Here is a 115,343-nt window from a genome sequence, read left to right on the forward strand (position 1 = left end):
CCGACACGACCAGGTCAGCGACCTGCTCACCCAGGGCGCGACCCTGTGCATCACCAACATCCACATGGCCGACCCCGCGCTCGCGCGCTGGGCACAGGCCGTGCGCGCACAACTGAATTTTTCCGGCACGGTGGGGATCAATTGTTATGTGTCGCCGGATGGGTCCGGCCTGCCCATGCATTACGACCAGCGCGTGGCGACCACCGTGCAGATCGCCGGTCGCAAGCGTTGGCGGTTCTCCACGGAAGCGGCCAAGGCGTGGCCCGACCACAACGCCGTGTTCGAGAACGGCCGCGTCAAACCCGCGCGGGCCGATGGCGGCCGGTTGCCGGACGAGATGACTTTTCGCGAGGTGGAGCTGGGCCCCGGCGACCTGCTCTGCCTGCCGGCCGGCGCCTGGCATGCCGCACGCGGTGTGGGTGTTTCGCTGGCGCTGAACCTGTATTTCGCGCCCCGCAATTTCATTGACCAGCTGATTCCGCTGTTCAGGCTGTTTGCCAGCTCAAGCGGCGACTGGCGTGGCGGCCCGCCGGCATCGGCGGGGGACATCCACGGTGACATGCCGGACAACGTGGCGGACTACATGCGCGAGCGGCTCGACGAGTTCCATGCCATGGCCCGTCGCGCGCTGGACGGCCCGGCGGCGCTGGCGGAGCCCTGGCTCAGCGCCCTGACGCAGGTGCCTTACACCGGTTGGCAACCAGAAGCCAAGCGCGAAATACCCAACATATCCCCGGAGCAGCGTTTCCGGATCCCATCATCGGCACTTCGCTTTGTCGAAGACGGACAGGGGGTCGTCGTGCCCTGCGATGCAGGTCTGTTGCGTTTTCCGGCGGTGCTCGCGCCGCTGATCCGCAGGCTGGCGGTCGAGGCCAAACCGTTCACCATTCCCCAGGTGCTTGCCTGGCCGCAGTTGCCCGCCGGGCTCAGCCGCGAGCAGGCCATGGGCTATCTGCAGAAACTCTACGCCAACGGCATCCTGGAGATGGCCTGACCCGGTTCCGGGGCAGGGCATTGCTTAAGGCCGGGGGCTATTCCCCGCGCGTTTTCAGCCTGGCTTTCCCGACGGTGGGAGAATTTCCCGGTTCATAACACTTGCGTTCTCGTTGGCCCGTCTGGGCCTGGCGCCATAATGAACAGGGGAAGAACGCATGCGCTTGAGCAAGGTTAGGGGATTTTCACGTATTTCACATCAGCCGGGTATTGGGGGCGAATGGCTGAAACGATTCATGCTGGCCCTGTTCATGACGGCCTTGACCCTGTCGGCGCAGGCCGAAACCGTTTCCGGGACCATGCTCGACGATTCGGGAAATCCAACGAGCGGCGCCATACAGTTCCTGGATGCCGCAGGTTCCTGGCACGGAGAAGGCTGGTCCGACCATACCGGTGCGTTCTCGGTTGACCTGCCGGATGGAGATTACTACGCGGTCAGCCGATTCACCCATGGTGTGATCGACGATGTCTGGGACGGCGTCGATGGCACGCCTTGCCAGAACATGACCTGCGACATCAACGCGCTAGGCACGCCGGTTAACGTCACATCAGGCACCCCGGTATCCGGTATCAATTTTGTGCTCGACGCCATTCCGGGCGGCGGCCATATGCTGTCAGGCAACATCAGTGCCGGTGGCAATCCCGCGGCTTACGCCGGGGTGGTCATCATGAACGCACTGGGCCATTACATTGGTGAGCTTCGCGCGGACCGCCATGGCCACTGGGTCAGCAACCCTCTTCCGGATGACGACTACTACATTCGCACTCACGTGGAGCCGGCGGGCTTCGCGCGCGAGTTGTGGTCAGGCGGTGAGCCGAACTACGTGTGTCCGTCGATTTACGACTGTGACAATCCGGTCGAGGTCCTTGTTTATGGCGCGGCGGTGACCATTGACAACGCGGGCGTGGGTCATCTTGATTTCGACCTTGACGCGACAGACCCCGCGCGCAGCGTATCCGGGTTCATTCACGACGGCGGGATTCCGATTAATAACGTGTGGGTCGACCTGTACGACGAGTATGGCGAGCACATGGGCAGCCGCAATACCGACATTGACGGCCTGTATCACTTCAGCAACCTGCCGGATGATGGCCGCACGTTCCGCGTGTTCGTTTCCGGCCCTCCGCGTGGCTACGACACGGCCCTGTTTAACGGAGTCGCCTGCCCGCAATGGGCCTGTGATCCGGTCGCCGACGGGTCGCCCGTCAGCCTGGGTAGCATTGGCAACGATATTGAGCTGCCTTATATCGGCAGCGAGCGCATCCACGGCATCGTCGCCATGGACGGAACGGGCGAGGGTGTTTCCAGTGCCCATGGACATTTTGGTGTCCAGTTCTGGGACGACGCCGGTAACCAGCTTGGCGAAACGCACGTCGAAGACAACGGTCGCTACCAGATCATCCTGGCCGACTGGGGCTACGGCCCGGGTGATTACACGCTGTTGACGGCCAACGACCCGAATTACCACGGGCTGATCAACGAGGACAATGACGGCAACCTGTGCATGTATGACTGCACGCCGCAGACCAGCGGCGCCTCCGTCATCACCGTTGACGCGAGTGACAGCGTGCGGGTGGATTTCAATCTCCAGGCGGGCAAACAGGTTTCCGGTACCGTGACCGCCGAGAACGGCGGCGCGCCGCTGGGGGACATCGAGATCTGTGCCGCACGCCAGTCCGATGGATGGTACGTTGGCTGCGCGTGGACCGGCGCGGACGGCAACTACGTACTTGGCGGCCTGGCCGACAGCAATGAGCTGGTGGTGTTCGTCAACAATCCCAACAACCAGCCTTACCTGCCCGAGCAGTGGAACGACGACCCCTGCTGTGACTACAACAACGCCGACCTTGTGGATGTGACGGGTGGTGACGTTGCCGGTATCGATTTCGCCCTGGGCGATGCCTTTAGTGTCAGCGGCACGCTGAGCGTGGACGATGGCTCCGGCGCTGTACCCCTGGTGAACGACGCCGAGGTATGGGTCTTCGACCTGTCCGGCAACCAGGTGTCCGGTGGCCAGGTGGATGAGAACGGCGCATGGACAACGTTTCTTCCGCCGGGTGACTACCTGTTCTACTTTCAGCCCTACAAGCCGGCCGCCTACGACGGCTACGTTTCAGAGTTCCATGACGGCACACCCTGCGCGGAGCTGCAGTGCTTCGGTTGGGATTTCGTCAGTCACGTCACACCGCTGACCATCGGTTTCGACACCAGTGGCATTGACGCGACCCTGGAACCGGGCGCAGTGTTTGTCGGCCAGATCACGGACGAGAACACGGGTGCGCCGATTGCGGACGCGCGCGTTATCTTCTACGACGACCTGAGCATTCAGAACGAAACCTATTTCACCGAGTACTTCATGATTGCCGATGGCAACGGCGACTTCCGAACGCCGCCGCTGCCGCCCAAGGCCTACTCGGTGTTCAGCACGGGCTACGTCGTCGGCTACTCGCGCGAATACTGGAGCGACCAGAAGTGCGCGCCATTGGACTGTGACGACGCGATTGCGAACCGCACGGTCGAGGTGCCGGTCGCCGGTGAGTTCCTTGATGTCAGCATGGACCTGGTTCAACGCGTGAACCTGTCCGGCACCGTGCTGGACCCGGACGGCAACCCGCTGGACGGCGTGCCGGTGACCGTGCGTGACGCGGCCGGACAGGCGATCGAAACCGTCTGGACGGGACCGGATGGGTCTTACGTCTCGGACCTGTTCCAGAACGATGCGCCTCGCGGCCATTCCGGCGGTGACTATCTGGTCACCGCGCGTGGCGAGGACTTTGGTTTCCACGCGCAGATCTACGGTGATCCGGGCAACGGCGAGAGTAACGTCGAATGCCCGTTCGAGACCTGCGCGACATCGGCGCCGGTGACGCCGCTGTCCACGCTGGACGGCCAGGATCGCACCGACATCAACTTCCAGTTCACAGCGCGTGACCTGTCGACGGTGTCCGGCTCCATCACGGACCCCGAGGGGAACCCAGCCGGTGGCGCCGTGGCGTTTATGGACCCTGCCGGCAACAACTACGCGGACGCGTGGACGGATGGTGACGGCAATTTCAGTATCGAACTCCAGGACGGCACGTACTGGGCGGTGACCCGGTACACCTATGGCGTGATTGACGATGCCTGGGATGGCATCGATGGCGCCGCTTGCGTCAACCTGACCTGCGACATTATGGCTGTGGGCACGCCCATTGTTGTGAGCGGCGGTGCGCCGGTGAACGGCATCGACTTCGTGCTCGACCCGATTCCGGGTGGTGGTTATCGCCTGGCGGGCAGCGTGTTCGCCGGTGGCCAGCCCGCGGCCGAAACCACCGTCATCATTCTCAACTCCGAGGGCTCTTACCTGGGCGAGGTTCGCGCCGACAGCAACGGCGACTGGACCAGCAACCCGCTGGCCGATGACGGCTATTACGTGGTCACCCGGGGTGAGCCGGCCGGGTATGCCCGTGAACTGTGGTCCGGTGGTGAACCGAATTACGTTTGCTCGCCGGTCAACGTTTGTGATGACCCAACCGTGATCACAACACAGGGATCGGCCATCATCATCAATGGGGCCGATGAGACCGGGATTGATTTTGACCTGGACGCGCCCGCGACGGCGACCAGCATTTCCGGCCAGGTCAACGACACCGGCGTGCCGCTGCCCAATGTATGGGTCGAACTGCATGACCAGGACTACAACTACTACGGCAGCCGACAAACCGATGTCGATGGCCGCTTCTTCTTCTACGACCTGCCGGATGACGGCCGCACCTTCCGCGTGTTCGTCAGTGGCCCGACACATGGCTACGACACCGCGCTGTTTAATGGCGTGCCCTGTCCGCAGTGGGCCTGCGACCCGGTGGCCGATGGCACGCCGGTGAACGTGGGTAGCACGGACATCGATATCCAGCTGCCGTATATCGGTGGCACCCGAATCGCCGGCTTCGTCCGGCACGCCGACACCGGCCAGGGTATCTCCAGCTCGCATGGCTACATGGCGGTAACGCTCTGGGATGACCAGGGTAACTACCTGGGTGAGACCGCCACGGACAGCGCGGGCATTTACCAGTTTGTACTGTCCGATTGGGGGCTGGGCGCCGGCGACTACACGCTGGTGACCGCGCATGACCAGGGCTACCACGGCCTGGTGAACGAGGACAGCGATGGTACGCAGTGCCTGGATGACTGCAATCCGCAGGTCATGGGCACGACGCCGATTTCCGTGACCGAAGGCGGGCTCGCGTTTGTGAACTTCAGCCTGCAGCCGGTGTTGGCGATCCGTGGCCAGGTGACCGACGCGGTCAGTGGCGCGCCGATCGCCGGCGTGCAGCTCGATATCTGGGATGGCGCGGGTAGCTATATTCGCTCCGCCAGCACAGACGAGCAGGGTCGCTACCTGATGCCGCTGGCGGGCGATGGCGATTACTACCTGTTCACGCCCATTTACGCCATCCCGGCGCCTTACCTGCCTGAAGTTTGGGACGGGGCCACGGGTACTTACTGCGACTTCAATGCCTGCGACATCCTGGCCGCGGGCACCGCGATCAGCGTGACTGGCAGCGATGTCGACAATGTCGATTTCGACCTGGACCAGGGCTTCACGCTGTCGGGCCTGGTGACGGAAGCCGGCTCCGGCTCCGCGCTTGAGGGCGTGGGCGTGTGCGTGCACCGGCCTGATGGCAGCTTCACCGGCGCCTGTGGCACCAGTGACGCTTCCGGCCAGTACGTGACCGGCGCGTTGCCCTCAGGAACCGACTACGTTCCGTACGCGATTGGTGACGAACAGGGCTACAAGCGCCAGGTGTACGTCGGCGTGGACTGCTGGGCGAACCAGTGCGATTTCTCGGCGGGCACGCCGGTCACATTGGGCCCGGATGCGACGGGAATCGACTTTGCGCTCAACCCGGGCGCGAGTGTGTCCGGCACCATCACGGATACGTCGGCGGCGCCGATTGCCGGTGTTGACGTGATGCTGCTGGACACCAATTGCCAGTGGATCACCGGCATGCAGACCGACGTTAATGGCCAGTACAGCCTGGGCGGCCTGGGTGCGGGGAGCTTCCATGTGTTCGTGGATTCCGGGTACCTGGGGTACGTCCCGGAAATCTATCCCGACTTCAAGGCGCTCGATCCATGCGCCGCCAGCCAGGGCGTCATCGGCGGCCAGTTGCTGGCGCTGGGTGAAGGCGACAACCTGGCCGGTATCGATATGGCCCTTGATGAAGGTGCGAGCATTTCCGGCTTTATTTCCGGGCCGGGCGGCCTGCTGGGCACTGCCCAGGCGCAGGCGCGGCTTTACAACGAAGCGGGCGATCAATTGACCGTCAGGTATAACACCGAGCCGGATGCCAGCTATTTGCTGGGCGGCCTGTTACCGGGCACGTACTACGTGGTTCTGAGTTCAAACGGCCAGGGCCTGGTGGATGAGCTCTACGACGATGTGCCTTGCCCGCGCTTCTCCTGTGATTCGGAGCTGGGCGTGCCAGTGGTCGTGACACCAGGTGACGTGGTGACGGGTATTGATGCCGAACTCGTACCGGGCGCGCTGATTACCGGACAGGTGTTCCTGCCGGACGGCCTGACCGGCGCCGCACAGTACAGCATCGCGTTCTACGATGCTGACGGCGACTACGCGGGCTACGCGGTTACCGATGTTTCCGGTGCGTACACCAGCGCCACGGCGTTCCCGGATGGCACCTACTACGCGGCGAACCAGTTCCGCATCAATGCCGGGGAATACTCGCCGCCGGAAGGCGGGTTCATGCCCCTGGCCTGGCCAGACCGGGCCTGCGGCGAACCCTGCGACTTCCTGCTGGGCGACCCGATCGTCATCAGCGGGACGGCGCCGGTTACCGGCATCGACTTCCAGTTGCAGAACGGCTCGACCATCCAGGGCGCGGTAACCGCCCAGGTGGGTGGCGCACCCATCGCGGGTGTGAAAGTACTGGTGCTGGACGCCGAGGACGGTTCGCTGGTGCGAAGCGTCTCCACGGGTGGTTCGGGACAATACAGCTTCACCGGCCTGACCCTGGGCGAGTACTACGTGCGTACGTCCAACCAGTTCGGCTATGAAGACCGCCTGTTTGCCGGGGTCTCGTGCAACCCGTTCTGCGACCTGGCCAGCGGCACGCCGGTGGACCTGGCCGTTGACGGGCAGGTGGCGACCGCGAACTTCGCGCTCGCGCTGACGCCGACGATCACGGGCACGGTGGTCAATGCCGTGGCTGCGCCCGTTGGCGGAGTCCTGGTGACGGCTTACGACACCCTGGGCAGCGCGGTTGCGTCGGCGAACACGGCGGCCGATGGCTCGTACAGCCTGGGTAATCTGTACGCCGGCAACTTCTACGTGGCCACCAGCAATGGCGCGGGCTACGTGGACGCGCTCTGGCAGGACAACGACTGCCTGCCGGGCTGCGACCCGACAGTCGGCAACCCGGTGGCCCTTTCCGCCGGTTCCACGGCTACGGGCATCGACCTGGTGCTCGGTAGCGCCAGCGCGATCACCGGCGCGGTGACCAACAACGGTAACCCGCTGTCGGGTGTCCGTGTCGAGGTGTACCGCGATACCGGGGCCTTTGTCGGCTCGACCATTGCCGACACCAACGGCGTATACCAGGTGGGCAGCCTGTCGACAGGCAACTACCACGTCGTCACGCGCAACCAGTTTGGCTATGTCGATGAGGGCGCCGGGGGCGAGGTCTGCAAGGCCACCTGCTCGCCGCTGTCGACCCAGCTGGTCAGCGTGCCGCTGAATACCGCGGTGAGCGTTGACTTCGCGCTCGACGAAGGCGCCGAAATCGCCGGCGTGGTGACGGATACCGCTGCCAACTCGCTGCAAAGCGTGTCGGTTCGGGCGTTCAACAGCGCTGGGCAGGCTGTGGGTACCGCATCGACGGGGCCCGCGGGTGGCTATCGTATCGTCGGCCTGGCCTCGGGTGATGTTTACCTTCGCACCGAAAACGGTTCGGGCTACCGCAACCAGCGCTTCGATGGCCTGGCCTGTGACGCGGCCTGTGACGTGCTGGCGGGAACGCCGGTCAGCGTGACGGCCGGCGCGGAATCAACAGCCGACTTCCAGCTGGCCCTGGGTGGTTCGCTTGCCGGCCGGGTGAGCAACCTGGCTGCCGCCACGGCCCTGGCCGGTGTGCAGGTCCAGGTGTTCGACGCCGCCGGGTTGCTGGCCGGTTTTGACATTACCGATGGTACCGGCGACTGGTCCGTGACGGGCCTGGATGACGGCGACTATCGGGTGCGCACCATCAACTCGCTGGGCTACATCGACCAGGTGCTGGGCGGTGACAGCTGTTCACCGGAACCCTGCCTGGTGGCCGGCGGTTCGGCGGTGACCATCGCGTCCTCGCATGAAACCGGCGTCGACTTTACCCTGGAGCAGGGCGAGGCCATCTCCGGCGTGGCGACCGACGGCTTTGGTGTGCCATTGCCGACGGGTGTCGCGAAGGTGTTCAGCGCGACAGGACAGCTGGTCAAGGAGGGCGGCATCTTCAGCGGCTCATTCCTGGTCAATGGCCTGGCCGATGGCAGCTACCACATGCTGGTGACCAACAGCTCCGGGCTGGTGGATCAGTTGTGGAGCGACTTGCCCTGTCCGGGCGGCAGCTGTGATGTCACGGCGGGCACCGAAATCGTGGTCGGGCCGGGTTCTGCCCAGCCGGCAGCGGTGCAGTTCATGATGGCGGCCGGGCGTGGCGCCAAGACGCATGCGCTGGATGGTAGTTCGCGACTGAGCTTTGAGCTCGATCGCGGCACGCTGATCCGGGGTTCGGTCAGGGACGAAGCGGGCAACGCGCTGAAACTGGCCACCGTGTTCTTCTTCAGCGAAGACGGGGCTCTCGCAGGGCAGGCGACGACCGACGGCCTGGGTGACTTCGTGTCGCCGGCCAGTTTCCCCGAAGGCCTGTACTACGCGGCCACCAGCGCGCCGGGCCTGGGTGGAATCGGCAACGGCTACATTGACGAGATCTTCGACGGCACGGCCTGTGATGGTGAATGTGACCCGGCGAGCACCGACCCGGCATTGATGACGGCGATTGGCATCGGTGAACCCGGTGCGGATCCCGCCGCGGTGCACTTCGTGCTTGGCTTGCCTCGCACCATCAGTGGCGCGGTCACCGTGGCCAACAGTGCCACGCCATTGGCCGGCGCGGATGTCACGCTGTTCCATTCAGACGGTTCGGTTGCCGGGTCCATGGCGACGGACGGCCAGGGCGAGTACCGATTCGAGGGCCTGCCTTCCGGTACCTACTTTGCGCTGGCCGGCCACGCGTCCGGTGACTTCAGCACGGTCCTGTTCGACGCCATCGATTGCACGGACGGGACCTGCGATGTCACGGCGGGAATGCCGATCAGCCTGTCCGACGGCGATGCCGCTGGCATCAACTTCGAACTGGCCGACATCAGCTGCCTGTTCAACGACGAGCCGGGCCAACCTGACTCCGACGGTGACGGCACGGTCGATGCCTGCGAGGCGAATCCGCCAGAGGTTTCCAACCGTGCCTGGCTGGCGCCGGGCGTGCTGGTGGGCGACGGTGCGGTCATTGAGCGTAATGTCACGGTGCTGGATGACGCTGTCATCGGTGCCTGGAACATCCTGCGGCGCAACGCCACGATCGGCGCGCGCTGCCTGTTGGCCAGCGAAGTCGAAGTGGATCAGTCGGCGACCCTGGGTGAAGACTGCGTCATCGGCGCCCGGACATTCATCGGCCGGGGCGCCAAACTGGGTGCCGGTGTCACCGTCGGCGCTGACACGGTGATCGACGAACGGGCCGACATTGGCGCGGGCGCCGTGATCGGCAACAACGTCACCATCGGTGACAAGGCGCGAATCTCCGAGGGGGTCTGTATCGCAGATCACACCGTCATCGCCGCGCGCGAACGAGTCAGCGAAAGCAACTGCTTCTGACGCTGCCACGCTCGTGCCCATTGCCGCCCTGGCTTTTTTGCCGGGGCGGTGGTGTTTGTGGCTGCCGGGAAGGGTGTTGGTCCGGTTGACGATATCTCCGGGGTTTATTGAGCGTGATTAAGAGTAGGGTCTTGGATTAAACGGACAAAGCCAACGTCATGGGTGCGACATTCTTTTCACTGCCGACCGAGCCGGTAATCCACAATGCGAGTGGCCGGCAGAGTCGTTCCGAGTTTGCCGACCTGCGGGACCTGGCCAACCGGATGGTTCGGTCTGAGACGGGCGCGTTCAGTCACGTTCCGGCCGGGTACACCTATCTAGGACAGTTCGTGTCACACGATATTGTGCCCGAGACCAACCCCACGCCTTCGTCCAGAAAAGTGCAGCCACGGTTGCAACTTGACAGTCTCTACGGCGAAAAAGGGAATCGCCAGTACAGCGCCACCAGTGGCCTGTTCGAGTGCGGCGAGGACAACTGGGACCTCCTGCGAGACAACGGCGTTGCAAGGCTGGTTGAGCAACGAAACGACGAGAACAGGGTCATTGCCCAGTTCCACCGGCTCTGGCAGCGGGTTCATAACCAGTTGATCGTGCGTGCCTGCGCCACAAGCGGCGAAGAGGCTCGCGAGCTGACCGTTCTGCTCTTTCAACTGGTCGTTTTTGAAGACTACCTGAGCCGAATCCTGGACCGCCTGGTATACCGCGTCTATTACGAGAACCCGGGGCGGTACCTCTACCTGGATGAAGACAGTATTCCACCTGAATTCTCCCATGCCGCGTTTCGGTTTGGGCACAGCATGATTCGATCCCGCTATCGGTTGAATGATGGCGTCCAGCCGCATGGTCCACAGCATCATGGGCTGGACGAACTGTTCGCAGAGAATCAATCCATTCCTTCCGAGTACGCCATTGGCTGGGAACATTTTTTTGAATGGAACGCCACGCCCCAGGCGGCCAACCGGATCAACACGGCCATTACCCCGGGAATGGGTGCGGTGTCAGTCGATATTGCTCACCGGAACCTGGTTGCAGCCGACCTCGCAGAGGTGCCAACGGGTGTGGAATATTTCAAACGGGTCGGCCGCCTTTCCAGGAATGGCCGACCCGTCCTGGATCAGTTGTGTATTCGCTATATCGGTGACCTGGATGTGCGCTGGCTGAATCGCCGGGTACGGGATCTTCCACTCTGGCCCTACCTGCTGCTTGAAGCAGAGGCCCACCAGTTTGGTGACCGGCTCGGTTCACTTGGCAGCGCAATCGTGGTGGAGACCATCCAGAACACGATCCGCAAAGCCAGTCCATCCATTTTCCAGGGTGGCCGCTACGCGATGGGGGAGGTTCTTGGAAGGATGGGCCGGCTTGGGGACTGGCTGCGGCGTCGCGTGCACCCTGCGTCGACCAACGGACCGGACCATGGTCAGGACCAATGTGGCCAGCGCGTTCACATGGGGCATGTGCTGGACTTTGTATTTCAAACCGGAGAATAAGATGTCAAAACTGGATGATTGGTTGGACAGTGCAGGGAGTGCTTCAGGCGCAACCGCCGTGATAGAGCCGATTTTTATCGCCGAGGTGGCCCGTGCCGATTTGCGTGGTTATCACCCGGAAGAGCTACCCGAAAGGCTGTTCAGACTCGCCAGGGCCAGTGCGGGCAATGATTATGCGGTGGTCCAGGACATCAACAAAGAATGGGATGCCCAGTTCTTGCGGGTACTCAAGTCGCTGAAACTGCGCCTTGTTGAAGACCCGTCGAACGACGATTTTCTGCTTGATGACAACGTGGATGGCGGTGGCGCCCTGTTCACCGGTGGATGGAAGGTCACCGAGTGGAAGGTGTCGCGAGTTCGCAACTCAAAGGGAGACATTCTCCGGTTCACCGACCAGATCAAGTGGGTCGACACCGCTGGACGCATTGCCTTTTCCAGTTACGACTGGAAGCCCTACAGGGGCAACCCGAGCTGAATGATTCGCGTCGCCGCCATCTTCGGGTTGTTTATAGCTTCGCTGGCCAGCGAAGCGTCGGGGCCGGCTGACCTGGACTCTGTCGTGGCCGAGGTTGAAGCGCTGCTGGATGCCGCGCAGCACAACCCCGGTGAGCGGGTCGCGGCACACGCCGCCGCTGAAACGTTGATCGACTCCACCATCCCGCTGGCTATAAAAACGGGAGACAGCGAGGTCCATGCCGAGTTGCTGCGGCTGGAATGGTTAATCCGCTTGCAGGCCGACCGGCTGGACGGCAGCGAGATCATCCTGCGCGAAGCCCTGGATGTACTTGGGCCGGAAGGTGGCGATCCGGCGCTGAGGGCGCACATCAATACCAACCTGGCCTACACACTGGTCCTGGGCGGGGATTTTTCCGCGGCGCTGCGTTACCTGCGTGGAAACGTGGCGTTAAGCCTGGAGGCCGGTGATGAATCGATGCTGGCGAACGACCTTTACATCATCGGGGATGCCTACCTGAAGATGGGCGAGCTTGGCCTGGCCAAGCGCTATTTCGAAGAGTCGATTGCGCCATTCGAGCACGAGCGGGGGCGGGTCTATTTTGAGAACGTGACCAAGCTGGCCACGATCCAGCGCCGGGAGGGGGACCCCGGCGGCGCGCTGACAACACACAAGGCGGTGCTGGCGTTCTTCCGGCAGGCCGGCGCCTATCGGGCCATCCCGGCCGGCATCGAGGTCGCACGTGATTACATGGCGTTGGGGCAGGGCGAGCTGGCCGTACCCTTTGCCGTTGAGGCGTTCGATGACCCTCGCGCATTTACCGAGCAACGGATTGACGCTGCATTGGTGTTGCTGGAACTCGCCCGGATTGACGGCAGCGAAGACGATTTCGGTCATTGGTACGCGGTGCTCGATGGCCTGCTGGACGACGATGAAGGTGGCGAGGGCCGTGCCTACAGCCACCCCGTGCGGCGCCTGGCGTTTGCGCAAATCACGATCGATCACCATGCCGCCCGTGGAGACTTGGCAAGCGCCGAGCGCAGTGCCCGGCGGGGCGTCGATGTTTACCAACATGTCTTGCGGGGGCTGGAGGGATCATACGATAGCCAACTGGCCTGGGCCTCGGCGGCGGAACCCTTTGTCTCCAGCTATATCGCCATATTGCTCAACCATGCGCCGGACCAGGTTCTTGATGTCCTGGAGCAGTTGTCGGTTGATGGGCATTTTGCCGCCCGGACAGACGGCACATCCCAAGCTGCGGAATTTTTTGATGACGCGGTGCGGCTTGAAGCCTACCTGGCTGCCGAAAAGGCATTGGTCGACGCCAGCGCCTCGGCCAGCGGGGATGTGACTGCACGGGGCGCGGTGATTGCGGCCGCAAGGTTGTCCCGCGACCTGGCCCGGGAGCGCTACCTGGTGCAGGGCGGGGCAGGCGATCGGCCCCAGACCGCGATGGTAGCCACAACACATGCGCCCGGTGAGATTGACATCCCCGAAGGTGACCTGGTCCTTCGTTACTACGTCAGCAAGAAGGCCAGCCTGGTGGTCATCCGTGACAGGCATTCGGAATCGGTGATGGCCCTGCCGTCGATTGAGCAGGTGAAACGGCTTGTTGATAGCGCCCGGGGCCAGATGAACGTGGCCGGGGCGGACCCCTGGTCGGGTTCGCTGGCCGACCTTTCCGCGGTGCTGCCGATAGAGCTGATCCATTCCGGCCGCTACCGGCGCATCATCCTGGTGACCGGTGATGTCATGCACGGCGTACCGTTTTCTGCCATCAATGTGAATCCCGATATCAGGCCGTACCGGGCACTGGCCGAGCTCGCCCCGGTCTTGCGCGCGCCTTCCATGCGAACGTATTACGGATCAGTGTCCCACCCGATGGAGAACCCGCCGGGTGATGATGTTCGCATCGTTATTTTCGCGGATCCCCAGTTTGACCCGGCATCTGCCGACAATTCCAGCCGGGTGGCTTTCCGCAACTGGTCCGCCTCGCTGGAGCGCCTGCCCTACACGGCCAGGGAGGCCGAGGCGATCTCCGCGGTTTACCCTGAAGACTCGATCGCGACCTATCTTGGCCGCGACGCGACCAGCGACGTGTTGCTGGCCGAAGGCGCCCGACAGGCCGATGTCCTGCATATCGCCACGCATGGATACTTCAATGCCGAAACACCGGACATCGTTGGCATCGCCACGTCATCCATTGACATCAATGGTGATCGCCAGCGTGGGTTCCTGAGCATCACGGAATTGCTCAAGCAACGGTATGAAACCAACCTGGTGGTGATCAGCGGATGCGAAACCATGCTGGGCCGGCAGTACGCCGGCGCGGGTGTCCGCAGCCTGGCCACTGGCATGATGTCACAGGGTGCAGGCGCCGTGATGGCAACGCTTTGGAAGATTCCGGACCGGGCGACGGCAGAGTTCATGCGGGTGTTTTACGTCAGCCTTCTGCGCAGGGATGGCGACGCGGCCCTTGCCCTTAATGACGCGCAGCTTGAGTTGATCCGGAGCGAGGAATGGTATGACCCATCGATCTGGGCGGCCTTCGCGCTGACTTCCACGCATCACGCTGTCGACCGAAATGTGTTTCAGTAGTCGTTGACCTGATAATTAAAAAAACCATGAAGTATGATGAACGGGTTTCGTTTTTCAGGGAGCCCTCATTGGACCAGCCGTCCTCAGCCTCCGCCGCCCTGGTGGAGCGTATCGTGCGAGGGGATCCCGCCGCTGAACGGGAGTTGATCGAGCAACACGAGCGCCCCATCAAGCTGTTGCTGCTGCAGCGTACCCAGGACGCGCAACTGGCGTCCGATATCGCCCAGGACACCTTCATTATCGCCCTGCGTAAACTCCGGGAAGGCGACCTGCATACCCCGGACGCGTTGTGCGGGTTTCTTCGCCAGGTCGCCCTGAATCGCCTGCTGGAACACTTTCGCAAGGAAAAACGTTACTTGCGACAGGACGATGGGATAATTGAGCTGCAGACGCCACATAAAGACCGTAAAGCGGAACGGATAGACCAACATCGCGCAAGGAGGATGCTGGAAGGCGTCATGGCGCAACTTACGCAACCAAGGGATCGCGAGATCCTGCACCGGTTTTACCTCCTGGAGGAGGACAAGGCGGATATCTGCACGGACCTGGAACTGACGGCCGCGCATTTCGATCGCGTGCTTTACCGCGCGCGCCAGAGAATGCGGGAGTTGCTGTGCGAGAACCTCGAGCTCAGGGCGCTGCTGTTTGGAGGCCTGTTTGATGGCTGATCCAGGACACATGAAAGACAAGGTCGACCTGTATGTCGCCGGTGCGCTGTCGGATGAGGAAACTGCCGAATTCGAACTGCAGATGATGTCCAGCACTGAACTCCAGGACGAAGTCGAAGCGGCTCTGGCCCTCAGGGTGGCCGTGGAAAAGGCGCCAGGGGCTGATGGCACATCCGAAGCAATACGCGCCACCGGCCGGTTTTCGGCGCCAATGGCGCGCTACGCGACCGCGGCCAGCGTGCTGCTGGCCATTGTCAGCGTGGCGTTGTTCTGGCGCTCAAATTCAGAAGTCAGAACGCTCCGGGAAATGCTGGACACCACCGGCGCACCCTATTCAAGCGTGGTCCAGGTAAGACTTGATTCCGGCGCCATGCGGTCCGCCGGTACGCCAGGGAATGTGCGCGTGATCCAGGTCCCACCGCAAGATGGCCTGGTGCTGTTTAGCCTGGATGTCCCGTTGGAACTGGCGGCGTCGCCAGCCGTTGACCTGGAACTGGCGTTTTCGTCAGGACACCCCTCACTGGACTTGGCCGCAACACCTCAACCCAACGGTAAGGTGCTGGTTGCGATCCCGGCCCGTTCGGTGCCCACCGGCAGGGCGACTTTGTTGTTGCGTTCCACGAACGGCACCGATGCAGTCAGCAATGCCATTGACCTCGAGTTTCGCAGAACGCCCCACTGATTTTTTTCACCGGGTGAGAGATTTTTCAAACTGGTCACACTGGTTGTTTGCTGGTGGACTTCAGTCTTCATCGTCCCAAGCGCACATTGCCCGTCCTCTTCCGCTTTTGGTCGTGGCGATGCTGTCATTGAGCTGATTCCAGCCAGCCCTTCGAGGGGGATGCGCGGCGGCCTTCGGGCCGCCGCTTTTTTTGTGCCCGGGTTTCGACGCGGGCGATGATTCGTGGCAGGATTCGTCGATCGAACCCAACACACGGATTCCCAACCATGACGTATCACTCCACGCGCTTGCTGCTGATCAGTGGCTTGACTCTTGTCGCTTTAACCGCCTGCCAGAAGGATGCCGCCGAGACGGAATCCGCCGGCGCGTCCAGTAACACGGCGGAACTGGCACCGGCCACCGAGGTGGTGGAAACCGCACCGGCGCCCTCGGAAACCGAGCGCCTGAACGCCTGGTTCGATGAACGTTACGAGGAGCAGCTACAACGCAGCCCGTTCATGCTGACCTTCCTGGGCCGCAAGGAACGTTACGACGAGCTCGACGACTACAGCATCGAGGCCGTCCAGGACGAGGTCGCCTGGCTGCAGGGCACGGTAGAGGAACTGGGTGCCAACTTCGATTACGACGCCCTGTCGCCGCTGGCGCAGGAGTCCTGGGACCTTTGGGTCTTCCAGGCGGAAGCCGCGGCGCAGGATCTCCGGTTCTTCTACCAGGACTACCTGTTCGGCGAACTGGGCGGCCCCGAGGACCAGCTGCCGACGTTCCTGATCAATTTCCACAAGGTCGACACCGAGGCGGACATGCGCGCCTACATCCAGCGGCTCCGCGAGGGCGGCCGGGCCATGGGCCAGGTGCTGGAGATTGGCCAGGCGTCTGCCGGAATGGGCGTTCGTCCGCCGAAGTTTGCCTTCGAGGTTGCGCTGAAACGGGCGTCCAACGTGGTGGACGGCGGGCCGTTCAGCGGTGAGGAAGATTCCCCGGTCCTGGCCGACGCGCGTCGCAAGATCGACAGCCTGGCCAGCGCGGGCGAGATCGACGCACCGACTGCCGATGCCTTGATGCTGGAGGTCGAGAACGCCATGAACGAGGCCTTCGGCCCGGCCTACACGGCCTACATTGAATGGCTGCAGGCGGAAATGGCCAACGCCGACGAAGTCGCTCGCGGCGTGGCCGCGCTGCCGGACGGCGTGGACTACTACAACCACCAGTTGTCGGTGTACACCACCCTGGACATGACCGCGGACGAGGTCCACGAACTGGGCCTGTCCGAAGTGGCGCGCATCAAGGGCGAGATGGAAGCCATTCGCGAGCAGGTTGGCTTCGAGGGTGACCTGGAGGCCTTCTTCGAATTCATCCGCACCGATCCGCGTTTCTACTACCCCAACACGGATGAAGGCCGCGAAGCCTATCTCGGAGACACCCGCGCCTACCTGGCGGAAATCGACCAGAAGCTGCCCGAGTGGTTTGGCCTGCTGCCGAAGGCGGGGCTGGAAGTGAAGCGCGTGGAAGCCTTCCGCGAGGTCGATGGCGGCGCGCAGCATTACATGCCGGGCACGCCGGACGGCAGCCGCCCGGGTGTTTATTACGTGCACATGTCCGACATGAGCGCGTACTCGAAGACCGACATGGAGACGGTGGCCTACCACGAGGCCTCGCCGGGTCATCACATGCAGGTCTCCATCGCGCTGGAACTGGAGGGCGTGCCGCAGTTCCGCACGCAGGCCCGCTTCTCGGTCTATTCCGAGGGCTGGGCGCTGTACGCCGAGGCGCTGTCCAAGGAGATGGGCCAGTTCAAGGATCCGTACATGGATTTCGGCCGCCTGACAGCGGAGATGTGGCGCGCCATCCGCCTGGTGGTCGACACCGGCCTGCACGCCAAGGGCTGGAGCCAGGAGCAGGCCGTGCAGTTCTTCTTCGACAATTCCGCCATTCCCGAAGGCGCCGTGCGTTCCGAGGTCCGCCGTTACCTGACCATGCCCGGCCAGGCGGTGTCCTACAAGATCGGCATGCTGAAGATCCAGGAACTGCGCGCGATGGCCGAAGCAGAGCTGGGTGACGCTTTCGACATCCGCGGCTTCCACGACACCGTGCTGGGCGGCGGCGCGCTGCCGATGCCGTTACTGGAAGCGCGGGTGCAGCGCTGGGTCGACAGCCAGGGCGGCTGATTCGAACGATGGGGTCAGAGTAAGTGCTCTGACCCCATCGCTATTTGGGTGTCAGTATTTGGCTGTCCCGTGAGTTAGAGAGGTGGCAAGACACCGATCACACTCACTCACGGGAGACCCATATGCACGCTCAAGGCCCACGGATTGTGTCCATCTGCGCCAGCCTGATGCTGGCCGCTGCCTGCAGTTCCTCGACCGCCGACCCGGCCCCCGCCAGCGATCACGCGGTGACCATCGACGAGTCGCAGCCGTTTCCATCGATCATGTACAGCGACATCCTCAAGTCGATGTCGGACCAGGTGTTCTGGGAGAAAGGCCAGCTGCGCTTCTTCGAACGTGTTCGCATGACGTTTCTGCCGGATTTCCAGGACCCGCAGCACATCGCCCCCTATAACAAGGACACGGGCGCATTCCTGGTGTCCCAACTGGCGAACAAGGGCGGCGAGGTGGTCAGCACCGTCTACTGGGAGGCGCGCAAGGACAGCTTTCCCTACTGGACAGCATCGGCGGTGAACAACAGTGACCCGGCGCCGTTGGCCGAGGGCGGGTACACCCTGACATGGTCGATCGATGGCGCCCCGTTCTGGTCACTGCCATTTGTCGTTGAGGGCGCGGCTGCGGCCAGCGCTTACGACCAGCCGAACCTGTACCTGGAAGGGCCCTGGAACGACTGGGCGTACATCTACGTGCCCAATGGCAACCTGTCCCAGGCGCCGACCTTCAACCTGTTCATCCGCGACCGCGACGCCAGCCCGGGCTTATGGACCGACCTGCACGTGACCGTGGGTGTTGAGCGTGATGGCGAGTTGATTGGCCAGTACAACATGGAACCCGGCGCGGCCACCCACGCGACCATCCAGGCCAAGCCCTGGTGGGTAGCGCAGGAGCTGGCGCTGCGCCGTGCCGACGGCAGCGGCTTTTTGCCGGCGAGTGAGATTGTCGCGCCCGGCAAGTACGAGGTCACCGTGACCATCGATGGCGAGGAATACGCGAGTTACCGCTACACGGCCGATGGTGCGATTCCGTTTACCGGGCGACAGGACCGCGAGTCCGCCGATCCAATGAACTACCTGGAAGGCGCGCAGGACCGGTTTTACCTGGAGCGGCGCTAGACCGCTATTCTGCCCCCATCACCGCGGGCAGGTCCGTAAATGGCAGGATGCCGACCGCCTGGTAGATCTCCGTGGGGTAGTAGACGGTGCCGTCGGCCATGACCATGGAAATGGTCTTGATGGCCTTCAGGTCGTCCAGCGGGTTGCCGGGCACCAGGAAGAAGTCGGCCAGCTTGCCGGCTTCGATGGCGCCCAGGTCGTCACCCTGGCCGGTGTATTCGGCCATGTCCAGGGTGGCCCGGCGAAGAATCTCTCCCGCCGAGAACCCGGCCTGCTGGTAGATCTCCATCTCGCGGTGCTGGTTGAAGGCGCCGCCCATGTCGGTACCGAAGACAATGAACACGCCCGCCTCGCGCATCATGCGGATGGTGCCCAGGATCCTGTCGTAAGCGGCGCGGTAGGCGGCATCGTCTTCCGGCGTCGAGATGTCGGCCCAGGCCACGCGCGCCTGGCGCTGTACACCCACGGGCATGTGGTCGATGTAGTCACGCACACCGGCGCGGGTCTCGCCATTGCGGCCCAGCAGCAGGGCTTCATGAATCGCCATGGTGGGGTCTACGGCGACATCATGCTCCACCATCAGGTCGATGGTGTGCTGGACTTCACCGGCGTCCAAGTCGAGGTCCTGCAGCCGCTTCAGGGCGGTCAGCCGCAGCAGCGTGCGCGTATCCTCGTCCGATTCAAGCACGTAGCCCAGCATGACCTGGTTGATATGGGTGAGTTCGTCGTAACCGGCTTCGATCATTGCATTGGCACGGTCGAAGGCGGGCACGTGCCCCGCAACCCGCAGGCCACGCTCGTGGGCCCGTTCGACCATGGCCGGCACCCATTCACCGCGCATGGAATTGTAGATCTTGATCTGCCAGAAGCCGCGGTCGGCGTACCAGTCGACGGCGTCCAGGGCTTCTTGCTGGTTGCCTACCAGCATGCCGTTGTTATTGTTGAACTCGCTGCGGCCCTCGATCATGCCCGAACGAACGATTCGCGGCCCGGCCACCACGCCGGAGCTGATTTTCTCGATCAGTTCGTCGAGCACGTCATTGCGGTTTCCCATGTCGCGAATGGAGGTGACGCCCGCGGCGATATTGAGCAACGCGTCGTCCTGGCCGACGTGGCCATGCATGTCCCAGAGGCCCGGCAGCAGGGTGCCGCCGCTGCCCTCGATGACCACCTCGTCGCCGGCGGTCACGGTGCCGGCATCAACCACGGCAACAACCCGGTTGCCTTTGACCACGACGTCCTTTAAACCCGACAGCTGCATCTCGCGGGGGTCAAACACGTGAACATTGGCGACCCGGACGGGCTTGCCGTAATCGTGCTTCACCCGTGCCTGGATGTCCGCGTAGTGCTGCGCGGCCAGGTTGGCGGCGAGTTCATTGAGGGCGGTTTCGTTGCCTTCGAAGCCTTCACGAATGACCACGAAGCGTGGTGAGAAGTAACCGAAAAACGCCTGTTCGTCATCCAGCAAGAAATAGGCGGGGTCGAGCTCGGTGCCGGACAGTGCGTAGGCCATGACCTGGGTTTCGCCGCTGTCACCGGCCACGCTCACGGGTTGCAGTTCCGTCAGCCGCAGTTCGCCGCCGGGCAGGGCCGGAAGGCTCATGTCCAGGTCTTTCAGCAGTGCATTGGCGTAAATCCAAAGGGCGAAGGGCGATCCCTCCTGGGCCACATATAGTGTCGGCTCTCCAGGCGCCTGCTCGGTGCTGCCGGTGGAGTCGGTCCACCGCGCTACGCCGTCCTCGAGCGCGAAGCGTTCCGCTACCTGGTTGCCGAAGGTCGTGTGGCCGTCGATATGCCACGTGGTGGGCAGGCCGGCCTCATCGATCGTGATCGATTCTTCCTTCGTCGGCCCGCGGCCATTGTTGCGGTACTCGTAGTCGACCTCGTACTGGTTTCCGTCGCGCTCAACGGTGACCTGGCCGATCACCACGCCACTGACCAGGACGTTCCAGCGGTCGGTTTCGGCTGCGCCTGCCGCGCCCGAGACCAGCATCCAGGCGACAAGGGTGGCGCTGAACGTGACCCGTCGGCGAAGGTTGGCGTTGTACTTGTTCTTGTTCACGGTTCGGTCTCCGGTTAAGGATTGGAAACAGTTGGGGTCACCATGTCGACACGATCTTCGACCCAGGGGAGTATGGCGTGAGCCCAGCGTTGGTAGCCTTCGGGCGAGAGGTGCAGAAAGTCCGGCATGATCTCGGCGGAAATGCTGCCGTCGTCTTCCAGGAACACACCCCCGATGTCCATGTAGGTCACCCGCGGTCGCTCATCCAGCGGGCGGATACCCTGGTTGATGGTGCTGACCCTGGCTCGCTGGGGGTCATCCGCGGACTCGCCGGCGGGAAATACGCCCAGCAGCAGGATGTCGGCATTCGGGAAATCGGACTCCAGCCGGTCCACGACGGCGATGACGCCTTCGGCGATGGTCTCCGGCGGGTCCTGGGTGAACCAGTTGTTGTTGATGCCGATCAGCAGCACCACGGCCTTCGGGTCCAGTTGCCCCGCCGCGCCATTGTCGAGCCGCCACAGCAGGTTGCCGGTGATGTCGCCGCCGATGCCAAAATCCACTGCGCCGCGTGGCAGGAAATGCGCCTGCCAGGGCTCAATGCCGGCGTGCTCCCAGGCCTCCGTAATGGAGTCACCGATAAACACCAGCGGCGACGTGCCTTGCTCGGCCAGCGCCACGTCCTCGGCGTGCATCTCGAACCATCGCGCCAGCGACATCCACTCATAGCTGACTTCACGCGGCGCCGGGGTCAGTGACAACGGCGCCGCCATGGCCGTGGCAGAGAGCGCCAGGCAGGCGGTCGCAAGGATTTGGGCGGCACGGGAACAACGGGATTCTTGAGAGGGCATGGGCGGCTCCTGTTCGACAATGGAATTCTACACGGCGGCAAGCACCATGCACGCCGGCGTGCGGCGCCAGCGCGCTGGACAGCGCGGGTGAAGCGGGTATATTTCGATGTCGCCAAACGTGCAGCGCCACGGTGCCTGGAATCACCGCGTTGTCCACCCATCCGAGAGAACGACCCATGAGTGCCAATACCGAAAGCCTTTACCAAGACCACGTGCTAGGCAACTACGGCATGCCGCCGTTGACCTTCGTGCGCGGCGAGGGCACGCGGCTGTGGGACGATGGCGGCCGCAGCTACCTGGATTTCTGTGCGGGCATTGCGGTCGTAACGATGGGGCATTCGCACCCGAAGGTGGTGAGCGCCATCCAGGCCCAGGCGGCCGAGCTGACCCACGTGAGCAACTTGTTCCGCAATGAACAGCAGGCGGCGTTGGCGGCGAAACTCAACGGCCTGGCCGGCGGTGGTGGCAAGGTATTTTTCTGCAACAGCGGCGCCGAGGCCAACGAGACACTGATCAAGCTGTCACGGCTGTTTGGCCGCGCGAAAGCAGGCGAGGAAGGGCGCTGCTACCAGGTGATCGTCGCCGCGCAGGCATTTCATGGCCGCACCTTCGGCGGCATGAGCGCGACGCCGCAGGAGAAGATCCAGGGCGGGTTCCGGCCGCTGGTGCCTGGTTTCGTGACCGCGGCGTTCAATGACCTGGACAGTTTCCGCACCGCCATTACTGATGACACCGCGGCGATCCTGGTCGAGACCATCCAGGGCGAAGGCGGCATCCGTCCGGCCGACGCGGATTTCCTCCGCGGCCTGCGCGCGTTGTGTGACGAGAAAGGCATCCTGCTGCTCGTTGACGAGGTGCAATGTGGCGTGGGGCGCACGGGTACGTTTTTCGCCTATGAGCAGGCGGGCATCCGCCCGGACGCAATCGGCATGGCCAAGGGGCTGGGTAATGGCTCGCCCATCGGCGCGGTGTGGATCGACGACCGCCATGCGGGCCTGTTCACGCCGGGCTCGCACGGCACCACGTTTGGCGGCACGCCACTGGTCTGCGCCGCGGCGCTGGCCACGCTGGAGGCCATGGAAGAAGAAGCCGTGCTGGACAACGTGGCGACCAATGGTGCCTATGTGATGGAGCAGCTACAGGCACTGAAGGCCAAGTTCCCTGACTATATCGTCCAGGTTCGCGGGCGTGGTTTCATGATCGGCATCCAGGTCGCTGAGCCGCCGGGCGACCTGGTCGCCCTGCTGCGTGAGAAGGGGCTGATCGTGCCTTCGGCCGGCGGCAACGTGGTGCGATTCCTGCCGCCGCTGGTTGCAACGCGCGACGACTTCGACGAGGCGCTGGCCATCTTGGCCGAGGGTGTGCGCGAACGCGCGGCCGCCGCCGAAAAATAAAATCCACGCCCGGCGTCGCCGGGCGTGGAAACGTGGCGGGCTGTGGAGAGGGGGCCGCCAGGGTTCTCAAACGGTGGGGCAGGTGTGTCAAATCGAATCGATCCACTCATCGACCTCGCGCTCGGCGGCGTCGCGTGACTTGCCGTAACGCTCCTGGATCTTGCCGGCGAGCTGCTCGCGGCGACCCTCGACCTGGTCCCAGTCGTCGTCGGTGAGCTTGCCCCACTGATTGCGGGCCTTGCCCTTGAATTGCTTCCAGTTGCCTTCGATGGTGTCCCAGTTCATGACAGACCTCCTGTGTGATTCGGGTTCACCCGATTAGATGCAATCGGTATGCCAGAAGCGGGCAGGCCATTGGCAATGCGGGTTTCGCGGGGCTGCCGCGCCGCGCCGGGCGTCTTTTTGCGGCAGATTCTTCCCGGTGATGTAATTCTTGCAACGTGCCGCCGGGTGTTCCGTCAACGTCTCCGGGGCAAGGGCGGCGATCGTTCCGGATTGGGGTAAACTGGAGAAATGGCGGTTGGCCTGACAATAGGGGGATTCATCGCTGGCCTGCTGCTGATGGCCGGCAATGACTGGTTTTTGGCGCCCATCGCCGGCGCCGGCCTGGGTTTCCTGCTGGGCCGCCTGCTGGGCCTCGAGAAGCGCATCAAGGAACTGCAGTACGACTTCGAGAAGCTGTGGCGCCAGGTGAACGAGGCCGGCGGTCGTAAGGATGCAGACGCACCGGCCGCCGCCACACCGCCGGAAACGAAGGTACCTACCCAGCCAGCCACGGGGCCTGCCGAAGACGTAAGCCACCTGCCCGTTGATGGGCCGGCCAGGGACTCGGTGCCTGAGCTGGACCCGGAACCCCCAGCACCCGAATCCACCTCAGAACCGGCTGCGACCGATCCCCGCCCGGCAGCCAGGCCGCCCGTATTCACGCCCGAAGCGCCGCCGCCGTATGTCCAGACCTTTTTCAGGCAACTGGGTGGCTGGCTTTCGTCGTGGTTCACCACCGGCAATGTGCCGGTCAAGGTGGGGGTCATCCTGTCCTTTATCGGCGTTGCGTTCTTCCTGAAGTATGCCGTCGACAACGAGCTGTTCAGCCTGCCCATCGAGTTCCGTCTGCTGGCGGTGGCGGCCGGCGGGCTGGCCATGGTGGTGGTGGGTTGGCGGCTGCGACACCGCCTGCGCGTGTATTCGCTCAGCCTGCAGGGCGGCGGCGTGGGCGTCCTGTTCCTGGTCATCTTCGCGGCGTTGCGGATCTGGCAACTGCTGCCGGCGGGTATCGCGTTCGTGCTGCTGGTGGCACTGACCGCATTCACCTGCGCGCTGTCGGTGCTGCAGAAATCGCGGGCGCTGATCGTCCTGGGCGCGGTGGGCGGTTTCCTGGCGCCGGTGCTGGCGTCGACGGGGCAGGGCAGCCACGTCACGCTGTTCAGCTACTACCTGGTCCTGAACCTGCTGATCGTGGCGGTGGCCTGGTTCCAGGCCTGGCGCGCCGTGAACCTGGTTGGCTTCGTGTTCACCTTTGTGATTGGCAGCCTGTGGGGGTACCACTATTACCGGCCGGGGCTGTTTGCCAGTACCGAACCGTTCCTGGTGGCGCACTTTGTGCTCTACCAGGTGATCGCGATTCTCTACGCGCTGCGTCAACCGCCCAGGAAGATCGGCCTGGTCGACGGTACGCTGGTCTTCGGTACGCCGGTGATCGTTTTCGCGCTGCAGGCGGCGCTGGTGAGCGATACCGAGTACGGGCTGGCCATCAGCGCGGCCGTGCTGGCGGTGTTCTACGCGCTGACGGCCACCTGGCTGCACCGCCGCCATGGCGCGGCCCTGCAGGTGCTGCGTGATTCCTTTCTGGCGCTCGCGGTAGCGTTTGCGACCATTGCCATTCCGCTGGCGCTGGATGCCGGCTGGACGGCCACGGCCTGGGCGCTGGAGGGTGCGGCCCTGATCTGGCTCGCCACGCGCCAGCCACAGCACCTGGCCAACTTTGCCGGCGCGACGCTGATCGTTTTCAGTGGCTGTGCGTTCGTGCTGCACGGCTGGCGTAATGATGTGGGCTGGCCGGTGCTGAACGGCAATGTTCTGAATGGTGCGCTGATCAGCCTGGCGGCGCTGTTCGCGGCAAGGCGGCTGGAGCACTTCAGGTTGCCGCCCGTGGGCAGGCTCTATGGCGTCATGGCCTGGGGCCTGTTCGCTTGGGGTGTGCTGTGGTGGCTGGGTACCGGGGTCGCGGAAATCGACGACCGCGTAGGCCGGGACCTGCAGATGGCAGCCGTGGTGCTGTTCCTTTCCGCCACCGTAGTGGTTTCGGCCTGGTATGGGCAGAATCGGGACTGGGCCATGGCGCGCGGCCTGGCGCTGCTGTTCCTGCCGGCGCTGGCCTTGCTGGCCCTGCATGGCACCGATCAATACGGACATTTCCTGGGCGGCCTGGGCTGGCTGGCCTGGCCGGTGGCGTTTGTTGTGCAGGCCTGGCTGGTCCGTTCGATGGACCGGCAGGGCCATCGGTCGGCCCGGACCTGGCATGTCGGGACGGTTATCCTGCTGACCCTGATGGTGGCCGTTGAGCTGGGATACCAGGTGGGCGAGTGGGTTTCCGGCGCCTGGGATATCGCCGCTGCGAGCGCGGTCCCGGGCATCGCCGCCCTGGTCATCTGGCGGTTTCGCCGCAGTCCGGCCTGGCCGGTTCCTGCGCATCCGCTGGCCTATTTTGCGCTCAGCCTGTGCATGGTGGCGGGGCAGATGCTCTACCTGGGCGTTGTCACCTACACCCTGCCGGGTGACACCGGGCCGCTACCCTACATGCCGGTGCTCAACCCGTTTGACCTGGCGGTACTGTTTGCCGGTGGTGTCGCGCTGTTGTCGCTGGTGGTCATCCGGCGTGATCAGGCTGGGCTTGGAAACACGGGTGCGCCCGCCGTGCTGTCGGCCTACCGGCTCTTGCTGGGCGCCACGTTCCTGGTGTTGACGACACTGGCCTTGCTGCGTGGCGTGCACCACCTGGCCGCCGTGCCATGGGATGCCGACCGGCTATTCGATTCGGTGGTGGCGCAGACCGCGTTGTCCATCTACTGGGGCATGCTGGGCTTCGCCGGCATGGTCCTGGGCGCCCGGCGTGGGCAGCGGGGCCTTTGGCTGGCCGGCGCAGGATTCATGGCACTGGTGGTGCTGAAGCTGTTCCTGGTGGACCTGGGCAATTCCGGCACCATCGAGCGCATCATTTCCTTTATCGGCGTGGGTGTACTGCTGCTGGTGGTCGGCTATTTCGCGCCGGCGCCGCCGCGCGTACCGGAGGACGAATCGTGACCGTGAAACCACTGTTGACCCTGCTGCTGGCCGGGCTCGCGGCCATGCCCGCGCCGGCCGTCGCGCAAGTGCCAGCTCGGGATGACTATGCCTGGCACTTCCCGGTGGAGGTGACGCAGGCCGGTGAATACCAGGTCGTGGATATCCCGCTGGCGGTCTACCGTTCGGCGCATGACGCGAGCCTGCGCGACCTGGGTATCTATAACGGGGTCGGGCAGGCCGTGCCGCGCATCATCGAACGGCCCGGCGACGATGCCGAGGTGCTCGAGTCGCTCACGCCGCTGGGTGTGATCCCGTTGTACGGCGAGGTGGCGGAGTCACAGCGGCGACTGAACGTGCTGATGCAACTGGATGAACCGGGCACCACGCTGCAGTTCCGCTCGGTGGTGCCGGAGCCCACCGAACCGGGGCAGCAATTACAGGCGTTGATCGTCGATCTGCGTGAGCACGAGGAGCGCATCTCGGGCCTGGCGTTCACCTGGTCCGGGGCGGCGGATGGCTTTATCGGCACGGTGATTGTCGAGCAGGGCGACGACCTGGCGGACTGGCGCCCGCTGGCGCGTGGCACGCTGGCCGAACTCGCGTTTGAAGAGGCGCGCATCGAAGAGAACCGGGTTGGCGTGGATGGCCCCATCGGCGATTACCTGCGGGTGACCTGGCGTGACATGCCGGCAGGTTGGCGACCGGCGACCATCACCGCCATTCGCCACGATCGCGGCCCGGCGGCCGAGCGTGACTGGCTTGAACTCGAGCCGCGGGAAGCAGGTGAAGACGGGCGCGAATTCACCTTCGATGCCGGCGGCTACCTGCCGGTCGACCGTCTGGAACTGGTGTTGCCTGGCGGCAACGGCGTGGTCCGTGCGGCCGTTTATGCCCGCGAGGGCAGCGAGGGACCCTGGCGCCACGTCCATGAAGGCGTGTTCTACCGCGTCAACACGTCGGGCACAGTGCTGCAGTCCGGCGCGGGTGCCATCGTGCCCAGCCGCGCAGACCACTGGCGCGTCCGGGTGCTGTCCGGGCAGGTCAACGGTGCGCCAGTCCTGCGCCTGGGCTGGCGGCCCGAGCGCCTGCTGTTCCTGGCCCAGGGTGATGGGCCGTTCACGCTGGCTACCGGTCGCGCGCGGGACCAGGGTGAGCAATTCCCGCAGCAGCGGCTGCTAGGCGATAACGCGCTGTTTTCCATGCTCGGGCAGGCCGGGGAACCGTCCCTGGCCGTGCTGGGCGCACGCCAGGCCGGCGCCGGTGAAATTGCTCTGGCGGCGGAGCCGGACTGGTCCTGGAAGACCGTGCTGGTCTGGATCGGGCTGTTCGCGGCGGTGGGGATTGTGGGGTACCTTGTGCTCTCCTTGTTACGGGAATCCGATGCCACTAAAGTGAGCGATACATAACTCCAGAACACGGCTCAATGCGTCACTCACGATTTACCCTGGCGGGGCTGGTCTTCCTGGCCGGCCTGTTGGCCGGCTGTGCGCGGCAGGACGACGTGGTCGTCCTCAAGCTGGCCCACGCGCTGGATACCCAGCACACGGTGCACCTGGGCATGGTGCACATGGCCGAGCAGCTGCACGCCTATTCCGGCGGAACCATGCGCGTGGATATCTACCCCAGCGCGCAGCTGGGCGCCGAGCGCGACCTGGTCGAACTGGTGCAGATCGGCTCCCTGGCCATGACCAAGGTATCGGCAGCGCCTCTGGAAGCGTTCGTGCCCAGCATGAAGGTGTTCAGCATTCCCTACGTGTTCCGCGATCGCGGGCACTATTTCCGCGCCCTGGATTCGGCCATCGGCCAGGAACTGCTTGATTCGGTGGCCATCGCCCGGCTCAAGGGCATGGGCTACTACGATTCGGGCAGCCGCAGTTTCTACATGGTCGACACACCGGTCGAAACGCCCGCGGACATCGCCGGGGAAAAGATCCGCGTCATGAAAAGCCAGACGGCGGTCGAAATGGTCGCCGCGATGGGCGGCAGCGCCACGCCGATTTCCTGGGGCGAGCTGTACTCCGCACTCCAGCAGGGCGTGGTCGATGGCGCGGAGAACAACCCGCCGTCGTTTTACCTGTCCGGCCACTACGAAGTCTGCAAGTACTATGCGCTGAACGAGCATTCGGCTGTGCCGGATATCCTGCTGATGAGCGAGTACGTCTGGGAGTCGCTGGATGCACAGCAGCAGCAATGGGTTCAGCGTGCGGTCGACGACTCCGTCGCCTACCAGCGCGAGCTGTGGAACACGGCGACCGAAGAAGCGCTGGCCGCCGTCAAGGCCGCCGGCGTGACCGTCACCTACCCGGACAAGGCCCCGTTCATGGCCGCCGTGCAGGGCATGAAAGCGTCCTATGACGGCACCGAGGTCGGGCGCCTGATCGCAGCGCTGGAGGGCGTGGAATGAAGCTGTTGACGCCGTTGGCGGATGGCCTGGAAGCCGTGCTCAAACACGTGCTGGTGGCGCTGATGGTCGCCCTTGTCGGCGCGGTCAGCTGGCAGGTGATTTCCCGTTACGTGTTTTCTGCACCCAGCTCCTGGACCGAGGAAGTCGCACGCTTTCTGCTGATCTGGGTCAGCCTGTTGGGCGCCGCCTATTCGACCCGGCACCGGGCGCACCTGGGCCTGGACCTGCTGGCGCAGAAGGTCACGGGGAAGGCCGAGGCCTGGCTGCATGGATTCACCGCCTTCGTCATCGTGTTGTTCGCACTGGGCGTGCTGGTCGTTGGCGGCGGCAAGCTGGTGGCGCTGACCTGGGAACTGAAACAGACCTCCGCGGTGCTGGGCATACCCGTGGCCATCGTCTACTCGGTGATCCCGTTGACCGGGGCGCTGATCACGTTGTTCGCCCTGAGCCCGGCCAGTGGGGCGACAACCACCGACCCGGTGTTGGGGGGTGAATCATGAGTATTGCCGTGTTGCTGGTGACATTCGCCCTGCTGTTCACGATGGGCGTGCCCATCGCCTTCAGCCTGGGGCTGGCCACGCTGGCGACCATGCTGATGACCATGGGTTTCGACCCGGCGGTCACGACCATCGCCCAGCGCATGGCCGGTGGCATCGACAGCTTTTCCCTGCTCGCCATTCCGCTGTTCGTGCTGTCCGGCCAGCTGATGGCCCAGGGCGGCATCGCCCGGCGCGTGGTGGCCTTTTCGAAGGCGCTGATCGGCGCGGTGCCGGGTGGCCTGGCCTTCGTCAACGTCATTTCCTGCATGATTTTTGGCGCCATTTCCGGTTCCGCGGTGGCCGCGACCTCCGCCATCGGCGGTTTCATGATCCCGGAAATGAACAAGGCGGGTTACGACAAGAATTTCAACGCGGCCGTCACCGCCACGGCTTCGACCACGGGGCTGCTCATTCCGCCCAGCAATATCCTGATCATCTACGCGGTGGCCAGCGGCGGGGTCTCCATCGCGGCGCTGTTCGTGGCGGGCTACCTGCCCGGGTTGCTGGTGGGGCTGGCGCTGATGCTGGTCTGCGGCATCTACGCCAAGCGCAACAATTTCCCGGCGGGTGAGCGGGTATCGCTGGGCGTGGTGGCACGCACGGCGGTTGCCGCGTTCCCCAGCCTGTTCCTGATCGTGCTGGTCATCGGCGGCATCATCGCCGGCATCTTCACCGCCACCGAGGCGGGCGCCATCGCGGTGCTCTACGCCTGGGTGCTGTCGATGTTCATCTACCGGGAGATCGACCTGGCCGACCTGCATGCCCTGGTGCTGAAGTCGGTGGAGACCACCGCCATTGTCATGTTCCTGATCGCGACCTCGATGGCGATGTCGTGGATCCTGGCCTACGAGAACATCCCGGCGCTGGTGGCCAACGCGATGGTCACCATCAGCGACAATCCCATCATCATCCTGTTGCTGATCAACGTGGTCCTGCTACTGGTGGGCATCTTCATGGACATGACGCCGGCGGTGCTGATCTTCACACCCATCTTCCTGCCCGTGGCGGTGGAGCTGGGCATGTCGCCGCTGCATTTTGGCATCATGATGGTGCTCAACCTGTGCATCGGGCTGTGCACGCCGCCGGTCGGGGGCATTCTGTTTGTCGGCTGCGCGATCGCAAAGACCAGTATCGGCCAGATCGTGCGGCCGATGATTCCCATGTTCCTGGCGATGTTCCTGGCCCTGATGATGGTGGCCTACGTGCCGGCCATCAGCGAGGCGCTACCGCGGTTCTTTGGGCTGATCGACTAGCTTGCCGGGTCTCGGGTGAGTTTTCCGGGTTAATCAGTTCGCATTTCGCCGATGTTGGCAGATGCCGTTGATGAAAGTCGCCTGAACGGCACGGTCGTCGCCCATGATCATCTGGATGAACAGGGCATCATGGATGTCTTCGGCAAATTTCATCCGGTAGTCGATGATGGGCGTCGACTTCATGTCCAGCACCACCAGGTCCGCTTCCATGCCTGTTGCGATACTGCCGACCTTGTCTTCGAGGTACATCGCGCGGGCGGTGCCTCGGGTGGCCAGGTAGAACGCGTGGCCGGCCGTCAGCGCCTGTCCGTGCGTTTGCGCGGCCGTGTAAGCGGCGTTGAGCGTTTCGAAAATGGAGAACGACGTGCCGGCGCCGAGATCCGTGCCCAACCCCACCCGGACGGGGCGGCCGTGGTCCATGGCCCGGTAGAGATCAAAGCAACCGCTACCCAGGAAAAAGTTCGACGTCGGGCAATGTGCAATGGCAGACCCGGTGCAATGCATGGCATGGAGTTCGTCATCGGTCAGGTGGATGCAGTGGCCAAACACGGCGCGGGGGCGACACAGTTTGCTGTGGTCGTAGACGTCAAGGTAGCCCGCGTGCCCCGGGAACAGTTCGCTCACCCACTCGATTTCACGGGTGGTTTCGGACAGGTGGGTCTGCATGTAGACGTCCGGAAACGCGTCCCACAACTGTCCGGCGGCGTCCAGTTGCTCCTGGGTGCTGGTCGGCGCGAAACGGGGTGTGATCGCGTACATCAGCCGCCCCCTGCCGTGCCATTTTCGAATCAGGGCCAACGAGTCGTCGTAGCTGCTTTGCGTGGTGTCCAGCAGATCAGGTGGGGCGTTGCGGTTCATCATGACCTTGCCGGCGGCCAGGCGCATGCCAAGGCGTTCGGCGGCCTCGAACAACGCGTCCACTGATTGAGGAAAGACGGTGCCGTATACGCAGCTGGTGGTGATGCCGTTGCGCAGGTTCTCGCGCAGGAAGACATCCGCGACCGACGCGGCGAAGGCCTTGTCGGCAAACTTGCGCTCGGTGGGGAAGGTGTACCGGTTCAGCCAGTCCAGCAGTTGTTCACCAAATGCCGCGATCATCGGTGTTTGCGGGAAATGCACGTGGCTGTCGATAAAGCCGGCCGAGATCAGCGCATCGGGGCCGTAGCTCGTGATCGCCAGGTCCGCCGGCAACTGTGGTTGTACATGACCCGCCGGGCCAAAATGGGTGATGAGGCCGCCACCAAAGGCGACGATGGCGTCCGACTCGTAAACCAGGGTGTCTTCCAGGCCGGCCTGGAAGGGGTCGCCGGTGAACGTCAACGCGGGTCCGCGAATGGCGCTGGTGGGTGTGGGCAGGCTGTCGGTCATGTCGGTTGATGTGGCTGTTCCCACTCCATTCTAGTGGTTTGGCCCCTTGCCGGCGTCGCGTTCGTGTCGTCAGGTCTGGGTTCCGCCCGCGTTTTCATTGACAATGGACAGGTTCCCGAAAGTCAATCAGCTGTTTTGAAAAAACTCACCTTCTATCTGGGGCTGCTTGCCCTGTCCAGCCTGGCGATTCCGGCATCCTGGGGTCAACCCGCGGATGAAGAATTTGAAGGCGACCGTGTAGGGCACGACATGCGTGACGTGATCCCGCGGCACGAAATTCCCGGCGCGCCGATCTTGACGGTTGCGCAGGCCCTGGAGGCCTTCCAGGTGCAGAAGGGGTTCGTGGTCGAGCCCGTGGTCTCCGAGCCCGATGTCTTCAACCCGGTGGCCATGGCGTTTGATGCCAGCGGGCGCATGTGGGTCGCGGAAATGACAACCTACATGCCGGATGTCCACGGCAGCGGTGAAATGAAACCGGACGGTAATATCGCCCTGCTCGAAGATACCGATGGTGATGGCGCCGTCGACCGGCGCACGGTCCTGCTCGACAACGTGTTGCTGCCCAGAACGGTGGCCGTGGTGGACGGCGGGATTTTCTACGCCGACCATGAATCCCTGTATTTCGCCGAGGTGCTCGAAGCCGATGGCCAGGTGCGGCTGGGCCGCCACGACGTCGTGGACCCGACTTACGCCTCGGGTGGCAATGTCGAGCACAAGCCCAACACCATGCTCTATGGCATTGACGGCTGGTACTACAACGCCAAGAGCGATCGCAGGTACCGGGTGCTGCCATTGGGCGCGGAAGTGCCCGCCGGGGCTGAAGAGATCTATCGCAACACTGACTGGAAAGTCGTCCGTGCCGGAACGGACTACCGTGGTCAGTGGGGCCTGTCGATGGATGACTATGGCCGGCTCTATCACAATGGCAACAGCTCGCCGATTCACGGCGAGTACCTGTTGCCGGGCGCCCTGTTGAAGAACCCGGGCTACTGGCCTGACATGCCTGCGCACCCCATCGGAGACAATTTCGTATTCCCCGCGCGCATCAACCCCGGGGTCAACCGGGGCTACCTGGAGGGCACCCTGGTCGCCGATGGCCCGGACCGCGGCAAGCTGGTCAGTTTCACCGCCGCGAGCGGAAGCCTGGTGTACCGGGGCAGCAACTTTCCGGCGGCGTACTACGGCATGGGCCTGACCCCGGAACCCGCCGCCAACCTGGTCAGCGCCCGCCGCATCATCGAGGCGAATGGCGAGCTCCGCGGGGAAGCCCTGTTTCCCGGCCAGGAGTTGCTGGCGTCAACCGATGAACGTTTCCGCCCGGTGAACCTGTATAACGCGCCGGATGGCACCGTCTACATCCTCGACATGTATCACGGCATCATTCAGCACCGGGATTTCCTGACCCGCTACCTGGCGGACCAGATCAGGGACCGCGAACTCGACCATGGCAACAACACCATGGGCAGGGTCTACAGGCTGAGATGGGCTGAGAACAGGGCCGCCCCGGTTCCGGACCTGGACGCGCTGGACAGCGCATCGCTGGTGCCCTACCTGGCCCACGCCAACGCCTGGCAGCGCGACACCGCGCGGCGGCTACTGGTTGAACGCCAGGCCAGCAGCGTGGCAAACGCCATCCGCGCCTTGATGGCCGGGTCGGATCATTCCGTGGCACTGGTCAATGCGCTGTGGACCCTGCACGGCCTGGGTGCGGTGGATATCGACACGGTGCGGCGCTACATGCGTGATGCCGACCACCATGTCGCCATGGCCGCCGCGGCCGTGGGTGAGGCGCTGCCCGCCAGCGATCATGCGGCTTATCACCAGTCACTGCGCGCCATGGCGAACGCGGGATACCCTCGCGCGCTGCAGGCCGCGGTGTCCGTTGCCGCCATCGACGGCGGCGCGGACGTGTCCAGGCTCGTGCTCGACGCCCATATCGACCGGCCCTATACCCGCGAGGCGGTGGTCAGCGGCCTGGGCGATGATGCAGCGGCGTTTGTCGAGGCCATCGGGGGAGCGTATCCGGACCCCGTGTTCATGGACATGCTGGATCGCCTTGGCGAGAACCGGCAGCAGGCCAGCAACCGTGACCGCCTGTCACCGGCCGGGCAGCGCCGTTACGACCGGGGGCAGGCGCTGTACGCCGGTCAAGGAGCCTGCGCCGGCTGCCACGGCCCACATGGCAACGGCATGCCAGGCCTGGGGCCGACCTTCTGGGACAGTGGCTGGGTCTACGATCGCGACAGGCTGGTCCGCGTGCTGCTGCACGGCCTGGCCGGGCCCATTTGGGTGGGACAGGATTTCTGGAATACCGCGGCGGTCATGCCAGGCTACGCGACCAACGACGCCATCAGCGACGAAGACCTGGCCGCGATGGCCACCTATATCCGCAACAGCTGGGGCAATGCCATGGACAGCGGTGATGCGGTCACCGAAAGTGATATCGAAAAGGTGAGGGCGCAAACGCAGGGGCGTGTGGAACCTTTCCGTGCCACCGATTTCGAGTGAGGCGTATACTGCGAACCTGATTCAAGGAGGTCAACCATGATTCGAGTCAATCGTTTGAAGCCGCTTGCCGTTGTGCTGGCCTTGGCGCTCGCACCGCAAGCCTGGGCCACGGGCCTGGCAACCTGTGACTCCGGGCCCGAAGAGGGCTGGCAGGACAAGGACGTGCTGCAGAAGCAGCTTGAATCCGAGGGCTGGGAAGTCCGTCGCGTCAAGGTCGATGGCGGGTGTTACGAGGTCTATGCCAAAAACGCTGACGGAGAGCGGGTTGAAGCCTACTTCCACCCGGTCACCCTAGAGCCGGTGCCCATTGAGGACGACCACGAAGAGTAAACCGCCCGCGGTGGGCGGGTGGGTGCGGGTCTGGGACCCGCTTCTGCGGCTGTTGCACTGGTCGCTGGTCGCCACCGTCGTGGCCAGCTGGCTGACGCGGCATAGCCCGGGTCGGCTGCACGAGTGGGTCGGCTACGGGGCCATGGCGGTCGTCGCCATACGGTTTGCCTGGGGTTTTGCCGGCCCGTACTACGCCCGATTCAGTCAGTTCGTCCGCCCGCCCGGCCAGGCGCTGGCATACCTGCGGGATGCACGCCAGGGCCGTGCGACCCGGCACCTGGGGCACAACCCGGCCGGGGGCTGGATGACGGTGGTCCTGCTGCTGTTCGTGGCGGCCATTTCAATCACTGGCTGGATGTATACCACCGACCGTTTCTGGGGCATCGCCTGGGTGGGCGAGACGCACCTATGGCTGACCAACGCGCTGATGCTACTGGTGGCGTTGCACCTGGCTGGCGTGGCCTGGAGTTCGTGGGTGCACCGCGAAAACCTGGTTGCCGCAATGCTGCACGGCAAGAAGAAAGTGGCGGGAAGCTGACCCGTTGGTGCTGTCACCCCGGGTCGCGCCCATTGTCACAAAAGGGTCATTCGGCCCGGCATCGGCGCAAAAATTTATCTTTGGTTCATAATAGACACATCGGTGCAAAGTCCGCGGATTGTCGCTTCAGTTCGAAGAAGTTGGCGACCGATAGAGACTGGTTTGGGGCACGGGGTCAAACGCGAATTTCACTGGATTTGTTGTAATTGCGTGCTATGTATATGAAAATCCAGCACCAATTCCGTCATTAAGCAACGGGAAGTCTAACGGGTGCCATGGACTCGATCATCGAATTCCTGAACTGGCTTGAATCGCGGGAAGGCCTTTTTTCGGCACTCACCGCCATCGCGGCCATGTTCGGCATCTGTTACGGCATCATCGCGTTCTTCTTTCCGGGTGTCGGGCGCTGGATGCGGCGGACCTTTGGGCACGAGTCCGGTTTTGTCGCCGGTGAGTCGCCGCAGACAGGTCGGGGCAAGGGTTCGGAATTGCCGAGCAAGTCGCGGAACCGGTCCTCGATCGCCGTTCTGCCGCTCAGGACCCTGTCTTCGCTGGAAGAAGACCGCAATATTGCCGCTGGTATTTCCTCCGAAATCAGCGCCGACCTCTCGCAGCTGGCCGACCTCCGCGTGGCCTCCCACCTGGCGACCATGCAGTTCCAGGGCCAGTCGGTGGACCTGAAGGAAGTCGCCGAGGTTCTCAGCATTCACTACGCGTTGACGGGCAGCTTCCAGCGCGCGGGCGAGCGCATGCGCCTTATGGTCGAGTTGTGTGACGCCACCACCGGCGACCAGCTTTGGGCGTCGACCTACGACCGCCAGATCAAGGACCTGTTCGATGTCCAGGGCGAGGTATCGAAATCCATTGTTGCGGCCATCGGCGGCCAGGTGAAACTCGCCGACACGCGCATCGCCTACGACGCGCCAACCGACAACCTGGATGCCTGGGGCCTGGTCCAGAAGGCCTTCAATTTCTGGTTGACCCATTTCTCGCCGCAGGACTACGAGACGTCCCTGAAGCTCCTGCGCAAAGCCGTGGCGCTGGACCCGCAGTACGCGGCGGCACGGGCGTCGTTATCCATGATCCTGAGCCAGCGTGTGATCAACGCGGTCAGCCAGGACCCCGAGGCCGACACCCGCGAGTCACTGGAGATGATCGAAGAGGCATTCCGGTTGGGGCCGCGTGACCTGACGGTGCTGGAAAATGCCGGCCTGGTCTGGACCCATCATGGCGAGGGCTTGAGGGCGCGCGAGGCCCTGCGCCTGGCGGTCGACATCGCACCCCTGGACCTGATGGCATGGGGCTACCTGTCGATGAACCTGGGCTGGACAGGCAATGAAGCCGAAACCCGCGAAGCGGTGGCCATCGCTGACCGCCTCCTGGCCATGGCGCCAAAGCATCCGTCGCGCCCTTACTGGCACTACTTCCGTGGCTCGGCGCTCAATCGCCTGGGCGACCTGGAAGGCGCCGCCAAGGCCGCGAACCAGGCGCTGGAAGACCAACCGGCATTCAATATTGCTTACATCCTGCTGGCCAACGTGCTAGCGCTTGGGGGCGACCTTGATGGCGCGCGTGCAGCCTACGCCGCTTCGTTGCAGATCAATCCCTTCCTGGGGCCGGAATTTGCCATCCAGCGGATGAAAACGGTGTGCATGAGCGAGGAAGCCGCGGAGCCCATGTACCGCGGACTGGTCCTGGCGGGGCTGACCGGCAAGGACGGCCCCGAACAGGACACCGCGACGACCATCAGGGCCTGACAACGAAAGAACAAGGGGAATACGTATGACTGCCAGCCGGATATCCGCTTTTGAGATCATTGCCAGCGGGCTCGGTTATCCCGAATCGCCCAAGTACCTGCCGGACGGTTCGGTCCTGCTGGTGGAGATCAGGAACCAGTGCCTGACCCGAATTGGCGCGGACGGTAGCCGAACCCGGGTCGCCGACATCAAGGGCGGCCCCAACGGCCTGGCGCTGGGCCCGGATGGCCACGCGTGGATTGCCAACAATGGCGGCTTCAACTGGCTGGACGTGCCCTTGCCCAACGGCCAGACGCTGGCCATCGGCACCACCCAGCCCGATGACTACGAGGGTGGCCGGATCGAGCACGTTAACCTTTCCGATGGCCGGGTCAACATGGCCTACCGCAGCTTCAGTGACGGTATGGACATGAGCGGTTTCGGGCCGCGACAGCCAAAGCCGGTCAGCCACCCCAAACCCCTCGGCCTGCGAGGGCCGGACGACCTGGTGTTCGACAAGACCGGCCATTGCTGGATTTCTGACTGGGGCAAACAGCGCCCGCGTGACGTGGATGTCACCGGCATCTATTACGCCGCCCCGGATGGCTCGAAGATCACCGAGATGATTTTCCCGCTGTCCTGTCCCAATGGCATCGCGCTGTCACCTGCGGAAGACCGCCTTTACGCCGCGATGACCTACAGCCGCCAGGTCATGTACTGGGAGCTTGATGGCCCCGGACGGATTCGCCCCAATCCCCTGAGCATGGACGGCAGTCACTTGCTGACCGCCGACCTTCCCGGGCAGGCGATCCTCGACTCCATGACGGTGGACGAGGCCGGCAATGTCTACGTGGCCACGATGCTGCCGGACGGCAACAACCCGATGTCGAACGGCGGTTTCTCCATCATCAGCCCGGATGGTAAGGACGTCGAATACGTGCCGATCCAACTGGATGGGGCGTTTGCGCCCCTTCCGTCGAGCCTGTGTTTTGGCGGCGCCGACCGGAAGACGCTTTATGCCACCTGTGGTTCCGCCGGGTTGCTGTTGAAGGCGACCGTAGACACGCCGGGGCTGGCACTGAACTTCAACCCCTACCAATAACAACGACCGGAGGCCCACGCGATGAACGACAAACAACGAAAGCGGGGCATCGGTCACTGGCCCGGGCGGGTGCGACGCTTCCTGCGCGGTACAGGCCTGGCCATCCGTGACGAGTTCAGGCGCTTCCTGGACAGCCCGCTCCGATGGTTGCGTGAAACCCTGGTCGCCCTGGCCAGGGCCCTGTTTCGCGCCGCGCGGTACCTGCTGTTGCTGCCGGTATTGCTGCTGGCCGGTCTGCTGGGCTGGTTCGCCCGCCTGACCCTGAAGCAAGTGTGGTCCGTGGCCTGGCGTGGCGGCCTGGTCCTGGTGGCCGTACTCGCGATTGGCTTCTTCCTGACCCTGCACTGGCCCCATTCGGAAGTGCCGGAGATCGAACCGCCGGGACGGGTGGTCTACCTGGACCAGGGCTGGGGTGTGGGCCGCGAGGCCGTGGATCGCCAGACCTATTACTACACGCCCCAGGGCACCGGCAACGTGCTCAGGAACATGCGCTACGACTGGTTCGTCAACCTGGAACTGCCGTGGGGCCGCCAGCGGCTGGCCGACCCCAACCAGATGCGCGCCTACGGCTTCCAGGTCGATACCGAGGCGACCGACGCCAACCCGCACTTGCTACCGGTGGGCTTCACCCGGCATTTCGACCCGCAATTGGGCGAGAACGTGCTGGATGTCACCTGCGCGGCCTGCCATACGGGCGCGCTGCGCGTTCGCAAGGACGATGGCAGCACGGTATCGCTGCGAATTGATGGTGGCCAGGCGATGCACGCGTTTACCGCCGCCAACATGCCGCATTTTGTCCCGGTGCTGCTGGCGTCGATGACCAGCACCTACCTCAATCCGCTCAAGTTCCGGCGTTTTGCCGCCAAGGTGCTGGGCGCAGACCCCAGCGACGAGGCCGTCAGCGCGCTGCACGACGCCTTCGGTGAAACCCTGGGCGCGCTGCTGAAAATGGGTTACAACGAAAAGCGCCACGGCCTGGCGCCCATCCAGGAAGGCTACGGCCGCACCGACGCACTGACCCGGATCGCCAACATGGTCTTTGGCGATCACATCACGGCAAGTAACTACGAGCCGGGCAATGCGCCGGTCAGTTACCCGCCGGTGTGGGACATCTGGAAGTTCGACTGGGTGCAGTACAGCGCCTCGGTGGCGCAGCCGATGGCGCGTAACCTGGGTGAGTCGCTGGGCGTGGGCGCGACCTACCGCCTACGTGACCGTTATGGCCGGCCGATTTCGGAACAGCGACGCTATGACACCACCACGCGGCTGCTCGACCTGCACACCATCGAACTGGCCCTGCGCCGACTGCGCCCACCGGCCTGGCCGGAAGACCTGCTGGGCGAGATCGACCGCGACAAGGCCGTGGCCGGCGGGCTGCATTTCATCCGTACCTGCCAGGGCTGTCACGGGCCGCACCCGGCCAGTGACCGCCAGCGCGCGATCGAGGCGCCGCTGAAGACGGCGTCCGACCCGCACTGGCGGATGAAAACGCTGGGCATCGACGAGATCGGCACCGACCCCAACGCAGCGGTGAATTTCGTCAGTTACACCTTCGACCTGACACCCACGGGCCTGGGCATTGGCGAAGTGCGTGAGGTGGTCGCCCATGAGCTGGATCAGCAGATCGAACGCACCCTGGCCTGGGACTTCCCACGGGTTCACACGGCCTGCGCGGCCGGTGAGGCGCCGGTAGGCGATGGCCTGGACTGCCAGGCCTGGGCCACGGAACGCCAAACGCTCGTCGATGACCGAACCCGGCAGCTGGACGCGATCAACCTGGCGGCGGTGACCAATGGCCAGGGCCTGAATTACATCGGCCTGCTGATGAAAAAGCGGCTTTACGAGCAGGGTGGTTTCAGCGAGGCGGAGATCCAGGACCTTAATGGCTTCGGGGCGCTGGACCTGCCCGAGGTCGCCGCGGTGTACAAGGCGCGGCCACTGGCCGGCGCCTGGTCGACGGCGCCGTACATGCACAACGGCTCGATTCGCAACCTATACCAGGTGCTGAGCCCGCAGCACGAGCGCGATACGCGGTTCTTTATCGGTCGGCCGGATTTCGACCCCAGGCAGGTGGGCCTGGCGCTGGATGACGGCCACGATGGCGGCTTCTGGCTGGATACCCGTATCGATGGCAACGCCAACACCGGCCACGAATTCCGGGCCGGCTACAACGCCTGGCGCGAGGGCAACCCGCCCCAGTACGGGGCCATTGGCCCGGGCTACACGCCGGCGCAGCGCTACGAGATCATCGAGTACCTGAAAACGCACCTGGATGACCCGCCGCATACGCCGCTGTTCGATGGGGTGTTTGCCGGCATCGTCGCCCAGGCACTGGCCCTGATGCCGGCCGAAGGCGAGGAAGCGCGCGTGCCGGAGACCTGGCCGGAAGGCCAGGCCTGCAACCTGGACGAGTACCTGCTCAACCACGAAAACTCGGTGACGCTGGATGACGCCACCCGCGCCGCCGTGGCGACCATTCGTGCCCGGCTGGCGACCTATTTCGCCCAGCCGGATGCCTACCGCTGCGGCGGCCAGACCCGCTACCAGCGCGGTGGAGGTGAAACATGATCCGGAAGACCCTGGCCCGGATGTTCATCCTGCTGTCCATCGTGGTCGTGGTGTCGCTGGCCTGGAATGGCCTGAAAGAGCGGCGCTACCGCGAGCACATGCCGCTGGGCGAAGTCATCGGGCCCAACGAGGATGCGGTCATGGCCGATGCCATCGCGATGGCGCTGCGCATGATCAACCGCACCCGTGATGACCTGACCGAGAAGGGCCTGACCGGTCACGTGACCCCGGCTGGACTCAAGGGCAAGGGGCCGGCCGACGAGGCCCTCGATGACGAGGGCGCGGTGGTGTTCCGCCGCGACGTCCACATCAAGACCCACGGTTGCGTGAAGGCGCACTTCATCGTGCCCGAGGTCGAGAGCCGTTTCCGCTGGGGGCTGTTTGCAGCACCGGGCCGCTACCCCGCCTGGATTCGTTATTCCAATGGCGACTACGTGATGAACCCGGACAAGAAGCCGGACGCGCGTGGCATGGCCATCAAGGTGATGGATGTGCCCGGCGAGAAGTTGCTGGCGTGGCAGAAAACGGCGCCGACCCAGGACTTCGTGATGATGAACGCCACCAACTACTTTATCCGCCACCTGGATGACTACGTCGAGCTGACCAAGTACCTGGCGGTTCAGGACAACTTCGGCTATTTCCTCAATGGCTGGAGCTGGAACCCGTTGAGCTGGCGCTGGCGCGAGTTACGACTGGTGCTGGGCACGAAAAAGAAGCCGCCCGAGACGCCGTTGCTGACGCAGTATTTCAGCGCCTCCGCCTATGCGCTGGGGCCCGACCAGTACATCAAGTTCAGTGCCCGGCCGGCCGAGTGCCCGGCCGATGACGGCGAGACCGGGTCCACGAAGACCGGCAACTGGGCCACACCGCGTTCCGACTACAATTTCCTGCGCCTGCGCATGGGTGAGCAACTGCAGGCCGGGCCGGCCTGTTTCGACTTCATGGTGCAGCCGCAGGTACCCGGCAAGCCGATGCCGGTAGAGGACGCGACCATTGCCTGGAGCGAGAAGGACTCGCCGTTCATCAAGGTCGCTCGACTGGAGATCCCGGCCCAGGATTTCGATACGCCGGGCCAGAACCTGTACTGCGAAAACCTGTCATTCAACCCGTGGCACTCCTTGCCCGAACATCGCCCGGTGGGCGTGTTCAACCGCGTACGCAAGGCGCTCTATGAAGAAGTGCACAAGTATCGCTGGGCCGCGAACGAGCAGCAGTATTCGACCGGCGAGGCCATCGCGCTCGAGCCCGGCCAGCCGCGGGAGCCAAACAGCTGGTGCCTGGATGGCGAGCAGGGCGACTGCGCGCCCTGACCCGTTCAGGCCTCCGACGTGCTGTCGCGCGGATCGTCCCTGAGCCGGGCGAAACCACCCAGCGCCTCGACATCGGCCAGCAGCCCCTCGCAGGCATGCGCGCCCAGTGCCCTGTACGCCTCGAACTGGGCTTCTGTGAAGAACTGGTCCGACGTGGGTTCATGGGGGAACAGCGGGTGCTTGCAGCGGTAGGAGTGAACATACTCCGGTTCATCGCCTGACACCGACAGCTTGATGTACAACAACTGCCCCGTTGACCCATCGGCATAGCGGATGTGTCCCAGCGCCGCGTGCTTCTCGCTCAGGCCATCCGGCGTCTTGCGCAGCGGATCCAGGTTGATGCTGATATCCACGCCCATGTCGATGCGGGCATAGCGCATCAGGGTGGTCAGGCCGCTGAATTCCATGGCCGGGTCGCACTCCCCATCGATGGCCAGGATGAACTTGCAGCGGCGCCGAAGCAGCTGGTAGATGGCCAGGTTCTCGATATGGCCGCCATCGGAAACGTTGATATGGGTGCCTTTCTCATCCAGCCGCCCCAGCGCTTCTTTCCAGATCAAGGTGGGCTTGGCGCTGCCCAGGCGGAACCGCTTGAATGCCATGTCGCGGTTGACCGCGCTCGGGTTGGGCAGCCAGTAACCCAGGCGAATATTAAGCAACGTCATGATGAACACCAGGGCCCGGTTCGTGGTCGTGCCCATGTTGGGGGCAGCGGCGGCACCGGAAATCGCCATCGCCGTGGCCAGGTCCAGGTGGCGGTCGTAGCGCTCCATCTCCTTCGTTGGCGCCCAGCCTGTACGGACCCCGCCGCAGAAATTCCGGCTGAAGGTGAAGAAGTCACACTCGCGGCCGCGCAGGTCAGCGGCGTGGCTGCCTTGCAGGTTCATGGCCACGTTCACCAGGTGATAGGGTGCAGCCGTGCCCGGCGCGTTCAGGGCCGAAAGCTTCAGGTTGTCCTCCGGCGTGGTCTCGCCATCGGGTTGAACGCGGAACAGGAAGGCCTTGCTCAGGCGGTCGCGGTAGAAGCCGTGCGGCGAGGTGATATTGATATCGAGCATGAAGCGGTTGATCAGCAACAGCGCTATAAACACCCCTACGAACCACCAGTCCTCGGCGCCATCGAAAAGATGCAGGAGCGGGCCGTGAATGCGCAGGCTGGCCGCGGATGCCCTTGTGAAATACACGCACTGGTGCCGGCTGCCGCGCTGGCCGGCTGCCGCGTGGCCCTGGTAGGGCGGACATTCCGCCAGCTGCGACGGGTCCAGGTTGATGACCCAGACGCGCCGGTCTTCGCGCCAGAACATCGGGTCGGGCGCGGTGTCGCAGTTTCCGGACTGGCAACGCGCGACGGCATTCTCGCCCATCTGCAAACCGCGCCCGGCCAGCGCGTTGCGCAACTCGGTGGCCGTGGCGGGCCCGGGCTCGCGTTCGAACAGCAGTTCATAAAGGGTGTCGTCACTGTCCAGCGGGTCGTCACCGTGGCTGCCCGTGCTGTCACCCCCGGCCAGGCAGGGCTCGGTACAGGCGACCGCGTCATTCAGACCCTTGGCGGAACCCACCGGCAGGAACGGCGAGTCAATCTGCCACAGGCACAGGCCCAGGAAGATCAGGTAGACAATGACCGGGCCGATCAGTCCGACCAGCCAGAGCAGCAGCTTGCCGAAAATCCGGCCGACGTTTTCACTGGCCTTGCCGGCCAGCATGAACAGGACGATCACGCCACCGACCACCGTCATGAATTGCCAGACCTTGTCCGGTGGCAGGTGGGTAAACCAGTACCAGAACTGGTCGGTGCTGTGCTCGATGGCCAGCCGGGTGACGTGCAGCACGGGAATCGCCAACAGGACCAGGCCGGCCAGCAGCAGTGGAATGGTCAACAGGAGTTCGAACACGTTTCGCCGGTTCCAGTCGAATGATTTGCCCAGCAGCCGGATCAGGAACGGGAAGGCGAGTGCCAGCAGCACGAACAGCATCACCAGCGGTGCCACCAGCCGGGGCAACATGTCCCAGTTGGGCCCCAGTTCGTAGGCGGCCTCGGTGACAAACACGGCCGCCATGATGAACGGCAGGAACACGAACAGGTTCAGCAGGATGCCGCGCAGCATCAGGTTGGGCAGGCGCAGCAGTGGCAACAGGCCGACGGGGTTCAGGTAGTTGGCGAAGTTTCGCAGGTGCGTCATGGCCGGCGGCTCTGATGACTTCTGCGTATAGCGAAGCGGGAACCGGTCGTTGTCCGGCCGGTTTTCCGGGTCGTTCAGCAGCGCGCTGATACAGGACCCCGTGTAGCCGCCGCCGGAGACCGTCGACAGGTAGTCGACATGCTTGAGCAAGCCGTTCCGGGCCAGGCCCTGGATGACACCCAGTGAAAAGGTCGCCGAGCGGATGCCGCCTCCGGAGATGGCCAGGCCGACCAGCCCCAGGTCGGGGTTTGGCGGGCCGTCCAGCGTGCTGTCGTCCAGCCCTTCCTGGCGGCGGCGATCGCGCAGGACTTCAAGTTCTTCGGGGAAAACGTCGGTTTCGAAGTCGAGGTGTTGAGGGTGGCCTGGAGACGTTTTCTTGTTGTTCATTCCTGGCGGTTCTCCCAAGGGTCAGAATCCGTAGCGGACCTGCAATGCCACGGAGCGTGGTCGGTCGGTGGTCGAGTAGTGCGCGCCGGCCAGCAGCGGCACGTCACTGCCATGGTTGCGGGTGAGCTCGTCGCCCAGGTTGCGGCCCAGAAGCGCCACGGTCCAGTGCTCATTCGCCGATGCCCAGCCCAGTCGCAGGTCGACCTTCTGGTAAGCCGGCTGAAAGGCGTTGGGGTCGAGGTCCTGGTCGACGAAATAACCATCGCTGTGGCTCACGCCCAGGTCGGCGAACAGCAGCTGGCCACCGGACAGCGCCTGCTCCCAGGCCAGCGAAACGCGCCCGGCATGGCCCGGCGCGTACTGCGTCGGGCGTCCTGAAAGGTCCTGCGTGCACATCGGTCCCAGCCCGCTTTCGATGGTCTGGGCAATGGTGCAGGCGGCGTTCGGAAAATGGTCGTACTCGGCATCGAGGAAAGACCACGCCAGGTTCAGCGTGAACGCCTTCGACACACGCCAGCTGCCGTCCAGTTCGATGCCGCGGGACGTGGCCTGGGCGGCATTGCCGACGACAAAGTTCACGCCCTCGAAGGTGGACACCTGCAGGTCATCGAATCGGGTGTGGAACAGGGCGATGTCCACCCGCGCCCGGTCACCGGCAAAGCGGGTCTTGGCGCCCAGCTCGAAGGTGGTCGCGGTCTCGTTCTCAAACTCGAAGTTGTCCGGGTCACCGGTCACCTCGGCGGCATTGAACCCACCGGCCTTGAAACCGCGCGCCGCCGAGGCATAGGCGGTCACCGTGTCGCTGGCGTCAAACTGCACGCTCAACGAGGGACTCCAGTTGTCCTCGTCGCGGTCCTGGTCAAAAGTATGGGCGATGCCGAAACCTGCGGCGGCGAAAATCGCGTCATACACGGGGTTGGGCGTGGGCTGCTGGAAGTCGGTGAACCACAGTGACTGCAACGCACTCTTGGACTCGCGCGTGTAGCGAAGTCCGGCGTTCAGCCGCCACAGGTCGGTCATTTGCCAGGTGGCCTGGCCAAACACGGCCCAGGCGTGCGAGTCCTGGTCGAACAGGATGTTGCGGGTCGCCAGCGGTAGCGGCAACCCCAGGGTTGTAAGGTCTGCGTCCAGGGCAAGCCGGTGATCCAGGTCGCCCGCCTCGAAATACACCCCGGCCATGTACGAGACCGGTTGGTCGGTTGCCGTGGCCAGGCGAAATTCCTGGCTGAATTGCGAGAAGTCCTGCGGTTCGTGCTGGAACAGGTTGGGGATGGGGCCGAAGTCGACATCGAGTTCGTCCGCGTAGTCATAACTCATCCAGCCGGTGACGCTGGTCAGGGTCAACCCGCTCCAGTGCCGGTCGATGCTGAGCAGGGCATTCAATGTCTCGGTGTCGGAGTGGTCCAGGCCAATGCCACCGACCGATTTTTGCAGGTCGAACTGGTCTTCGAATGCCGGGTCCCAGCCCTGGTAGAGTGGCAACCAGGGGCCGGCGTTGGTGATCTGCGTGCTGCGGCCGTCGGTCCGGTAACGGCTGTGCTCAAGCTTGAATAGGGCGTCCACATCCTCGCCGGGTTGCCAGCGCAACATGCCTCGCACCACGTGTTCGTCGACATCCGTCTCGTCACGCCCGGGAACGCTATTGAACATCCAGCCGTCCATCTGCCCGGCGCGGACCGCGAACCGGCCATCCAGGGTGGGGGCCAGTGGACCGGTCAGGACGGCGTTGTACAGCTGCTCGCCGTGCTCGGCGTCGAGCATGGCCGACACGTGACCACCGAACTCATCCTGTGGTCGCGCCGTGGTGATGTTGATGGCCCCGGCAATCGTGTTCTTGCCAAACAAAGTGCCCTGGGGGCCGCGCAGCAGCTCGACCCGCTCGACATCCAGGAAGGCTGCCCGGTACTGGCGTCCGCGCCCCGCGTAGACGCCGTCGACGTACATGCCCACCGACTGTTCGAAACCCGGGTTGATGCCGGAGCCCAGTCCGCGCACGAACACCAGCGTAGACACGGCGGCCTCGGTGACCGTAAAACCCGGTACCTGCGCGGACAGGTCCTCGAGTTCCAGCAGGCCGCTGTTTTCCAGCGCCTGGCCGTCGATCACCGAGATTGAAATGGGGACATCGCGCAGTGGTTGCTCGCGCTTCTGCGCCGTGACGATGACTTCTTCAAGGACGCCCGGCCCAAACTCAGAGGCGCGCGGCGATTCGTCGCTGGCCAACGCAATGGCCGGGACAGTCGCCAGCATGACCATGCCCTGGCATGCCATGGTGTGAAAGCGAAACAAGGGGCCCAACTCCTTTCGTTTCTCGCGGCACCAGCGGGTGGAGCGCCGTGCCGGTCTGTTTGCACCAGCATATCACGCGGCGCCACCAGGCGGCTCCTGGCGGCGCCGGGTTCAGGTTCAGGGCAACGCTTGCGGGCGGTAGTACTGGATACCCATGGCGTCGAGTTGTGGCCTGAGCGCCTCCAGGCGGTCAAGGAACTGCTCATAGTTGCGGGCCTCCGCCGGGCTCCAGCCAATTTCCGCGGTGGTCAGCACCCGCGGCCAGAGCCGGTTGTCGGCGGTGGCATCGGTGTGCACCAGTTCCGACCACATCGCCGACTCAACGCCGTGCACCTGTGAGTAGGACTGCGGATTGAACTGGTAGGCCCGTTCCATCGGCACACCTTCCTTGCGGCACCAGGTGTAGGTGTTCGGCTGGCCTTCGTAGTTGCCGTGGTCGAAATACGTGTACGAGCACGGCGACAGGATCAGCCTGTGGCCGCGGTCCAGCGCCGGCTGGATGTCGTATTCGTCATTCCACAGCTGCAGCAGCACGCCGGGGTCGTTGTCGGCCACCGAGGCCTCTTCCCAGGCCACCGCGGTGCGGCCCAGCGATTCGACGATACGGGTCGCCTTGCCGATGAATTCCGCGTACAGCGGGTCCTTGATCTCGTCACCGCCGATATGGATGTAGGGCGACGGGAAGATATCAACGATCTCGGTGAGCACGCCCTCGGTAAACGAGTACGTGGTCTCCGGTTGGGTCAGGCACAGCTTGCTGAAACCCACTTCCACGCCGGAATAGGTCGACAGGTTGGTGACATCCGGGCAGGCCAGTTCCGGATAGGACGCGATGGCCGCCTGGGTGTGTCCCGGCAGGTCGATTTCCGGCACGATGATCACGCCACGTGCTTCGCCGTAGGCGACCAGCTCACGCAGCTCCGCCTGGGTGTAGAACCCGGAACGGCCACCTTCAACCGAGCTGGCGCCGCCTACCTCGGTCAGTTTCGGAAAGGCCTTGATCTCAACCCGCCAGCCCTGGTCGTCGGACAGGTGCAGGTGCAGGCGGTTGAGCTTGAAGCGCGACATGCGGTCGATATGCGCGCGCAGGTACTCCAGTGGCAAAAAGCTGCGCGCCACGTCCAGCATGTTGCCGCGCCATTCGAACTCGGGCCGGTCGTCGATCACCACGTGGGGCAGGGTGTACCCGGGTTGGGCCTGGACGGGGAACAGCTGTCGCAGCGTCTGCACGCCATAGAACAGGCCGGTGTCGGTGGCGGCTTCGATGCGGATGTCGTCAGCGATGGACAGGCGGTAGCCCTCGGCGCCGTGGGTCTGCGCGTCGCCCAGAGACAAGGATATCCGCGGGCCGGTGTCCATTGAGACGTTGATGCCCCTGTCGGCCAGCCATTCGCGCAGCGCCCGGCTGGCGTTCTCCGCCTCGTCCGGGGTGGACAGCGTGACGTTGCCGGCCATTCTCAGCTGGCCCGGTCCCGGGGTGACCGATCTCGGGTATGGGATCAGCGGCAGGTTGACCGGGCCGGCCGAGGGGCCGCTTTCTATGTTCATATCGGCCATCGAAGTGTCGTGGTTCATGGTGGTGATCAGGCCGACCAGCAGGGTCGGTATCAGTCGTTTCATTCCGGAATATTTCCTGTAAGGGTGAGCGGTGCCTAAGCTAGCATGCCGATGAACTGCGCGTGCGATGGCATCGCGCCAATCGGCCTGGAAATGGATTGTCGCAGGCGAGCCAGCATGTCATCCACCTCTTCAAGCGCCGTCGCCGCGGCAATGGGATGGCATTCACCGGGGCGCACGCCCTGGCCTTCCAGCACTTGCAGCCACGACGGTATGCCGAACAGCGCCTCGCACTCCCTGAGCAGCTTTCCGGTCTCCCGGTAGAGCGAGATCTTGTGCGCCAGTTCGTGCGACAGTTCCATGCTCGCGCAATGTCGCCACAATTCCGAATCATCGCGATTGTTCAGGTGATAGTGGGCGATGATGAAATCACGGATCTGCGCCCATTCGTGCCGGACCTGGCGATTGAATTCATCCACCTCGAAACGGGAAATGCCCTGGTGGGGAAAGCACCAGATCAGGCGCAGGAGCGCGGAGTGCACAAGGTGAATGCTGGTCGATTCCAGCGGTTCCAGGAAGCCGCCCGACAGTCCGACCGCAACCACGTTCTTGTGCCAGGGGCGCTCGCGCACACCCACGCGGAAGCGGATCAGGTTGTAGTCGGTGGTGGCGTCGCCGTCGATACCGGATTCCAGGATCGCCCGGGCCTGGTCATCGCTGTATTCGCGGCTGGAGTACACCAGGCCATTGCCGGTGCGGCTCTGTAACGGGATCTGCCACTGCCAGCCGCCGGGGTGCGCGATTGAACGCGTATAGGGCGGCAGCGACGCCAGTTTGCCGGACTGCACCGCGACGGCCCGGTCACAGGGTAGCCAGTGGTCCCAGTCGATGAACTTCACACCCAGCGTCTGCTCGATGAGCAACGCGCGGAAGCCGCTGCAGTCGATAAACAGGTCGCCGCCCAGGGTGTCGTCGTTATCCAGGTGCAGTTGGGTCACGTGACCGCTTTCCGGGTCTGTTCGGACCGACTCCACCACCGCATCGATTCGCTCGACGCCCTTGCTGACGGCGTAATCCCTGAGGTAGTTCGCATACAGCGCCGCGTCAAAATGATAGGCGTAGTCCATCGCGGGCATGTCCGGCCCCGACCGGACCGGCGCGAAAAGGTGCCGGCGCGCCGCCTGGTAGTTCAGCGAGTAGTCCCAAAGGTCAACGTCCTTGCCGGCCAGCCGGGCCCTCAGGACATAGTGATGGAAGGGGCAGAACGACTGGTCTTTGCCCACTTCACCAAACGTGTGCATGTACAGGCTGTCCTTGCCGCCCCAGCCTTCGAACTGGATGCCCAGTTTGAAGGTGGCATCAACCTGGCGGATGAAGTGCTGTTCGCCCAGGTCCAGGCTCGAATTGAGTGTCTTGATGGTCGGAATGGTGGCTTCGCCCACGCCGATGGTGCCGATGCGGCTGGATTCAACCAGGCTGATCCGCGTGTCTGCGCCCAGGAACTGGACCAGCATGGCGGCGCTGATCCAGCCTGCCGTTCCACCTCCGAGAATGACCACGTGCCTGACGGTGTTTTTCATTGTTATTAGCCTGCGCCGTTCCGGGGACAATGTATCTCACTCCCGGCCCGGGATGACAGCCTCGGTGATCATTGCAGGGTTCAATCGTCCAGACTATTAACCAGGGTGACAAACGCCGGCGCTTCCCTGATCGCATCGTAGAAGGGCAAATGTGGTTCCATGAAAGGCATGACCATGCTCGGCCCGTCCAGGCCATCTCGCAGGCACTGCACCGTCGCGGCCGTGGCCCCGGCCATGCCCAGAACGCGGCAGGCGTAATCGGTGTTGTTCGCCAGGTTGGCCAGGTCCTGGCTGGCCTTTCGTTGCCAGGCGCGGACAAGGCGTTCGGTCTCGGACTGATCGCCATCAATGGCGGCCAGGTAGGCCAGGTTCATCACGTCGTACTCGTCGGTTTGAGGCGTGATCTCGTCGATACCCAGGCGCTCCCGGGCCTCGGCCAACAGGGGCTGCAGGCCTTCCGTGTCACCCATGAACCACAAGGTGACCATGTGGGCCAGGGTGGGTTCAGGCCACGGATGATGTGTCCAGGCCTGCGCCCCCGCGCTGCCGCTTTCAAAGGCGTCGATCACCTCGAGCGCGCCTTCGTAGTCCCGGGCGCCGATCGCGGCGTTCCAATGCAGGTCGGCCATTAAGGTATCGCCATGCTCGCGCTCAATCGCAGACAGCGCGCCAGGCAGGCCGGCCAGGTCACCGGTGTCCCGGAGCGAGAGCAGGGCCTGCGTGTAGTCCAGCTCCACGGTTCGGAAGGCGGCGTAATTGATGGCATCCAACGCTTCGTCGTATCGGTGCGTCACCATCAGGCTGGCGGAGAGCGCCAGGTTCCAGTAGGGGTTCATCGGGTCCAGCACGGACGCCAGCCGAACGGATTCGGCTTTGCCATCGAAGTCGCCCAGCCGGCGCTGGATCCAGGACTGGAGCTCCAGCACCTGGGGGTCGTTCGGATGCATGCCCCGGACCTGGCGGACCAGGTCTCCGGCCAGTGGGTAGTCACGCAGGGTGTAGTAGGTGTAATACGTTTGCGCCAGCAGGTGTTCTGCGGAACCGGGGGACAGTTTGCGAATGCGCTCAAGCAGGCCATTGAGATGGGCAATGGCCGAGGTCTCGCCCTTTTCAAAACCAGTGTAGCTGATCACGCCCACCAGTTCCGCCCAGGCGCGGACGAAACCCGGGTCCAGTTCAACGGCGGCCTCCAGGTATTCGCGGTAGGCCGGGTCTCCCATGCCATTGTTGAACCGGACCTGCAGGGCCTGGTGCCACGCGCGGTAGGCCGCCATGTTGTCGGTGGGCAACAGCTTGAGTTGGCTGGAGTCCTGCTCTGTCAGCTGGGTGTGCAGGGCGGTTGAGACCGCTTCGGTGATTTCGGACTGCACGGTGAACAGGTTGGTGGCGGACAGTTGACGGTCGTACTGGCCGGCCCAAAGGTGGCTGTCGTCCCGGGCATCGATCAACTGCATGTTGATTCGCACGTTGTCGCCGGAGCGTTGGATTCCGCCTTCAAGTATGGCGTCTGCCCGGAGTGCGCGGCCGATTTCACGGATGTTACGTTCCGTGCCCCGGTATCCCTGCACCGATGTTCGCGAGACGACCCGAAGCGACTGCAACTGGGCCAGGCGCGTCAGCAGGTCGTCATGCATGCCCTTGGCCAGGAATTCGCTGTCCTCGTCCAGGCTGGTGGTCATGAATGGCAGCACCGCGATCAGTGGTGTGTCCGTGGCCGAGAAAGGCCGGGCCGGCGGCGCTTCAGGCGGCCATGCCCGCTCGATGACGACGGCGGCAACGGCAATGAGTACGACGAGTACGACCCGTGCGGCCATCCCCCGCCGCGTTCTCCGTTGTGTTGATGGCGTTGTCTCCGGTCGGGTGACTTCGGTCTCGGCCGGAGGGAAGTGACTGACGAAGCCACGACGGACTACGGTCTCGATGTAGGCGTTGCGATCGTCCGGCGTCAGCGTGTGGCGCAGGATGGAAATACACCTGTTGATGGCATGGTCGGACACCAGCCGGCCATCCCAGGCGCCGTCGATCAGGTCGTCACGGGTTTGCAGGACGTCCTGGTGGTCCAGGAAAAAAGCCAGCAGCCGGGCCACCTGGGGCTCCAGCCTTGTCGTTGAGTCCGCGGTCGACAGGTCGCCCGTCAGCGCGTCAAAGCGCCACGGGCCAAAAGCATGTGTCGCCGCTTGATCCATCTTCAAACCTTCCCCTTGCTGGGCAAGAACGAACAATCAGGAAAAAATCAGGGTTCGATCAGGCCATTTCTCGCGGCGTGCTCCAGGGTATTGAACCAAGAGTGCGCACCGGGATTTTCCAACATCTTGTCCTGTGTGCATTTTAGACACAATTTACTTTTGTTGATTCGCGGGGGAAAAATGAACCGTAACAAACTGAAAATCCTGGTGCTTACAGCTGCTGTCCTGACCGCATTGTCGCCAGTCACACACGCGGGCAAGCAGATGTTTCCAAAGACTGTTCCAGTGCTCGATGGCTCTCCGCACGAGGGCTTCACCATCGGCAAGGGCACCACCGCGTACAGCGGCTCGGTGGACGGTTCAATCTACAGGGTCGACCTGCGCTCGGGCGAGGGTGAGGTCCTGGTTCCGCCGGTGCCGGACTTTGACGTCCTGACCGATTGCCAGAAGCTGGGCATGCGACTGGACCGGCGCAGCAACCTGCTGTTTGTCGCTGGCTGCTTCTACGGTGACGCCACGGTGTATGACGGCGATACCGGTGAGGTGGTCATGATCTACCAGCTGGCCGATTTGGGTCACGTGATCAATGACATCGCCATCACACGCGATACGGTGTATTTCACCGACTTCACTGCTCCGTTCCTGTACAGCCTGCCGCTGTCGAAAAACGGTCGGATACCGATGGAGCCTGACGCTGCGACGGCCATCCCGCTGGCTGGCGGCATCACCACCGGCAACGGCATCGTGGCGACGCCGGATGGTTCCACGTTGATTGTCGGTGATTCGCAGACGGCGCAGATCTACCGTGTCGACCCCACCACAGGGCAGTCCGACCTGATCGACGTGAATCCACCGCTGGTGGGCTTCATTGACGGCATCATCATGCGCGACAACCTGCTGTTCATCCTCACCCCCTTTGGTGATGGTTCCGGGGGGGACTGGGTCCAGGTGGTGGCGCTTGATGACGACCTGTTGACAGGTGAAATGCTGGGCAAAATCATCGATCCGGACATGGATGGTGTCGCCAGTGGTGCGTTTCATGGCGATGCGCTTTACGTCAATAACGCCCGTTACAACGACTGGCCGACCCCGGACACGGCCTACTGGATTACCCGGTTGAGTATTGACGACATCCAGCCGTGATTGTGGGAGCCCGCGATCTGTGCACACGAACCGGGTCAACCGGTTCGCAGAAGTGGGGGGCAGCGTGGCCGGGGTTCCGGCCACGCTTTGCTCAGAGCGTAGCTTTCATCCTTGCCAGCCGCCGTCCCACGATCGTTCCGTAGAGGGGCATGACGATGGGCAGCAGCAAATAGACCCAGCCGGGCACGGTCCACATTCGGTGTGGGGCAAACATCCCCATCAGGGCCGCCAGCAGTCCCACGCTGGCAAGGATGGACCAACTGCCCATTTCCGCCCGGGTGATAAACCGCTCGGTTACATTGAGCTCAAGTGCTTCGCGCTGTAACCACGCGCGCAGGTACAGTGCAAGGATGACCAGGCACATGGCGGCAAAGCCCAGGCTGTAGATGGCGAAAATGCCGTAAAGGTCGCCCAGTTCATCGATTCTGGCGCCGGCCGATAGCCGCCCGCCGGTAATCCATGCCGTGAATATGGACGTGACATAGCGCATCGGGTAGACGTAGCAGAGTACGGCGAACACCAGGACAAAGCTGAGCATCATGCTGGGAAAGTCTTCGAGGCCGTAGCGCCGGCTCCAGTTCCAGTGCCCGTGCCAGAACAGGAACAACAGCGCGCAGGACAGCCCGAATGCAGGAATGCCCTGCATTGCCGCGACGAGCTCGTCGTAGCTGGCCGGAATATGGTCGATGGACACCACCAAAAGGGTCAGCGCAAAGGCGAACGCGGCATCGGTGAACGTCTCTGTCCGCGTCATTTCGTTGCCGCGCAGGCGAAACCCAAGGCGATCTGATTCGTCTTGTCTCATGACGTGTTTTCCCGATTGCTTTTCTGCCCGGTCGGCGACGGATAAAACGCCAGGAATCCGGACCAGTTTGCGGTGCTCTCGTGGCTCGCTGTCGCTTGCCGTGACTCCAGGTCATCGGCCCAGTCCATCAGCCTTCGGTGCAAATCGTCCAGGTCAGCTGCGCTGACTTCCGCACGTAGGTGCAGGAATAACGGCTGCGGGCCGTCTGGGTGCGGTGATTGGCGGAAGTTTCTCATGGCTTCACCGATTTCCGTGGTCGCCCTGGTCAGGATGCCAGCCAGCATGGTGTCCAGCGTGTTGTCTTCCGGGGCAAACAGGTCCGGGTGGACTTCGAACCGGCGCGCCACGGCCTGGTAGTACTTTTCTACCGTGCCGCGTTTGGGCCGGGTGCGAACCAGGCGAACCAGTCCGGCAGCCTCCAGTGCTTCAACGTGTCTGTACAGGCGGGTTGGCTTCTCGCCCATGGCCTCTGCGACCTGCATGGTGGTCTTCGCCTCGCCACCCATGGCCTGCAGGATGCTGAGTTTCAGCGGGTCGGCCAGCAGTCGCGCCTGCTCCAGGTCGGCGATGGCCATGACGGCTTCAGGGCCAGTGCTAGTGCTTTTCATGTTGATTATTCATGTTAACGTGAATATTATTCTGTCCATGAACATACAATCATACGCCCCGGGCTGGCTCGATCACAGCCTTTTCATGCTGTTCGCGGTGCTGTGGCCCGCTTACGGCTTCTATAGCTACCGCCGTTACTGGGCTTTGCTCGTCTCCGGCCAACTGACCCGCCTGTCGATCTACCGCACCACGATGGTGATCCAGTGGACGTTCTTCTTTCTCTGTATCGCCATGTGGTTCGGGCAGGGGCGGGAGCCGGAAGCGCTTGGCCTGGGCATGAAGGTCGACACGGGAATGATCATCGCCGCCATTGTCACCGCGGTCGCGATTGCGCTCATGATCGTGCAATTCAGGGCCCTGGCGGGTGATGACCCCGGGAAGCGGGAACAGCTTGCTGCGCAGCTGGATGGCGTGGAGCCCCTCCTGCCCCATACCCTGCGGGAAAGACGGGCCTTCTTCGGCCTGAGCCTGACCGCTGGCGTGGTCGAGGAGTTGCTCTGGAGGGGATTCCTGATCGGCTATCTCGCGTACTGGATGCCCGCCTGGCTGGCGGCCATTGTCGCCACCGTCCTGTTTGGGCTCGGCCATGCTTACCAGGGGCTGTCGGGTGTGCCCCGGGTGATGCTGGTCGGCGGCTTTCTGGCCGCGTTATACCTGCTTTCGGGCTCGCTCTGGCTACCCATGATCCTGCACGTGGCCATTGATGCGATCCAGGGCTACTACGTGCACCAGTACCTGCGTCGCAATGACGGTCGTGCGGTGGCATGAACCGCTCACTCACAGCACCTCGAACAGGCTCCACTCGCCGTCCACCCCCTTGAGGGCGAAGTCACCCAGCGGTGAGAACTTCAGCCCGGAGCCGGCGACCAGGTCGGACACGGTTCGTGATACCAACACCTGGCCCGGCTCGGCCAGGGCGGCGACCCGGGCGCCGATATGCACGGCGATGCCGGTGACCTTGCGCTTGCCATGGCGCTCCACTTCGCCGGTATGCAGTCCGGCGCGGATGTCGAGCCCCAGGGCCCGGACTTCGTCCCGAATGGACAGCGCACAGCGCGCGCCCCGGGCCGGGCCGTCGAAGGTGGCGAAAAAGCCGTCGCCGGCGTTGTCGACTTCCTTGCCGCGGAAGCGCTGCAGTTGGGCGCGGACCACGGCATGGTGTTTGGCCAGCAACTCACTCCAGGCCTGGTCGCCCATCCTGGCGGCCAGCTCGGTGGAGCCGGCGATATCGGTGAACATGACCGTGGACAGCACGCGGTCGTGCCGTTGGGCCTCGGTGGTGCCGGCCAGGAACTGGCCGACGGCATCCAGCATCGCCACCGTGTCGCCGGCGTGGAACAGGTGTTCGTTGCCGGGGATCTCGACCATCGTGGCGCCCGGAATGTTGTCGGCCAGGTAACGGCCGCCATCGACCCGCATGTACGGGTTGTCGCTGCGGTGCAGCACCAGGGTCGGCATCTTCAGGGTGCCCAGCACGTGCCGCGTGTCCATCTCGTAGGTGGTGGGATACATGGCCGCGAATTGCGCCGGGCTCATGGCCAGCCGTTCCAGGCGCGCACGGCGCTGGATGAAGGAGCGGCTGATGGCCAGGTCGGGGGCCAGGTCGCGCGCGCTTTCGCCGGTGCACCATGTCCTGATGCCGTGGTCGATGAATTTTCGCTGGGCGACCTCTTCCGGCATACCCTCGGGATAGCCGGGGGCGCGAAGGCGCCTGGCACAGGTGTCGACCAGAACCAAGGCACGGCAGCGGTTGGGGCGCGTGGCCGCGAACAGGGTGGCCATGCTGCCGCCCTCGGCATGGCCGATGATGGCGGCGGCATCGGAGTCCAGGTCGTTCATGACCGTCACGATGTCCTGCATCCATTCTTCGGGTGTGGGGATGGCGCCCAGCGGCACCGGGTCGGACAGGCCGCTGCCGCGCTTGTCAAACAGGATCAGGCGGCCGAATGAAGAGAGTGTCTCGAAAAACCGGGCGATGCTGGGCTCTTCGGCCATGACCTCCAGGTTGGTCACCCAGTCGGGGATGAAAATGATGTCGAGTTCACCGCTGCCCATGACCTGGTAGGCGACGTACTGGCCGTCACGGTTGGCGACATAGCGGACGGGTTCAAACATGGATTTTCCCGGGCGACAACGTGGTTCCTTAAGCCATCATAGCCGGGACAGGTTGCTTTGCGGGGTCAGTGGCCGTCATTTTCCTGCTTGTAACGCCGTCTCACTGCACGGGCATACAGCACGACCGGAACAATGACCAGGGCGGCGATCAGCAGTAGCGCGACCGGCTGCGTGGCCTGGGTGCTCGCCAGGTCGAGCAACTCGGCTGCACGTTCGCTGTTGGTTTCTTGGGCGACGGCGACGGGGGCGATCGCCGCGTCATGGGCAATGGCAAAGCCGCCTCCCAGGGCGCCGTCCCAGCCCAGCGCCGACAGCGATCCATAGGCGCGAAAGCCGATGGCCGCCGCGCCGATGGCCAGCAGGCCCACGCCGACAGTGCCCACGCCGACCAGGCCGAAGCCGACTGCGCCTACGGTGACCACGCCCACGGAAACAATACCCACGCTGATCATGCCCACTGCATAGCCGCCCCAGGCGAACAGGATGCCGTATGCGCGCTCGCCGGCGGCGATCCAGCCGGTGGCGGGGGTCTCGCCTTCCTCGGCCATCGCGAACTTGATGTGCACCAGCGGCAGGCCGAACAGGCTGGCGCGGCTGCGGTATTCCCGCCGCGGCGCGTCGACCTGGTCGGCCTCGGCGGTAAACCGTTCGGGCCGTCGCGCTCGTTCCGCGGATCTCAGCCGGCGCATACCGCCCATCAGGCGCGCCGTCAGCGCGATGTAGCCGGCGATAAAGCCAAGGACAATGACCTGGGCCGTCCATGCCATGGGAACGGCCAGTGCCGGATGGTTGCGGGTGAATTGCACCATGCCCAGCAGGGCCACCGCAAACAGCAGCGCGACACCCATGAACGCCACGACGGTGCGTATAACCTGCCGGCGTTCCCTTTTTGTCCGTACCCGGTCCAGCGTCGCGCGCAACGCGAAGGCCGAGCTGATGAATCCCGAGGCCGAGGCCAGGAACGCGGCCAGCCCGGTCCACTTGATGGCCGAGCCGGCCTGGGTGGCCACGGCGCCGGCGCCCATGGCCTTCGCCGGTGTGGCCACCATGGCGGCGGGCAGGGCGGCGATCACGCCCGCGGTGAAAATATGGCCGGGTGTGCTTCGTGTCAGGGCATCTTCCACGAAGCGCATCATGCGTTCCTGCAGCATCTTGCGGCCGCGCGACAGGCGTTGCTTCACGGTGGCCTCGCTCAGGTCCAGGTCCTGCGCGACCTGGGCCATCGAGCGTTGTTCGCGGTAATAGAGCACCATCACTTCGCGGTAGTTTTCCGGCACGTTCTCGAGCGCCTGCCAGAGCAGCGCCTGTTGTTCGTCATCCATGGCCTGTTCCTCGACGCCGGCGGCGTCGGTGGGCAAGTGCACCACCGTGTCCAGCGCCTGCGCGGCGGCCATTGGGCGGCGCGATTCGCTGCGGTGGTGATGGCTGAGCTTGAATCGCAGGATGCCGCAGAGCCAGGCCTTCAGCTTTTCCGGTTCGGCCAGCGTGGGCAGCTTGTGCCAGGCCTCGATAAAGGCCTCCTGGGCCAGGTCTTCGCTCTGGGCAATATTGCCAAGCGAGGCATAGGCCACGGAGCAGAGCAGCCGCTGGTAGCGGTCAACCACGTGGCCAAAGGCCTGGCGATCACCCCCCAGCGACGCTGCGACCAGGTCGGCATCGGTTGCGCGGTTTCCGCGCGGGCCGTCGATTTGCGAATTCTTGAGCATCGGTCATTAAGTGCCCGGAACCCGGATGAAGGTGACAGAAACTTTTCTGGATGACAATTCTGCGTAGTGAGCCGGTGGCTAAATGTGTTGTCACCTTTTGGCGGGATTCGGGCACTTGTTGGCTGTACGACCCATTCAACAGGAGAACCCGATCATGAGTTTCATTCGCTACCCGATGACTTCGCTGGCCGCCATGGCCATCTGTTTCACCGCCACCAGCTGGGCCGCGGAATCTGCCCCCGTCGTGGATGACTTCAGCAGCGCCGGGGCCACGTCCCGCGGCGTGCCCCGCTTCTTTATCACCGACACCAGCGCCGGCGGCCAGACCACCCAGGCGCCCACGGTTGCGGAAGGCGTCCTGACGGTGAAGGGTGAGATCTCGCCGGCACGCGGTCAGCCGGGTTGGGCCAGCGCAGCGTTGCCGCTGGCGCCCCAGGGACAGCCCTTCGACGCCAGCGACTTCGAAGGCATCCGGCTGCGGGTCCGCATCAACAAGGGCAACCTGTCGGTGTCGGCCAACAGCGCCGAGGTCACCAACTTCGACTTCCATGCCGCGATCATCAGCCCGGCCAGTGGTGGCGATTTCCAGGACGTGAAGATTCCCTTCGACTCGATGAAACGGGCATGGTCCGAGCAGACGCCGCTGAACCCGGCCACGCTGACCGGCATCAGCCTGGTGGCTTATGACGTGCGTCCGGCCGAGTTCGAATACGAGGTCGACGAGGTCGGGTTCTACTGATCATGGCATCCCCGGCCACAAGGATTGATTACCTGGATGGCGTCAGGGCGTTCGCCCTGCTGCTGGGTATCGTCTTCCACGCCAGCCTGTCGTTCATGCCGGTGTACATCGGCTGGGCGGTCATGGACGTGTCCACTGGCGACATCGTTCCGGTGTTCGTTCTGGTCAGTCACTCGTTCCGCATGGAGCTGTTCTTCCTGGTGGCCGGGTTCTTCAGCCGCATGACCCTGCAACGCAAGGGCATGCAGGACTTCCTGTCCTCGCGCCTATTGCGCATCGGCCTGCCGTTCGTGGCCGGCTGGTTCGTGTTGCGGCCGCTGCTGGTCAGCGGCTGGATCCTGGGTGGCCAGAGCCTGCGCGGGGATGTTGATGTCGCCGCGGCGCTGGAAGCCGGTTTCGCGACCTTCGGGTCGCTGCCGGCCGGGCTGTTTGTCGGCACCCACCTGTGGTTCCTGTACTACCTGCTGCTGATCACCGCTTTGACCCTGCTGGTTCGTGGTTGCGTGGGTGTGTCCGGGTCGCTGAGCCACACCGGCAGCAGGGTGCTGGATACCCTCACGGCCTGGGTGGCGCGATCGCGGGCCGGCTTGCTGGTCGCCGCGCTACCCGTGGCCGGCTGCCTCTGGTTCATGGACAACTGGGGTATGGATACGCCGGACCGGTCGCTGGTTCCGGATCTGCAGGTACTGGCGGTCTATGGCGGTTTTTTCGTCTTTGGCTGGTGCCTGCAGCGCGTTCCGGTGCGGATGGATGACCTGTCTCGCCTGTCAGCCTGGCGACTGGTCTGCCTGGTGGTTGCGCTGGTCGTGACCGTCTTCCTGGCGGACGTCCAGTCGGAGCCCACGCATGCCCGCTATGCATGGCTGCGCGGGGTGTTCGTGTTCACGTACGCGGTGATGATGTGGCACCTGGTGGCTGCCAGCATCGGCCTGTTCAGGCGGTTTTTTGATCGTCCCAGCCCGGTGGTGCGCTACCTGGCGGATGCGTCCTACTGGCTGTACCTGGTGCACCTGCCGTTGGTGGTGTGGCTGCAGGTGATGGTGGCCGAGTGGCCGCTGCACTGGAGCATCAAGCTGGCGGTGGTCTGCCTGGCCACGGTTGGCCTGTCGCTGCTGGTCTACGACGCGGTCGTACGCTCGACCTGGGCGGGCAAAGTGTTGAACGGCCGGCGGCGGCCGAGAGTGATCTTCGGCCGCGCCAGAAGTGGCCTATAGCTGGGTGTGCGCCTGCGCCCGCAGGCGCCCGATCTCGGTACGCGGCGGCGCGCCGAACAGCCGGCGGTACTCGCGGCTGAACTGTGACGGGCTCTCGTAGCCCACCTGGTAACTGGCCGATGCGGCCTCCAGGCCCTCGGTCAGCATCAGGCGTCGCGCTTCGTTCAGGCGCAGCATCTTCTGGTACTGCAGCGGCGACATCCGCGTGACCCGCTTGAAGCTGTGATACAGGCTTGATTCGCTCATGTTGACCTGCTCGGCCAGGTCGCCGACGCGCATCGGCTCATTGAAGCGATCCTGGAGGATGCCGATCACCTGGGAGATACGTTGTTCCTGCGGGTCGATGGTGGCGAACCTGCGGATATGCGGGCCCAGTTCGCCCATCAACGCCCGGTAAAGAATTTCGCGCCGCGCCATCGGTGCGAGCACGGGGATGTCGTCCGGCTTTTCGAGCAGGCCCAGGAGTCGCTCCAGGGCGAGCTGCATGTCGTTGCCCATGACAGCCTGGGTCAGGCCGCAGGACTTGTCACAGGGCATGTCGCGGTCACATTGAGGCGCCGAGCCACTGGTCTCCATCAGCAACTGCGTCAATTCTTCGGGCTGGACGGTCAGCTTCAGGCCCATGTACGGGTGTTCGGGGCTGGCGTCGATATGGTTGACCAGCACCGGCAGGTGCACGGTGGCAAACAGGTAGGAGAACGGCTCGAAGCGGATATTCCGGTCGCCCAGTTGCACGTCCTTGGCGCCCTGGATGCCAAAAAACAGCGACGGCTCGTAGGTCCCCGCCTGGCAGGTCGTGTTCGAATCGGAGCGGAACAGGCAAAGCCCGGGGATATCCGTTTCGATTTTTCCGGGACCGGAAAACTGGCGACTGACAAGCCGCACCAGGCGTTCGTTGACGACGCCATTCTGGCCTTCCTTGAGTGGTGAGATGTCGGCTGCCATGGTCGTATTCCAGGATTCGTGACTCGAATGATTATTGAGTATAGGGGCGGCCCGGAAGGGTCGACAGGATCGATCCAATCTATTGCAGAAATAGGCAATCAATAGGCAGGATCAGGCAATTGGTATGCCATTTGGCATACGGAGAGTGTACAAGGGTCCATCACAGGTCATCAATTGAACATTGGCCTGAAACCTTGTTGTCACATAAGCAATGCATGAATATAGTCACTGTCCAGGTGCAGCGAATTGACCTGCTTTTGCAGAAACAGGCAATCAATGAGCAGTATCTCGCTACCCCCGGCCAGCCCATCACCCGTAATCTTTCCTCCGTAACAGGAAGACCTGAATCGGTCTTCCCATATTGATTCTGCGACCAAGTTTCGGGGGCGAAAACCATGCAATCTCTCTTACTCCGGCAGTTGCCGGTGACACACCGATTGGGCCAGTTCGCGCTGGCGGCGCTGGCTACTGCTGTGCTGGCGGGCTGTGATGTCCAGGGCGCGACCGGGCAGGACGCACCGCCACCGCCGGAAGTCGACGTGGCGGCAGTGCTGGTCGAGGCCGTGACCATCAACGAGACCTTCACGGGTCGGCTGGAAGCCCCCGAAACGGTCGAGTTGCGGCCGCGGGTGAGCGGCTATATCGAGTCGGTGACGTTCACCGAGGGTGAACTGGTGGACGCCGGCGACGTGCTGTTCGAGATCGACGCGCGCCCCTATGAAGCCCGTGCCCGGGCGGCCCGCGCCGAACTCGAAGGCGCGCGCAACCAGTTGCAACTGGCTGGCCAGGAAGCCGAGCGGGCCCGGGAACTGATGGACGACCGCGCCATTTCCCGCGAGGAACATGACCAGCGCGTAGCCGCCCTGGCCGATGCGCAGGCGCGCGTCGCGCTGGCCGAGGCCACGGTTGAGACCGCGGAGCTGGATCTCGAGTACACCCGCGTGATCGCGCCGGTCAGTGGTCGCGCCGGCCGCGCGCTGGTGACCCGCGGCAACCTGGCCAACGCCAACCAGTCACTGCTGACGACCATCGTGTCAGTGAACCCGCTGCACGTTTACTTCAACAGCAACGAGTCGGATGCCCACGGCAGCCGCCAGCTGGTGGATCCGCGTGCAGGCACGCCGGTGCGCGTGACCCTGGGCGGCGCAACGGAAACGAACCGCATGGCGACGCTGGACTACATCGATAATCGTGTCGACCCGGCCACGGGCACGCTGACGTTTCGTGCCGAATTGCCGAACCCCGACGGACTGTTCACACCGGGCCAGTTTGCCCGTGTCGACATGCCCGTGACCCGTCTCGACCAGGCCATCCTGGTGGACCGCAAGGCCGTGCTGACCGACCAGGACCGTCGCTATGTCTACGTGATTGGCGACGACAACACCGCGGCTCGCCGCGACGTCGTGCCCGGGTCCGAGGCCGGTAGCCTGCTGGTGATCAATGCCGGGCTGGAGCCCGGTGACCGGGTGGTCGTTAACGGCACCCAGCGCATCTTCTTCCCGGGCATGCCCGTGAGCCCCAACCCGGTGGCGATGCGGCCGGGCGCGGGCGATGACAGCGCCGCCGTGGCGCAGAACCAGCGCTGAGACAGGCCCAGGGGAGGACCACGCCATGAATTTCTCACGTTTTTTCCTTGACCGGCCGATCTTCGCTGCGGTGCTGTCGATCGTCATCTTCGCGATCGGCCTGATCGCCATTCCCAGCCTGCCGGTGAGCGAGTACCCCAACGTGGTGCCGCCCTCGGTGATGGTGCAGACGGTCTACCCCGGCGCCAACCCGAAAGAGATCGCCGATACCGTGGCGACGCCGCTGGAAGAATCCATCAGCGGTGTCGAGGACCTGATGTACTACAAGTCAGTGGCCGGCTCCGACGGCGTGCTGCAGATGACGGTGACATTCCGGCCGGGCACCGACCCGGACGATGCCACCGTGCGGGTGCAGAACCGGGTCAGCCAGACGCTGGCACGCCTGCCCGAAGCGGTGCGGCGGCAGGGTGTCACCACGCAGAAGCAGTCACCGACCTTCCTGATGGTCGTTCACCTGGTCTCGCCGGATAATCGCTACGACACGCTGTACCTGCGAAATTACGCGCGCCTGCACGTGCGTGACCGGCTGGCGCGGATCCCCGGTGTGGGTGACGCGCAGCTGTTTGGTGGCGGCGACTATGCCATGCGTGCCTGGCTGAACCCGGAGAAGGTGGCCGCGCGCGGGCTGACCGCCAACGATGTCATCGGCGCCATGCGCGAACAGAATGTCCAGGTGTCGGCCGGTCAGCTGGGTGCGGAACCGATGCCGGGCAGCGAGTTCCTGACCCTGATCAATGCCCAGGGCCGCCTGGAAACCGTCGACGAGTTCGGCGATATCGTGCTCAAAACGGGCGCACGCGGCGAGATCGTCCGCCTGGCCGATGTAGCTCGGCTGGAATTGGGCGCGGGCAGTTACAGCCTGCGCTCCAAGCTGGACGGCCAGGAGGCTGTGGCCATCGGTATCTTCGAGGCGCCCGGCGCCAACGCGCTGGAAATTCGCGAGCAGGTCATCGCCGCCATGGACGAGATGTCCGTGTCGTTCCCCGAGGGCGTTGAATACCGCAGCATCTACGACACCACCGTGTTCGTCAGCGAGTCCATCCGTTCGGTGATCTCCACGCTGCTGGAAGCGGTGCTGCTGGTGGTGCTGGTGGTGACGCTGTTCCTGCAGACCTGGCGCGCGTCAATCATTCCCCTGCTGGCGGTGCCGGTATCCATTGTCGGCACCTTCGCCGCCCTTTTCCTGCTGGGTTATTCCATTAACTCCCTGGTGCTGTTCGGGCTGGTGCTGGCCATCGGTATCGTCGTCGATGACGCCATCGTCGTGGTCGAGAACGTCGAGCGCAATATCGAGGAAGGCCTGACCCCGCTGGCCGCCGCCCACCAGGCCATGCGCGAGGTCTCCGGGCCCATCGTCGCCATCGGACTGGTACTTTGCGCGGTGTTTGTACCGATGGCCTTCCTGGATGGCGTGACCGGCCAGTTCTACCGCCAGTTCGCCGTCACCATCGCGATTTCGACGGTGATCTCGACGATCAACTCGCTGACCCTGTCACCGGCGCTCGCGGCTCGCCTGCTGCAGCCGAAAGGCGCGGAGAAGGACGGCCTGACCCGCCTGATCGACGCGATGTTCGGCTGGGTGTTCCGGCCCTTCAACCGCCTGTTCAACTCGGCATCGGAAAAATACCAGGGCACGGTGTCGCGTTCGCTGACGCGCCGGGGCGCGGTGTTCGTGATCTATATCGGCCTGCTCGCGGCCACGGCCGGCATGTTCCAGTCGGTGCCCGGCGGCTTTATCCCGATCCAGGACAAGATGTACCTGATGGCCGGCGTCAAGCTGCCCGAGGGCGCGTCGCTGAACCGCACCGACGAGATGCTGCAGGAAGTCATCGACATCGCCCTGGACATCGACGGCGTGGAGCACGCGGTAGCGTTTCCGGGGCTGAACGGCCTGCAGTTTACCAACACGTCCAACACCGGCGTGGTGTTCTTCCCGCTGTCGCATTCATCCGAGCGCGAGCTGAGCGCCGAGGAGATCAACGCGCGTATCAACCAGGGTATCGCCGGACTGAAAGGCGGCCAGGCGTTTGCCTTCATGCCGCCGCCCATCCAGGGCCTGGGCAACGGTTCCGGATTCCAGCTGTTTATCGAGGACCGTGCCGACCTGGGCTACGGCGCGCTGCAGAATGCCGTCAACGCGTTCCAGGGCACCATCGTGCAGACGCCCGGCTTTGGCTTCCCCATCAGCAGTTACCAGGCCAATGTGCCGCAGCTGGACGCGGTGGTCGACCGCGCCAAGGCGAAAGCGCAGGGCGTGCCGCTGGACGAACTGTTCGGCACCCTGCAGACCTACCTGGGCTCGACCTACGTTAACGACTTCAATCGTTTTGGCCGCACCTGGCAGGTGATGGCGCAGGCCGACGGGGAGTTCCGCGACAGTGTCGAGGACATCGCCCGGTTGCGCACGCGCAATGCCAACGGCGACATGGTGCCGATCGGCTCCATGGTGGATATCCGCGAGAGTTACGGCCCGGACCCGGTGCTGCGCTACAACGGCTACCCGGCCGCCGACCTGGCCGGCGAAGCCGACCCGCGCGTGTTGTCGTCCGGCCAGTCGATGGACGCGTTGCAGGACATCGCGGCAAACGTGCTGCCGCCCGGCATGACATTCGAGTGGACCGACCTGAGTTTCCAGCAGGCCACCCAGGGCAATGCCGCGCTGCTGGTGTTCCCGCTGGCGATCCTGCTGGTATTTCTGGTGCTCGCGGCGCTGTATGAGAGCTGGGTACTGCCGCTGGCGGTGATCCTGATCGTGCCGATGTGCATGCTCTCGGCGCTGGCAGGGGTGTGGCTCACCGGTGGCGACAACAACATCTTCGTGCAGGTGGGACTGGTGGTGCTGATCGCGCTGGCGTGCAAGAACGCCATCCTGATCGTCGAATTCGCCCGCGACCTGGAACTGCGCGGCCAGGGCATCGTCGAGGCGGCGCTGGAAGCCTGCCGCCTGCGCCTGCGGCCGATCGTCATGACCTCGATCACGTTCACCGCGGCCGTCGTTCCGCTGATGCTGGCCACGGGCGCCGGCGCCGAGGTGCGGCAGGTGCTGGGCGTAGCGGTGTTCGCCGGCATGCTGGGCGTGACTGCCTTCGGCCTGTTCCTGACGCCGGTGTTCTACGTCGCCCTGCGCAAGCTGTCGGGCAGCCGCCCGCTGGCCAGTCACGGCGACCTGCCGGGGGCGACACACGACAACGAGGCTGTCATCCAGCCGGGAGAGTCCCATGCGTAGGCTGATCATCGCCGGCGCTGCAGCGTTGCTGTCCGCCTGCGCCGTCGGGCCAGACTACGAGCGCCCGGAAACCCAAGCGCCGGCCGAGTTCGACCTGGCCCGCGACCACCAGCTGGACGCCAGCAGTGAGCAGCTGTTCTGGGGTGGCTTTGGCGACCCGCTGCTGGCCGAACTGGTGCAGCAGACCCTGGACGCGAACCAGGCCCTGGCCGCCGCGCTGGCGCGCTATGACCGCGCCTCGGCGCTGCTTGAGGGTGCGGAACGCGGCCAGTGGCCCAACGTTTCGGCCCAGGCCGACGGGGCGAAGCTGAGGCTGGCCGACAGCGAGCGGATTCCCCCGGGCGCCGGCCCCCGCCGCGTCGACAGCTACAGTGCCGGCCTGGTTGCGGATTGGGAACTGGACCTGTTCGGGCGGCTGCGCCGCATCACCGAGTCACAGCGTGCCGAGCTGGACGCCACGGCTGCCGACGTGGCCGCCGTCCAGGTCGCACTGGTCGGACAGCTGGCCAGCAGCTATTTCGAGCTGCGTGGCCTGCAGCAGCTGTACGCGGTGGTCGAAGCCAACGTCAGTCTGCAACGCGAAGCCGTGGATATTGTCACGGCGCGGCTGGACGCCGGTCGCGGCACCGAGTTCGACCAGGTCCGCGCCCAGGCGCAGCTTGAGCGCATCAATGCCGGGCTGCCACTGCTTCGGGCCAGTATCCGCGTGGCCATGCATCGCATCGCGGTGCTCACCGGCCAGTCCCCGGATGCGCTGGTCGACGTGCTGGCGCCGGTGAAGGCGCTGCCGGGTGAGCGGCCGGTGATCGCCGCCGGCACCCCCGGCGACCTGCTGCGCCGGCGCCCCGATATCGCCGCCGCCGAACGCCGCCTGGCCGCGGCCACGGCACGCATCGGCGTGGCCACGGCGGATTTGTACCCGCGCTTCACGCTCAGTGGCCTGCTGGGCACCGTGGCCCCGGAGGCCGGTGACCTGTTCTCCGATGGCACCGGTTCGCGCGCCGTCGCCCTGGGTGTCGACTGGACCTTCCTGAACTACGGCTACGTCCGCTCGCGCATCGACGCGGCCGACGCCGAGAGCCGCGAGGCCCTGGCCAACTACCAGCAGACCGTGCTGACCGCTCTTGAAGACACTGAATCCAGCCTGGTGCGTTACCAGCAGAGCCGGCAACGCACCGAGCACCTGTTACTGGCCGTCGAGGCGGCCACCGAGGCTGCTCGACTGGCGCGGGTCCGTTACGAGCGCGGTTTCATCGGCTACTTCGAAGTGCTGTCGGCCGACCAGGAATTGGTCTCCGTGCGTGACGTGGCGGTGCAGAGCCAGACGGCCGAGGTGCTGGCCATGGTCGATGTGTACCGGGCGCTGGCCGGCGCGCCTGGACCGTTGGCCCTGTAAACCAAAACACCGCGGGCCCGGGTTTGACCCGGGCCCGCGGCCAGTTCATGCCCGGATCAGAAGATACTGGTCCAGTCGTTCAGGGTGCAGCCGTTGCCGTCCCAGCCAAAGATGTGGAACTTGGTCTGGCAATCGGTGGTTTTCTCGATGTCCTTTTCGCCCTTGACTTCAATCGTCTCCCACTGGTCGACCAGCGCCGCTTCCTCGGCCGCGCAGTTGTCCCAGTATTCGCCGTCAATGACCAGGCTCTTCTCGCACTCATCGAGGATCTTTGTGCCGTCGTCGCCGCCAATGGTGATGACGTCCATGCTTTCCTGCAGGGTGTTCTGCAGCGTGGCCTTCATGGCGTAGACCTGATCCGCTGAGTACTGGTATGACGATACGCATTGCCAGTAGGAATCCTCCTGGCCCTGGTCGTTGTCGTCCGGCTTCGCCGCGCCGTAGATGTCATAGAAACGAATCATGTAGTCCCGGCAGGCGGGGCGCTGGTTTTTGTCGGTGGCGGCCGCGAACAGGTTCTCAAGTTCAGTCATGGCGTTTTCAATCTCCCACTCCATGGTCACCACGGTGTGGTGCGTCGCGACCGCGGTTTCCTCGCGGCTGAGGATGACGCCGTCCTCCGCACCTTCCGGCATCGCCACCGGCGTGCCGTCGGAGAGCACGCAGTCCAGGTCACCCCGATCCAGGGACGGGTACAGGCCATCCTCGTCATCCACGTGGCAGCGGGTGAACTCGACGATGTCCATGGCGCGTTCAATCCACAACGCCCAGTAGGTGCCTGGCAGTTGCTCGGGTCCTTCGCCGTTCAGCAGGGCGGAGTAGATGAAGTTGGTGTCGGTCAGGCGGGATTCGTGCTCGCGCGCCGCCGCCATGGCCCGCACCCAGCGGCGCGTGGCGCGGCTGTACTGGTTCATCCGGTCGGTGCGTTCCTCCAGTGCCAGCATCATTTCCCCGGCCGACTGCAGCAGGACATTCAGCTCGGCGATCTTGCCGTCGATGATGTCGATGTCGTCGTTGGTGCGTCCCAGTTCAATGGCGTTAAGGTCGATCTCGTTCTCTGCCGCGGCAATCCGGTGCGTGTTGTCGATGGCGCGGGTGTTGACCTCATCCAGCCCCTGGAACAGCGTCTGCACCTGTTGCGCGTTGTTGGCGATGTCGTTCGCGTTGGTCGCGATGCCGGCTGCATTGGCCAGGATGCCGGACTGATTAGCGCCAATGGCGCTGGAATTTGCGGCGATGGCCGCGCCGTTCTCGCTGATGGCCACCGTGTTGGCGTCCACGTCTTCGCGCAGTTCTGCGACGTCCCCAGGGGTGCCGTTGGATTTGGCCAGCGCGGTGCCGGATGCCCCCAGCAGGGCGGCGGTAATGAGTACCTGGAGATTGACGGTGACTGATCGCTTGCGGTTCATGATATTTCGTCCCCCTTGTTGGGCTGAATTGGATGCGGCGACGGGTGTAAGCCCGGTTCGCGAATGGTGCGAGTTAAAAACTAGCAATGGCGGGGCTTTGGTGCATGCGACAAAACCTGACAAGGCACGACATTGAATGACAGGCACGTCGTTGTGCGCTAATTTTGGGGTTTGAGGACGACTTTCACACGCGCCGCCGCGTGTCCAAAGGGGTCAGGGATGAGGGGAGTCAAGCCACCAGGAACTGAGTCAGCAGCTTCGGTAAAAAAGAAGTTTGAGCGCAAGCGATTGGGTTCCTGGAAGGAAATTGCGAACTACCTGGGCAAGACCGTACGCACGGTGCAACGCTGGGAGGAGAAAGAGGGCCTCCCGGTGCGCCGCCTGGTGCACGAATCCGGCGCGACCGTTTTTGCTTTCGAACACGAGATCGACCGCTGGTTGAATCGGCGCAGCCTGACGGTACACGAACAGCCGGTTTCAGGTGCACAGCTTGCTCCGGCGTCCACCGCGCAGACCCCGGTGGAGAATTCAGCGAGAAGTCACAAACCCGCCCTGGCCTGGGTGCTGGTGTCGTTGTTTGTCGTTGCTGTCGTATTGGCGGTGGTTTTGGCGCGTCCGGGGCAGGGCCCGTCAAACGCAACCCCAAAGGGTGTGCAAACGGCCGTTGTACCAGAACTGTTGACCACCTCCGATGGGGTGGAGCGGTTCCCCGCCTTGTCGCCCGATGGGCGCCACGTGGCCTACATCTGGGATGGCGGGCAGGACCAGGTCGACCTGTATGTGCGCCTGGTGGGCGCTGACGGGGTGCTGCGCCTGACTGACACGGCGTCGATCGAGGAAAGCCCCGCGTGGTCCCCCGATGGTGACTGGCTGGTTTTTCTTCGCCGTCAGGGACTGGACCGCCGGCAACTGGTGATGGTGTCGGCGCTGGGTGGCGCCGAACGCCCGCTGGGTGAATTCGGGGTGCCCCGGAACCTGGACGCCGCCCGTACCATCCAGGCCTCGGTGGACTGGTCACCGGATAGCCGCACGCTGGTCGTGACCGAGGGAACGGACCAGCCTTACCGGCAGTGGCTGACGCTGGTCGATATCGAGAGCGGTGACCGAACCATCCTGACCGACCCGCCACCGGCCACCATTGACCTGGCGCCGGCCTTTTCGCCCGATGGCAAACAGTTGGCGTTTACCCGCTCACCCGGGCCGCTTAGAGGCCAGGTACAGGTCATTGATCTTGGCGCTGGGCAGCCTGGGAAGGCTCTGCCACGCGCATTGCCGGGCGCAACGGCCTGGAACACCGAGCCGGCCTGGACACCCGATGGTCGTTCCGTGGTGTTCGCCAGTGGCCGCTGGCCGCGGATGAGCCTGTGGCAGGTTTCGGCAAGCGGCGAAGGTGAGCCGATGCCGCTGGTCGCCGGTAGCGAGGGCGGCGACCAGCCTTCAATCCGCGCCGTCGACGGCGGCGCGACCTGGCGCCTGGTCTACGCCCAGCTGGGGTTTGAAAACGACGTGTGGGCCGTCGACCTGGCCAATGGCGAGGAACGGCGCCTGTTCGGCAGCACCCAGCGAGAGCGTTTTCCCTACGTGTGGCCGGATGGCCGGATCGCCTTCATTTCCGATCGCAGTGGTCATCGTGAGATCTGGGTGGTCGATGCCGAGGGCCAGAACCCGCAACAATGGACCGATCACCGCAGCAGCTACATCTGGCATCCGGACCTGTCGGCTGCCCACGGCACGCTGGCCTACGAGGTCCAGGTCGATGGCCGGTTGCAGGCCTACCTTCGGGATGCGCCACTGGGGCCGCCGCGGCCCGTGTTCGACGAACCGGGCCGGGATTATGACCTGGCCTGGTCGAATGACGGCCATACCCTGTACGTGGCCTCCATGGATCGCGCCGATGGCCAGCCGGCCACGTGGGCGGTACGGCCCGGTGAGCACGAACCACGGGTCGTGACAACGGCCGTTCATGAACTCCTGGGTGAGGGTCCCGACGGGCGCTGGCTGTACATGGCCGAGGGCAGCGCGGAGGATAAGCGGTTGCTGCGGGTGCCGACGGCGGGCGGTGAGCCCGAAACCGTGGCCCTGGGTGAGGGTACCCACCATAGCTTTACACTGGGGCCGGACGGCGCGTATTTCCTGGCCGTCACCGCCGGCCACCATGAAATCCGGCGCTGGGACTGGTACACGGGCGAGGTGGAGACCCTGCAGGTGCTGGCCAGGCCACCGGAGCATGGCATGGCCATCACGCGTGATGGCCGGCACGCGCTGCTGGCCCGGATCATGCTGTTGCGGGCCGACCTGATGCAGGCGACCCTGGACGCGCCGACAGGTGCCGGCGGTCACTAGCCGGCGGGTGTGGCCTCTACCGGGGTGACCGGCGGGCGTGCCGGCTTGCGCATCGTCCGGCAGGCCTCGGCGCTCATCTTCCACGCCGCTTTCCAGGCCATGCCGGTCATGTAGCTGATCTCGTCGACCCCGCGGCGGCTGGCCTCCTGGATGGTTTCGACGTTGAGCAGCTTGCCCAGGTTCTTGATGTCGTTGTTGCTGGACGCGTAAAGCGCGATCCAGTTCTGGCCAAAATGCGCCGACATCGATACCGCCTGCATCTCGCCATCGACGGCGATGGTCAGGGTGCGCAGCCAGCCGGATTCCTTCAGGTCGCTGATCACGCGGTGCAGTTCGGCCTGGCCCGAGGGTTTGGCGTAGTCTGATTCGTCGCCGAAGTTGCGGTTGACCAGCTTGATGAACAGATCGGTCTCGTCGTCTTCGCTCCAGCGCAAATCCAGGTTGCGCTCGCGCACCTTGCGCAGGTCGTAGAGGAAGCCCTTGCGCTTCTCGGACGAAAACGTCTGGATGTGGTTGTTGAAGTCGTAGTCAAACGCCTTCGGTTCCAGGTAGTAACGCTGGTCCACCTCGGTGAAGTTGGGCTCGAACTGCGGGCAGGCGGCCAGCAGCTCCTCGACGAACGCGCCTTTCAGGTCGAACAGGTCGGTTCGGTCCGGGAACGCAGCGTAGAAATCGCCGAAATGCGCGGGCTGGATCCACAGCACGCGGGCGTCCGGGTAGCTGCCGCCAAACAGCTCGTAGCTGCCGTCGCGGTTATCGCGCACCAGTGGCACCAGGCCGTCATCGACACCATCGGTGGAATGCACCAGGAAGTGGAAATCGTAGTTCTCCTGGTCGTGGAAGGCATACATCAGGTCCCAGTCGTCCCAGGCATGCGCGTTGGGTGAAAACGCGTTCCACAGGTCGCGGCAGGCCTCTATCGATGTTTCTTCACGGACGTTGTTCATAGTTCGCGCAAATAGCCCCAGCTGTGCAGGCGGTCGCTGTCCTCGAACCAGCGGTCGCCGATGTCGACGCGGTAATACATATGCGGAATGATCAGGTTTTTGATCCGGGCATAGGCCTGCTTCTGCGCCTGCTTCATGGTCGCGCCGGTGCCCACCACCACCAGGATGACGCCGGAGTTGCCGGTGATCACCCACTCGTCATTGATCAGCTTGACGTCCTCGAAGTGCACGCCCTCCTTGCCGCGGCGGAAATGGATCACCGTGTCTTTCGACTTCACCCGGAAGGTCTCGGGATCCTGGAACGGGAATGGCGGCACGACAATGCGCACGCCCACCTGGAAGCCGGATTTGGTGCGGAACGATTTGCGCTCGCCACTGGCAATGCCCTGCAGGAACTCGCCCATCGGCGTGACCATGCCCTCTTGCTGGATGAAGATGGTCGGGTAGCCAAAACGCGCGGTGAACTCCAGCGGGTAGATGTTGTTGCCACTGACGATGCAGTTCAGGTCGATGTAGCCGACATAGCCTTCCTCGGCCAGGCGCGGTTCCAGCTTCTTCAGCGTCTGGTTGAAGATGCGGTTGGGGCCGGACCAGAACATCGCCGTGCCCATCTCGCCGGTGGACGGCCCCAGGTCGCCCGGGAACAGTTTCTTGTGCTCGAAGTTGACGTTGATGGGGTAGATGAATTCCTTGCCGTTGAAGAACGCGCCCACGGCCACTTCCACGCCGACCACGCGTTTCTGCAACTGGAACGACGGAATCTTCTCCGCCCAGGCCTGGTGGTAGTCCTCCAGCACCTGGAGCACGTCGGAGCCGTCCTCCTCCTCGCCGACAAACAGCAGGCCCTTCATGTTCTGGGCCTCGCCGGAGGGCTTGATCACGTAGCGGCCGGGGTTGGCGCGGACGAACTCGATGGCCTCTTCGAAGGCGTTGAAATGGCGGTACGGGATGATCGAGATGCCGTACTTCTTCAGTTCTTCCTGGCCGAAGGAGCGGTCATCTTCCAGCATGTCGGTGTACGGCGTGCCGCCCACCACGTGCTTGCCCTGTTCACGCAACTTCTGGGCCTCGGTGCCCATGCCCAGCACGTCGTCGAAAACGATGACATCGGCCCAGTCGACGTGCTCTTTCCAGTCGTCGACCATGGGCACGAACCCGGCGCCGACTTCACGGTCGACCGGGTTGGAAACGGCGTAGCGAACCTCGTGGCCCTCGAGCATGACGCGGTAGACGAGATCCGCGATCAGGCTGTCGTAGGACACGAACAGGAACCGGTAAGTCGACTTGCTGGTGGAGCTGGCCACGATCAGTTATCCATGGGTTTGGTGGCCGTCAGGCCGGGCCCACATGATAACGCCAAGCTGGAAATTTGCTATCGCCGCAATCGACATTTTCGGCGGACAGGGCAAGTAGGAGAGTGGCGACCCCGTGGTATCCACGGGGCCGCCGGTAGGGCTTGAGCGTCAGACGTCGGCTGACAGGGCCCGGTCGATGATCATCTCCAGGTGGGCGACATGCGCCTGGGTGGAGCGGTCACCGCCGCGGCGGCCGTCGAGCAGGTCGGCCACCTGTTCCAGTTCAAACACCGCGGCCGAGGTCGCGGTGTGCTGGCCGCCATTGCCACGGGCCATCTTGGCCAGGCGCTGCACGTACTCGACCTGCAGGTTCTGGCGGAAGCTGTCGATGTCACCACGGGCGTCGGCATTGAAGATGGCGCCGGTCAGGTCGCCCATCATGTCCGCCAGCGAATACGTGTTGCCGTAGGCGCCGCTGTCGGTGATGCGCTTCATGACCACGGGGTTCAACAGGTGGTCGAGCACGCCCTTCTGGATGTTCAGCACGGCGTCGTGAATCTTCGGATCCTCGGTCTGGCCGAAGTGGTTGAAGCCGCGGCGCCGCGGCGCCGTGTGCTGCAACAGCTCGGGCGAGATGTGGATGGCGCCCGGTGCGAAGACCTGCTCGGCCAGCACCTGCATGGCGTTCTGCTGGCGGGCACGGCTGACCGGCCGGAACGGTGCGCTGGCACCGGGCTGGCCGACCATCGCGCGGTCAACATAGACGCCACCGATCCAGCGCGACGTCACCGCCGCGGAGCGGCCCCACAGGGCCAGCATCACGGTCACGGCCTCGACGGTCTCCTGGTAGGACTTGCCCTGGGCCGGGTAGTTTTCCGGCAGGCGGTCGAGAGCGTCCTGGAACAGGGTCATCTGCTGCGAGGCATAGCCGATGGAATCGCTGCTCATGTCGTAAATGTTGACCCGGGGGTCGATGCCGGCGCCGGGCGAGCGCATGTCGTCGGCGTCGTTGCCGAAGGCCAGTTGCGGCTCCGTCGAGCGGGCCAGGATGGCCTCCAGGCGCTGTTCCTCGGCGGCCGGGTCGTCCAGGGCCTGCGAATAGCCATACTCGACGAACCAGTCGTCGTAGGGGCCGGGGACCACGCTGTAGTACAGGCCCTGCTGCTCGCGCGTGGGCGCGAAGTTGACCGCCGGGTAGTCCATGATCGAGCCGGCCAGCAGGCCGTCAGCGAGGTTATCCGTGCTGAAGGCCTCGTCCGGGGTCAGCAGCTGAGTGGCCTTCATGTTGTGGTTCATGCCCAGGGTGTGACCCATTTCGTGCAGGATCAGGTAGTGCATGGTGTCGTGGACCAGGCGCTGGTCCAGCTCGTCGTCCAGGCCGTAAAGGCTGTCGGCGGCGGCGCGGGCGAACATCGTGTTCGCCTGCAGGCCGGCGCCAAGGCTGCAGTAATGTCCGCCCATTTCCGGCTCAAACGCTGACCACAGGGCCAGGTCCTGGCCCGCGGTGGGGTCCTGCAGCTTGCCGCGGCTGCGCAGGAAACGGCCCATGAACGAGTATTCCAGCATGATGTCGGCGCCGATGATCTGGCCGGTGCGCGGGTTGGTGAAGCTGGGGCCGTAGCCGCCGAACGGCGGGTTCGGTGACGAGGTCCAGCGCAGCACGTTGTAGCGGATGTCGCCGGCGTCCCAGTCGGCATCGTCTGGTTGCACCTTGACGACGATGGCGTCCTTGAAGCCGATCTTCTCGAACGACCGGTTCCAGTCCAGCGCGGCATCACGGATCAGGTCGCGCCATTCCAGCGGCGTGGTGTTCTCGATCCACCAGGTGATCGGCTCCACCGGCTCGCTCATGGCTGCTGACGGGTCTTTCTTCACCAGGTGCCAGCGGTTGACGTGGTCGCGGAACGGCGCGGCCGCGTTGGAGGTCAGGTCGGTGACCTGGCCGCTGAAGAAGCCCACGCGCGGGTCATCGCGGCGCGGCACGAAATCGTTTTTCGGCACCTCGATAAAGCTGTGCATCATGCGCACGCTGATGTAGCGCGAATCGGTCACGGCCTGCGAGCCCTGCACCACGGGCGTCGGGTTGTTGAACACGTACTCGACTTCCACGTCGGTGTTCTGCGGGTAGCTGCGCAGGTTCAGGATGCGGGTCTTCTTCTCATCCAGCTTGCCCAGGCTGAAGCTCGGCTCCTTGGCCGCCTCCGGGTTCGGGTTGGGCGACGGGGTCACCTGCACCAGCGCCTCGGACGCGAACAGCTTGTCGGCGTCGGTCAGCACGCGGCCGCCGTCCTTGTCCTCACCGCTGATCTCCAGAACGGCCACCAGCGCGTCGGTGATGTTGGCGCTGGACGCCCGCGACAGCGGATTGTCCGGGTCGAACCAGAAGTTGGTGTTCTTCTTCCAGATCTCCACCGTGTTGAAGTTGCGGCGCAGTTCGATAATGCCGCTGGGGCCATAGGCACCCTTGAAGTAGCCGGCGTCGAGTACGCCGTTGGCCACCTGCATCCAGTAGATGTATTCCTTGCCCAGCTGGTCCTCGCTGATAAGCAGGTGCGTCTTGCCGGTCTTGGTGTCGCGGTACAGCGTGAACAGTCCTTCGAAGGCTTCCGAGTCCTTGGTCAGTTCGGCGATGGACTTGGGCTTTTCTTCTTCCTTCTTGTCCTCGGCGCCGTTCTTTTCGTCCTGGGCCCAGCTGGGCAGGGCGATGGACAGGAGCAGGGATGCGGCGATCAGGCGCAGCAGCTTTGCAGTCATATCGGGGTCTCACTTCATTCGGGTGGGAAGGCGCCCGGCGGACGACAGGGGCCGTCCGCGGCGCGTAGTGGCGGGGATGATAGCAGAGCGCCCGGCGTGGGGGCGAACCTCAGAGCTGGTCGGCGAAGGCCTTAACGGCGTCAGCCCAGCCTTCCAGTTCGCTCAGCTCCGCCAGGTCGGCGCGGGTGTCTGCATCCAGCGCGTACACGTTCTCACAACGCGCGGGGTCGATCACATACCAGTCCGGGTGGGCCGTGTACTCGCGCTCAGCGGCCAGGCGGTAGGCTTCACGTTCTCCGTATGCCTGCGAGTCCCGTAGCAACTGGACGAAACTTTCGGGGTCGAACACCTCCGGCTTTAACACCATGGCCTGCGGGTTGCGCGGCTGCTGGCAACGGGACACGAGCGTGCGCAATTCAAAGTCCTGTTTGCTTGCCGCGTGGGCCTGTTCCTCGTTCAGGTTCCTGGCCTTCCGCTGCCACGCGCTCTGCATTCTGCGGCCTGCCTGGTGTGTCAGCTCAGTGCTTGAGGCTACCATCAGTTCGGCGACATCATGGCAGGCGTCCATGAGTGGCCCTGGCGGTCCTGCGACGGCGTCGTCGCATACGCGCCTGACAACTGACCACCCCCCATTGGTGGTGATGTTGCTGAATGTGGTCAGCGCGGTGGCGGGCGCGATGGCCGTATCCTTGGGCGGAGTAAAGCCGATTTCCCTGGCGACACGTTGGAGTGCCGGCGGCAAATCGGGAGCGGGGTGTCGTTTCGCGTAATCGTGCGATACCCGGTACGCGTCGTACGCGAAGGCGGTTTTGTGGTCGTCGAAACGCGTCCTGCTGGCGGCTTCGAGGATCCGCGCTTCAGCGATATCGTGGGGTATTTCGGGTGCGTTGGCAGTCAATGCCGAGTCCTGAAGCGGCAACAGCGTGACGAAGGCGTTGTCCGGTTCGAGCCGGGCCATCTGTTCGATCACGGACGCTGCGTCGCACCAGTCTGCCGCCGCATCACCCACGCAGAAATCCTGGTAGACCCTCGCCAGTACGGCGGGTGATTCCCAGCCGTCGCGCATGGCCTGGCGCGCCACGGACTGTCGTCCTGACTCGTCGGCGACGGCCGGGCATTGAATGGTGAACGGCGTATGGCGGGTCATCTGTTCGGTCGCGTTCAGCGCGGCCAGGCGAATGCCAGGTGAGTTCCCCGGCCCCAGAGCACTGCAGAAAAGCCCTTCCAGCCATTGCAGGTTTTCTGCCGAAGCCTGGACCTGTGCCTCGATGACGGCAGGGTCCTTGGCCAGTTCTTCCATTTTGGCCTCTCGTGCCCTGTCCTCCTCGGTAGACGGCCAGGGCGCGGCCGCGTATGAGGCGGTCGCAATGATGGTCGCGGCGAATGTGCCCAGCGCTGATCGAAACATGGATGCCTTCCGTGGTGTGTTTTCAACAGGTTAGCACGGAATATCCTGCATTGCGGACGCAGGAAAGTTACGGCGCTACCCGGGTATTCTGGCACTCACGCGGCGAGCCCGTTTCGCCGACAATGGGTCCGCATCAACACGAGGAGGGAAGGCGATGCATCATGACAACTGGCAATGCGCGAAATGCAGCCACGACGAATTCGAGACCGACCAGTTTCGCGCCACCGGTGGTAACTTTGCGAAGATCTTTGATGTGCAGAACAAGCGGTTCACGACAGTGAGCTGTACGCGCTGCTCGTTCACCGAGATCTACCGCACCCGTTCGTCCAACCTGGGCAACGTGTTCGACTTCTTTACCAGCTAGTCGAAGGTGTAGCCGGCGGCCTCGGCCTCGGCAATGATCTCTGCACCGGTCTTCATGACCGATTGCTGCGCCAGGTCGTACCAGTGCGGCTTCTCGTCGACGAAAATCTGCTGGGTGATCGTGAATTCCGCCGGCAGGTCGAACAGGCCTGACAGGAAGCTGTGGCTGTCGGCCGGCAGGAAGTGGTACCACAGGTTGCTGCCGCAGGTGCGGCAGAACGCGCGCTCCGCCCAGTCTGATGAGCGATACACGGTCACGTTGCCTTTTCCTTCAACGGTAAAGCCCTTGCCGTGGACGCCACCGAAGGCGCCGCCGCCCCAGCGCCGGCACATGGCGCAGTGGCAGACGTCGATTTCGGGTTTGGGCTGGTCTATGGTGATGCTGACCGCGCCGCACAGGCACTGGCCGTGGATGGATTGCTCCAGGTGCTGGGTGTCGGTCATCGTCTGGCTCCTGTCTGGATTGTTCGGATACCGGCTTGCGGTGATCGTCTGTGCGACCATGTTACTGAACAGGGATGACCATGGGGGGACAGTGGATGACGTTTGCAACTCGTGCCGGAAATGAACCGGCCACGCACCGACGTATGGGCGTAACCCGGGCCTGCCGGCTGATAGGGCTGCTGGTATCGCTGCTGCCGCTCGCCGCGCTGGCCGAAAGCCTGCCGTGGGTTGACCGGCCCGATGCCATGCACGCCACCGTTCTTGCCGATGTCGACGCGACGGCCGACCGGGTCCGGTTGCTGTACCAGACCATGCCGTCGATGGAACAACGGGCGTCAGGAAACTGGGCGATCAACGTCTACCTGGCCGAACTGTACGCCGATGGCCGGGTCGAGAACCATCGCCTGGCGACGGGCCAGCGTTATTTCGACGCGCTGTCGCTGCAGCGCGGCGGAGACGGCGTCTTTGTGGCCGTGATGCCGAGTGTCCATGGCGGGGACAGGGTACTGGAGTACTGGTCGGCCGCCGATGGCAGCGTCCGTTCGTCGGTGGTGCTGCCCTTGCTGGGCTCCGCCGCGCCGGGCCTGTTCCCCACCGACGACGGCCATTTCTTTGTCATCGTGATGTCGGCCCGCTCGGCGCGCGGCGACGAATCCAACTCGATTTCGGTGGTCAAGTACGCCGCCACGGGGCAGGAACTCGCGCGTGCCGAATGGGGCGCGGTCAACGCCGCCAGCGGGCCGGCCGGTGGTTATGCCATGCCCGGCGGTGGCATGGGGGTCATGGTGAACATGCACCTGGTCAAGGGCGGTCGGGCCCTGGGCAGCAGCGCGGACGCCGTGCAGCAGTTCGATGTCGGCGGCCGGATCATCGAGGCGCGCGTGTTCGCGGAAACTCGCCTGCTCAGTTTCGACGCCTCGGGCCAGCTGGCCTGGGAGTCGCCGGCGCTGGAGCGCGAGCTGACCTGGGGCGGGGCGCTGGCCATCCCGCAAGACCAGCCGATGAACGTGATGTTGGCGCAGAACGAGGAACAGATGGCGCTGGTGAGCAAGGCCAGGCTGGACAGCGGTGGCGACCGGCAGATCGAGCACCACGTGGTCAGCGGTTACGATGACGTTCAGCCCACCGCCAACGGCTTCAGCATGCTGGTTGACGTGTCGGCCGACCGGGACCTGCAGCCGCCGGTACACGGCGTCCGCCTGCTGGAACTGGGCCTGGACGGCCGCGTGCAACGCGAGTTGAGAATCGAGCCGGCCGCCGAGCGCTTGCAGGCCACCTTCGAGCAGTTCCTGCCCATGGCCGATGGTGGCCTGCTGGTGGCCGGCACGCGCCGGGGTGGACTGGACGCGCTGCACGTGACCCGGTTGTCGGCCGATGGCGACATCGCCTGGACGACTACGCCCGCCAGCGCCGATGTCATCATCGAGGGCCTGGCGGATGCCGCCGGAACGGCGTGGGTCTTCGGCCAGGGCTGGAACCCGGCGGCGAACCGCAACCAGCTTTGGGCCCAGCGCGTGGGGGAAGACCAGGCGGTGCCCGTACCACCGGCGCCGGAGCCGGAGCCGCCAGCGGCAAATGAGCCCGCCGCGGCGCAATCGGCAACGGCGCAACCAGCCGCCGTGCCGATTCCGGAACTGCCCGAGCCCACCGGGGATTGCAGCTGCAGTTGCGAGGAGTTCGAGCTGTTCCAGCAAACCTCGAAGGCACTGGAGACGGCGTCCCAGGCCGACCTGCTGGCCACGGTGAACAGCCCGGCCTACCAGTCGATGATGAGTTGCATGGGGGGCTGCGCGATGCAGTACATGAGCTGCCAATGATGACCCGGATTCGACAGGCCCTGCTGCTGTTGGCAGCGACCGTGCTTGCCCCGGCGCTGGCGTGCGCCGCCGCGGACTGCGAGCCGGAGGTGCTGGGCCGGGATGACGGCGACCAGGTGCGCGAGCAGTACGCCAGCCTGGTGGTCCACGACTCGGACATCTATCACGAACTGGTCAAAAAGGCCTTCGCGATGGCGCCGGAACTGCTCTGCCATGCCGTCGAGCGCGTGGCTTTCGTGCAGCATGCCGGGCAGTCCGGCGCGACCATGGGCTGGACCTACGAGTCGCCGGGTGACCTGATTTACATCAGCGCGTTGCCGAATACCGCCTCGGTGCGGAACCTGTTGCCCGAGTACCTGAAAACGGTCTACGGCCGGTCGATGTCCGACGAGCAGATTGACGACCTGGCGGCCAAGAACCAGGCCGCCGTCATCCAGTCGCTGCTGCACGAGGCCGCGCACGCGGCGCACCACCTGCTGGATTCACAGCGCAATGTCAGCGTCTTCGGCTCGGCGCCGGATGCCGATGCCTGGGATGCCGACGCCACGGCGTTCGCTGCCAACGTCGTCAAGACCCACCGCCTGGGCGCGGGCATGAAGGAGGGCGAGTGGACCCGCCTGCACGAGACTTTCGTCGCCAACGGCATGGCCAGGGGGTGGGGGCCGGAGAAAGGCAACCTGCTGGCGGGCGGCTTCATGTCGGACTACGGCGCCACCAAGGCCAGCGACGACATCGCCGAAAGCACCTCGTGGGCGCTGGCCGCGCACTTGTTCGAAGGGCTGGAGAGTGGCACACCCGACGACATGGCCTGCCAGGCGCTGCGGCAGTCGGGCAGTGACAATATCGGCGGCGGCAACGCGGCGTTCTACGTCAAGCTGGCGCTGCTGGAGGACCTGGGCTTTATCACCCGCGAAGCCTTCGACCGCTGTGTCGGCCCGCTGAAGTTCGAGACCGAGTCCAGTGAGGGGTTTCACGTCTACGACGGCTCTCAGCACCGCCGCAGCATCGGCAGCCAGGTCACCGCAAAGATCGGCATGGATACCGAGTATGACCGTTGGGTGTTCACGATGGACGCCGATGGCAAGGGCCAGCTCGACAGCAAGGCCATCGACGTGCATTTCGGCCTGAAGCTGGAGCTGGTCGACGGCTACCTGGCCTCCAAAATCACCGAGGCCGCAGATGTATCCTGGCCGCGCGGCATCTACACCCTGGTCAGGCCGCCTGCGCCGTCCTCGTTCTGGATCAACGCACCGGATAACGGCGCCGCCACGCTGTGGACGACGAAGGGCCTGGTGCTGGTAATCCGCGCGTCCAACGAGTTGATCGAGGGCTCGATCGTGCCGCAGGCCATGCTGCGGCCGTTCGCACCGATTCCCGTGCCGCAGAAGCCGCCCACACGGGTGACCTTCGTGCTGAAAAACTGAGCCAGGCCCGGGACGATGGACGCTGATTTCTGGATCGAGCGCTGGGCCAGCAACAACATCGCCTTCCACAACGAGGAGGCGAATGCGTTCCTGGTCCGTCACGTCGACTCGCTGGGACTGTCGGCCGGCGACCGAGTCTTCGTACCACTCTGCGGCAAGACCCGGGATATCGCCTGGCTGTTGGCGCAGGGCTATCGTGTTGCCGGTGTCGAACTGGTGCGGGACGCGGTTGAGCAACTATTCGCAGATCTTGGCGTGGCGCCGGCGCGGTCCGCTGAAGGGGCCATGGAACGGTTCAGCGCGAAAGGCCTGGATATCTTTGTCGGGGATATTTTCGATTTGTCTGCCGGGTCGGCTGGGCCGGTCGACGCGGTCTATGATCGCGCCGCGCTGGTCGCGTTGCCCGCTGAGATGCGCACCCGGTACACGCGCCGCCTGCTGGAACTGGCGCCGTCGGCACCGCAGCTCCTGGTCACTTATGTCTACGACCAGTCACTGAAAGCGGGGCCGCCGTTTTCCATCGACAAGAGCGAAGTCGCCAGCCACTACGACGCGAGTCACGATCTGACCCTGCTGGATTCCGAGCCCATGGAAGGCGGGCTGGATGGCGCCTGCGACGCTGTTCGCGAGGCCTGGCTAATCACCCCACGCTGAGCGACGAGCGCGGAAAAAGAACGCCACGGAGCCAACGTAAGCCAACAAGGTCATTGCCAGGACCATCCAGGGGATGACGGGCAACGCGTCCGCCGAGGTCGCCACGGGGCCAAACCAGCCAAGGCCGGACTGTGGAAGCTGGCCCCGTTCGGCCAGCACGATGCCGAGCCGGGAAAAGTCGCTGTAGACCTGGTAGATCTCGTTGCAAAACCCCAGCGCGAACATCGAGTAGATGACCAGGGCGATCCACATCATGACCCGGTCGATTCGGTGCGCGGCCAGGTAGCTGGTGACCAGCATGCCAAACACCAGCGTCATGTAGTTGGCCATGGTGCCATTGCCGACGCTGACAATCTGGAAAAACAGCGACACCTGCTCGAATTCACTCATCAGCTTGCTCCAAAAGTGACAGGCCCTGTCCCGGCGCGTAGTCCAGCGTCAGCTGTGCCTGCGGCGCCACCTGCAGGGTGACGGCATCGCCGGTGGCGGCCGAGCCCGGCGCCAGCGTCAGGCGCCCGGCCGGAACCGTGATGGTTTCTCCCAGGGTGGCGCGGCCGACGGTTTCCTGGCGGCCGTCCAGGTAGGTGCGGATGATATCGAAGCGCGGTTTCAGCGCATCGCCGATGGCGCCCTGCAGGGCCTCGGCGCCGCTGGCGTCGAAGTAGCTGCCGCCCCCGGCGTCGGCCCAGCCGGCGAAGGTCTCGGCCAGCGCGGCATCGTCGATGGCGAAACCGACGATGTTCACGCGCGCGTCCAGTCCGGCCTGGCGGAGTTCCTCGATGGCGGCTTCGGGGTCGCCGTCGCAGGTCTCCTCGCCGTCGGTGACCAGCACCACCACGCGCGGTTCAGAGGCCTCGGCCAGGTCGTTGCCGGCGGCGCGCAGGCTGTCGGCAATGGCCGTTTTGGCCAGGTTGATGGCCGGTACCGCGCCGATCACGCGGGCCGCGGCGTCACGGTCCAGCGGCGCCAGCGGAATCTTCAGCTCGGTCAGGCAGGCGTCTTCCTCCAGGCCGAAGGCGCGGAACGCGAACGGCGTGCCTTCCGGCAGCGTGTCGGTCACCAGCTTCGTCAGCGCCTCGTGGGCAATGTCGATGCGCCGCCGGCCTTCCATCTGCTGCAGCATGGAGCCTGAGGCATCCAGGATCAGTTCGACTGCGCCGGTGGCCGGCGCGCCGGCCACGGCCTGGATGGTCAGTTCGGCCTCGCCTTCGGGCTCAACCAGTTCTTCCAGCGTCGCCGTCATGGCGTAGGGCTTGGGCGCACGGAACAGGGCGTTGGCCATGTCCATGCCGTCGGCCAGGCCCAGTGGGCCGATGACGCGCTGGAAACGGCCGCCGTTAATGTTGGCCCAGTCCATCATCACCGCCGCGTTGGCGCGGCTGTCGGAATCCACCGAGAGTGCCACGACGCGCGGCATGGTCTTCAGCAATTCCGGCCAGAGTTCGCTGCGCATACTGGTTTCGGCATCCGTCATGACGACGATGCCACGCGCGCCCTGGCGCTCCTGCAGGCCCTTCGCAGCGATGACCAGGGCGGTCTCGGAATCGCTGGACTGGCTTTCCGGCAGTTCCCTCAGCGCGGGCTCCAGGGCCTCCGGCGTCTCGGCCCAGTCTTCAAGCAGGAAGCCCTCGGTGCCGAAAGGCAGCAGCTGCAGCGCGTCCCGGCCGGGCTGCAGCGAGCGCCCCCAGGTGCGCACGGCCGCAAGGGTCCGTGGAATGTAGTGGGCGACGCTGCCTGACGTGTCCCAGGTGATCACCACCGACCGGGGTGGTTCGTAGACACGCAGGTGGTAGCTCCCCGGTTGCAGCACGGCCTGGAGTTCGTTGGCCGCGCCGCTCTGTTCCAGGGCAACGGAATCGCCGGCGCTGGTCGACAGCTCGGCGACCACTTCCGGGCGCTCGCGCTCGAACGACAGCTGCAAGCCGTGCACCTGCCCGGCCGGCACCTCGAATGACCACCAGTCCTCGTTGCGCTCGATGACCGCGGATGACGCGACCGTTTGCCCCATCGGCAACGCCACGGCGGCATCGCGGCTGGGGCCGCCGATGGGTTCGACGGCCGCGTCCGGGGCCAGGTCATGCATGGCCTCGTACGCGGCCCTGGGCTGGTCGTCTTCCCACAGGCCCAGCACCGAGTGGCCGGGCGCCTCGATGACCCGGATGCCATCGGGGCCCACCGGGCTGCCGGTTTCCGGCAGGTCGAAGGTCAGCCGCAGGTAGCGCGCCCAGGCCGGTGATGGCAGCGTGAGCGTGCTCTGCAGATCACCGGTCGCCGGCGCCTCCAGTGTGCCGAGTGAGCGCCAGGGGCCATTGGGGCCTTCCAGGCTGGCATCGACACGGGCGGCGGCAATGCGCAGCTGGTCTTTCTCATCACCCAGCCAGTGGATGGACTGCACCCGGGCGGCGCGGTCCTGGTGAAAGGCCAGGGTGGCGGTCGCGGTACGGGTCTTGCGCGGATTGGGCCAGCCACTGTTGGAGCGCTCCGGCCGCGCCACCAGCAGTTCACTGTTCCAGCTGCCGCCAAAATTCGAGTTCGCCCAGACCACGTGTCCGCCCAGGTCCGGGTCCGCGATGTTGATGGGGGCCAGGCCCTGCGGGTGGGTGCCGGGCGTGACAATCGCCTGCAGGTCCTGGATATAGACCTGCTGGTTGTTGCCGTTTTCATTCGGGAACGTGAATCTCAACCGATCGACGGTGACCGGTTGGTCGAACACCAGGTACTGCGGCGCGTGGTTGGAGCGCAGGGCGGCCAACGCGACACGGCGCCAGCCATCGGCGCCGTCCGGGGCGTGCACCTCGATGGCGGTTGGCCAGCGCGACGCGTCCACGGTGCTGCGTAACTGCACCATCACGCCGGCGATTTCAGCGGGCACGGCGAGTTTGAAGGCCACGTCGGGCGGCAGGTTGACGCTGCCGGTGTGTGGCGCCAGGCCATCGTGGAGCGCGGCTTCGCGGGCCTGGACATTGTCGTCGGCGGCCTCGTCGCCCCAGTGGGTGATGCGTGCGCCCAGGCCGTGGTGCAACACGTTCAGGCCGCCACGTAGCGCGTCCGGTGCGTGCCAGTACGTGACCGGGTCGAGCGGTAGACTCGTGGCCAGCACGGGTATGGCCACGGCATCGGCGGCGAATGCGCTGCCGGCGCTGGCGGTGACCACCAGTTGCGGGCGCTGCGCCGGGCTGATCCAGGGGGGCGCCGTCACGTGGGCCGTGATTTCAGCCTTGCTGCCTGGCGCCAGTTCAGCCGTGCGGCTGGCCGGCTCGATCTGCCAGCCATCGCCGGGCACTGAAAAACCGATATCGAGCGACTGGCGCTCGGGCGAGTCATTGGCCACGCTGACAGAAGCCGTGAACTGCTGTCCGGCATCGCTGAAGCCCGCCAGTGTCGGCGGTTCGGCAATGGCCAGCGTGACGGGCAGGTCCCCCTCGGGCTGGCGCTCCGGGGGCTCTGCCGCCAGCAGGGCTTCCAGGCCGGGTGGCGGCGGCCCCGCTTGTGTCGTCGGCTCACCGTCGGCACCGGTGGTGGTCTCGAAGATCACGAACTCGGCGGCCGGGCCCATGTCGGCGGGGCGCGGCAGTTCGGCCGGCGTGTACAGTGTGCAGTCGATATTCATCGGCAGTTCGCCACCCTCGAGGCGCTGCGCATAGCTGCGGCTCAGCCGCAGCCTTGGCGCTTCCCCTGCGATCAGTGGTTTCAGGTCGCCAAGGGTTTCACGCAGTGGCTCGCGAACATCCTCCAGGACCCAGACCCGCGACGATGGGTCCAGGGCCTCGGCGCCGGGCTGGCGGCAACTGGCGAACCCGAATTGCCCGGGCTCAAGATCCAGGGCCAGTACGGGGTCATCGCCCTCGGCGGGGAGGGTCACACGGCCGGTCTGGCCCGGGGCCAGGGTCATCACGCCATTCTCATCCGCGCTCAGCGGCGTGCCGTCCGGTGCCGCCGTACCAGGCGGGAAACGCAATGAACAGGCGTAGTCCACGGCGCTCTCGCCGCCGTCCAGGCCCAGCCGCACCGCGCCGCCCAGCTCGGGCGCATAGTCGAACAGGGCGATGCCCTCGCGCAGGTCGGCGACCTTGCTGTCGTCGGACCAGTGATACAGGCGCTGCCGTGCCGGCCGCGAGCCCGGCGGCGTGGCGCAGAGCAGGGCGGCCTGGCCTTCACCTGCCGGCAGCGGGACAAACACCTGGTCGGCCGGGTCGAAGCCGCCCACGGTGCCCGCGAGGTCGCCGTCACGTGGCAGCTTGGTGGCCTGCCGCGGCAGGTCGTCCGGCTCGTTGCTGGCCAGGGCCGGCAGGCGCTTGATGTTGACCTCGTAGGTGTCCTGGATCGCTTCTTCCAGGCTGCGCAGCGCCAGTGCCCAGTCGCCGGCCGGCAGCAGGGAGCGGAAGGTATAGGCGCCTTCGCCGTCCTCGAAGATGACCCGCGCGCCCACCTGGGTTCTGCCCTGGAAGAGCTTGGCGTCCATGCCGCCGCCTTCCGGCGGGCGGATGTCGAGTTCGATGGCGGTTTCGCCATCCAGGCGGAACAGGTAATAGTCGATGTCGCCCTTGCTGTGGAAACCGCCGCGCACGCCACTGCCAAAGACCAGTCGCTGGCCGTCATTGGCGTCGTTGTTGGGTTCGCCTTCGAAGTCCGATGGTCGGGGGCCCAGGTCCATGACCCGGAGCAGGTAGTCACCCCCGGCACGCACCGTGGCGAAATACTCGCCGGGCACCAGCGCCAGGGCGTCGGCGGTGGAGCGCCGGCCCGTGGCGCGCACGTCGGCGACCGGGCCGTCGGCGCCGGTAAGCTGGACCCGGTCCGCGTCCACGGTGAACACGCGCCACAAATGCTCGGGCTTGTCGTCGGGCACGACGAAGGAATAGACGTCGATGTCATCGGCGGCGGCACTGCCGGACACGCGCAGCGCGTCGGTCAGTGGCTGGGCAGCGGCCAGGCTGTCGTTGGGTTCGGCCTCCTGGTTCGGCCGGGCGGCCTGGCCCGGCGTGAGCGACAGCGTGTAAGCCGCGGCCGTGGCGGCGTTATCACGGCGCTCCAGCAGCAGTTCATAGTTTCCCGCGGCGAGTGACAGCGGGGTCGATGCCAGGCCGCCGCGCGCCGGCGCGCGCGACCACAGCGATGTCGCCGCGCTGCCCTCCACGCGGCGCAGTTCCACGTCCAGGCGGGCGTCGGGTGCCGGCAGGTCGATGGCCAGCGCCAGGTCGGCGGGGCTGTCCAGGCTGAAGGACAGCAGGTCATCGTCATTCTGCAGCAGCATGCCCCGGAACGGCTGGCCCGGGGTGAGCGGGTTGGCGGTTTTCTCGTTGGGCTCGGTTTCGTCGAGGCCGTCCGGTGCGGGGCCCAGTCGAACCAGGACACGGGGTGGCGGCGCGTCGCCGGCCGGGGGCTGCAGGCGCAATTTCAGCGCCGAGTCGGTGACCAGCGGGTAGCGCCCACCGGGGGGGACCGGCACGCCGTCCAGGCGAATGTCCGGCCGGGCGCGGGTCTCGGCGATCACCTCCACCTTGCGCGCCGACGGGCTCGCCGGCAGCGTCAGTTCAAGGGTGGAGGTGAGTTCAAAGTATAGGTCGCCATCGGTAAGGGTGGCGCCGGCTTCGGGCGCTTCGCTCAAGTCCGGGGCATCCGCGGTCTTCGCCACGGTCAACGTCGCCGCGCCCGTTTTCGAACTGACGCTGAGCAGGTAAGGGTGGCCGGTTGACAGCAGCAGCGGCCCGAGTTCCGGGGCCGTGTCCAGGTGGGCAGCCGAAGCCAGCCGGTCCGGCTTGGTGCGGCCGTCATAGCGGCCATCGGCGTTGGGAAAACTGACCAGGACAAGCGCGCCGGGCTGGGACAGGCTGAGGGTATAGAAGCCATCGGCTTCAGCCTGGACCCAGACGAAGGCGCCGTCGGCCATGGCCCCGGCATCGAAATCGTGGGCGCCCTGCGACAGGGTCGGCGCGGATTCCAGGACGGCAGCCTGTTCGGCCACGGCCGCCATCGGGTCATTCTGCGCCTGCGCGATCGGCGCCAGTGCGCAGGCCATCACGGCCAGGGCCCAGCTGCGTCGGTTCATGCGTGCTCCCCCCACGATTGAACGGGTATTCATGATACCCCTTTGCGCCGGGGCACCTTCAAGTACGGGGCAATGGCGTATAGTTTGCGCACAACAGGCATCGATGGCTCACATGACATTTACCAACCCGCAACTTGACACCGACAGGCTGCCGCGTGCGGCCGCACTCGACCTGCACCCGCTGCCGCCCGAGCATCGCCGCGAGATTCTCGTCCAGTCGGCCATCGTGGTGACGGTTTTCCTGCTGCTGTCCCTCGTGCCGCAGGCCATCGTGGCGATTCCTTCGCCGGTCAGGGTGGCACTGCTCGCCTTGCCGGCCGCGGCCCTGTTGCTGGGCGGACTGCTGACGGTACTGGCCGTGGTACGGTTCCGCCGCAAAGGTTATGCGCTCAGGGCGCATGATGTCGTGTTCCGCACCGGCCTGTTCTGGCGCAAGACCACCGTGCTGCCATTTGACCGGGTGCAGCATGCGGAGGTGACCCACGGGCCGCTGCAGCGCCGGTTCGGGCTGGCCACGCTGAAGTTCTTTACCGCCGGCGGCTCCAGTGTCGACCTGCAGATCGAAGGCCTGCTGGCCGCTGATGCCGAGCGACTGCGGGAAACGGTCCTGGCGCGTAGCGGACATGGCTGAAACCGACGTGCCGCAAGCGGGCGGTGATGACTGGAAGCGGGTCTCGCCACTGGCCGCGCTGGACTTCCTGGTGGTCATGGTCCGGCACGGATTCATCCAGGCATTGCCCGCCTTCGCGGTGCTGGTGGCCAGCGCCTTCAATTCCGAGCGGCTCGATCTCGCCTGGGTGCTGGGCCTTGGCGTGCTGGTCGTACTGGCCGGCGCCGCCTGGTCGGTGCTCAGCTACCTGCGCTTTGGTTATCGCGAGCAGCCGGGGCGCATCGAGGTCCGCAAGGGCGTGCTGCATCGCGAGACGCTGAAAGTCGCCTTCGACCGCATCCAGAACGTGGCGGTGCATGAGCCGTTCTACATGCGCCCGTTTGGCATGGCCGCTGTCGGTATTGATACCGCCGGCAGCAGTGGCAAGGAGATCCGCCTGCCAGGTATCGCCCTGGAACCGGCGCGGCAGATGCGCCAGCGCCTGGTGCTGGCGGCGGAAGGCCATGATGGCGAGCACGGGGGTACAGTTGAAGCCGACGACGGGCGCGAGCACGTGCGCGGCCAGGTCCTGCTTCGGCTGAGCCGGCAGGACGTTGTCATCGCCGGCCTGACTGCGAATTTCATGATCTGGGTGGCGGTCGCGTTTGCCACCGTCATGGGCTCCGGCGACACGGCGGAGAACCTGCTGGCCTGGGTGGGCGCGCGGCTGGACCTGGCGGGCATCGCGGACGCGCTCAGGCAGACCGGCGGACCCTGGCTGCTGGGCCTGGCGGCCTCGCTGGCGTTCCTGCTGGCCGTGATGGTGCTGCCGCTGATTTCGGTCATCGGCGCGCTGTTTCGCTATGACGGCTTTACCCTGAGCGTGGATGGCGACCGCTTCCGTTGCGCCAGCGGCCTGCTCAGCCGCCACGACAACTCGGTTCGAACCCACAAGATCCAGGCAGTGACCTGGAAACAGAGCGCCGTGGGCCTGTTGTTCGCGCGCTTCAACCTGCAGTTGCGCCAGGCCAGTGCCGGCACGGCGGCCGGTGCGGAGATCCAGCCCGGTGCCCCGGGCCAGCGTGCCTTCCAGGTGCCGTCATTACGGCCCGGCGAGGCGACGGACCTGACCGCGAAGTTTTTGCCCGGCTGCGATGCCGGGGCCCCACGATTAACGGGAGTTGATGGACGCGCCTTCATGCTGGTGAATGCCGGCTTTGTGCTGGCGCCGATAACGCTGGGCATGGTCACCGCCGCCTTGCTGGTGCACCCGGCGTTCCTGGTCGTGTGGTGCGTGATCGCCACGCTGGTCATTGCCATCACCTGGCGCTGCTGGAAACAGGCGGGCTGGGCGGTAGTCGGTGACCACGCGGTAACACGCCGTGGCTTTATCGGCTCCAGCAGTACCTGGTTTCCGCTCAGCAAGGTCCAGCGGGTCGACCTGGTGCAGACACCCTTGCAGGCCCGCCGTGGGCTGGCCCACCTGGTTATCCACCTGGCGTCCCATTCAATGACGGTCTTCTGGATGCGTTTTGAAGATGCCGAGCGGCTGCGAGACCTGGCCATCGCGCAGGCCGAGACCAGTCGGCAGCCCTGGTTCTAGGGCCGACAGTGACTGGAGATCGAGTGATGAGCGTTCTGCACCGTCGAACCCTGCTCCAGGCCATGGCGCTGGCCGGCGTGGGCACGGCACTGAAGCCGCTGGCACTATTGGCCAGTGCCACGCCGTCGGTCCGCCCCATGCCGACGGGCAAGCTGGCGGACTGGTTCATCCTGCACAACGACCGGCCGTGGGCGCTGGAAACCCGGCGCGCCGCGTACGGCATCGCACCCATCACGCCGCAGTCGGCGTTTTTCGTGCGCAACAACCTGCCGACACCACCGGAATCCATCATCGCCAACCGCGACGGCTGGCGCTTCGAGGTCAGCGGCGTGGCCCGTCCCGGCAGCCTGACGCTGGCGGAACTGAAAGCCCTGCCGACGCGGGTGGTGGCCAGCGTGTTGCAATGTTCCGGCAATGGCCGCGCGTTCTTCCCGCACCGGCCGTCGGGTTCGCCGTGGAGCCTGGGCGCGGCGGGTTGCGCGCTGTGGACCGGGGTTCGTGTCGCTGACGTGCTGGAACACTTTGGCGGTGCGCTCGAAGAGGCGCAGTACCTGACCGCCACCGGCGCCGAAGACCTGCCGGAGGGTGTCGATGCCGACCAGGTGGTGGTCGAACGCTCCATTCCGCTGGACAAGGGAATGGACGACTGCCTTTTGGCCTGGGAAATGAACGGTGAGCCGTTACCGCTGGTGCATGGCGGGCCGCTGCGGCTGATCGTGCCCGGCTACTACGGCGTCAACAACGTGAAATGGGTCAGGCGCCTGGCGCCCACGGCGGCCGAGTCGGGCGCCAAGATACAGGTCTCCGGTTACCGCGTCCGCGAGGTGGGGGAATCCGGCGGGCCGCAACACCCGTCAATGTGGCGGATGAACGTGAAATCCTGGCTGAACGGCCCCGGGGGTGACGGCGGACCGGTGGTGGCCGGCAAGGCGATGCTCTATGGCGTCGCCTTCTCCGGTGAGCGCGGCGTCAGCCGGGTCGAGGTCTCGGCCGATGAGGGCCAGACCTGGCGAGAGGCGGACTTCGTGGGCCCCGACCTGGGCCCCAATGCGTGGCGGAGTTTTGTCCTGCCGGTCGAACTGGCCGCGGGTGAATACCGGTTCGTGTCACGGGCCACCGACCGTCAGGGAGACACCCAGCCCGCGGACGCCACGCCCAACCACCGCGGCTATGGACACAACGGCTGGCGCGATGCCGCGCTGACCGTCAACGTGGTGAACACGTTACCGGCGGCCGCCGAACCAGAACCCGGGGAATCTGTACACCAAAACGCCGTAGCCACGCCTACCGCTGCGGTGGACACGCCACTGTCCCCGCTGGCGCGCGAAGGCAGGGCGGTCTACCTGGACCGGGCCCAGCCCGCCTGCGGCGCCTGCCATACCCTGGCCGATGCCGGCAGTGCAGGGGTCACCGGCCCCAACCTGGATGTCCTGAAACCCGGCGCCGACCGGGTGCGCCTGGCAGTCGAGCAGGGCGTCGGCGCGATGCCCGCGTTCGACGCCCTGCTGACCGAGACCGAAATCGAGGCCCTGGCCGCCTACGTGGCGGAAGCGACCCGTTAGTTCTGTCCGGCGTAACTGCTATCCTGCAACCATCGCACCGTGAATTTCCCTGGGTCGAATCTGATGAAACATGGATTGTTGTTCCTTACGCTGCTGGCGCTCGCCCTGCAGTGGGTTGGCGGTTCACCGGCACAGGCCCGGGAGTACGAGCGCGAGCGGCCGCCGCGCCAGTTGACGGCCGAGCAGGCCGCCACGGCCGCGGCCAACTACCAGCAGTATTGCGCGCTGTGTCATGGCGATGATCGCCAGGGTCATGTCAACGACCATGCGCCCTCGCTGCGCAGCCAGAGCCTGTTCGAGTCCGGCGTGCCGCACGCCATCCTGCGGCCGTTGTCCTATGGTCGCGAGGGCACGCCCATGGGCGGTTACCTGGACGAGGTGGGTGGCCCACTGACGCTCGACGAGGCCTGGGACCTGACCTACTGGCTGTTCTGGGAGTCCGGTGCGGAGCGGGTGAAGCTCAGCGAGGACCCGGTGCCGGGTGATATCACCCGTGGCGCGGCCGTTTACCGGCAACACTGCGCGGATTGCCATGGTGTCGACGGCGAGGGCGTGACGGCACCGGCGCTGGCCAACCCGTCGGCGCTGGCGCACAACAAGGATGAGTTCATCCGCTATGCCATCGAGAAAGGGCGCCAGGACACGCCGATGCCGGCCTTTGAAGGGGTGCTGGCGGCAGCGGACATCGACAACGTGACGGCCTACATCCGCAGCCTGGCGAAGGACCCGGCCGGTGAGCGGCCGGCACTGCGCGCGTTGCCCACGCCGGACCAGTACGTGCTGAACCCGGACCAGCCTGACCCCGAATTCGAGCTGCGGGATGGCCGCTATGTGACCGCCCCGGAACTGCACGCCGCGATGGTGGCGAAGAAGCGACTGGTGCTGCTGGACACGCGCGTGACCTCGGTCTGGCAGCGCGCGCATATCGAGGGCGCGGTGCCGTTCCCGTATTACACCGACCTGGCGGCGAAGGTGGAGACCCTGCCCAGGGACGCGCAGATCGTCGCCTACTGCTCCTGCCCGCGCGCGGCGGCGGACTACATCATCGACCAGCTTGCCGGGTTGGGCTATACCCGCACCGCGGTGCTGTACGAAGGCATCTTCGGCTGGATGAACCAGGGCTTCCCGGTGGTCCGCGCGGAGCTGGGTGGGCAGGCCGCCGCGGCGTCCCCGGCCGTCCTGCCGGGCCTGGCCGCTGACCTGGTCAATCACTACGATTTCGACCACCCGCTGGCGGACGACCCGGGCCAGGAAACCGACCTGGGCCTATCCGGGACCTCGCTGTGGCTGGTCAACGGCGGTGCCGACATGCGGGTGGACGACGCGGCCTGGCCGGGCGCGGGCCGGGCGCTGCAAACGCGCCAGGTAAACCCTGAGTCCGAAGGCAATGACGACTGGAAGGCGGGCGTCTACGCCGAAGGCGGTGTGACCACGCTCAACGCGTTCAACGCCGCGCAGGCCATCACGTTGATGGGCTGGGTCAAGCCCACGGGTGCGCACCCGGGCATGAACACGACCTCGGCGGAGCCGGGCGACCGTTTCGGCTCTGTAGGGCTGTTCGGCATACTGTCCGGCACCTCGGAAGGGCACCTGGTCCGTGCGCTGGTGGAGATCATCACCGTCAATGACACCCTGCGCCTGGTGGCCCTGGGCCGGCGCGAGGACGAGGGGACATCGCTGTTGCTGGCCGCACCCGGCGACTGGCAGGCCTACCTGCCGCGCGACCGCTGGACCCACGTGGCGGCCACGTTCGATTACGATGCCGGCGAGATGGCGCTGTTCATCAACGGTGAGGCCATCGACGCCGAATACACCACCGCCGGCGACCCCTGGGCGGTCGACGGCCCACCCAAGCCGGACCTCTCGTCAGCGACCGACCCGCGTGGCATCAAGATTGGCGGCAGCTATCCGCAGAACACGCTGGAGCGCAACCCGTTCAATGGCCGTTTCGACGACCTGATGTTTTTCAATCGGGCGCTGACGGTTGACGAGGTTCGCGCGCAGTACCGGCAGTTTGTCGAGCCGGCGCATCCGACGCACTAACGGGTTTCCGCGTTGCGATGTACCATTCCAGCATCGCGGTTCCATACGCTAATCAACAAGGAGCTCAACATGTCCGGATTCCACTCAAAGTCCATCGCGCCTGGCTGTCGTTCGCTTGTCCTGGCCCTGATGGTCGCCACCTCGGCGGCGGTTGCGAAAGACGACTTGCCCGATGTCGACTCAAATGGCCTGCACCGGTTGCACGACACCAAGGCCGACCTGGTCTATGCCAAGCCGGGCGCCGACCTGTCGAACTACACCGAGGTCATGCTGGTGGACTGTTTCGTGCAGTTCAAGAAGAACTGGGAGCGGGACTACAACCTGGGTGAGGTCGGGCTGCAAGGCCGCGTCATGGACAAGGACATTGAGCGGATCAAGAAGGGCGTCGCCGAGGAATTCAACAAGGTTTTCTCAGAGGTTCTGACGAAGAAAGGCTACAAGGTGGTCGACGCGCCAGCCGATGGCGTACTGGCCGTGCGGCCCGCGATCCTTAACCTGGATGTGACGGCGCCGGACCTCAGGCGCGGCGGCCCGAGCATCACCTGGGTACAGTCCGCCGGATCGATGACACTCTACATGGAACTGTATGACGCGCCCAAGGATGAGCTGATCGCCCGCGTGGTGGATTCCCGGGCCGACGATCACGGTATGCGCGAAGTTGCGAACTCGGTTACGAACCGCGCGGCCGCTGACCGCATGCTGCGATCCTGGGCCGAGCAACTGGCCGACCACCTGGGCGCGGTCAGCCAGTAAGTACCCGGACCGGGGCGCGGCCCGCGCGCCCCGGTCAGTCCGGCGTCCAGCCGTTGTGGTAGTCCGCCATGATCAGTTGGTTGGCGGCCTCGTTGTCGTCAAACGCGCCTGAATCGGCATTCCAGGCCAGCTGGTCACCGGTGCGGTAGGCGATATTGCCCATCTGCGCGTTGATCGCCGCCAGTGCGCCGGATTCGATCGGCGTGTTCAGTCGCGACGGGTCGCCGGCGCGGATGGCGTCGGCGAAATTGGCGGTGTGCAGGTCCAGGGTGTTGACGCCCTCGGCCGGATAGCCCGACTCGATCGCCTCCATCTTGGGCGGCCCTTCCTTGCCCCAGCCGACGAACTCGTGCTCGGGGTAGACATCGTAGCCTCCGCGACTCACCACCAGCGTGCCGTTGTTGCCCACGAACGCGATGCCTTCGGGCATGCGATAAGGCCCCAGGTCGATGCCGGTGGCATGCTCCCAAAGCATGCTGAAGTCCTTGTAGCGGTATGCCGCCTGCAAGGTGTCCGGCGTTTCCGAGGCGTCATCGGGCCAGGCCAGCTTGCCGCCTGATGCCATCACGGTTTCCGGTGCGCTGGCTCCCATGACCCACAGCGCGATGTCGATCTCGTGAACGCCCCAGTCGGTCATCAGGCCGCCGGCATAGTCCCAGAACCAGCGGAAATTGAAGTGGAACCGGTTGGGGTTGTAGGGCCGTTTCGGCGCCGGGCCCAGCCACATGTCGTAGTCGACGCCCGCGGGGCCCGGCTCGTCGGGCTTGACCGGCACCGGCTTCATCCAGCCCTGGTAGGCCCAGGTCCGCACCAGGCGGATCTGGCCCAGCACGCCGGACCGGACGATCTCGCGGGCGCGCTGGTAGTGCGGTCCGCTGCGCTGCCACTGGCCGGTCTGGACCGCCAGGCCCGATTCGCGGGCGGCGTCGACCATCAGCCGGCATTCACCGATGCTGTTGGCCACCGGTTTTTCCACGTAAACGTGCTTACCGGCGCGCACGGCGTCGATCATCTGCCGGCAATGCCAGTGGTCCGGCGTGCCGATGATGACGGCGTCGACGTCCGGCCGGGCGAGCAATTCGCGGTAGTCGCCGTAACTGTCCGGGCGGTTTTTGCGCAGCCTGGCGTAGTCCGCCTGGCGGCGTTCGATGACGGACCGGTCGACATCGCAGATGGCGACGACGTCGAAATCATCCTGCTTGAGCAACGAGGTGGTATTGGCCCAGCCCATGCCATTGCAGCCGATCACGCCCACCTGCAGGCGGTCGTTGGCGGCCACGTGGCGCCCGAGTGTGCCCAGCGCGATGGCGCCGGCACCCAGCTTGACGAAGTCCCGGCGCTGCATGGGCGGTCAGCCGATCGCGACCAGCTTGAGGTCGAAATTCAGGTCCTTGCCGGCCAGCGGGTGGTTGCCGTCGACGGTGATGGTGTCGTCGCCGATGGCGGTGACGGTCAGGTTCAGCGGCTGGCCACCCTGGTTGCGCGCCTGCAGCGTCATGCCAATTTCCGGCTCCAGGCCATCGGGCAGGGCCTCTTTGGGCACATCCTGGATCATCTGGTCGTGGCGCGGGCCGTAGGCTTCTTCGGACGGGATGTTGATGGTCTTCTCATCGCCAACGGCCATGCCCTCGACGGCCTTGTCGAAGCCGGCGATGACCTGGCCGGAGCCGACTTCGAACTCGAGCGGGTCGCGGCCGTCGGATGAATCGAACTGGGTGCCGTCATCCAGCGTGCCGGTGTAGTGAATCTTGACGGTGTCGCCTGCTTTCGCCTGGCTCATGGTTTGCTCCTTGGGGAAGGGGTTGGATCGGGCCATTGACCATAGCAGAACGCGGCGGCGCGCGTGGACGGATTCGGCGCGTCGAAGCCCGCTGGACGCTGTCGCGCCGCTACCGGACAATGAGCCGATGAGACACTGGACCAAGCTGGGCGAGGCGCCCATTCCCGGAACTGCCAAACGCCTGGACCTGCACCAGGGCAAGGACGATTTCTTCATTCACATCTCCGGCAGCACGGAGTTGATGAATTCGCGAAAACACGGCTCCGAGGACGCGCTGGGTGAGCTGGTCTGCGTCGGGCTGGCACGCCAACGGGACGCGCGTGTACTGGTCGGCGGCCTGGGCATGGGGTTCACGCTGGCGGCGGTACTGAAGACGGTGGGCGAGGGTGCCGAGGTGACAGTGGCCGAACTGATCCCCGAAGTCGTGGACTGGAACCGCGGGCCGTTGGGCGAGCGCGCCGGCCGGCCGCTGGACGACCCCCGCACCCGCGTGTTCATTGGCGACGTGGCCGACCTGCTGCGGAGCGGCGATGCCCGCTTTGATGCCATTGCGCTTGATGTCGACAACGGCCCCGAGGGGCTGACCCAGGACGGCAACGACTGGATCTACTCACCGGCCGGCCTGGCGGCCACGCGCGCGGCGCTCGCGCCCGGGGGTCGGGTGGCGTACTGGTCGGCCGGCCCGGATGCGGCCTTCGGGCGTTTGCTGGGGCGGGCAGGCTATCGTGTTGATGAAAAGCAGGTCTACGCCCATGGCAGCAAGGGCACTCGCCATACCATCTGGCTGGCGCACCCGGGCTGAGCGGTGCTATAAATCGCGTAACGATTTGATTCAGGGGGGAGTCATGAAAGGGAGAATCAAGTACGGGCTGCTGGTGCTCGCGTTGTGCCTGGGCTGCGCGCTGAGCCCGCTTGCCGCCGCCATGGCCGTTGTCGAGCGCAGCGGCTCCTGGTTCGATCCCACGCACGACGGCGAAGGCTTTGTCGTCCAGTTCATCAATGACAACCTGGCCGTGGTCTACTGGTTTACCTACGACGCCGACGGCGCGCAGCGCTGGTTCACCGGCCTGGGCAACGCCTCGGGCGATGAACTGCATTTTCCGGAGTTGCTGGTCACCCAGGGGGGCGAGTTTGGCCCCGGCTTCGACAAGGACGCCGTCAAGCGCATTGCCGTGGGTGAACTGACCCTGACCTTCGCCAGCGACAGCGCCGGGACCGCGGCGTACGTGATCGATGGCACTGCCGGTGAACAGTCCATCGTTCGCGCCACGCGCCCGGTTGAAGTGGTGGCCGCGGCGTCGCCTACGGTGCCGCGCAAGAGTGGTTCCTGGTACAACCCCGAGCGCGATGGTGAAGGCCTGATCCTGGAGATTCTCGAGGACGGCCGGCAGGTGGTGTACTGGTTCACCTATGACATCAACGGTAACCAGGCCTGGATGCTTTCGCTGGGTGGAGCCTCGGCGGCCGAGGGCAGTTTCAGCCTGGACATGCTGCAGCCGGTGGGCGGCCGTTTCGGGCCGGAATTCGATCCCGCCGACGTGGTCCGCGAGCCGGTGGGCCGCACGCGCGTCAGCCTTCAGTGTGACGGCAGCTACCTGGATTTCACCAACACCGACCCGGTGGATTTCGTCAGTTTCGGCTTCGACCTGCAGCAACTGGTGGGCATCGGCCCCAACAGCTGCGTGGACCCGGTGCTGGTCAACCGCTACCCGGCGGATGACGATGGCCGGGTGGCCACGCCGGATAACGCGGCGGGGCAGCAGATGCGCTGGCTGCTGGATCGCTTTGCCGGCGACGAGCCCTTCAGCGACGAAGTGCTGCGCGAACACTTCAGTGACGCCTGGCTGGCGAACAATTCGCTGGCGGTAACCCGAAACCTGCTGACCAGCAATCGGCAGCTGTTCCGCGGCGCCGGGATCAACGACCCCATTTCCATGGCGCCGACCAGCATCGTCGCCGTGCTCACGGCCCAGGACAACCGCCGTGCCTTCACGGTGCTGGATGCCAACCTGGGCGATGGCAAGATCAACAGCCTGTATTTTTATGACTACGGTTTTGGCGGCACCTCGGTCATTTATGCCAGCGACGCGGCACTGAGTATGGACCAGGCGGCGGACCGGTTCGCCAGCCTCTCAGACCAGCCGGGCCTGGTGGTGGCGCGGATTAACGACCAGAACCAGTGCCAGGCCGTGACCGGGCGCAATGCCAACACGCTGCGCTCGACCGCGTCGATCTTCAAGATCTGGGTGCTCGCCGGTGTGGCCAGCGCGCTGGACGAGCGCGCGCTGTACCACGACCAGGTGGCCGGAATCGATGGCGGCAAGCAGGTGCGCGGCGGGCCGTTGTTTGCCGAGCCCGCCGGGCTGCCGCTGTCGGTGGACCAGCTGTCGACGCTGATGATGGGCGTCAGTGACAACACCGCCACAGACATGCTGCTGGCGCTGGCAGGGCGTGACCGCATCGACGGCCTGCATGCCGAGTATGGCCACTCAATGCCCGAGGTGATGGCGCCGCAACTGGGCATCAGCGAGCAGTTCCACCTGTTCTTCTCCTTCCCGATGGCCGAGTCGATGGAGTACCTGGACGGCACCGAGTCGTTCCAGCGCCAGTTCCTTGAAGAACGCATCGTGCCGCTGGGCGCGTCCGGTTCCGGGGGTGGAGGCTACAACAACGAGTCGTTGTTCATCGATGGCGCCTGGCGCGCCAGCCCGATGGACGTCTGCGGCGCCTTCGCGCGGCACCGGTTGCACGCGCCCGGTTCCGATGCGGCCTTGCTGGTTGATCGTGCGTTGCAGACTTCGGCCGCGCAACCCAACCTTCGCAGCGAATGGGATCGCGTCTGGTACAAGGGCGGCAGCCTGGAGTCCGGTGCCAACGGCCTGCTGGTGCTGACCCATGCCTTCATGCTCGAGCGCGAGGGTGAAGACCCCGTGGTCGTGGTGGCCATGGCCAACCATCCGGCTGGTGGCATCGATGCCACCCTGGTGCAGTCGATCGTGGGTCGCCTGCTGGCGCTGGCCGCGACACTGCCGGCGCAGGCGCAATGATCAGACACCGGCCTGGCGATTGAAGCTTTTCAAGCTGGTTCGCATCCTGCTGTTGTTGCTGGTGCTGGTGGCCGTCGCCAGCAACCAGTTCCTCGGCCAGGCCCGGCTGGCCTCGTGGGAGCGAACCCTGTGGGTGACCGTGTACCCCATCGCCGCCGACGGGCAGGCCGTCACCCGCAGCTATATCGATGCCTTGCGCCCGGAGCAGTTTGACGAGATCTCGACGTTCATCGGCCAGCAGGCGCGACGGCACGGGGTGCCGCTGGCGGACCCCGTGCACGTGCAACTGGCGCCGCGCGTGGATTCGCTGCCGCCCCCACCGCCCACCGACGGCAACCGTTTTTCCGTCGCTGTCTGGAGCCTGAAGATGCGCTGGTGGGCCTGGCGCAATGGCCGTGTCGACGGCCTGCCAAGCGCGGATGTGCGCCTGTTCGTGAAGTACCAGGCCGCGCGCAATGGCGTGGTCCTGGACGCCTCGCTGGGTATGCGCAAGGGTCGCTACGGCGTGGTCAATGCCTTCGCGTCCAATGGTCAGGCGGCGATGAACCGCGTGGTCATCGTGCACGAGTTGCTGCATGTGCTGGGGGCGACGGACAAGTACGAGCTTTACAGCGGCCAGCCCATTCCCCCGGATGGCCTGGCCAATCCGCTGCAGGACCCGCTGTACCCGCAGCGGCGGGCCGAGATCATGGGCGCCCGGATCGCCGAGTCGCCGTTCCGCGCCCGGATGCCATCGTCACTGGGCCAGTGCGTGATCGGCGTGGCCACCGCCAACGAGATCGGCTGGGTCGACTAGAATAGTTCTTTGGGAGCCTGTTCCCGACCCGGAGAACGCCGTGCGAATTGTGCTTGTCGGCGCCAGTGGATTCCTGGGCCAGAACCTGGTCCGGTCGCTGGCACGCGAAGGTCACGAGTGTATTGTCCTGACGCGTGATGCCGCGCGCCGGAAGGCCTGTCGCCTGGTGCCGAACACCCACCTGGTGGCCGCCGATGTCAATGACGCGGCCGCACTTGAAGCCCGATTTGAAGGCAGCGACGCCGTTGTCAGCATGGCGGGCATCCTCAACGAAAGCCTGTTCGGCGACAGCGATTTCCAGCGTGTTCACGTGGACCTGGTCGGCTCCATCTGCAAGGCCGCCGGCGCCGCCGGGGTCAGGCGCATCCTGCACGTCAGCGCCATCAATGCCGGTGAGGGCGAAAGCCAGTACCTGGCCAGCAAGGGCCGGGCCGAGGCACTGCTGCTGAACAGCGGCCTGGATGTCAGCATCTACCGTCCATCGGTGATCTTCGGGCCAGGCGATACCTTCTTTAACCGCTTCGCCGGCCTGTTGCGATACGCACCGGTGCTGCCGTTAGCCTGCCCGGAGGCGCGCATGCAGCCCGTGTTCGTGGGGGATGTGGCCGCCGCCATGTGCCGCACGCTGGCCTCGCACGGCACGCTGGGGCCGGTCATGGAGCTGGGTGGCCCGCGTATCTACACGCTGCGGGAGTTGGTGCGCTGGACGGCCAAGATGATGGGCCGCAAGCGCTGGGTGCCGGGGCTGCCCGATTCGCTGTCACGCTCGCAAGCGCTGGCGATGAACTGGGTACCCGGGCGGCCATTCACGCTGGACAACTACCAGTCGCTGCAGCTGGACAACGTGGCCGAGCCGAACGTACTGCCGGAACTGGGCATCGAGCCGACCCCGTTCCAGTCCGTCGCGCCGGGCTACATTGGCCTGACGTCGCGGCAGCAGCGGCTGGACCAGTTACGTCGCCGAGGGCGGCCCGGGCGCTAGCCGTTTCTCAACTGCGCCAGCGCCGCCAGCGCGCGCTCGCGGCCGGCCTTGTGGTCGATAACGGGTTCCGGGTAGGTCTCACCCAGGCGCACACCGGCTTCGCGTAACACGGCCGCCGGCGCCTCCCACGGCGTGTGAATGTGTTTCGCAGGCAGGTCCGCGAGTTCAGGTACCCAGCGCCGCACGTAGTCTCCTTCGGCATCGAACTTCTCGCCCTGCAGCATCGGGTTGAAGATGCGGAAGTAGGGCGCGGCGTCGGCGCCGCATCCGGCCGACCACTGCCATCCCAGCGTGTTACTGGCCAGGTCCGCGTCGACCAGGGTGTCCCAGAACCAGCGCGCGCCGTCCTGCCAGGGCTGCAGCAGGTGCTTGACCAGCAGGCTGGCGACCACCATGCGTACGCGGTTATGCATCCAGCCCGTGGCCCAGAGTTCGCGCATGCCGGCGTCGACGATCGGGTAGCCGGTCAGCCCTGTCTGCCAGGCTTGCAGCGTCTCCTCATCCGCGGACCAGGGGAACGCGCGGTACTTCTCGTTCAGCGCCTGGGTGGGCGTGTCGGGGAAGTGAACCAGCAGGTGGTAGCCAAACTCGCGCCAGGCGATCTCGCTCAGGTACTTGTAACCCACGCCGCGGTCGACGGCGCCGGAGGCATGAACCGCCGCCCAGACCTGGCGCGGCCCCAGCTGGCCATGCGCCAGGTAGGGCGAGAGGCGGGACGTGCCGGCCTCGGCGGGGATGTCGCGTTGCTCGCCATAACGATTCACCGGCCCGTCGAGAAACGCCTGCAGGGCGTCAGACGCCCCGTTCAGGGTGGGTGTCCAACGGTTGGAAAAACCGTCTGCCCAGTCGCGCTTGGGTAACAGGTCCAGTTCTTCCGGCGCCAGGCCGTCGGGCACCGTGTCGGGCGCGCGCGGGCGGCTGTCCGGAAGCAGTACGGGTGTTTCGGCGGGCAGGGAGCGCAGGTGTTTCCAGAATGGCGTGAACACGCGGAACGGCTTGCCGGACTGGTTGCTGACCTGGTCCGGCTCCCACAGCAAGGCGGCGTTACCGGTCCAGGTCTCGAGCCCATCGTCGCGGAGGGCCGCTTCGACCCGGGCATCGCGCTCGATGGCCGCGGGCTCGTAGCGGCGGTTCCACAGCACCTGGCCGGCGTTGGTCTCGTCGGCCAGGCGGCGCAGGGTATCGATGCTGGAACCCTGTTCCAGTACCAGCGGCAGGCCCAGTTCATCCAGCGCATCGGCCAGGCTGGCGAGCGCGTGGTGCAGCCACCAGCGGCTGGCACCACCCGGCCGCCAGTCGCCGTCCTCGTCATCGGCCAGCACATACACAGGCAGCACAGGGCCACCGCCGGCGATGGCGCGGGACAGCGCGGGATTGTCATTGACGCGCAGGTCGCGCCGGAACCAGACAATGGATGGGGCGTCAGTCACGGGGGTGAACCTTTTTTGCATACAGGGCGATGTTCTTGAACGTAAAATAGCGGTTTTTGTTGCCGGCGGCCGTGAAGGCACCGTTAAAATTGGGTCAATTGATGAACGATCAGCGCACACCCGCCCAGGCCGGGTACGCGATGCCCCCTGAGTGGGCGCCGCACCAGTGCACGTGGATATCCTGGCCGCATAACCGTGACTCCTGGCCCGGCAAGTTCGAGCCGGTGGAGCCGGTGATGGCACGTTTTGTTGGCGTTTTGTCGGCGACCGAGCTGGTGCGCATCAATGTGCTGGACGCGGCCCACGAGGCCCATGTCCGCGCCCACCTGGAAGGTGTGGCGACGGCGGCCAATGTACGCTTTCACCACTTCCCGACCAACGATGCCTGGTGCCGCGACCACGGTGCGATCTTTGTCAGCCGCGCGGGTGCGGATGCGCCGCTGCTGGCGTTGGATTTCGGCTTCAACGCCTGGGGCGGAAAATACCCGCCGTTCGACCGCGACAACGCGATCCCCCCGCAGATGGCCGAGGCGCTGGGTGTGCCCTGCCGCAGCATCGACATGATCCTCGAAGGCGGCTCGATCGAGGTCAACGGCGCCGGCGCGCTGATGACTACCGAGAACTGCCTGCTGAACCCGAATCGCAACCCGACCATGGGCCGGGACGGGATCGAGGCGGCCCTGAAGGCCAACCTGGGCGTCAACCATGTCATGTGGCTGGGGGACGGCATCGTCGGTGACGACACCGACGGCCATATCGACGACATTACGCGCTTCGTCGCCGAGGACACCGTGGTGACGATGATTGAAGGTGATGCCGGCGACGAGAATCACGCGCCGCTGGCCGAGAACCGTGAGCGGCTGGACACACTACGCCTGGCCGATGGCCGGCCGCTGAACGTGGTTGAACTGTCCATGCCGCGCCCGGTCTGTTTCAACGGTGACCGCCTGCCCGCGAGTCACGCCAATTTTTATATCGGCAACCAGGTCGTCATCGTGCCGGTATTTAATGACCCCGTGGACGCGCCCAACCTGGCGCGCCTGCGGGACCTGTTTCCGGGGCGCGACGTCGTCGGCATCGATTGCACCGACGTGGTGCTCGGCCTGGGCGCGTTCCACTGCCTGACACAACAAGTACCCGCGGCCTGAAGCGCGCGGGACGGAGGAAGATGACACCGTGACTACCATCAGCGAATTCGTTCACCACCACTACCGGCACTTCAACGCCGCCGCCCTGATCGACGCCGCCGACGCCTATGTCCGGCACGTGGAAGACGGTGGGGTGATGTTCATGACCCTGGCCGGCGCCATGAGCACGGCCGAACTGGGCCTGTCGCTGGCGGAAATGATCCGCCAGGGCAAGGTGCACGCCATTTGCTGCACCGGCGCCAACCTGGAAGAGGACATGTTCAACCTGGTGGCGCACGACCACTACGTTCGCGTGCCCAACTACCGCGAACTGACGGCCGACGACGAAGAAGCGCTGCTGGCGCGGCACCTGAACCGGGTCACCGACACCTGCATCCCGGAAGAAGAGGCCATCCGCCGCATCGAGGACGTGATCCTGGAGGTCTGGCAGGCCGCCGACCAGGCCGGCGAGGCGTATTTCCCGCACGAATTCATGTACCAGGTGCTGCGCTCCGGCAAGCTGGACAAATTCCACCAGATCGACCCGACGGACAGCTGGCTGGTGGCCGCCTGCGAGGCCAACCTGCCGATTATCGTGCCGGGCTGGGAAGACTCCACGCTGGGCAATATCTATGCCTCGCACTGCATCAACGGTGACATCGGCAACGTGCACACGGTCAAGGGCGGCATCCAGTACATGATGATGCTGGCGGAATGGTACGAGCAGACCGCGAAGATGTCGTCCATCGGTTTCTTCCAGATCGGTGGCGGTATTGCCGGCGACTTCCCGATCTGCGTGGTGCCGATGCTGGAGCAGGACCTGCTGAAGACCGATACCCCGCGCTGGGGCTATTTCTGCCAGATCAGCGATTCCACCACCAGCTACGGCTCGTATTCGGGCGCGGTGCCGAACGAGAAGATCACCTGGGGCAAGCTGTCGGCGGACACGCCCAAGTTCATCATCGAGTCGGACGCGACCATCGTCGCGCCGCTGGTCTTTGCCTGCGTGCTGGGTCAATGAATGACATGAACGAACCCTGGGGCGTAGAGGACGCCGCCGACTACTACCGCGTGGACGCCTGGGGCGACGGTTTCTTCGTCGTCAACGCCCGTGGCCACATGGCGGTGCGCCCGCATGGTGATGACACGCTGCAGATCGACATCCAGGACATCCTGGCGGAACTGCGCGACCGCGGCATTCGCTTTCCGGCACTGCTGCGATTCCAGGACGTGCTGCGCGCGCGGGTCGGCCGCCTGAACCGCGCCTTCATCGAGGCCATCGAGGAAGCGGGTTACGACAACGTCTACCACACGGTCTACCCGATCAAGGTGAACCAGCTGCACGAGGTGGTCGAGGAAGTGCTCGACGCCGGCAAGCCCTATGGCCTGGGCCTGGAGTGCGGCTCGCGCGCGGAACTGGTGGCCACGCTGGCGCACCTGGAGTCCGACGAGACACTGTTGCTGTGCAACGGCGTCAAGGACCGCTCCATGCTGTCGCTGATCCTGTCCAGCCAGCGGCTGGGCAAGAACGTGATCCCGATCATGGAGAAGTACGCCGAGTTCGAGGAACTGGTGCACCTGGCCGACGAGGCCGACCAGGCCACGCAGTTTGGCGTACGCATCCGCCTGCGAACGTCGGGTTCCGGTAAATGGGCCGACTCCGGCGGTTACCAGTCCAAGTTCGGCATTTCGCTGCCGGAACTGATGCGCGTGGTCGACGTATTGCGCGACAGCGACCAGGGCCACCGGCTGGCGCTGCTGCATTTCCACCTGGGCAGCCAGATCAGCGAGATCCCGCAGCTGCGCCAGGCGGCGCGCGAGCTGGCGCACATCTACGCCGAGCTGATCGGCCTGGGCCTGCCGATCCGCTATATCGATGTCGGCGGCGGCCTGGGTGTGAACTACACCGACGCCTCGGAAGAGGGCGGCATCCGCTACAGCCTGAACGAATACGCCAACGCCGTCGTGTACGCCATCAAGGAGGTCTGCGACGAGCGCGAGGTGCCACACCCGGTGCTGGTCTCGGAAAGCGGCCGCGCGATCACGGCGCATCACTCGGTGCTGGTGATCGAGACCATCGACGCCTACCGCAAGAACAACGCCGACGCCGAGCCCGAGCTGCCCGGGGACGCGCACCGTATCGCGGAGAACCTGGACCGCACCCTGGCCTGGCTGCGCGACACCGAGGCCGGCCAGGCCAGCGTCGCCGAGGTCATCGAGGCCTACCACGACGTGGTCGACAACCAGGAAGAGGCGGCCACGCTGTTCGCCATGGGCTATTTGTCGCTGGAGCAGAACGCCACCATCGAGCGCATGTACTGGAGCAGCTGCACGGCGGTGCTGGAGCACCTGCGCGCGCTCGACCCCGAGTACGCGCCGCCGGAGGTGCAGCAGCTCGAGGAATTGCTGGTGGACCAGTACCTGGTGGATTTCTCCGTGTTCCAGTCCATGCTGGACCACTGGGCGATCGAGCAGCCGTTCCCGGTGGTGCCGCTGGCGCGGCTGGATGAACGCCCGACCCGCCGCGGCATGCTGGTCGACCTGACCTGCGATTCGGACGGCAAGATGACGCAGTACGTCACCGCCGACGAGGACAAGAAATTCGTCCGCCTGCACCCGCTGAACCCGGGCGAGGCCTACCCGCTGGGCATTTTCCTGATGGGTGCCTACCAGGACATCATGGGCGATTCGCACAACCTGTTCGGCCGGGTTTCCGAGGCGCACATTTACGCCGACGCCGAGGAAGACGGCAATTTCTGGATCGAGAAGGTCATCCCCGGCCAGAAGGTCGAGGACATCCTGGCCCAGGTGCAGTACTTCCCCAACGACCTGCACCGGCGCATGCAGCAGCAGGTCAAGCAGAAGATCGACGCGGGCGAGATGCGGCCGAAGCGCGGCATGGAGATTCTCGACCAGTACAAGGCGGCGTTCGCGGAGGAGACCTACCTGGTCAACGCCCGCGTGCCGCGCAAAGCAGAGGAGTAGGACCATGGCAGAACGCCTGTTGAAGGCCGGATTCGTGCAGATGAGCATGGGCGACGACGTCGAGGCCAACACCACGAAGGCGCTGGCGATGACCCGCGAGGCCATCGACCAGGGCGCGAAAGTGGTTTGCCTGCCGGAGCTGTTCCGCTCGCGCTACTTCTGCCAGACCGAGGACGACGCCCATTACGCGCTGGCCGAGGCGATTCCCGGCGCGACCACCGACGCGTTCGCGGCACTCGCCGCCGAGCACGACGTGGCCATCGTCGCCAGCCTGTTCGAGGCGCGCGCACCCGGCCTGTACCACAACACCACCGCGGTGCTGGACGGTGCCAACGGCTACGCCGGCAAGTATCGCAAGATGCATATCCCGGATGACCCGCGCTATTACGAGAAGTACTACTTCACGCCGGGCGACCTGGGCTTCAGGAACTTCTCCACCCGCCACGGCGAGCTGGGCGTACTGATCTGCTGGGACCAGTGGTACCCGGAAGCGGCCCGCGCCACCGCGCTGCTGGGCTCGGAGATCCTGTTCTACCCCACGGCGATTGGCTGGCACCCGGAAGAGAAGGACCAGGTGGGCGCCGCGCAGCACCAGGCCTGGCAGACCATGCAGCGCTCACACGCCATCGCCAACGGCTGCTACGTGATGGCCGTCAATCGCATGGGTTTCGAGCCTGACCCCGCCAGCGACGGCGGCATCGAGTTCTGGGGCCGCAGCTTTATCGCCGCCCCGGATGGCACGGTGGTCATCGAGGCACCGGCCGACGAGGAATGCGTGCTGGTCGCCGAGCTGGACCTGTCCGCGATCGCCCGCCAGCGCCACGGCTGGCCGTTCTTCCGCGACCGTCGCATCGACGCCTACGAGAACATCGGCAAGCGCTTCGCGCGCGACTGACGGGTTGATTCCGAGATAAAAAGCGGCAGCCCGAAGACTGCCGCCAGGAGTGCGGCTGGCGAGTGACCCCGCCAGCCCGTTGGTGCCGTTGAGCCCGACTCAGTCGTCGTCCTCTTCGTTTTCGGAGCAATGTCCGGGGCCGATCTCGCCATTGTTGTAGCGATCCAGCGTGTTGGCCCACTGACGCATCTGCCAGTCGGAGGCCACTGCACAGCTGGCACCCGGGGCGGGTTTTTTACTCTTGCCGCCCTTGCCCTGTGTTGTTTCCTGGCCCCAGGGTTCGCAAGCCTCGAAGACCAGCAAACCGTTGGCCAAGGCATCGTCAACTTCAGGCGTGGAGCTGGCCTCGTTGAGATGGTTCATGTACGCAGCGATCCACTGGTGCGCCAGCTGGATATAGGCGTTGCCACCGCGCGGGGGCGTCCACATGATGTCGTGCCAGCTCAGCCCGCTCAGGAAGAAGGGCGTATCTTCACCGACCAATGCCCAGGTCTCGTCGTACGGCGCCGGGCCGTAGGCGGAGTGGGTCTTCCAGTAGCCCTGGGTCAGGGTGCAACCGAACACGCACTCGCTGTTTTGCACCAGCGTGGAGACGATATCGTAGGCCAGAGGCTCGCCTTCCGGCGCATTGGCCGGCAGGATGACATTCGGTTCCACGAACGGGAACACGAAGGCTTCGTTGTCGACCAGCAGTTCGCATACGGGCTCTTCCAGGTCCTTGGAGCCGACCGGGAACCAGATCGTCTCATAGGTGTAGCCGAACTCTGCCGGGGCATCGTAGTAACACAGCGATGGATCACCGACCAGGGCACCTTCCAGCATCAGCAGCTCATCGTCTTCGAAGACGCCCTCAACACTCAGCACATCCCAAACATCCACGCAGGCATTAACCTTCATCGTGGGGTTAGCCATGTTGAAGTCAGCCGTGCCCTGGTAGTTGGTCGTGCCTGTTGGAGAACCAACACCCGTTGCATCGTAAGCGTAGTTCTGCTGAGTTGCCGTTGCCGTGTTGGTGCCCGGGGTTGAGCCGTTACTGTCGCCTGAGTAGGTGCAGTCCAACGTGCCGCCAGCCGCTATGACCCAAGGCGCATCGGAACCACAATCGACGTCACCCGTTCCGCCTGTAAATACATCCGAAAGGCCGTTGATAGTGGCGGGAATGGTTGCCGGGTTGCTCACGGTAATGTCACCGGAAAGGCTCCAGTCACTGTCGGTGTACGGCGGTTCGTCGAGGTCGACGAAAACGCTGTAATCCAGTTCGTAAGACTGGCCTTCCATGACGCGGATTGGCTCGTCGTCGTTGAGCAGCTTGTCCACGGTCCAGTGATACTCCCGTGTGAATGCCGGGTCTGCCGTCTTGGACACGTCGAGCGCGTAGCAGGTCAGCATCACCGACTCCATTGACGTCTGGCCAGTTTCGACGATGGTAGCGGTGTTGCTCTTGCTGCCACTGTTGCCTGATACCGTGACGCCGATATCGGAGCAGTCCAGGGTGCGCGTGTAACTGCTGCTGCAGCCGTCACCGCTGGAGGTTGCACCGTCGGTGGTCGTGCACGTGCCAAGTGGCTCAACGGCGCCGCCGTCGAACTGGTCCTGCACGCTGACCGTGGTGTCGTACTCGTTAACCGGCGGGCTGCCGAACGTGAAGTCGTTGCCAAACTGTACGCTGCCGGTCTCTCCACCCTCGAACATGTAGTTGATGGTGGCCGTATTGATGCCGGGCGTGCCGTCGCTGTCCGCCGTGTAGGCACAGGCCAGGTCAGCGCCCGGAATGACCACGATGTTCAACGCCACAGGGGAGGGCATGGGCCCGCCGCCGCAGTCAATCATCACGTTTGAGCTGCCCGGGAAGCTGTCGGCCACCTGGGTCACTGTCACATTCACATCACCGGTGTTGGTGCCGACAATCAGGCCGGTCACGGTGTGGTTGATGTCTTCGTAACCGTTCGGCTCGACGTCGACCGTGTAGTCGTAGGCCTGTGAATCGCCGAAGAAGATGCTTGCGGCTGCCGGCGTCACCGACTTTTCGATGGTCCACTTGTACTGGCGATCATAGTTGCCAACAGCAGTCTTACCGGCGCCGAAGCGCGGATCCGGCCGAATGACCGGTGTGCCACAGGTGCCGCCATTGGTGCCTACGCGATCCAGGTACCAGTCAATCACTTCGACCGTCTCACCATCGGTAAAGCCAGCCGGAAGCGCCGTGGTCGGTGAAGTCAGGTCGTAGGATCCGAAATACTCGTCGTACCAGTCCAGGTCAACCCTGGCCGTGTTGTCCGACAGGTCGTCGGAGCAGGACAGGTGCCAAAGGCCGTTTGACGCGTGGCCGTCCAGCGCGTAATAGCCGGGCAGGGCCCGGTTCCACTGAGATCCACCGCCGCCGCCACTGCCCGGAAAGACGATATTGTTGAACGTTTGGGTGTGGATATTGCCGTCGGAGTCCCTGAACTTGATGAAGCCGTTGAATGCCGTTTGTGCCCAGGCGGTTGGGGAAAGCGCCGCCAGGGCCAGAAAGAGTGCTGCCATAAGGCCAGCGGGTTCAATAAGGCGACGCCAGCCATGCCGCCAATCTTTAGCCCCCTGGATATGCTGCTCAGCACGGCAAAGTTTCTTACTCGATTGAATGCTCATCGAAAACTCCCAATGCGTCTGACTGAACCCGTTCCGGGTTCGGTCCGAGACTGTAATCGGGAAGTGAATCGGCACCCTTTGACGGGGCCGTGGTTGCCAGTTGCCAGGCGCTCACGAACGTCCCTGCCGACGGGGGTGGCATGTCAGGACCTGCTCACCTCCCACCTTCCCGGAAGTCATGCACGAGCTAGTCCTTGTGCCCGAATGAATTTCGGACTTTTCCGAGCCGGCTCACTTTCCCAGTGCGCTTTGATATGACTTGGGATGCGTGGCTCGAAGTGAAGTCGTATGTACAGGTATAGGAAACGTTTAGTTACTTTGCAACGTAAATTTATATTCAGTTCATCTTGTTTTCGTTGCCAGGCCTGTCGGTGAAAAACCCTGAAAAGTAAGTCGTCTGCCTGAATTGCGCCTGAATCTCCCGGTACCATGGGCTAATGAGGGTTTGATGGGAGAGCCAAAGTGATGAGCGAAAAGCGGGCCAAAGTGACATTTTCGACGTCGCAAAGCTGGCGTGTCATGGCCTGGAGCATGGTCGGTGTTTTACTGGTGTTGCCGGCCATCGCCATGCGCTTCACCGACGAAGTGAACTGGAGCCTGGGCGACTTCATCTTTGCGGCGGTGCTCCTGATCAGCACGGGCCTGGCCATCGAGGTCGGCCTGCGGCTTTCTCGCACTGGCCTGTACCGATCCGGCGTCACGGTCGCCGCCGTGACGGCCTTGCTCCTGGTCTGGATCAATGGCGCCGTCGGCATCATCGGCAACGAGGACAACCCCGCCAACCTGGCCTACCTGGGCGTGCTGGGTTCTGCCCTGGCCGGCACACTGCTGGCGAAGTTCCAGGCCCGTGGCATGGCGCGGGCGCTGTTCACGACGGCGTGCGCCCATGCGGCAGTCATGATCGCAGCGCCGGTACTCGAATGGGGCCCGCCCGGCGAGCCCGCTATTCGAACCGCGTGTGTCAACGCGGTGTTCGTCATGCTCTGGTGCCTGGCCGCCGGCCTGTTCTGGCGCGCGGACCGCAAGTCGACCGGCGGACTGCCCGGCTCAGAACGTCCAGGCCGCGCCGATTGACAGCAACGACAGGTCGGACAGGCGTGAGCTGTCGATGTCGAAGTATTCGTACTCTGCGCGGACTTCAACGGAGCTGAAGGTCAGGCGCGCGCCGATGCCGTAGGCGGGGTCGGTGCCGTCCTGCCCGCTGCCCGCGTCCCAGTCGGCGATGCCGGCCTTGGCGAAGAAGCCGATAAAGCCAAGGTCGAGGCCGGCCACGCCGAAGCCGGCCAGCGCGCTGGTGTCGTAACTGTAGTGGCGCGTCGAGGTTCCGACGTACGTATCGCTGAAAGTACCGAAATCGATGTATTCGCCTTCGATCGCCAGGTTGATGAAGGTGATATCGAAGTTATAGCCGCCAAAGACCTTCCACGCGGAGTCGTCTTCGCTGCCGCAGCAGTCCATATCCACGTACGACTGGCCGATACTGCCGCCGATGTAGGCGCCGGAATCGGCGGCCACTGAGCCGCTGAAGAGCAGCGCGGCGAACGGTGCCAGTACCGCGGTCGCCTTGGTGATTGATTTCGGGTTGAAAGCCATGGTCGTGCCTCCTTGCAGGGGAATGCGGGTTCGTCCGGCGTAGTGTAGCCGGGCAAGATGAACGTTCTCTGAATTCAGTCGCGGAAGTTCTTGAACTGCAGCGGCAGGCCGTAGTCTTCGGCCTTCAGCGCGGCGATGGCCGTTTGCAGGTCGTCGCGTTTCTTGCCGGTGACGCGCAGCTGGTCGCCCTGGATCTGCGCTTGGACTTTCAGCTTGGCATCTTTCAGGTGCTTGACCATCTTCTTGGCCTCGGCGGTTTCGATGCCCTCGCGCAGGGTGATGCCCTGTTTGGCCGTTTTCAGCTGGATGACCGGTTCGCCGCGTTCCAGGCAGCTGATGTCGATGCCGCGCTTGACCAGCTTGTTGCAGAGGATGTCGTACATCTGGTCGAGCTGGAATTCGGACTCGGTATTCATGCTGACCAGGTTGCCGTCCAGTTCGAAGTTGGAGCCGGTGCCCTTGAAGTCGAAGCGGGTGGTGACTTCGCGATTGGCCTGGTCCACGGCGTTGCTGAGTTCGTGGTGGTCGAGTTCGGAGACGACGTCGAATGAGGGCACGGGCGGGTTCCTGGTGGGTAAACGCATATTTTGCCACCATCGCCGGCCAGCGACCATTCGTTGCGCAGTGGCCGGACAAGGTAGAATGGGGGTTCTTACGTCCGACGCTGGCTTCCTGGCGTCCTGCCCGGGAACCACGATGAGCGAACCGACCCAGCCCGAACTCCGTTTCAGTGACCTTGACCTGCCACCGGCGCTGCTGGCAGCGCTGGATGCCGTGGGCTATGAACAGCCTTCGCCGATCCAGGCACAGGCGATCCCCGTACTGCTGGAAGGCCGTGACCTGCTGGGCCACGCGCCCACCGGCACCGGCAAGACGGCGGCGTTCGCGCTGCCACTGATGTCGCGCATCGACCTGCGCCGCAACGAGGTGCAGGTGCTGGTGCTGGCGCCGACGCGCGAACTGGCCATCCAGGTCTCGGAGGCATTCCAGCGTTATGCCTCGCAGATGCCCGGCTTCCATGTCATGCCCATCTACGGCGGCCAGGACTATGGCGTGCAGATCCGCCAGCTCAAGCGCGGCGTGCATGTCGTGGTGGGCACGCCGGGCCGGGTCATGGACCACATGCGCCGCGGCACGCTCAAGCTGGGCGGCCTGAAGGCACTGGTGCTGGACGAGGCCGACGAGATGCTGCGCATGGGCTTCATCGACGATGTCGAGTGGGTGCTGGAGCAGCTGCCGGAGGAGCGCCAGATTGCGCTGTTCTCGGCCACCATGCCGCGCGAGGTCGAGCGCATTGCGCGCCAGCACCTGCGCGAGCCGCGCGAGATTTCCATCAAGGCGAAGACGGCCACGGCGGAAACCATTCGCCAGCGCTACTGGCTGGTCAGCGGCATGCACAAGCTGGACGCGCTGACACGCATCCTGGAGGCCGAGACCTTCGACGCCATGATCATCTTCGTGCGCACCAAGATCGCCACGACCGAGCTGTCGGAGCGGCTGAAAGCCCGCGGTTATGCCGCCGAGGCCCTGAACGGGGATATGCAGCAGCGCCAGCGCGAAGCGATGATTGCGCGGCTGAAGAAGGGCGACCTGGACATCCTGGTGGCCACCGACGTCGCCGCACGTGGGTTGGACGTTGACCGTATCAGTCACGTCCTCAACTACGACATTCCCAACGATACCGAGGCCTATGTCCATCGTATCGGTCGCACCGGCCGGGCGGGGCGCGAAGGTGATGCCATCCTGTTCGTGGCCCCGCGCGAACGCCGCATGCTGAAAGCGATTGAGCGTGCGACCCGGCAGGATATCGCGTCGCTCGAGCTGCCTACCGCGGACACGATCAACACCATTCGGGTCGAGAGATTCAAACAGTCGATCACCGAGATGATCGACGAAGGTGGCCTGGAGTTCATGCGCAACCTGCTGGGCCAGTACCAGAAAGAACACGAGGTGCCGGCGCTGGAAATCGCCGCGGCGCTGGCCAAGGCGTCACTGGGTGGCCAGGACCTGTTGCTGGCGCCGGACAAACCCCGGCGTGATCAGTTCGATGACAAACGTGCTCCCGGAAAACGTGGCAATGACGCGGAGCGTGGTCCTCGCCGTCAACGCGGCGAACCGGACGAAGGCAGCGAAACCTATCGCATCGAAGTCGGCAAGCGGCACGGCGTCAAACCGGGCAACATTGTCGGCGCCATCGCCAACGTGGCCGGGCTCGACGGGCGCCTGATCGGGCACATCGATATCCAGTACGACCACAGTTATGTCGATATGCCCTCGGGCATGCCGGATGGGATCTACCAGGACCTTCGCAAGCTGAAGATTGCCGGCAAGCGCCTGGACATCACCCGCCAGGGCGAGGCACCCGCGGTCGATAGCCGGCCGGAGAAGCCAGGCCACCGCAAACCGGTAAAGCCCGAACACCACGGCAAGCCCAGGAAAAAGGCCGGTGGCTTTAAAAAGAAAGGCGGCGAGTTCGCCAAAAAGCCGGGTAAACGGAAGCCGGGCAAGAAGAATGCGGGGCCTCCCGGAAAGAAGCCCCGCGGCTAGGTTTGTGCCGAGTCAGGCGCCGGGATAGGGGTCCAGCGTTTCGATCGAGCCGTCTTCACGGTGCGTCAGTTTCGCCATTTTCACGCAGCGCAGGTGGGTCACCCCTTCTGACAGTGTCGAGTCGTGGTAAAACAGCCACCACTGGCCTTCAAACTCTGCGATT

At 64.7% G+C, this 115,343-nt stretch carries 78 protein-coding genes (2 of these 78 only partly in view); 49 read left to right on the forward strand and 29 right to left on the reverse strand.

Going from position 1 to position 115,343, the window contains the following annotated elements; translation table 11 throughout:
* The 9 genes from F3N42_RS00715 to F3N42_RS00755 all read left to right on the forward strand — a co-directional run.
* Nucleotides 1-994: the 3' portion of a JmjC domain-containing protein gene (locus F3N42_RS00715; RefSeq protein ID WP_150862453.1), read on the forward strand. Its footprint begins 314 nt before the window's first position; the window shows 994 of its 1,308 coding nt (coding positions 315-1,308); its start codon lies off the left edge, out of view; the stop codon is at nt 992-994.
* A 235-nt stretch (nt 995-1,229) separates the two neighbouring features.
* Nucleotides 1,230-9,896 (forward strand): carboxypeptidase regulatory-like domain-containing protein, encoded by an 8,667-nt coding sequence (locus tag F3N42_RS00720; protein ID WP_191621140.1) that lies wholly within the window; start codon nt 1,230-1,232, stop codon nt 9,894-9,896.
* Nucleotides 9,897-10,054: 158 nt separating this feature from the next.
* Entirely contained in the window at nt 10,055-11,383 is a 1,329-nt protein-coding gene (locus F3N42_RS00725) for a peroxidase family protein (protein ID WP_150862455.1), read from the forward strand.
* Between the two features lies 1 nt (nt 11,384).
* Nucleotides 11,385-11,858, forward strand: coding sequence for a class III extradiol ring-cleavage dioxygenase family protein (locus tag F3N42_RS00730; RefSeq protein WP_150862456.1), 474 nt, complete (start codon nt 11,385-11,387; stop codon nt 11,856-11,858).
* Nucleotides 11,859-14,435, forward strand: a complete 2,577-nt coding sequence (locus F3N42_RS00735) for a CHAT domain-containing protein (protein ID WP_150862457.1) — start codon at nt 11,859-11,861, stop codon at nt 14,433-14,435.
* A gap of 113 nt (nt 14,436-14,548) precedes the next feature.
* Nucleotides 14,549-15,103: an RNA polymerase sigma factor gene (locus tag F3N42_RS00740; protein WP_191621141.1), complete on the forward strand. Its 555-nt coding sequence runs from the start codon at nt 14,549-14,551 to the stop codon at nt 15,101-15,103.
* Nucleotides 15,096-15,785, forward strand: coding sequence for a hypothetical protein (locus F3N42_RS00745; RefSeq protein WP_150862459.1), 690 nt, complete (start codon nt 15,096-15,098; stop codon nt 15,783-15,785). Before F3N42_RS00740 ends, F3N42_RS00745 begins: the two co-directional genes overlap by 8 nt.
* A 266-nt stretch (nt 15,786-16,051) precedes the next feature.
* A complete protein-coding gene (locus tag F3N42_RS00750; RefSeq protein ID WP_150862460.1) occupies nt 16,052-17,950 on the forward strand; it encodes a DUF885 domain-containing protein in 1,899 nt (632 codons plus the stop codon).
* Nucleotides 17,951-18,072: 122 nt separating this feature from the next.
* The gene (locus tag F3N42_RS00755) at nt 18,073-19,062 is read left to right on the forward strand and encodes a hypothetical protein (protein ID WP_150862461.1); all 990 of its coding nucleotides are present in this window, start codon (nt 18,073-18,075) and stop codon (nt 19,060-19,062) included.
* Nucleotides 19,063-19,066: 4 nt separating this feature from the next.
* Here the strand turns inward: F3N42_RS00755 and F3N42_RS00760 are convergent, their stop codons facing one another.
* Both F3N42_RS00760 and F3N42_RS00765 read right to left on the reverse strand, forming a co-directional pair.
* Nucleotides 19,067-21,124: an amidohydrolase family protein gene (locus F3N42_RS00760; RefSeq protein WP_224784608.1), complete on the reverse strand. Its 2,058-nt coding sequence runs from the start codon at nt 21,122-21,124 to the stop codon at nt 19,067-19,069.
* Between the two features lie 14 nt (nt 21,125-21,138).
* Entirely contained in the window at nt 21,139-21,915 is a 777-nt protein-coding gene (locus tag F3N42_RS00765; protein WP_224784609.1) for a GDSL-type esterase/lipase family protein, read from the reverse strand.
* 176 nt (nt 21,916-22,091) lie between these two features.
* On the opposite strand from F3N42_RS00765, the gene F3N42_RS00770 reads away from it, so the two are divergent.
* On the forward strand, nt 22,092-23,309 hold the full coding sequence (locus F3N42_RS00770) for an aspartate aminotransferase family protein (RefSeq protein WP_150862462.1): 1,218 nt from the start codon (nt 22,092-22,094) through the stop codon (nt 23,307-23,309).
* An 87-nt stretch (nt 23,310-23,396) separates the two neighbouring features.
* Here the strand turns inward: F3N42_RS00770 and F3N42_RS00775 are convergent, their stop codons facing one another.
* The gene (locus tag F3N42_RS00775; RefSeq protein WP_150862463.1) at nt 23,397-23,594 is read right to left on the reverse strand and encodes a CsbD family protein; all 198 of its coding nucleotides are present in this window, start codon (nt 23,592-23,594) and stop codon (nt 23,397-23,399) included.
* 228 nt (nt 23,595-23,822) lie between these two features.
* Here F3N42_RS00775 and F3N42_RS00780 point away from each other — a divergent pair, with 228 nt between their 5' ends.
* The 5 genes from F3N42_RS00780 to F3N42_RS00800 are packed head-to-tail and all read left to right on the forward strand — an operon-like array spanning nt 23,823 to nt 30,787.
* Nucleotides 23,823-26,609 carry a DUF2339 domain-containing protein gene (locus tag F3N42_RS00780; protein WP_150862464.1) on the forward strand — a complete coding sequence of 929 codons (2,787 nt, stop codon included), beginning with the start codon at nt 23,823-23,825 and terminating at the stop codon, nt 26,607-26,609.
* The gene (locus F3N42_RS00785) at nt 26,606-27,997 is read left to right on the forward strand and encodes a DUF3999 family protein (RefSeq protein WP_150862465.1); all 1,392 of its coding nucleotides are present in this window, start codon (nt 26,606-26,608) and stop codon (nt 27,995-27,997) included. Before F3N42_RS00780 ends, F3N42_RS00785 begins: the two co-directional genes overlap by 4 nt.
* A 17-nt stretch (nt 27,998-28,014) precedes the next feature.
* Nucleotides 28,015-28,995: a TRAP transporter substrate-binding protein gene (locus tag F3N42_RS00790; RefSeq protein WP_150862466.1), complete on the forward strand. Its 981-nt coding sequence runs from the start codon at nt 28,015-28,017 to the stop codon at nt 28,993-28,995.
* Entirely contained in the window at nt 28,992-29,495 is a 504-nt protein-coding gene (locus F3N42_RS00795; protein WP_150862467.1) for a TRAP transporter small permease, read from the forward strand. The genes F3N42_RS00790 and F3N42_RS00795 overlap by 4 nt, the downstream gene beginning before the upstream one ends.
* Nucleotides 29,492-30,787: a TRAP transporter large permease gene (locus F3N42_RS00800; protein ID WP_150862468.1), complete on the forward strand. Its 1,296-nt coding sequence runs from the start codon at nt 29,492-29,494 to the stop codon at nt 30,785-30,787. The genes F3N42_RS00795 and F3N42_RS00800 overlap by 4 nt, the downstream gene beginning before the upstream one ends.
* Before the next feature lie 33 nt (nt 30,788-30,820).
* On the opposite strand, the gene guaD is transcribed toward F3N42_RS00800, so the two are convergent.
* Nucleotides 30,821-32,155, reverse strand: coding sequence for a guanine deaminase (guaD, locus tag F3N42_RS00805; RefSeq protein ID WP_150862469.1), 1,335 nt, complete (start codon nt 32,153-32,155; stop codon nt 30,821-30,823).
* A gap of 135 nt (nt 32,156-32,290) precedes the next feature.
* On the opposite strand from guaD, the gene F3N42_RS00810 reads away from it, so the two are divergent.
* From F3N42_RS00810 to F3N42_RS00840, 7 genes are all read left to right on the forward strand, one after another.
* Nucleotides 32,291-34,663, forward strand: a complete 2,373-nt coding sequence (locus F3N42_RS00810) for a PVC-type heme-binding CxxCH protein (RefSeq protein ID WP_224784610.1) — start codon at nt 32,291-32,293, stop codon at nt 34,661-34,663.
* Between the two features lie 36 nt (nt 34,664-34,699).
* Nucleotides 34,700-34,993, forward strand: a complete 294-nt coding sequence (locus F3N42_RS00815) for a PepSY domain-containing protein (RefSeq protein ID WP_224784611.1) — start codon at nt 34,700-34,702, stop codon at nt 34,991-34,993.
* A 10-nt stretch (nt 34,994-35,003) separates the two neighbouring features.
* A complete protein-coding gene (locus F3N42_RS00820) occupies nt 35,004-35,531 on the forward strand; it encodes a cytochrome b/b6 domain-containing protein (RefSeq protein ID WP_224784612.1) in 528 nt (175 codons plus the stop codon).
* A gap of 275 nt (nt 35,532-35,806) precedes the next feature.
* Nucleotides 35,807-37,288 (forward strand): tetratricopeptide repeat protein, encoded by a 1,482-nt coding sequence (locus F3N42_RS00825; RefSeq protein WP_150862471.1) that lies wholly within the window; start codon nt 35,807-35,809, stop codon nt 37,286-37,288.
* Nucleotides 37,289-37,313: 25 nt separating this feature from the next.
* Entirely contained in the window at nt 37,314-38,369 is a 1,056-nt protein-coding gene (locus F3N42_RS00830) for an SMP-30/gluconolactonase/LRE family protein (protein WP_150862472.1), read from the forward strand.
* 21 nt (nt 38,370-38,390) lie between these two features.
* Nucleotides 38,391-40,937, forward strand: coding sequence for a di-heme-cytochrome C peroxidase (locus F3N42_RS00835; protein WP_150862473.1), 2,547 nt, complete (start codon nt 38,391-38,393; stop codon nt 40,935-40,937).
* Nucleotides 40,934-42,247, forward strand: coding sequence for a catalase family protein (locus F3N42_RS00840; RefSeq protein ID WP_150862474.1), 1,314 nt, complete (start codon nt 40,934-40,936; stop codon nt 42,245-42,247). The genes F3N42_RS00835 and F3N42_RS00840 overlap by 4 nt, the downstream gene beginning before the upstream one ends.
* Nucleotides 42,248-42,252: 5 nt before the next feature.
* On the opposite strand, the gene F3N42_RS00845 is transcribed toward F3N42_RS00840, so the two are convergent.
* The 5 genes from F3N42_RS00845 to F3N42_RS00865 form a co-directional block, all read right to left on the reverse strand.
* Nucleotides 42,253-44,814, reverse strand: coding sequence for a patatin-like phospholipase family protein (locus tag F3N42_RS00845; RefSeq protein ID WP_150862475.1), 2,562 nt, complete (start codon nt 44,812-44,814; stop codon nt 42,253-42,255).
* A gap of 21 nt (nt 44,815-44,835) precedes the next feature.
* On the reverse strand, nt 44,836-47,103 hold the full coding sequence (locus F3N42_RS00850; protein ID WP_150862476.1) for a TonB-dependent receptor: 2,268 nt from the start codon (nt 47,101-47,103) through the stop codon (nt 44,836-44,838).
* Nucleotides 47,104-47,220: 117 nt separating this feature from the next.
* Complete coding sequence (locus tag F3N42_RS00855; RefSeq protein ID WP_150862477.1) at nt 47,221-48,723, reverse strand: beta-N-acetylhexosaminidase; 1,503 nt, start codon at nt 48,721-48,723, stop codon at nt 47,221-47,223.
* 32 nt (nt 48,724-48,755) lie between these two features.
* Complete coding sequence (locus F3N42_RS00860) at nt 48,756-50,240, reverse strand: tryptophan halogenase family protein (protein WP_150862478.1); 1,485 nt, start codon at nt 50,238-50,240, stop codon at nt 48,756-48,758.
* Nucleotides 50,241-50,320: 80 nt separating this feature from the next.
* Complete coding sequence (locus F3N42_RS00865; protein ID WP_150862479.1) at nt 50,321-52,426, reverse strand: winged helix-turn-helix domain-containing tetratricopeptide repeat protein; 2,106 nt, start codon at nt 52,424-52,426, stop codon at nt 50,321-50,323.
* Nucleotides 52,427-52,606: 180 nt separating this feature from the next.
* Here F3N42_RS00865 and F3N42_RS00870 point away from each other — a divergent pair, with 180 nt between their 5' ends.
* Complete coding sequence (locus tag F3N42_RS00870; protein ID WP_191621142.1) at nt 52,607-53,569, forward strand: SMP-30/gluconolactonase/LRE family protein; 963 nt, start codon at nt 52,607-52,609, stop codon at nt 53,567-53,569.
* A gap of 91 nt (nt 53,570-53,660) precedes the next feature.
* Here the strand turns inward: F3N42_RS00870 and F3N42_RS00875 are convergent, their stop codons facing one another.
* Nucleotides 53,661-54,374: a TMEM175 family protein gene (locus tag F3N42_RS00875; protein ID WP_150862481.1), complete on the reverse strand. Its 714-nt coding sequence runs from the start codon at nt 54,372-54,374 to the stop codon at nt 53,661-53,663.
* Nucleotides 54,371-54,982: an ArsR/SmtB family transcription factor gene (locus F3N42_RS00880; RefSeq protein ID WP_150862482.1), complete on the reverse strand. Its 612-nt coding sequence runs from the start codon at nt 54,980-54,982 to the stop codon at nt 54,371-54,373. The genes F3N42_RS00875 and F3N42_RS00880 overlap by 4 nt, the downstream gene beginning before the upstream one ends.
* A 37-nt stretch (nt 54,983-55,019) precedes the next feature.
* On the opposite strand from F3N42_RS00880, the gene F3N42_RS00885 reads away from it, so the two are divergent.
* Complete coding sequence (locus tag F3N42_RS00885; protein WP_191621143.1) at nt 55,020-55,751, forward strand: CPBP family intramembrane glutamic endopeptidase; 732 nt, start codon at nt 55,020-55,022, stop codon at nt 55,749-55,751.
* Between the two features lie 9 nt (nt 55,752-55,760).
* Here the strand turns inward: F3N42_RS00885 and F3N42_RS00890 are convergent, their stop codons facing one another.
* Together F3N42_RS00890 and F3N42_RS00895 are read right to left on the reverse strand one after the other, a co-directional pair.
* Nucleotides 55,761-57,098 (reverse strand): adenylate/guanylate cyclase domain-containing protein, encoded by a 1,338-nt coding sequence (locus tag F3N42_RS00890; RefSeq protein ID WP_150862484.1) that lies wholly within the window; start codon nt 57,096-57,098, stop codon nt 55,761-55,763.
* 65 nt (nt 57,099-57,163) lie between these two features.
* Nucleotides 57,164-58,804 carry an RNA polymerase sigma factor gene (locus F3N42_RS00895; protein WP_150862485.1) on the reverse strand — a complete coding sequence of 547 codons (1,641 nt, stop codon included), beginning with the start codon at nt 58,802-58,804 and terminating at the stop codon, nt 57,164-57,166.
* A 154-nt stretch (nt 58,805-58,958) separates the two neighbouring features.
* On the opposite strand from F3N42_RS00895, the gene F3N42_RS00900 reads away from it, so the two are divergent.
* Nucleotides 58,959-59,543 carry a CIA30 family protein gene (locus F3N42_RS00900; protein ID WP_224784613.1) on the forward strand — a complete coding sequence of 195 codons (585 nt, stop codon included), beginning with the start codon at nt 58,959-58,961 and terminating at the stop codon, nt 59,541-59,543.
* Nucleotides 59,544-59,545: 2 nt separating this feature from the next.
* Nucleotides 59,546-60,757 (forward strand): acyltransferase family protein, encoded by a 1,212-nt coding sequence (locus tag F3N42_RS00905; protein ID WP_150862486.1) that lies wholly within the window; start codon nt 59,546-59,548, stop codon nt 60,755-60,757.
* Here F3N42_RS00905 and F3N42_RS00910 read toward each other — a convergent pair.
* Entirely contained in the window at nt 60,752-61,702 is a 951-nt protein-coding gene (locus F3N42_RS00910; protein WP_150862487.1) for an AraC family transcriptional regulator, read from the reverse strand. The genes F3N42_RS00905 and F3N42_RS00910 overlap by 6 nt on opposite strands.
* Before the next feature lie 425 nt (nt 61,703-62,127).
* Here F3N42_RS00910 and F3N42_RS00915 point away from each other — a divergent pair, with 425 nt between their 5' ends.
* From F3N42_RS00915 to F3N42_RS00925, 3 genes are read left to right on the forward strand one after another with little or no spacing between them, the layout of a single operon-like run.
* Nucleotides 62,128-63,288, forward strand: a complete 1,161-nt coding sequence (locus tag F3N42_RS00915; RefSeq protein WP_224784614.1) for an efflux RND transporter periplasmic adaptor subunit — start codon at nt 62,128-62,130, stop codon at nt 63,286-63,288.
* A gap of 25 nt (nt 63,289-63,313) precedes the next feature.
* Entirely contained in the window at nt 63,314-66,514 is a 3,201-nt protein-coding gene (locus tag F3N42_RS00920; protein ID WP_150862489.1) for an efflux RND transporter permease subunit, read from the forward strand.
* Nucleotides 66,507-67,910, forward strand: a complete 1,404-nt coding sequence (locus F3N42_RS00925) for an efflux transporter outer membrane subunit (protein ID WP_150862490.1) — start codon at nt 66,507-66,509, stop codon at nt 67,908-67,910. The genes F3N42_RS00920 and F3N42_RS00925 overlap by 8 nt, the downstream gene beginning before the upstream one ends.
* 56 nt (nt 67,911-67,966) lie before the next feature.
* Here the strand turns inward: F3N42_RS00925 and F3N42_RS00930 are convergent, their stop codons facing one another.
* Nucleotides 67,967-69,319 carry a hypothetical protein gene (locus tag F3N42_RS00930; RefSeq protein WP_150862491.1) on the reverse strand — a complete coding sequence of 451 codons (1,353 nt, stop codon included), beginning with the start codon at nt 69,317-69,319 and terminating at the stop codon, nt 67,967-67,969.
* Between the two features lie 288 nt (nt 69,320-69,607).
* Here F3N42_RS00930 and F3N42_RS00935 point away from each other — a divergent pair, with 288 nt between their 5' ends.
* Nucleotides 69,608-71,662 (forward strand): PD40 domain-containing protein, encoded by a 2,055-nt coding sequence (locus F3N42_RS00935; protein ID WP_191621144.1) that lies wholly within the window; start codon nt 69,608-69,610, stop codon nt 71,660-71,662.
* Here F3N42_RS00935 and F3N42_RS00940 read toward each other — a convergent pair.
* The 4 genes from F3N42_RS00940 to F3N42_RS00955 all read right to left on the reverse strand — a co-directional run bounded on the left by F3N42_RS00940 (nt 71,659) and on the right by F3N42_RS00955 (nt 78,066).
* Nucleotides 71,659-72,609, reverse strand: a complete 951-nt coding sequence (locus tag F3N42_RS00940; RefSeq protein WP_150862493.1) for a GNAT family N-acetyltransferase — start codon at nt 72,607-72,609, stop codon at nt 71,659-71,661. The genes F3N42_RS00935 and F3N42_RS00940 overlap by 4 nt on opposite strands.
* Nucleotides 72,606-73,913: a hypothetical protein gene (locus F3N42_RS00945; protein WP_224784615.1), complete on the reverse strand. Its 1,308-nt coding sequence runs from the start codon at nt 73,911-73,913 to the stop codon at nt 72,606-72,608. Before F3N42_RS00945 ends, F3N42_RS00940 begins: the two co-directional genes overlap by 4 nt.
* A gap of 159 nt (nt 73,914-74,072) precedes the next feature.
* Entirely contained in the window at nt 74,073-76,658 is a 2,586-nt protein-coding gene (locus F3N42_RS00950; RefSeq protein ID WP_150862494.1) for a zinc-dependent metalloprotease, read from the reverse strand.
* A gap of 109 nt (nt 76,659-76,767) precedes the next feature.
* Nucleotides 76,768-78,066, reverse strand: coding sequence for a hypothetical protein (locus tag F3N42_RS00955; protein WP_150862495.1), 1,299 nt, complete (start codon nt 78,064-78,066; stop codon nt 76,768-76,770).
* A gap of 154 nt (nt 78,067-78,220) precedes the next feature.
* Here F3N42_RS00955 and F3N42_RS00960 point away from each other — a divergent pair, with 154 nt between their 5' ends.
* On the forward strand, nt 78,221-78,430 hold the full coding sequence (locus F3N42_RS00960) for a zinc ribbon domain-containing protein (protein WP_150862496.1): 210 nt from the start codon (nt 78,221-78,223) through the stop codon (nt 78,428-78,430).
* Here F3N42_RS00960 and F3N42_RS00965 read toward each other — a convergent pair.
* The gene (locus tag F3N42_RS00965) at nt 78,427-78,873 is read right to left on the reverse strand and encodes a GFA family protein (protein WP_191621145.1); all 447 of its coding nucleotides are present in this window, start codon (nt 78,871-78,873) and stop codon (nt 78,427-78,429) included. The two genes, F3N42_RS00960 and F3N42_RS00965, sit on opposite strands and share 4 nt — an antisense overlap.
* Nucleotides 78,874-78,968: 95 nt before the next feature.
* Here F3N42_RS00965 and F3N42_RS00970 point away from each other — a divergent pair, with 95 nt between their 5' ends.
* Genes F3N42_RS00970 through tmpT form a run of 3 tightly spaced genes read left to right on the forward strand, consistent with a single transcriptional unit; the run spans nt 78,969 to nt 82,768 of the window.
* Nucleotides 78,969-80,690, forward strand: a complete 1,722-nt coding sequence (locus tag F3N42_RS00970) for a hypothetical protein (RefSeq protein WP_191621146.1) — start codon at nt 78,969-78,971, stop codon at nt 80,688-80,690.
* Entirely contained in the window at nt 80,690-82,114 is a 1,425-nt protein-coding gene (locus tag F3N42_RS00975) for a hypothetical protein (protein ID WP_150862498.1), read from the forward strand. Before F3N42_RS00970 ends, F3N42_RS00975 begins: the two co-directional genes overlap by 1 nt.
* 15 nt (nt 82,115-82,129) lie before the next feature.
* Nucleotides 82,130-82,768: a thiopurine S-methyltransferase gene (gene tmpT / locus F3N42_RS00980; RefSeq protein ID WP_150862499.1), complete on the forward strand. Its 639-nt coding sequence runs from the start codon at nt 82,130-82,132 to the stop codon at nt 82,766-82,768.
* On the opposite strand, the gene F3N42_RS00985 is transcribed toward tmpT, so the two are convergent.
* Both F3N42_RS00985 and F3N42_RS00990 read right to left on the reverse strand, forming a co-directional pair.
* Nucleotides 82,751-83,158 (reverse strand): hypothetical protein, encoded by a 408-nt coding sequence (locus tag F3N42_RS00985; RefSeq protein ID WP_150862500.1) that lies wholly within the window; start codon nt 83,156-83,158, stop codon nt 82,751-82,753. The genes tmpT and F3N42_RS00985 overlap by 18 nt on opposite strands.
* Entirely contained in the window at nt 83,151-88,817 is a 5,667-nt protein-coding gene (locus F3N42_RS00990; RefSeq protein WP_191621147.1) for a VWA domain-containing protein, read from the reverse strand. Before F3N42_RS00990 ends, F3N42_RS00985 begins: the two co-directional genes overlap by 8 nt.
* A 112-nt stretch (nt 88,818-88,929) precedes the next feature.
* Here F3N42_RS00990 and F3N42_RS00995 point away from each other — a divergent pair, with 112 nt between their 5' ends.
* The 5 genes from F3N42_RS00995 (at nt 88,930) to F3N42_RS01015 (ending at nt 95,367) form a co-directional block, all read left to right on the forward strand.
* Nucleotides 88,930-89,448: a PH domain-containing protein gene (locus F3N42_RS00995; RefSeq protein ID WP_191621148.1), complete on the forward strand. Its 519-nt coding sequence runs from the start codon at nt 88,930-88,932 to the stop codon at nt 89,446-89,448.
* The gene (locus F3N42_RS01000) at nt 89,441-91,009 is read left to right on the forward strand and encodes a PH domain-containing protein (protein ID WP_191621149.1); all 1,569 of its coding nucleotides are present in this window, start codon (nt 89,441-89,443) and stop codon (nt 91,007-91,009) included. The genes F3N42_RS00995 and F3N42_RS01000 overlap by 8 nt, the downstream gene beginning before the upstream one ends.
* A 26-nt stretch (nt 91,010-91,035) precedes the next feature.
* On the forward strand, nt 91,036-92,571 hold the full coding sequence (locus tag F3N42_RS01005) for a molybdopterin-dependent oxidoreductase (protein WP_150862506.1): 1,536 nt from the start codon (nt 91,036-91,038) through the stop codon (nt 92,569-92,571).
* Between the two features lie 63 nt (nt 92,572-92,634).
* Nucleotides 92,635-94,614, forward strand: coding sequence for a c-type cytochrome (locus tag F3N42_RS01010; protein WP_150862507.1), 1,980 nt, complete (start codon nt 92,635-92,637; stop codon nt 94,612-94,614).
* A gap of 69 nt (nt 94,615-94,683) precedes the next feature.
* Nucleotides 94,684-95,367 (forward strand): DUF3313 family protein, encoded by a 684-nt coding sequence (locus tag F3N42_RS01015; RefSeq protein WP_150862508.1) that lies wholly within the window; start codon nt 94,684-94,686, stop codon nt 95,365-95,367.
* A 34-nt stretch (nt 95,368-95,401) separates the two neighbouring features.
* Here the strand turns inward: F3N42_RS01015 and F3N42_RS01020 are convergent, their stop codons facing one another.
* Complete coding sequence (locus tag F3N42_RS01020) at nt 95,402-96,712, reverse strand: Gfo/Idh/MocA family protein (RefSeq protein WP_150862510.1); 1,311 nt, start codon at nt 96,710-96,712, stop codon at nt 95,402-95,404.
* A gap of 6 nt (nt 96,713-96,718) precedes the next feature.
* On the reverse strand, nt 96,719-97,147 hold the full coding sequence (locus tag F3N42_RS01025; RefSeq protein WP_150862511.1) for an FKBP-type peptidyl-prolyl cis-trans isomerase: 429 nt from the start codon (nt 97,145-97,147) through the stop codon (nt 96,719-96,721).
* A 127-nt stretch (nt 97,148-97,274) separates the two neighbouring features.
* On the opposite strand from F3N42_RS01025, the gene F3N42_RS01030 reads away from it, so the two are divergent.
* Genes F3N42_RS01030 through F3N42_RS01045 form a run of 4 tightly spaced genes read left to right on the forward strand, consistent with a single transcriptional unit; the run spans nt 97,275 to nt 101,972 of the window.
* Complete coding sequence (locus F3N42_RS01030; protein ID WP_150862513.1) at nt 97,275-97,949, forward strand: spermine/spermidine synthase domain-containing protein; 675 nt, start codon at nt 97,275-97,277, stop codon at nt 97,947-97,949.
* Between the two features lie 43 nt (nt 97,950-97,992).
* Complete coding sequence (locus tag F3N42_RS01035) at nt 97,993-100,194, forward strand: serine hydrolase (protein WP_191621150.1); 2,202 nt, start codon at nt 97,993-97,995, stop codon at nt 100,192-100,194.
* Nucleotides 100,195-100,213: 19 nt separating this feature from the next.
* The gene (locus tag F3N42_RS01040; protein WP_150862516.1) at nt 100,214-100,990 is read left to right on the forward strand and encodes a hypothetical protein; all 777 of its coding nucleotides are present in this window, start codon (nt 100,214-100,216) and stop codon (nt 100,988-100,990) included.
* 40 nt (nt 100,991-101,030) lie between these two features.
* Nucleotides 101,031-101,972 carry a complex I NDUFA9 subunit family protein gene (locus F3N42_RS01045; RefSeq protein ID WP_191621151.1) on the forward strand — a complete coding sequence of 314 codons (942 nt, stop codon included), beginning with the start codon at nt 101,031-101,033 and terminating at the stop codon, nt 101,970-101,972.
* On the opposite strand, the gene F3N42_RS01050 is transcribed toward F3N42_RS01045, so the two are convergent.
* On the reverse strand, nt 101,969-103,402 hold the full coding sequence (locus F3N42_RS01050) for a cryptochrome/photolyase family protein (RefSeq protein ID WP_224784616.1): 1,434 nt from the start codon (nt 103,400-103,402) through the stop codon (nt 101,969-101,971). The two genes, F3N42_RS01045 and F3N42_RS01050, sit on opposite strands and share 4 nt — an antisense overlap.
* A gap of 101 nt (nt 103,403-103,503) precedes the next feature.
* Here F3N42_RS01050 and F3N42_RS01055 point away from each other — a divergent pair, with 101 nt between their 5' ends.
* From F3N42_RS01055 to F3N42_RS01070, 4 genes are read left to right on the forward strand one after another with little or no spacing between them, the layout of a single operon-like run.
* Nucleotides 103,504-104,550, forward strand: a complete 1,047-nt coding sequence (locus F3N42_RS01055; RefSeq protein ID WP_224784617.1) for an agmatine deiminase family protein — start codon at nt 103,504-103,506, stop codon at nt 104,548-104,550.
* A 28-nt stretch (nt 104,551-104,578) separates the two neighbouring features.
* Entirely contained in the window at nt 104,579-105,550 is a 972-nt protein-coding gene (locus F3N42_RS01060; protein WP_224784618.1) for a deoxyhypusine synthase family protein, read from the forward strand.
* 5 nt (nt 105,551-105,555) lie between these two features.
* Entirely contained in the window at nt 105,556-107,514 is a 1,959-nt protein-coding gene (gene speA, locus F3N42_RS01065) for a biosynthetic arginine decarboxylase (protein WP_224784619.1), read from the forward strand.
* A 4-nt stretch (nt 107,515-107,518) separates the two neighbouring features.
* Nucleotides 107,519-108,409, forward strand: a complete 891-nt coding sequence (locus F3N42_RS01070) for a carbon-nitrogen hydrolase (RefSeq protein WP_150862521.1) — start codon at nt 107,519-107,521, stop codon at nt 108,407-108,409.
* Nucleotides 108,410-108,508: 99 nt separating this feature from the next.
* On the opposite strand, the gene F3N42_RS01075 is transcribed toward F3N42_RS01070, so the two are convergent.
* A complete protein-coding gene (locus tag F3N42_RS01075) occupies nt 108,509-110,935 on the reverse strand; it encodes a hypothetical protein (protein ID WP_150862523.1) in 2,427 nt (808 codons plus the stop codon).
* 570 nt (nt 110,936-111,505) lie between these two features.
* Between F3N42_RS01075 and F3N42_RS01080 the strand changes: the two genes are divergently transcribed.
* Complete coding sequence (locus tag F3N42_RS01080; protein ID WP_150862524.1) at nt 111,506-112,114, forward strand: hypothetical protein; 609 nt, start codon at nt 111,506-111,508, stop codon at nt 112,112-112,114.
* Here F3N42_RS01080 and F3N42_RS01085 read toward each other — a convergent pair.
* Nucleotides 112,088-112,633, reverse strand: coding sequence for an outer membrane beta-barrel protein (locus F3N42_RS01085; protein WP_150862526.1), 546 nt, complete (start codon nt 112,631-112,633; stop codon nt 112,088-112,090). The genes F3N42_RS01080 and F3N42_RS01085 overlap by 27 nt on opposite strands.
* A gap of 74 nt (nt 112,634-112,707) precedes the next feature.
* Complete coding sequence (locus F3N42_RS01090) at nt 112,708-113,190, reverse strand: YajQ family cyclic di-GMP-binding protein (protein ID WP_150862528.1); 483 nt, start codon at nt 113,188-113,190, stop codon at nt 112,708-112,710.
* A gap of 139 nt (nt 113,191-113,329) precedes the next feature.
* On the opposite strand from F3N42_RS01090, the gene F3N42_RS01095 reads away from it, so the two are divergent.
* On the forward strand, nt 113,330-115,180 hold the full coding sequence (locus F3N42_RS01095; RefSeq protein ID WP_150862530.1) for a DEAD/DEAH box helicase: 1,851 nt from the start codon (nt 113,330-113,332) through the stop codon (nt 115,178-115,180).
* Between the two features lie 12 nt (nt 115,181-115,192).
* Here the strand turns inward: F3N42_RS01095 and F3N42_RS01100 are convergent, their stop codons facing one another.
* Nucleotides 115,193-115,343 carry the 3' portion of a glycoside hydrolase family 43 protein gene (locus tag F3N42_RS01100; protein WP_150862532.1) on the reverse strand. It continues 863 nt past the right edge of the window, so 151 of the gene's 1,014 nt are visible here — the last part of the coding sequence; its start codon lies beyond the right edge, outside the window; the stop codon is at nt 115,193-115,195.

Origin of the sequence: Marinihelvus fidelis, from assembly GCF_008725655.1 — a bacterium.
Classification (GTDB): domain Bacteria; phylum Pseudomonadota; class Gammaproteobacteria; order Xanthomonadales; family SZUA-36; genus Marinihelvus; species Marinihelvus fidelis.

What these genes read in the sequence shown, in the direction of transcription:
- F3N42_RS00970 (WP_191621146.1), top strand. Translation starts at nt 78,969, where the DNA reads ATGACGTTTGCAACTCGTGCCGGAAATGAACCGGCCACGCACCGACGT.
- F3N42_RS00925 (WP_150862490.1), top strand. Translation starts at nt 66,507, where the DNA reads ATGCGTAGGCTGATCATCGCCGGCGCTGCAGCGTTGCTGTCCGCCTGC.
- F3N42_RS01085 (WP_150862526.1), bottom strand. Translation starts at nt 112,633, where the DNA reads ATGGCTTTCAACCCGAAATCAATCACCAAGGCGACCGCGGTACTGGCA.
- F3N42_RS00735 (WP_150862457.1), top strand. Translation starts at nt 11,859, where the DNA reads ATGATTCGCGTCGCCGCCATCTTCGGGTTGTTTATAGCTTCGCTGGCC.
- F3N42_RS00815 (WP_224784611.1), top strand. Translation starts at nt 34,700, where the DNA reads ATGATTCGAGTCAATCGTTTGAAGCCGCTTGCCGTTGTGCTGGCCTTG.
- F3N42_RS00770 (WP_150862462.1), top strand. Translation starts at nt 22,092, where the DNA reads ATGAGTGCCAATACCGAAAGCCTTTACCAAGACCACGTGCTAGGCAAC.
- F3N42_RS01015 (WP_150862508.1), top strand. Translation starts at nt 94,684, where the DNA reads ATGTCCGGATTCCACTCAAAGTCCATCGCGCCTGGCTGTCGTTCGCTT.
- F3N42_RS00940 (WP_150862493.1), bottom strand. Translation starts at nt 72,609, where the DNA reads ATGAACAACGTCCGTGAAGAAACATCGATAGAGGCCTGCCGCGACCTG.
- F3N42_RS01055 (WP_224784617.1), top strand. Translation starts at nt 103,504, where the DNA reads ATGAACGATCAGCGCACACCCGCCCAGGCCGGGTACGCGATGCCCCCT.
- F3N42_RS00845 (WP_150862475.1), bottom strand. Translation starts at nt 44,814, where the DNA reads ATGAACAACAAGAAAACGTCTCCAGGCCACCCTCAACACCTCGACTTC.
- tmpT (WP_150862499.1), top strand. Translation starts at nt 82,130, where the DNA reads ATGGACGCTGATTTCTGGATCGAGCGCTGGGCCAGCAACAACATCGCC.
- F3N42_RS00855 (WP_150862477.1), bottom strand. Translation starts at nt 48,723, where the DNA reads ATGAAACGACTGATACCGACCCTGCTGGTCGGCCTGATCACCACCATG.
- F3N42_RS01070 (WP_150862521.1), top strand. Translation starts at nt 107,519, where the DNA reads ATGGCAGAACGCCTGTTGAAGGCCGGATTCGTGCAGATGAGCATGGGC.
- F3N42_RS00890 (WP_150862484.1), bottom strand. Translation starts at nt 57,098, where the DNA reads ATGTTTGAACCCGTCCGCTATGTCGCCAACCGTGACGGCCAGTACGTC.
- F3N42_RS00730 (WP_150862456.1), top strand. Translation starts at nt 11,385, where the DNA reads ATGTCAAAACTGGATGATTGGTTGGACAGTGCAGGGAGTGCTTCAGGC.
- F3N42_RS01030 (WP_150862513.1), top strand. Translation starts at nt 97,275, where the DNA reads ATGAGACACTGGACCAAGCTGGGCGAGGCGCCCATTCCCGGAACTGCC.
- F3N42_RS01035 (WP_191621150.1), top strand. Translation starts at nt 97,993, where the DNA reads ATGAAAGGGAGAATCAAGTACGGGCTGCTGGTGCTCGCGTTGTGCCTG.
- F3N42_RS00900 (WP_224784613.1), top strand. Translation starts at nt 58,959, where the DNA reads ATGAGTTTCATTCGCTACCCGATGACTTCGCTGGCCGCCATGGCCATC.
- F3N42_RS01020 (WP_150862510.1), bottom strand. Translation starts at nt 96,712, where the DNA reads ATGCAGCGCCGGGACTTCGTCAAGCTGGGTGCCGGCGCCATCGCGCTG.
- F3N42_RS00830 (WP_150862472.1), top strand. Translation starts at nt 37,314, where the DNA reads ATGACTGCCAGCCGGATATCCGCTTTTGAGATCATTGCCAGCGGGCTC.
- F3N42_RS00995 (WP_191621148.1), top strand. Translation starts at nt 88,930, where the DNA reads ATGACATTTACCAACCCGCAACTTGACACCGACAGGCTGCCGCGTGCG.
- speA (WP_224784619.1), top strand. Translation starts at nt 105,556, where the DNA reads ATGAACGAACCCTGGGGCGTAGAGGACGCCGCCGACTACTACCGCGTG.
- F3N42_RS00920 (WP_150862489.1), top strand. Translation starts at nt 63,314, where the DNA reads ATGAATTTCTCACGTTTTTTCCTTGACCGGCCGATCTTCGCTGCGGTG.
- F3N42_RS00905 (WP_150862486.1), top strand. Translation starts at nt 59,546, where the DNA reads ATGGCATCCCCGGCCACAAGGATTGATTACCTGGATGGCGTCAGGGCG.
- F3N42_RS00950 (WP_150862494.1), bottom strand. Translation starts at nt 76,658, where the DNA reads ATGACTGCAAAGCTGCTGCGCCTGATCGCCGCATCCCTGCTCCTGTCC.
- guaD (WP_150862469.1), bottom strand. Translation starts at nt 32,155, where the DNA reads ATGACCGACAGCCTGCCCACACCCACCAGCGCCATTCGCGGACCCGCG.
- F3N42_RS00975 (WP_150862498.1), top strand. Translation starts at nt 80,690, where the DNA reads ATGACCCGGATTCGACAGGCCCTGCTGCTGTTGGCAGCGACCGTGCTT.
- F3N42_RS00835 (WP_150862473.1), top strand. Translation starts at nt 38,391, where the DNA reads ATGAACGACAAACAACGAAAGCGGGGCATCGGTCACTGGCCCGGGCGG.
- F3N42_RS00840 (WP_150862474.1), top strand. Translation starts at nt 40,934, where the DNA reads ATGATCCGGAAGACCCTGGCCCGGATGTTCATCCTGCTGTCCATCGTG.
- F3N42_RS00985 (WP_150862500.1), bottom strand. Translation starts at nt 83,158, where the DNA reads ATGAGTGAATTCGAGCAGGTGTCGCTGTTTTTCCAGATTGTCAGCGTC.
- F3N42_RS01080 (WP_150862524.1), top strand. Translation starts at nt 111,506, where the DNA reads ATGAGCGAAAAGCGGGCCAAAGTGACATTTTCGACGTCGCAAAGCTGG.
- F3N42_RS00990 (WP_191621147.1), bottom strand. Translation starts at nt 88,817, where the DNA reads ATGAACCGACGCAGCTGGGCCCTGGCCGTGATGGCCTGCGCACTGGCG.
- F3N42_RS00880 (WP_150862482.1), bottom strand. Translation starts at nt 54,982, where the DNA reads ATGAAAAGCACTAGCACTGGCCCTGAAGCCGTCATGGCCATCGCCGAC.
- F3N42_RS00800 (WP_150862468.1), top strand. Translation starts at nt 29,492, where the DNA reads ATGAGTATTGCCGTGTTGCTGGTGACATTCGCCCTGCTGTTCACGATG.
- F3N42_RS00755 (WP_150862461.1), top strand. Translation starts at nt 18,073, where the DNA reads ATGCACGCTCAAGGCCCACGGATTGTGTCCATCTGCGCCAGCCTGATG.
- F3N42_RS00720 (WP_191621140.1), top strand. Translation starts at nt 1,230, where the DNA reads ATGCTGGCCCTGTTCATGACGGCCTTGACCCTGTCGGCGCAGGCCGAA.
- F3N42_RS01025 (WP_150862511.1), bottom strand. Translation starts at nt 97,147, where the DNA reads ATGAGCCAGGCGAAAGCAGGCGACACCGTCAAGATTCACTACACCGGC.
- F3N42_RS00765 (WP_224784609.1), bottom strand. Translation starts at nt 21,915, where the DNA reads ATGCCCTCTCAAGAATCCCGTTGTTCCCGTGCCGCCCAAATCCTTGCG.
- F3N42_RS00930 (WP_150862491.1), bottom strand. Translation starts at nt 69,319, where the DNA reads ATGAACCGCAAGCGATCAGTCACCGTCAATCTCCAGGTACTCATTACC.
- F3N42_RS01005 (WP_150862506.1), top strand. Translation starts at nt 91,036, where the DNA reads ATGAGCGTTCTGCACCGTCGAACCCTGCTCCAGGCCATGGCGCTGGCC.
- F3N42_RS00965 (WP_191621145.1), bottom strand. Translation starts at nt 78,873, where the DNA reads ATGACCGACACCCAGCACCTGGAGCAATCCATCCACGGCCAGTGCCTG.
- F3N42_RS00725 (WP_150862455.1), top strand. Translation starts at nt 10,055, where the DNA reads ATGGGTGCGACATTCTTTTCACTGCCGACCGAGCCGGTAATCCACAAT.
- F3N42_RS00895 (WP_150862485.1), bottom strand. Translation starts at nt 58,804, where the DNA reads ATGCTCAAGAATTCGCAAATCGACGGCCCGCGCGGAAACCGCGCAACC.
- F3N42_RS00885 (WP_191621143.1), top strand. Translation starts at nt 55,020, where the DNA reads ATGAACATACAATCATACGCCCCGGGCTGGCTCGATCACAGCCTTTTC.
- F3N42_RS00825 (WP_150862471.1), top strand. Translation starts at nt 35,807, where the DNA reads ATGGACTCGATCATCGAATTCCTGAACTGGCTTGAATCGCGGGAAGGC.
- F3N42_RS00745 (WP_150862459.1), top strand. Translation starts at nt 15,096, where the DNA reads ATGGCTGATCCAGGACACATGAAAGACAAGGTCGACCTGTATGTCGCC.
- F3N42_RS01000 (WP_191621149.1), top strand. Translation starts at nt 89,441, where the DNA reads ATGGCTGAAACCGACGTGCCGCAAGCGGGCGGTGATGACTGGAAGCGG.
- F3N42_RS01075 (WP_150862523.1), bottom strand. Translation starts at nt 110,935, where the DNA reads ATGGCAGCACTCTTTCTGGCCCTGGCGGCGCTTTCCCCAACCGCCTGG.
- F3N42_RS00795 (WP_150862467.1), top strand. Translation starts at nt 28,992, where the DNA reads ATGAAGCTGTTGACGCCGTTGGCGGATGGCCTGGAAGCCGTGCTCAAA.
- F3N42_RS00750 (WP_150862460.1), top strand. Translation starts at nt 16,052, where the DNA reads ATGACGTATCACTCCACGCGCTTGCTGCTGATCAGTGGCTTGACTCTT.
- F3N42_RS00790 (WP_150862466.1), top strand. Translation starts at nt 28,015, where the DNA reads ATGCGTCACTCACGATTTACCCTGGCGGGGCTGGTCTTCCTGGCCGGC.
- F3N42_RS01010 (WP_150862507.1), top strand. Translation starts at nt 92,635, where the DNA reads ATGAAACATGGATTGTTGTTCCTTACGCTGCTGGCGCTCGCCCTGCAG.
- F3N42_RS00860 (WP_150862478.1), bottom strand. Translation starts at nt 50,240, where the DNA reads ATGAAAAACACCGTCAGGCACGTGGTCATTCTCGGAGGTGGAACGGCA.
- F3N42_RS00870 (WP_191621142.1), top strand. Translation starts at nt 52,607, where the DNA reads ATGAACCGTAACAAACTGAAAATCCTGGTGCTTACAGCTGCTGTCCTG.
- F3N42_RS00780 (WP_150862464.1), top strand. Translation starts at nt 23,823, where the DNA reads ATGGCGGTTGGCCTGACAATAGGGGGATTCATCGCTGGCCTGCTGCTG.
- F3N42_RS00865 (WP_150862479.1), bottom strand. Translation starts at nt 52,426, where the DNA reads ATGGATCAAGCGGCGACACATGCTTTTGGCCCGTGGCGCTTTGACGCG.
- F3N42_RS00875 (WP_150862481.1), bottom strand. Translation starts at nt 54,374, where the DNA reads ATGAGACAAGACGAATCAGATCGCCTTGGGTTTCGCCTGCGCGGCAAC.
- F3N42_RS00910 (WP_150862487.1), bottom strand. Translation starts at nt 61,702, where the DNA reads ATGGCAGCCGACATCTCACCACTCAAGGAAGGCCAGAATGGCGTCGTC.
- F3N42_RS01095 (WP_150862530.1), top strand. Translation starts at nt 113,330, where the DNA reads ATGAGCGAACCGACCCAGCCCGAACTCCGTTTCAGTGACCTTGACCTG.
- F3N42_RS00775 (WP_150862463.1), bottom strand. Translation starts at nt 23,594, where the DNA reads ATGAACTGGGACACCATCGAAGGCAACTGGAAGCAATTCAAGGGCAAG.
- F3N42_RS00955 (WP_150862495.1), bottom strand. Translation starts at nt 78,066, where the DNA reads ATGTTTCGATCAGCGCTGGGCACATTCGCCGCGACCATCATTGCGACC.
- F3N42_RS00960 (WP_150862496.1), top strand. Translation starts at nt 78,221, where the DNA reads ATGCATCATGACAACTGGCAATGCGCGAAATGCAGCCACGACGAATTC.